This window comes from Nostoc sp. (assembly GCF_036917535.1).
Lineage (GTDB): Bacteria > Cyanobacteriota > Cyanobacteriia > Cyanobacteriales > Nostocaceae > Nostoc.
In genome coordinates this window covers 115,344-215,085 of record NZ_JBALDA010000014.1, presented here as the reverse complement: position 1 = coordinate 215,085, position 99,742 = coordinate 115,344, and the positions used below count along the sequence as shown (strand labels likewise).

Sequence of the window (99,742 nt, the reverse complement as noted above, 5' to 3'; positions counted from 1 at the left end):
CGTATCCGCAAACAACTTGACAAGTTTGATTGTCTACGAGATGCAATCGAGTTTGTCTTGAACCTAGTGTCCTAATTACCTTGGCGATTGCTATAATCCCAAAACTATGATTTTGAGCGAATCTAGAAACCCTTATAGAATAAGCGGTGTTTCTAATTCACATCAGACGTAAATTAGTTTTTTATACAGTTTGTTTTTGGTATTGAGTTTTTCAAGCTCAGGCGATCGCTGCCAAAGTTGAAGAAGTATTCAAAATTCAGAATTACTCTCGTGAGAGACTTAAACCTGTTGATTCAGACGCTAGCGGACTCGTTAACGCTGCACTATCCACCAGTTTCACAGAATTCAATTCTAAATTTTGGCTTCTGACTCCTGAGTTCTATTTTGTTAAACCCAAAATATTATCTGAGTTACTTACTCACCATTATCTGTTACGCAAAAGCGTTATTTAGCAACCAAAACTGGTTTTTTTACTGTTGATTGCACTAGTTCTGTGGTTGAGTGTACTAGTTCTTTTGCTGCTGATTGCACTAGTTCGGCAGTTGAGTGTACTAGTTCTTTTGCTGTTGACGCTACTGGTTGTGGCTGCAACAGTTGGGTGTAAAGTTCACTCAGTTGATGTGCGACACCATCCCAACTAAACTTAGTTTCGACGCGCTTTCTACCAGCTTTACCCAATTCATCTCCCCATTCTGGACTTAAAAGAATTCGGTCAATAGCACAAGCAAAAGCATCTACATCTTGCGGTGCAGCTAATAAACCAGTTTCTTCACTAACTACAGTAAATTGAAGTCCGCCGACATCACTTGCTACCACTGGTGTACCGCTTGCCATCGCTTCAATTGCCACTAGTCCAAAGGGTTCGTAGTGACTGGGAACAACGCAAACATCGGCAGCAGCGTAATAAGTTGGTAAAACATCTTGACTCAGACGACCAGCAAATATCGTAAAGTCGCTCATTCCCAATTCGTTGACGATTTGCTCAATGCGATCGCGCTCAATTCCGTCACTATTACCTGGAGTACTACCACCACCAATAATTAGCTGGAGATTGTTGGAGTCGCGTAGCTCAGACTCATTTAATGCCCGCACCAAGGTTTCTATACCTTTGCGTTGGTCAAAACGCCCTACATACAATACGACTTTGACTTCTTTGTCAATTCCCAATTCAGCCCTGGCTGCTTCTCGTGCAATCGAACCAAATCGCTGAATATCTGTACCACAGGGAATAACGTCGATATTACCTTTCGTAGAAACTAGCGATCGCATGTGTTCCTGTTCTTGCGGACTCGTCGCTACAATTCGCTCTGCATTTTCCAACACCTGTTTTTCCACTGCTAATCGCTGACTAGCAATCAAAGGAATATTTTCTATAGTGTTATACTTTACTGCTCCTAAGGAGTGGTAGGTGTGAACCTGTTTACTCTTTTGGATTTTATTTAACTGCATCCCCACCCAACTAGAGAGCCAATAATTAGTATGAACCAATTCGTATGTAATTTCGTTTTTTACTTGAAATTTGAGGAAATTATCGACAAATTCTGGCAAATATTCAAAAATATCATCTCGCGGCACAAACTCAAGGGGGCCAGCTTTTAAACGAATAGTTCGACAATTATTGCTATGTTCAACTATCGAGTCTTGCTCCAGACTGACTTTGCGGGTAAACATATCAACTTGCCATCCTAGTTGCGCTAGTGCTTCACCTACGTGGCGCACATAAACATTTTGTCCCCCAGCTTCTTCTTTCCCTATTTCAATCGCTGGGTCTCCGTGGACGGAAATCAAGGCGATACGTTTTTCGGTAGTAGAGTTCATAGTTTGTGTTGTGCTGATTTTAACAAAGTTTTAGGCTGTTCCATGCACGTGTATAACACACTTGCCTAAATTGTTTAGGAACTTTGATTATTATTGATTTTAATTTACTATGTCTAATTTATTTTTACATCCTCTGTCAGAAGTAGACTTTTAGATTAAATACAGATATTTAGTTTCTTTATATATAAGAAATTTTTATATATATATCTCATACTTTTGATAGAAAAAATTGTATTTTTCATTACTCTCTAGCTCTAATTTCATAGATATGGCAATTTTAATTTGCTCTCTATCTAAAGACTCAGCTCCCGACTTCTGTGAGATACAGCTAACGAATAGGGGGTAAGACCCCCTAAAACATCTCAAAGCAAGAAGTCATGGAGATATAAAAAGTAGAGGTATGGCGCTGCATTCAAAAAATCAAAGGGAAATAGCAAGAACAAAGAGCACAAATAGCGCTTGCATTATTCCCAAAAGGAAATATGTACATGAAAATGTACGATGAATTGCAAGTGTTATACGCAGATAAAGATTTTGCTGTCCTATTCACAGCCGGGTGTGGACAATCAGCAATATCTCTAGGCAAGCTGGATTATAAGTAGGTTTGACCTGCGACAAACACCGTTACGCTACGCGATAACATTCCCTACATATACTTAGATGTTTTCAAAAATCAAATCGGCTTGCTATAGGATAAAAATATATTTATTCAGCTTATATTCTCTAAAAGAAATCTAAATTCTGTTTTTACGCAATTCTACTGATTTTACTTCAAACTAATAAATATAGTCACCACCAATTTTCAAACGGAGAAGATTAATACATGAGTTTGATAGATGGTATATTTTTGACGCTATTAAATGCTGTTGCTTGTCTAGCACTGCCTAAGCTGCTATCTATAATTCTGCCTGCAAACAACCAAAACACCGAGCCTTCAAAGTCTGCTATGAAATCACAAGAATCTAACTTTGAAATTCCCAGTTTTTCTTAATGTAAACTGATTATCTGTAGATATCGCCTTGATGAGGAGAAAACATAGTTATTGGTGCAAGGCGATATCTTATCAATAAATTATACACATTTTGTTTTGTGAAAAGAATGAGAGTTAATCCGCTACTTGAAATTTGTTTTTCCATTCAACTAAAATTTATACAGAAAAAAACTGGTCTACAGTACAGCTAAAACCAGGCAATAACGGAGAAATGAAATTATCATTACTAAATAAGGTTACTACCAAGTTAAGTTGACTTTGTTCGCGCCGATAGACCTCTAGTTTACGCGATCGCCAATCAGCAATCCAATATTCTTTGACTCCTCTGGTAGAATAAAGTTTAAGTTTCGCTTCCTTATCTCGTCTTTGGTCTTCGTTGCTAGCAGACAAAACTTCGACTACTAAATCTGGTGCACCGATTAAATGTCCCGCTTCATCCAATGTTAGTGCCAAGGTTTCTTTAGTAGCCCAAACTACATCAGGAATCACATCATCTGATTCTGAAAACAAAATGCCGGGGTTGATTACAGCTTCTCCTAAACCAGTAGACTCTGACCAAACATCAAGTTGTCGAAAAATCTTGCCACAAGTTTGCTGATGTTTAAAGTGAGGTGCCCTAGTCATAAATAACTCTCCATCAACTATCTCGTAGCGCGTCCCTTCATTTTCTGCAAAGAGTTCCACATCCTGAGTTGTCCAGCGTACTCCTGTATTAAGCATCTGACTCATTGGCTAACTCCTTTAATCTTGTTTTTGTATTTTAATAAAACAGAATTCATGATTCATACTAATTGATTCTGAATTCGTAATTCTGTATTCTTCTTCAATCATCACTTACGATTTTCGCGCCGCCACTTACTCCGTACTAAACGAATTTCATTAAAAGTATAGCTTTCACCTAGTTGTTCTTTGATGGGAGTCAGGGAAATGTCACCGAGTACTTCTAAAACTTGCCAAATTTTTTGTTGATGTTCTATAGGTACTAATTGATTTAAATCAACTGGCTGATTTTTCTCAATTAGTTTTTCTAGATGATTGCTAACTGTTGCCGGACTCAGGTTACGTTTTTGGGCAATTTGAGCAATATTTAAACCTTGTTGATGTAATTGTAATGTCTGCAATTCGGTGTAAGAAGCTGAGTTGGAAGATGATACGGAAGTAACAGATTTATCTTGCAAACCTTTTTCTTGGCGATAGGCACGAATTTCTGTAAGAAACTTTTCGCCATATTGAGCGAGTTTGTGACTACCTACACCAGAAAGTTTGGCAAATTCAACTAAAGTTTGGGGTTGCACTTGTACCATCAATTTTAAAGTAGAATCGTGAAAGATGACGTAAGGTGGTACAGATTGCTCATCAGCCAATTGTTTACGTAGCGATCGCAACTTCTGTAATAATATTTCTGCAACTTCTGCTTTTTCACTCCCTTGTTCCCAGGTAATCTTTTGAACTGTAGTTACAGCTAGCGAAACTGTGCGTTGTTTTCGCATTACTTGCCAACTTAAGGCATTTAGTTTTAAAACTGAGTAACCATCGCTAGTTTGTTCTATTAACCCCTGATGTAAAAGCGATCGTCCCAACATTCGCCATTCATCTATAGTTCTATCTTTACCAATACCGTAGGTAGAAAGTTTATCGTGTTCGTACTGGATAATTTTGTCTTTTTTTGCCCCCCGCAACACATCAATTATGTGTAGCATCCCAAATCTTTCTTTACAACGCGCCACACAAGATAAAAACTTCATGGCTTCAATTGTCCAATCTTGCATGGGTTTGGGATGACGACAATTGTCACAGTTACCACAATACCCCGCAAACCTTTCTCCAAAATAACCTAGTTGAATCGTTCGTCGGCAATCAGTACCTTCAGCGTAATTGATCATCTGCCGCAGTTGTTGTTTAGCAATCAACTGTTCTTGAGGGTCAGTTTTTTGATCGATACTCCATTCAATTGTTTTAACATCACCAAAGCTGAAAAATATTGTACATCGAGATGGTTCTCCGTCTCTACCTGCCCTACCCGATTCTTGATAATAACTTTCTATATTTCTGGGCAGATCGAAATGAACTACTAAACGCACATCAGGTTTATTAATTCCCATTCCAAAGGCGATTGTTGCCACCATCACCCGGACATCATCTCGAATAAATCGCGTTTGATTACTACTACGTTCTTCATCAGTTAATCCGGCATGATAAGGTAGAACAGCAACTTTATCATTTTGGAGTTTAAACGTGAGTTCATCAACTTTTTTACGAGTTAAACAATAAATAATTGTTGAACCTTCAGTTTCTCGAATTAGTTCTAATAATTCAGCGTAAGCATATTTAGTTTTAGGACGAACTTCGTAATAAAGATTTTCACGATTAAAACTGGCAAGATGGATGCTAGGTTGCTTTAGCCCTAGTTGTTGAATGATATCACTACGGACGCGATCGGTTGCTGTGGCGGTGAGGGCGACGGTAGGGACATCAGGATAGCGTTTCCGCAGAGATTTCAACTGGCGATATTCTGGGCGAAAATCGTGTCCCCATTCCGAAACGCAATGCGCTTCATCAATCGCAAAGCTAGAAATACCGATTTTTTCTTTCACTAAATCGAGAAACGGAAGAAACCTTTCACTGAGGAGACGTTCCGGGGCGACGTAGAGTAATTTTACTTTACCGCTGAGGATGGCTTCTTCCCGCGATCGCACTTGGTAAGCATTCAAACTGCTATTAAGAAATGTCGCGTTAATATTATTATTTCGCAGTGCTTCTACTTGGTCTTGCATCAAAGCAATTAACGGCGACACCACTACTGTTACTCCATTTTTCAACAATGCTGGTAGCTGAAAACATAGAGATTTTCCCCCGCCAGTCGGCATCACAACCATTAAATCTCGATTTTGCAGCGCATCTTCAATAATTTGCCGTTGTCCAGGGCGGAATTGGTCATAACCGAAGTGATATTTTAGCGCTTGTTCGAGATGGGGATACTGAAGCATAGCGATCGCTTTTTCGGGGCCGTTCTGCGTGGGTAGTTATTGAAGATATCAGGATTTTAACTCACATCATCGGCAGCTTTGGTCAGGTCTGTGTTTGTGTTGGCGATGTCTACGACGGGCTACGCCTACGCACGCTCATCAAAGATCATATATGATGCGATGTCTACGACGGGCTACGCCTACGCTTGACTTTCAAGATAGTTGCTACAAAATCCGATTGCACTTGTATTGAGCTAATAAACATCGTCATGAGTACCAATGTCTAGCAAAAGAACAACTTGTTCCCCACTTTCGTTATCAGTTTTCAGCGAGAAAACAACGCGACAATCATATCCACAAGAACATGAAAGCAACCCTAATAACTTTCCCTCTAGCTTGTGAGTGCCCAAGTTGGCTGCAAATATGTCATTCTCCATAGCAGCAATAGTTTCTTCTATTCTGGCTTGCAAATCAGCATTACGACGAGCAAATTTTCGGAAAGCTCTTTTAAATTTGCTAGTGATAACCAACCTATACATCGGCTACATTTGGGTTATTGAGATATTCCCGTAATTCTTGAATTGCTTCAGCAGCAGTCTGGACTTTGAGCCTACCTGCTTGGAATTCAGCAATGGAAGTTGCTGCATCTGACGCAATTTCATCTCGCCGACTTTCAATAATTCGGTTTTTGAGAATTTGTACCAGTATTTCTTGCTGCTCTAAAGTCAGCTCCATCGCGGCATCTAAAACTCTATCTAGATTACTTAGTTGCTTCATCCTCTTAATTATTTAGGTTGATAACAAAACTTATAAAGATATAAACTTACAAGTCTTACCCTCATAGCTTTTTTAGCTTTGTCAAACTTATTTTAACTTATCGCACTAAATCAATTTTCATAGAGGAGCGATCGCTTTTTCAAGGCTGTTCTGTGTGGGTAGTTATTGAAAATATCAGGATTTTAACTCACATCTTCGGTAGCTTTGGTCAGGTCTGCGTTTGTGTTGGTGATGTCTACGACGGGCTACGCCTACGCACGCTCATCAAATATCATATATGATGCGATGTCTACGACGGGCTACGCCTACGCTTGACTTTCAAGACAGTTGCTACAAAATTGTGTGATTCGGACTAAACTACATTCTCGGCATCAGCTGCTAATACTTGGTCAACGGTTAAAGTTAAGTCTGGAAAAGTTTGACAAGGAATTGTTTCTCCTTCTAGATACTCAGAGCGTTGATACTCACCATTTTCTAGGGTCAGGACGATCGCCTTTTTTCCTTTTCCTCGCAGACAATATTTAGCAGGAATTTGACCATTAAGTTTTAGCTTGTTGAGTCTTATGCTTCGAGCTAACCTACAAGCTCGGCGTTTTGCTTGCAGCAGTGCTGACGCTCGTTCCTCTCTACGAAACGCTGCACGAACGCTACCGCTTCGCTAACGTCATCGCACGCTCATCAACCTACAATACATGAGCGATCCTTTTATTGTTTGACCTCGCGATAAGATAGGCGATCGTACTTGGAATATGAGGCGATCGCACGCTCACCAACCTTCATGCTATGAGCGATCACTTTTAGGTCAGGTTGAACTAGCAAATAATGGCGCGCTCGCACTAACTCATCCTACTCACATCAGCCATCACTTGACTGCTTAAGACAGTCGCGACAAGATCGCAACTCCACCATTACCATATTCCTTTGAGACGTTTCGATTAACTTTCCTCCTCTTTGTCGCTATTTAAAAGTTCTTTAAAACGACCGTGTCCATAGTCCAACTTTTCTTTTTCGTATTTTTCATCAAAGCTTTGCTCCTTGCTTTCCCCATACATCTCGAACATCCAGCTATGGTCATATTGCTTCTTGCTAAATATCTCTGATGCTTTGGCCGCCGCGTTTTCCATCGTTACATGATCGCCCCCGTCTGTCATGATAATCGTGGCATAGTGAAAATCCCATTCTGCTTCGTGTTTGTCATTATCATGGCTCTTGTAGTAAAGTATCTTTCCTGCTTCCTTTGTTTCTGCCGCCCTGTGGTCTGGCGACTCAGTATCAACCCCACCTGCTATGTAACTTGCCATCGCCCTGCAATCACTTGGCATTAACGGCCGGTCAATATTAGTTAAATCTTTGTTTATATATTCTTCTACCCGTCTATTTATTGCCTCGAGGTCGATTCCCAGGTTTGAAAACTGCTCTTTTGCAATCTCTTGCAATTTTTTTGGCAGATCATTTTTTTCTTTTACACCTAAAAACTTACGTACCTTTGTAGAGCTATCATCAAAGTCGTCTAATAATTCATCTTCTATCTCATCTGCGAGACGCTTGACTCTTTGCTCGTAGTTTGACTCTACCTTAGTCCGCACTTTCTCTGACGCATTGTTCTCATTCTCCCCACCCATGCCCTCCGACTTATAAGAGTTCACGGCCTTATCAAGATCACTATCTCTGATTACCTCAGGTTGAACAAGCTTTCTATTCTCTCCAACAGGATCATCTTCTTGAGGTATGAACTCCACCTTGGGGTTGGCTATTGCGTTGGCCTCATCCAGCTTATCCTGTGTTGCATAAAGCTTAAATCCGGTTTTCTCTACCCTTAGCTTTTGATTTTCTGACACCTTTCCCATCTCTTCTGTTTCCGAATATCTCTGAATTACCTGCCTTTGCTGCACCACCCCCCCATTTTGCTGCACCACATGGGTCAACTCATGCGCTAACAACTCCTGCCCCCCTCGACTCCCCGGCTGATAAGCTCCCTGCCGAAAGAACACATCCTGCCCGGTCGTAAATGCTTTCGCCTGTATCGAGCGATTCAACTGGTCACTCTGAGTATCAGTGTGAACCTTCACCCTACTGAAATCAGCCCCAAATGCTTGCTCCATCGGTTCACGGATATTCTTTGCCAATGACTGTCCCCCACCCCGTGCCTGATTGATGGATGCTTCCAAATCTTGTGTTGCTGCCATACCACCGTCTGACACCCGACGCTGCACCATCGGCTTCATTTGCAATTCTTCTTCATCAGGCAATGACTCGCGCTGGATACTGCCCGATGGTTTCATTTGCAATTCTTCTTCCTCTTCAGGCAATGACTCACGCTGAAGTTTCTCGCTCTGTGGCTGATGAATTCTTTGCACTACCTGACGCGCTGTTTCGTCAGCTTCCTGCTCATACTTATCTCCAGGCTCCCCAATTGTCAGCTTTGCCTGAATTGGTGTATCTGGTCTTCTTAGTGGAATATTGGCAAAGTTATGACTAAATCGCTTTGCGTGTTTCAGCCGAGAATTCAATAATCCATCCATCTTGGCTTGCAGCACAGTCAGCCGTTCCTGCCCCTCTGGCGTAATCTTGCCATATTTAGCTTGTAATTCCAGTCCTGTTGCCTTAAACTTCTGTTGTGCAAAGGCAACATCTTCTTTTGTACTTTGTGTCACTGGTGCAACTGATGCTTTTTGGACTCGGCTAGCAAACGGTCTATACGCCAATTGAGGGTTTTGTTCTACTGCTTTGGAATTGCTATTGATGAATGAGGCAGTCTTTGACAATCTTTTATTGTGCATTGCTTTTATAAGTTATTTATTTGCAGTCAACCTGACATTAAGTTTTCGGTCTACTGACTTTGGGTAATATCTTTATTAAAAGAAATATATATGTATTATTCTATAGAATTATTTTTCTGGTATAAAACGTATTCATCTACCTTAAAGTAGAGATTACTGTTCAAAAAATGTAACTTTTAATTAATTACGTAAAAATTAAAATCTAAAATTCACATCAGCATCCACCTAACCGAGAATTTGCAGTTATTACTTTGCCTTTATGCCCTATCTGAGTACATTTTAGCTGTGATTCTAAAGCATCAATTTTTCGTAAAAGTGACACTCCCCACATTATAGAAATCACTAACTTGATAGTCATGCCTACGAGCAAAAGTGTCACTATTGTGGCATTTTTCTTTTGTTGGGCTAGCCTTTTTTGTTGCTCAAGAAGTCGTGCTTCTACTTCTTGAGCACGTTCAGCCTCGAATGCTTGCTGTACTTCTTGCCGATCTAATTCTTCACTAGCAGCTAAAAACTGATAATCTAAGTTGCTCAAGTTTTTACCATTTGCCCACGTTTGAGCATCTATCAAGGCTTGTCCACGCAATAGGCGAGATTTATCTTTTTTTTCTGAGGCTACCCATGCATTGAAGTTTTCATAGTAGGGGCGCAAGTAAGCTAGTTTTTTTCCAACCCATTCTAAATTGAAAACTTCTTGATAAATTCGATTTTTTATTTGGAGAAAACCTTGTTTTTTGATTACCAAGCCAGACAGCAACAGTTCTACCTGTTCTCGACTATCATCGGCTGGTATTTTCATTCCTTGGAGAATTTGTTGATAAATTCCTAGTAATCTGGCGGCAAATTTTTCGTTTCTGAGAATGCGATCGCGAATAGTCCTGAGATGCTCCGGTTCATCTTGTGATTCCCATTTTTCGATAATGTGCGATCTCACCACATTTTCTATCCAAAATTCTTCTGTGCCAGGGGGAATTTTCAGCTTTCTACCCATATCATCTTGAGATAAACTCACAAGCAGCCGACACAGCTTTTGAGTAAGAAATGGTTGCCCATCTGTCCAAACTAATACTTCTTTCAAAACTTTCTGAGGATGATTGTCTTTAATATCTAGTCCCAAAGAAAGTGGTTGAGCTTCCTCAAAGGTGAAACCATTTACTTGGATGGTTTTACCAAGATTAAATGGGGTAGTATTATTTCGATATATAATTAAATCTGAAGGTGTAGCAACCCCAAAAATTGCAAATGTAATCCGATGATACTCTGGATTAATTGCTCGTTGGTTATAACAAAACCGAATCAAGCTAAAAAAATCATCAACGGAGAAATCGAGGTTAAGTATACTATCAACTTCATCAATAAAAATAAATAGTCTTTCGTTAGGAAACTGAGCTAACAAAACTTCCGAAATAAACCGACTGATTTTCTGTACCAAAGAAAGATCGCTTTGTTCTTGCCACCAGGTTTTTAAATTGACTTTTTCTAACAGTTTAAAACTCAAACATAAGTCTCCGACAACTCCTTTATACCACTGTTCTGGAGTTATATTTTCACAACCAATATTAGTCATATCAACAGTGGCACATCTAAAGCCCTCTTTTTGCAAACGGTGCTTTGTTTTTACCATAAGTGAAGATTTTCCCATTTGCCTACAGCTTAGGATATAGCAAAATTCACCATGTTTCAAAGCTTCGTAAAGTTCCACATCCGCTCTCCGCTCAACATAGCTAGGAGCATCACTAGTGAGAGTACCACCAACTTGGTATCGATAATTTTTCATTTAATTGATTTTTAATTTTAAATTACTTCTATATCTCAATTAAGAAATTTGTATTGTGACAGTTGAGAAAACTCCTATAAAATCGATGAGTAATTAAAGTCGTATTAAGAACTTTAGTGCTTACTGATGAACCCTCAAAACTAGTTGGAAAATTCACTAAAAGCATTAGCACTATTTTGCTTGACAAACTGTTGACTAAAATAAAGACGATATAACTCACACATGGCACTAGCTTGATTGCCGTTTAGTTGAACTAAACCCATACTTTCTAGTTTATAAGCAGCGATCGCGTCTAACTCTACTTTTTGAGCTGTTGCAATTACCTGTTTCATAGCTGACATTAATTCTGGTTCTGCTTGCAGTAGTGTCAACAGTTCTCGTAAATACTGACCGTAAATTCCTACTGGTGTAGATGCGGTTTCTAATAACACCTCCAGCGTCATTTCTCCCTGACATAGATGATAAAATGCAAGGCTCACTAGATAGGGATGTCCTCCTACCATTGCTTGTAGAGGTGCAAGGCGTTTTATCCCTTCCGAGTTTCCTGCCCAATCTAGTCCGTAACGTAATGCTAAATTCTGTACCTCCTTAAGGGTAAATGGTGGCAATGTAATTGTTATCCCGACATTGAAAGGCGAATGGTTGAGCTTAAGTGGAATATAAATTTCTGTTGTGTGAACCACTACCATCCGCAGTTTTTGCCAAGTCTGATCTTGCTTTGCTTGTTCATGCCAAAATCGCAGCATTGGCAGAAAGTCTTGGGCAATATTGGGATGTTCAAAAATCCGATGGACTTCATTCAAAGCCAAAACTACAGGATTATCATTAATGTATTGCAATAGATAAGCTTCAAAATAGATTTTGCAGCTTACCTTGCTGCCCATTTCTATATCCCAAAAATTATCTACACAAGGAAGAAGATTTAACTGCCTACTGACATTTACACAAAACCAACGCAAAAATTTATCCAGGGAAGCAAAAACGTCTTGGTCAGCTTCTTGAAAGTCCAAATAGACAATTTGATAATCTTGCTCTCTAGCATAAGCAATCATCCGATTGAGCAGAGAACTTTTTCCCATCTTTCTAGGTGCTTTAATCCGGATTAAGCAACCAGGGTGTAAAATCTCATTACAAACAAGTTCTTCTAGGGAAGGGCGATTGATGTAAAGAGGAGAACCTAGTGCTACAGGGCCGCTAGGAAATTCTATCTTGCTTACTGAAAAACAGTTTGGAGAAACCATTTCTAAGCTAGATTCTTCACTAAACTTTTGTTGGATCTGATTTTCCTGATTACCTATCTCGTCTTGCAAGTGTTTATTCAAAGCTAAATGCAGATTTTTTTTCGTTATTCTTTTTCCAAGTGCTATAGAAAGGTCTTGCCACAACTCAGAACCAATTTCCTTGATGTAATTGTTGCCGTAGCCTGATACCTCTGCCATTTCACCGTAAGTTTTGCCCAACCACGATTGATAGAGCACAAACCATTGAATTGAATCGAGAGGCTTGTCTTGGAGAATTTTTTTTACAGATTGTAGAAGATTGTCCACAGTGTATAAATTGTTAAACAGCTAGGCAATTTACTTATAGCGGTTCTCGGCTAAGTAAGGTATGAGAACCCTACCCCAACCACCTCCCCCTAAGCGAGAAGGTGACTATGATTTACCTTATATGATTAGGAAACGCTATATAATTTTTGCCCCAGTAATAATAATATACATCTGAAAAAATACTTGAAACCAGAAAAATTCAAGATTGCATTAATACAATTTTAAACTTTATTAGGAGATCGCAAATATGATTGTAATTATATTTTTTAAGCTAATTTTGTATAATTATATACTTTTTGATTGACATTAGTCTCTGTTATTTGGAGTACGAGGTTAGTTCAGGCTAATGTAGGCTTGAAAAAGCTGATGGCAATCATGGCTCACTGGTATGAGATCCTAGAGACAGTTAATGCACGCTCAATAGAATGGAACAATATCAGAAGCCAACGGTTGTAATTACGGGTGCCTCTTCGGGGGTGGGTTTATATGCTGCAAAAGCTCTTGCTGACAAGGGATGGTATGTGGTACTGGCATGTCGGGATTTAGCAAAGGCACAAAAAGCTGCTCAAGCTGTGGAAATCCCTTACAACAGTTATACCAGCATACATATTGATCTTGGCTCCTTGGAAAGTGTTCGACAGTTTGTGAAGAACTTCCAAGCTACTGGAAAGTCTTTAGACGCTTTGGTGTGCAACGCTGCAATTTATATGCCCTTAATCAAAGAGCCGTTACGCAGTCCAGAAGGCTACGAGTTAACTGTCACCACCAATCATCTGGGTCATTTCCTATTGTGCAACCTGATGCTAGAAAAGCTGAAGAAGTCATCTTTAGAGCCAAGGCTAGTAATTTTAGGAACCGTCACGCACAATCCAGACGAACTGGGTGGAAAGATTCCACCACGTCCTGACTTGGGCGATTTGCAAGGCTTTGCAGAAGGGTTTAAAGAGCCAATATCAATGATTGATGGCAAGAAATTTGAACCAGTCAAAGCTTACAAGGATAGCAAGGTTTGTAACGTGCTGACTATGCGGGAACTGCATGAGCGCTATCACGAGTCAACCGGTATCGTCTTCAATTCTCTCTATCCAGGATGTGTTGCAGAAACGCCGCTATTTAGAAACCACTATCCCCTGTTTCAGAAAATCTTCCCATTATTTCAGAAGTACATCACTGGGGGATATGTGTCTCAGGAATTGGCGGGAGAACGGGTTGCTGCTGTGGTTGCCGATCCTGAGTATAATCAATCTGGTGTTTATTGGAGTTGGGGAAATCGCCAGAAAAAAGATGGCAAGTCTTTTGTACAAAAAGTCTCTCCTCAAGCCCGTGATGACGACAAAGGCGATCGCATGTGGGAACTAAGCGCCAAGTTGGTTGGACTTGCATGACCGTCGCTCTGCTCCAATTCAAAATTCAAAATTCAAAATTCAAAAATAATTAAATAATTTTTAATTCCTACATTTGAGAATTTTTATAATTTTGGATTAAAGGTTTGGATTGGAGCAATTGGTGCAAGCCCCTAAATTAATTTATGGAAGCATAAAAAAGCGCAACATCATTACATCGTAACCTTTAGATACTAGAACGTGAGACTATGTTATGCACAAGCAGTTAAGCAAGCAAAAGCTGAAACTGGCTTGTCAATGGAATCCTTTCCTCTGAACTGTCCATACCAGCTAGCACAAGTCACAGATGATGAGTTTTTACCTCAGTAAGCACTGAATCTTTCTTTATGTGCTGTTTCACTCTCAAGTTATACCTCTCCATTCCCTACCACCTTGACTTATACATAGGAAATATGTATGATAGTGGTTGCACAGAAGGGGAGTAGCTGCTGGCAAAAAATATAAAAGCCAGTACATCTGAATCAACATACTGGCGATGAGCCTGGTTCAGGTGGCAAGTAATCAATATTTGAAAGCGAGACCTTCACTAAGTTCACACCGAAAAGTGTAAACTTGGTGAGGTCTTTTGGCGCTCATCAAGCTTTACATCGGTAAACGATTCTTCAGGAGCTTGAGAGAGTGTTAACAGCTTTTACCGCAGGTTTATTACTAATTACAGTTTCAGAACTAGGCGATAAAACATTTTTTATCGCTGTAATTTTGGCAATGCACCACTCGCGGCGGCTGGTATTTATAGGTGTGACAGCTGCTTTAGCCACAATGACAATCCTTTCGGTGCTATTTGGACAAGCGGTATCTTTGTTACCAAAAGTTTATATTCATTACGCCGAAATAGCTTTATTTATTGCCTTCGGTATCAAGCTGTTATATGACGCTAGTAAGATGTCTGCTGCTGCTTGTGATACAGAAGTTGTAGAAGAGGCCCAAGCTGCGGTGAAACAAGCAGATTTGCAGTTACCAAAGCAAAAGACTGGATTGGCAATTGTTACAAAAGCCTTTGTGTTGACATTTATGGCAGAGTGGGGCGATCGCACTCAAATTGCTACCATTGCCCTAGCAGCAAGCAATAATCCCATTGGAGTGACAATAGGTGCAATTTTAGGACATGCCTTATGTGCTGCGATCGCAGTTATCGGCGGCAAAATGATTGCCGGACACATTTCTGAGCGTCAACTCACCCTGATTGGCGGATACCTGTTTTTAGTCTTTGGTGTCGTCGCTGCCATTGAAGGAGCGTGAGGAGAAAAAGCAAGGAAGTAAGGGAGCAGGGGGAGAAATCAATTCAAAATTCAAAATTCAAAATTAAAGAACTTCTGCCTCTTGTGCCCAATGCCCAATCCCCAATGCCCCATGCCCCATGCCCAATTCCCAATGTCCATTACTTAGGAGTATTCAATGAAGGCGCGGGAGATACAGCAGGATTAGGCGTGGGGGAAGCCGTTGCCGCCTTTTTAATTCCGTCTTTATACTGAGCAGGTGCTAAAGCTACGGCACTATCAAACAAAGCTTTTGCATCTGCGTCTTTGCCCTGTTGTTTCAGGAGCATTGCTTTTGCTACGACAGGGCGAAAATCCTTGGGATCTTTCTTAATTGCCTGGTCATAAACAGAGCTAGCTTGAGCGTAGCGTTTCTGGGAAGCATGAACAGAACCTAACAGCACCTGCACGGCGACTGTGTCTACACTTCCAGGCTGAATTGTATTTGCTTGGGCTGCATTAGAGAGGGTTTCTTGCAACAAACCAATGGCTGCTTCGGGGCGTTGTTGACTGATCAATAGAGCGACCATTCCTCGCAAAGCATTCAAATCGCCTGGTTTCGTTGACAAAACCGAGCGATAAGCTTGAGCAGCTCCTTCGCGATCGCCAATTTGCTGTTTGGCTTGAGCTAGTAACACTGAATATTCTGACTGTTCGGGATTTAGCTTTGCTAGCTTTTCTAGAGGTTCAATGACAACTTGGATATCAGCTGGTTTAACCTCACTTTTATCTTTTTGACTTAGTAATTGCAGTCGCGCCTGTAGTAGGCCCTTAAGCGCAGTCTGATTTTCTGGTTCCCTTTGCAAAACCTGTTCATAACCTCGTACTTCGTCTTCCAGTTTTGATTTTTGGTCAGTGGAGGGCAAACTACCTCTGGTGCTAGCGGTATTCTGACTTGAGGGTGGCGTATTATTAAATGCTCCAATTATGGGAATCACCGAAACACCCACAAAAGCAAGAATTGCCACTGCTAAGACGACTTGAACTATCCAACGATTGCGCGGTTGAGACACAGTTTTGTCTTTCTCCTGAACTCTAATGACATTATCATTTACACAAATCGTAAAGTTAAAAATTTCCAAAACTTTGCGGAATACCGCCAATTGCCTGTGAATTTTATAACAATTAACTATCCACGCTGCTAAAGTAAGTGATGACTTTAGGAGGAGCCGTCAGAATTGTAGCTATGATATGCTTCCGAAACTAGTGTAAAGCCGCTAAATTAGACATTTAGTGTTTATACATTAAATTTAGCGCTTTTAGGATTGTATAGAGTACCCTAGTGTGATTTTGTGAAAAGCCAATATACTTTCATCAGTCGCACAAATGCTCTTTTCAGCTGCCTTTGTAAAATCCCACAATGGGATGTGTCTGTGCCGCAAGGAGTTTTTATGAATTCCGACCTGATGCCGTTGCCTGAATCTTCCAATTCTTCTGCCTCTAACCAGGGCCCAACTAACGTAGAGGCAGCCGCTAATGTTCATATAGCAGCCCAGTCCTCTAAAGAAGTTGACAATTTGCCTGTCAACCCCAGTGAGACTGACTCAAATGGGAACTTGATTAATCGCCAGCAACCGATTCCGCCTCCCAGTGAACCGATGCAGTATCGAGCGATCGGCTTAGTCCGGGGTCGCTATCACGCTAGTAGCGAACAATTTACTCAAGGTACGCTGCTGACTCCAGATGGTGTAGAACTCAATGCCGTCCTTCTAGGCCGGATTATGAGCTTAGTCAAGAATCATCTAGACTTAGAAAAAGAACACTTGTGGGTAGTATATCCACGTACCAGACAAGAAAATGATACCTTGCACATCCAAATCGTCGGAGTTTGGGAGCCAGAAAATCTCGCTAAAAACTCAACAGATGAGGACGAATCGGATTTTGAGTTGCAAGAGTTACAGACACTTGATGATGGCTTATCTGAGAACTCTGAATTAAATACAACTGCCCCCAGACCTTCATCAGAAGTTGCAGATGGTGGTTTTTCTGTTCGTGGTGAAGTAGTATACCAATCTTTTGATGCTAAAAGCTTGGTAGTCAAAATTAGGCAGGCTCCACGCAAATCAACTGACAAACCCAAGTATTTTAAGTTGAAATTGAGGGGTGTACTAACTACCAAAGCAGTGGGTAAATTCTGGGACTTCCAAGCCAAGCGGGAAGCAGACGTTTTAGTAGTAGAAAAAGCCGAGGCGATCGCTGATTTGCCCAAAAAACGCAAACCACCATTTAAAGGTGGACCTCGTGCTGGCAGTGGAGGTGGTGCTGGTGGTAGAAAACCATTCCCCCCCAGACGCACTGGCGAAACTCCTCGTCCCATCAAGAAAACAAGTACAAGCGGCGATCCCTCAGTCGTGTCAAAACCTATACCAAGAACGCCCGTTCCTAAACCCATTAAGCGACCGAAACCGCCTCAAGAATAGAGAATGGGGCATTGGGATTGAATCTTCAATTTTGAATTTTGAATTTTGAATTTTGAATTGATATCTCCCCTGCCCCCCTGCTCGCTCCCCCACTTCCCCCAATCAAAAATCCGTCCGACGGTCTTGGGGTAAAAAAGATCGCTCCATCGGAACTGGAGAAACTGCTTCTGTGAGGGTAAACGTACCTGCTTCGATCCACTTTTTCAACTCTAGGGCGACTTGCCTAGAAAAAAACAAACTCGCTAAGGGGGCAGAGCGTACTGCTTTGCCCTCTATGGTGATCCACCCAGATTTGAGTTGGGCGTAACTCACCAAACCAAAGGTGGGACGGACCCGCCGGGGAATAGAAAAATCTACTATTGGAGCTACTAAGTCTTGATCTTGGACGGCACAGTGTTCAATTACTTGTTCATTTAATACAGGTAGTGGTACACCAACCCCTAACATTAATGAGGGGCCGTAACTTTTGAAGTAACACCCCCGCACCCAATGAGCATCCATTTGCTTGGCATCACCAATTAAAGCTAACGTCGCGGAAGGCCCAATCGGTGTACGATTAGCTAAACGCTTTTGTAAAGGGAAGTGCTGAGTGCCTTCCCAGGCAACATAGCCAACACCACCGCCTAAAAAAATTCGAGTACCTATACCAACAAGTTGCAAATCAGGGTCGTTGAGTAAAGGGGAAATAGCACCGGGGTTAGAATAAACAGCATTCCCCAAACGTGGTTGTAAAGGGCCGAGATATGTGAAGAGGGGGCGATCGCCACCATTTACACCAACAATAAAATTTTGATAAAGATTGCGCGGATTAAATAAATAAAACTGATTAATTGTCTCATTGGTAATTGTAGTTTCAAAATTTGCTCTGGGATAACAATCTGTTACTTGTCCTTGCGCTTTCACGTGTATAGATTTACCAGCAATTAAATCTTCGATTACATGACCGCCACCACGTTCTCGCACTTCTTCCCCATCTGTCGTCTCTACAGCACAACTCGCACCCAAATATAAATCTACTGCCCCAAAACCAGAGTATGCTGGCACGCCATCTAACCAACAACGGCGAATTTTTATCGGGGGGTCAGTATGTCCCAGATTGATAATTGCACCACTTGATTCCATCGGCTCAAAAGTACCAGTGGTAATTACGTCAACTTCCTTAGCAGCTTTAGTAACACCGATTTCTCCAACTCGTGCTTTTAATTCTTCAGTTGTCAACACCACTGCACGTTGGCGCTTTATTTTCTCGTTAATTTCTGCAATTGTTCGCATCTTATCAGTGCTTACGCTTCCTGGTGAGTGGGGAATGGGCAGAAACGCGATTATTTTTTCAAGATATCATCATCAATCGAGGGATTCTCATTTATATCTGGATTTTCTGCCGTCCAATTATCATCTGTTCTAGGAGATTCAGAAACTATCACAAACTCAGTCTCTTTTCTATTGTTATTCCCCCATTCATCCAAAACATCTTTAATTAACACTTCTTGCAACCAAATTTTAGCAACAACAGTTAGAGGTAGCGCTAAAAATAATCCTAAAAAGCTAAAGAAAGTCACGAAAAATAGCTGGGCAATTAAGGTTATGGCTGGCAGCAATGATACTTGATGCGCCATGACAACGGGCGTGATGAAATTACTCTCAGCCTGTTGAATGAAAAAGTAGAGAATTAAGACAGCGATCGCTTTCCAAGGTTCATCCAAAAAAGCGATCGCCATTGCTGGGATTACACTCATCGTTGGCCCCAGATTGGGAATCAAGTTGAAAAATCCCGCTAAAACCGCTAAAGCAAGCGCTGCCTTGACATGCAAAATTGATAAGCCAATCAGACTCATCACTCCCACTACACAGATGGCAATGAAAGCGCCTGTAATCCATCCCTCCAAAGAAACTTCACACTTATCTAAAATTCCATCTACCCGCCGCCGATAAAATGAGGGGAAAAGCCGTACAAACACTTTGCGATAAGCCACGGGGTCGGCTAACATCATTCCTGTTAAAACCAACACTAGCAAAATCTTGAGGAGGACTTCTAAAGAGCCAGATACAAAGGCGAAGGAGTTTCCCAGTAGCCGATTGACGAAGGGCTGTACTTGTTGAATGAGGCTATTGATATCTGGGACGTAAGGAATTAACTGGTCAGGAATACGAGCTCTCAGGGCATCAAGCCAACTATTAAAGCGTCCAAACCCTTTAGGAACTTGATAGGTTAGTTCTTGAAACTGCTGGGCAAATGGCGGCACAATTAGCCAGAAAAAGCCCACGACACCTGCGAAAAAGATAGCTACTGCTAGGAGGACGGCAAATCCGCGCTTTATTCCAAAACTTTGAAAGCGTTTCGCTAGCCGATTTAAGGTGGTGGCTAACACAACTGCGGCAAACATCAGCAAAAGCACTTCCCGAATTTGCCACAGGATGTACAAACAAAGAACTATGGCGATTAAGCCGATCCATTGACCCAAGTTCACAGGCTAACTCCCAACGGTTGGCGAGATGCAATTTTATTGTAATTAAGTTAGGTTAGCTGATTTTAGGAACTTGTGCGTAAATGGTTTGAGTTAATTTTGTTTTTGTGCTTGAAATCGCCACAGTAGAGCGATCGCGACGATCACAATCGGCAACAATACTATAATTAGCGCGTTGCTTGCTGTCGGCGGAATCGGTAGACTTGGCCCTGCATACTTAATTAATACTGATAACAAAGCCGAGAGTAAAAGCAGTTTCAGAATTAATCCTAGTTGATTTTCCATAAAAGTACGACAATACAAATTTTTGTGATACGCACAAATTTGCGCTGTACCGTCTAGTTTCTAGAATAAACCTACAGATACAATCCTTGTATGTTCACAAAAATATAATTTTGAGTACTTGAAGCGAAGGAAGTGAGGCGTGATCGCCAATGAACTTTCTGGTGCTGCCTAAACCACAGACAGCACATTATACACTATTAAAACTATACAGAAAGTAATCAAAGCAGCCTTTGAGTAATTTAAACTAAGCACAAATAAATGCAGAGTTTTACCAAACTTTATTTGCTCCGAACTAGCTCAATTCTATATTTAGCTTTGATCAACTCAGGCAATTCTATTAAAAACTTTTTCACTCTAACTTGAATATATTTAGGATTTTTAGGTACACGTTTAGCTATATATCTTAAAAAAGCAATTTGATAACCAAACTTATATTTAATTGCAGAAAATATATTAAACTTGATCTGGTTATCTAAACTTTTTTCTAGGTTTTTTAACTTTGATACTTCACGATGATATACGGGATGCTCTCCCCAAACGCAGGCAAAGTGTACAAGAGCAGGTGACACCACTTGATTGTATTTTTTAAAAGTAGATTGACCTTTAATGGCATCTATATTAAAAGAACCACGAAGACCGATAGGTGTTCGCATCATCTGACCATTATCTTCAAACATACTTTGATTGTGTAGCATCATCGCTAGGGCAAAAATACGTTCATCATTAGGGCCATCACCGCGAAATTCACTAATGCCTAGCTTTCTCCAATCTCTTGAAAATTCTAGCGCTGTTTCAAAAAATGCCTTAGCAGTATCATTTCTCTCAAAATAATAGAGACCTCCATTAAATCTAGGTAGTTTTGTCAGATTAAATCGTTTGAGTGTGTCATCTACATCAATGAACTTATCTTTATCACCTGCTTGAAGATATACATGACCTGCTGCACTAAAACTTCTACCTTTAAAATCATCAAAAATAAAGTTAATATCCCTTACTGCTATGCAATCACTATCAATACAAAGTGTATATTCAAATGGAGAATAATCATAGATATGAAGCTTTTGTTTGACGTTAGAACCATATTGATTTCTCAATTTTATAACATAATCATAAAGTTCGAGTAACTCTTGATCGTTTTGATGGTCAGTAACAATAGCACGCGGAACATTTGGTGAATGAAGACGTAGAGAACGTGCTAATGACTTTGCCATTTCGACATAATAAGATGCCCCGTAAGCATAGGTGATAATGCCACGTTTTAAAATAAACATTATTTTATTACTTAATAATATTTCAACTTTAGTTGTCTAGCTAAATTCTAACTTATACGCCACAGTATATATATCTAATAATATTAACCAAGCATAAATTCTATATAAAGTATGCGTAAATTCTAGTCTAAATTTTATTTAAATCTGTTTAAACAAACCTAGTTATTTACCTTTATAAAACCTTTATAAAAATGAACTATATACAGCAATAAACAGCTAATAAACAACACAAATATTGGAATTTATATTTATCCAACCTAAAATTAACTGTATAAAATAGATTTCTATTACATTCACAGCACTTTTCTTTTACATGAGGTACAAGTTACGGGTTTTGAGGCAGGAGTTAGGAGGTAAAAACTCTTTATATTTGATGCGTGAGTTTTACGTTTTGTACCTCATTTACTTGCAACCTGGTGTATTAACTTTAGGACTTACGCAAAAATCGCCAAAAAGCTTAATTTATCGAACCGCCAAGACTTCCAAGAACGCCAAGAATCGTAGAGTGTGCGTAAGTCCTAAACTTGATATTGTAATCATTGCCAGAAACTAGCGCGATCGCTGTAGTTGCTACGCGGGAAATGCTGTTAGCCATTAGGGTGCTATCGCTATCTTTGTAACGCACCATCGACAATTCAGGGTGCGTTAGCGATCGCCTACTCTTAAAGCTTGCTACGCCTCGTATCCTTCGTTTCTGACAGGTGCTAGAAATTATATTTTTGGGAAACTTACAAGGCGATGAACTTGGACGGATACATCAGGAAAAACTAGGGGGACAATAGTACCTGTGGTTAATGTCAGTTCAGTTGTGTATTGCCCATTTTTTAAGTCTCGAAATACTTGCAACTGAGAATTTTTAAGATTGACAACCCAATATTCAGCAATGCCTGCTTCTGCATAGATATCTTTTTTCTCACCTAAATCTTTGCTCAAGGTGGACTGAGAAAATTCAATAATCCAGAAAATATCTTCAGGGTATGGATGGTGTTCTAGGGCGTGTCATCAGTTGATGTAAAGAAAGATAAAGTAGAAATGACCAAGCGACAAGGATTTGCTCGCTATGACAAGCCGTCGTTATGCTCTAAGGGATGACCAGTGGGAAAGGATCAAAGACCTGTTGCCAGGACGAGACGGTTATGTCGGGGGGACAGCCAAGGATAATGAACAATGCAATAACTTACTCAACACTTTTTTTAATCTTTGGTCTAGGGAAACAATCTCAATTGCCCAGTCGGGATTAATTTCAAAGCGATTAACAATTCTGCTAGATGGAGTTTTAGGAATTCTATCCCAGCGAAACACAGACACATCAGGGACGATAGATGCACCGCTAAAGGTGCAGCGCAGTTCTGGAATAGCAATAGCAGTTTTTTGATTTCTCTACTAAGCCGTTAATAACTTCACAAAAAGTTGTCTGAATCAGGCCATGTTCGCCTTGAGGCATTGGTTTTTGAATGATTTCTCCGTTAATAAAATCTGATGCTGGTTCGGTTTCCGGCAGTTTGAGAAACTCGTCTAAAGTTAGTTGGGGTTGACTGGCAATAGTCATAAGTAAATAGCATAGAGGGCAATATTTTAATTATGTGCGTTAGCGATCGCCTACTCTTAAAGCTTGCTACACCTCGCATTCTTCGTTTCTGACAGTTGCTAAAAATTAAAATTATATTACTAATTACTTTTCTACTCCCCATTCCCCACTGACGAGATACAGTTATAAAATTATATATCCTCCAGTCAAGAGCATTGTGATGTTTAGGCATCTACTACCCATAGTAATTATTACAGCAATTCTAAGTAGCTTTTTGAATCTGACAGCCTCTACTGCCTTTGCACGACAGATATATGAACCAACAACTGAGTCGCTATCAAAGCATGAAGTTCCAGAGTGGTTCAAAGATGCTAAACTCGGCATTTTCATTCACTGGGGCGTGTACTCCGTACCTGGTTGGGCACCACTGACTGGTGAACTGAACAAGGTAGTTGCAGAACGCGGCTGGGAATATTGGTTTCAGCACAACCCTTATGCTGAATGGTACTACAATTCCATGAAACTTAAGGGCAGCGACACTTATAACTATCACCATGCGACCTACGGTGAAAATTTCACCTATGACGACTTCATCCCCACCTTCAACGCAGCCATCACAAAGTGGAATCCATCGGAATGGGCAAAACTGTTTTCTCAAGTAGGTGCGCGGTACGTTGTGCTGACGACCAAACACCATGATGGCTTTCTGTTATGGCCTAGCAAAACCACAAACCAGTCAGGACGAGTGGCGGCGCGGGATCTTGTAGGCGAACTGACACAAGCCGTTCGTAAGCAAGGTATACGTATGGGTCTGTATTACTCTGGCGGTATTGATTGGTCACAGCAAGATACAACGGTAACAGACTTTAACACCTTGCTCGCAGCCATTATCCAAGATAAAGCTTACGCTGAATATGCTAATGCTCACTGGCGCGAACTCATTGACCGCTATCAGCCGTCTATCTTATGGAATGACCTTGGCTACCCTGTTGGTCAGGCGAACGAGATTATGGCTTACTTTTACAATCACGTACCTAACGGTGTCGTTAATGACCGCTTTGATTTAAATGGGCAATTCGGTTTACACTTCGACTTCTCCACACCTGAATACAATCAACTCAAACAAATCGAACCAAAGAAATGGGAAAGCACAAGGGGTTTAGGTTACTCGTTTGGTTACAACCAAAATGATACCGACTTGAACATGATTTCAGTAGATGAACTGGTTGACTCATTCGTTGATATTGTTAGTAAAAACGGCAACTTATTACTCAATATTGGCCCAAATGCCGATGGTTCAATTTCCAAACTGCAAATTGAACGGTTGCTCGGCTTAGGCAAATGGCTAGATGTAAATGGTGAAGCCATCTTTGGTTCGCGTTATTGGATACGCTCAGAAGATGTATCTACTCAAGGCATCCGAGTACGCTACACCACAAATAAAGGTAATTTGTATGCTGTCTTGCTTGATACTCCTATGAGTCAGACGCTGACAATCCCAGGGCTAATTCTGCCGAAAAATGCAAAGATTGCAATGCTAGGGGCAAAAGGTAAACTTGAGTGGCAACAGTACGGACAGAATTTATTTGTCACGTTACCGGATATGTGTGTAGGGAAAAAATCACCAGCCTACACGTTGAAAATCAGCCAGATACCTCTTTCCTGAAGCTCTGATAGTAACTTACAGCTATTTTCAGGTAAATAGACCACGCGGTAGGGGCGCAAGGCCTTGCGCCCCTACGACAGGTGTGGTTCAAATACATGAAAACTGCTGTAACAAGATTGCGATCGCGAAACATTTACCCTTGATTCTAATTTGTAACGCTAATTCACCAGTTAGCACTCAAGAGAAAAAGCTCATCAAACTGTAACCAAAGGTAAAGGCTATGATCGCACCGATGAAGACACTGCCATAGATCATACGATTGCAAAAAGGGACTAAAGCCGAATGGTGAACACCCTGTTATTAACCTCTGTTGGCGCAGAGAGTTTTTAAATTTTGTTGTCAACGAGTATCAAATACTCGTCAACGGAGATAAAAGGTGGATTCATCCACCTCAAATACTTGTCAACGGAGTTCAAAGGTGGATTCATCCACCTCAAACACTCGTCAACGGAGATAAAAGGTGGATTCATCCACCTCAAATACTCGTCAACGGAGTTCAAAGGTGGATTCATCCACCTCAAACACTCGTTAACGGAGATAAAAGGTGGATGAATCCAGTTCAAATACTCGTTAACGGAGTTAAAAATAGATGAACAGACGCGATTAATCGCGTCTCTACTAACTGCGTTGCCAAATTTTAATTGTCTTATCCAAACTACCACTCACCAACATCTCGCCGGAAGCTGTGAAAGCTAATGCTGTGACTATATTGCCATGACCTGTAAACGTACCTAGCAATTCCCCGGTTTGTAAATGCCACAATTTGATAGTTTTATCAGCACTACCGCTAGCAATAATTTGACCATCGGGACTTAAAGCGATCGCATATACTCTATCTCGATGCCCTTTAAGGGTATGAAGTAATTTTCCAGTCTCCAATTGCCAAACTTTAATCGTTTGATCCCAGCTACCACTCACGAGGATTTTACCATTTGCACTGATTCCTAAAGAACAAACGATGTGAGAATGACCCATGAGGGTATGCAGTGGTTGTGCATCTTTTAAACTTTTAATTCCCGTTTGCGGTGAGGTGCGCCAAACTTTAATTTTGCGATAGCTACCTGTAACTAGAGTTTCGCCATCTCGACTCAAAACTAGGGAATGAGCAGCTGTATCATCTAAAGAAAGGGCGATCGCTACCTGACGTTGCATCAAATCCCAAAAGAGAATTTTTCTGTCATCTCCGCCTGTCGCTAACATTCTGCCATCTGGAGTAAAGGCAGCACACCGCACGACTCCATTGTGTTTGTGCAAAATATCTATCAAGTCCAAAGCGCCTACGTGCCAAAGCTTAATTGTCGAATCTGCACCGCAACTCACTAAAGTCTGTCCATCTGAACTAAAAGCTAGGGAATTCACTTCATCCACCAGCCCAGATATTACCCAAGGATACTCTGATAATGTCTCTATTAATTCACCCTTGCTTAAATCCCAGAGTTTCGTCTCTCCCCGACTACCGCTAGCCAATATGGGTAAGGCTTTGCTATTGTTGCACCCAGAACTGAAAGCTAGGCAATTAATGCCTCTGGTGTGTCCTTGCAAAGTCTGCCAGCATTCCCAGTCACCGATTATACCCTTGAGACAATGTTCTGATGGTAGAGTCTGTATTGTATGTGCGATCGCTCTTGAGTTAATTACTGGCGACGTGTCTTTTTTGCCCATAAGTGATTCTAAATACCAACTCAACCCCCCTGCATACAACAAATTACTTGGAGTGACATACAGTTTTGGTTCAGTAAATTCAAGTTGATCTGTAGGTAAAAATCCTGTTATTATGCTTTGTTTCTCGTAACCCAAATTACCAGTAGACGGATAAAATAAACACAGAAAAACTAATACTTGGTGATTTTTTAAATCTTCTTGAGTAACCGACCATCTAATTTTGTCTTTCTTAATACCATTAAAACTTTCTCTATCAGCAGCGTAAATTAGCACACTTAGCTGAGGACGATCCTTGAGTATATAAGGAAATTTACTTTCGCCACATAAATTTCCCTCATCATCTAAAACTATATTTTGCAAGGTATCTTGTGACACCTTTTTTACTAATTTGCCCAAGCGTTCAGTTATTATTCTGTCAACAATATGCTCCCGTAAAAGATAATCTTGAGCTTGTTGTTGGAAGTATTTAGGAAAAGGTATCGTCCAATCAGGAGGCTCAGGATATTCCGGCGGTGTCGGCGGCGGATTTTTAGCGAGAACTTCTGCCTGTTGGCGAGAAAGTTCTTGGAGTCTAGCCAATGGCTCGCCCCAAAAGGCCATAACTTCAGTGTGACAACCTTTAACTTGACTTTCCAGCAAAGATAAGTCATAAGTTTTAGGTTTTTTCACACGTTGAAGGAAGTCAGTTTGTTGAGCTTTGAGTAAGCTAATCCAATCCATCTGCATTCCTGCGGCAAACTATTGCATACCTAAGGTAAGCTATACAAATGTAATTACTCAAGTTTATAACCTTAGTTAATTAAAAATTCAGTAATATTAACAGTCTAATAAAACACAGCCATTGACAAATGTTTCCGGGAAACAGACAGATGGATAGCACTTAGACATTTCATGAACTGATGCAGTTGCAGTATATAGAATTAGATGATATCAGTCAATTCTAACGGAGATAGAGAACGAGATACTGTTTCCCTAGAAACAGTTCTTGTTGCAAAGGAAAGTTGAATTTGAGAGGGATTTAAAAGATTATAGTAACGTTAAGTCAGCAAATAGCTACATGAATCAATTCAAAATTCAAAATTCAAAATTCACGCATTAAATACAGCCACCCACAAGGAATGGGGTATCTAAGAGCCTTGTAAGACAAGAATTCTTTCGCGCCACTTGCGGGCGTTAGCGTAGCGGGACGAAGTCCGGTTTTAAACCTATCTTTTTTGATAAAAATAATCTAGTAACGATAATTATCGGAAATATCATCTGAAATCGACATAAATGGTGTAGATTGGATAATTTTAACCTTTGCGTTTTGGTTGTCTGGGTGTTGTATTTACATTAGAGGAGTCACCAAAAGTATCCCTTGCTTCGATCTGTTTAATTTTCATTTGCAAGTTCAAGTCATCACTGCTAACAATTGTTTCTAAATTCGCTAATCTCTGCTCTAGCAGTTCTATTTGCTGCTGGTGCAAATAGTTAGTTTTGGATTTTTGCTCATCAGAACGCCAAACAGCAACTGTACCAACAGCTGCGCCACCAATAGCAACTAAAGGAAGAATAGCACCACTTCTAGTAACGGCTGACAGGGGGACGCAAACTCCGAGAATAGCTACTGTAATTACCCAAATTCTTGTGGTGGCAGATAATCTAACATCTTGATATTGTTCTAGATTTGTTTGAGATTTTTTAGCCATAAATAAATCCAAAGAAAAGTTATTTGCTAGATTGGCACAATCGTTTACTAAAATACTTCCTACAATTGGGTTAAGTATAATTTTTGTACTAATATTTTTTAATTACCAGTAGGTAAGCATAATTCAACATAAAATCTCCATCAGCGAAATGATTTTCCTGACTCCTATACAGACGCGATTAATCCATATTTACTGCTGCCTTCTACTTTCTATTTAGTTACTTTGTTATTTTAGATCATTAGATTTTGCTTGCAAGGAACAGTTGTAGACTGAGAGGAAGATTTTCTTAAAGTCATAGTCAGGAAGGTACAGATGACAGTTCGTGCTTTTTTTGAAGCTGCTAAAGTTGAGGGTGTCCAGTCACCTTACGATACCATTCACCTGAAAATTCTCTATCCAGCACAGATACCGGATCAACTAGAAAAAAGTACCAAAATTGAGCCAGCTAATCCAGAAAACGCACCTTTTCCAGTAGTGATTTTATTCAACGGCTTTAACTGTGATGCTCAACAATACCAATGGCTGGCGGTTAAACTCGCTGAACGTGGATTGGTAGTGGTTCTGTTTAATTGGATTACCGAAAGCCTACTAGGCGTAATTAGCCTCACACCTGGGATTGATTTGGAAAAGATGAAACCCACAATTTATCGTACTGCTCCCACAGCTTCGGCTTTGCCAGCACTTTTAGCTAAACTCGAACAGTTACAAAATCAGGGAATTTTAGCAGGAATGCTGGATTTACAACGGATCATTCTCGGTGGACACTCTGCAGGTGGTATGGTATCTATGGAAAATGCTGACCCTCAGTTTTTCCCTGAAGTTGCTGCATCTTTTGCTTATGGCGCAAGTAGCACAGGATTTACAATCATCGGGTATGAACCAGGAACCATCTTACCTTTACCAGATTCCCTACCACTTCTACTGATGGGAGGAACTGAGGATGCTAACACCCCAGTCATCCGTACATTCCAAGAAGCAATTACTGGGGGACGAAATGACACCTATCTGGTAATTTTAGAAGGAGCAAATCACTATTCGATAGTTGATGAGCCAGACTCCACTACAGTTAGACCCTCTCTCGACTTAGAAGCTACTCAATCCCAAGAAAACTTGCGTTTGGTGATGAGTGAAATTATTGGTCTGTTTATTGACACTCATGTTCGCCATCAACCAGAAGCATCGCAGTCGCTTGAGCAATTATTAAATACTGCCAATCCTCTGATAAAATCCTTTGAGCGTAAATAGTTAAGTTTGTTATGACAAGTGCATCTTATATTTTTCTAGTTGGAGCAAGTCGCGGTGTTGGTCGAGAAATTGCTCAATATCTCACAGCGCAACAGCTAAAAGTCAAAGCACTCCTGAGAACGGCAGCAGTTGCTAGTGAACTAGAAGCAATGGGTATTGAAGTAGTTCAGGGAGATGCCTTGAATCTTGGCGATATAGAACGCGCAATGGTAACAGATGCACCTATTCACGCCGTTATCAGTACAATTGGCGGTTTACCATCAGATGTAGAAAGGCCGGATTACCCTGGTAATAGAAATCTGATCGACGCAGCAGTTAAAGCTGGAGTGCAAAAGTTTATTCTTGTATCTTCCATTGGTGCTGGCAATAGTGTTGTTGCTGCCTCACCCCAAGTTTTAGAGGTACTAGGAAAAGTTTTAGCTGAGAAAGACAAAGCTGAACAACACTTAATTGCCAGTGGACTCACTTATACAATCATCCGTCCTGGTGGACTCAAGTCAGAACTAGCAACGGGTAATGGCGTTTTAACCGAAGATCCGCAGATTATTGGTAGCATCAATCGTGCAGATGTCGCCCAGTTAGTTGTTCGCAGTTTAAATAGCCAACATGCCAATAATAAAATTTTGTCAGCGGTAGATCGAAATATGCTGTTTGGGCAAAGAGAATTTGCAGAATTTAGTTTGGATTAATGCCCCTATAGCTTCTTCTCAATGCCCAATGCCTTTTAGATCAACTTGTCAGGTGTAATGGGTAAATCACGGATGCGCTTACCTGTGGCATGGTAAACTGCATTGGCGATCGCAGCTGAAACACCTGTGATCCCAATTTCGCCTACACCTCGTACACCTGCTGGGTTGAAGTTGAGGTCAGGTTCGCCGACGAAGGCCACCTGAATGCGAGGAATATCTGCATGGGCTGGGAAGTGATAGGTAGCAAGGTCATAAACTACGGGGTAGCCAATGTTTGGATCAACTTGGCACTCCTCCATTAAGGCTTGCCCAATACCCATGATCACGCCACCACGTACTTGACTGGCTGCTGTCTTCGAGTTGATCACTCGCCCGATATCCATCACTGACACCCAGCGCGTCACCTGCAAACGTCCGATTTCTTCATCCACGCTGACTTCGCAAAAATGTGCGCCCCAAGATTGGAACGCCCATTCCTTGGTTTCATCGCCAGGAGCAGAGGATGCTGTAGCCTCAATTGCTGCCTGACCGGACTGACTCAGAGTTGCAAACGCCTCCTGTGCAGTCTTAGCATTAGCAGTTTTCAGAACTTGCTGACAAGCTGACATGACTGCCGGGACGAGAGATGCTGTCATCATGGAACCACCCGCCATGCCTCCATCTGGTAGCAAGGAGTCGCCCAACTCTACATGTATCTGTTCGATGGGTAGCCCCAATGCGTCTGCTGCTGTGGCTGCAACAACGGTATATGCGCCAGTGCCCATGTCATTCCCAGAGGTGAGAAGATAGGCAGTACCATCTGGTAGCAGCCGTACCTTGACTGATGCTTTCCCCCGCCTGCCAGGGTAGGTTGCTGCCGCCATCCCCCAACCAACGAGTTTACCATCGCGTGTCAAAGAACGCGGCTGTTTTGGTCTGTCTTTCCAGCCAAATTGCTCCGCACCCAAGAGCAAACAGTCAGCAAAATGTTTGGCTGAGAATGGCTGACCTTGGCGCTGGTGTTCTTTAGCTGCGTTTTTTAGGCGCAGTTCCACCGGGTCAATCTTTAGCATCCAGGCCAGTTCGTCCATCGCTGACTCTAATGCCCACATCCCAGGATTCTCTCCTGGGGCGCGCATGAATGTTGGTGTACCGATGTTCAGCACCGCTAGTTCCTGCTTCAGTTGCAAATTCGGCGCTGTGTACATAACTGGCGCGACCGAGGTACAGGGTTCTGCAAAGACATCCACTGGTGAAGTACAGGATTTAACCTCATGGGCGATCGCAGTTAAACTACCATCAGCAGTTGCTCCCAGACGAATAGTTTGCTCGGTTTCGGAGCGGTGTCCGGCGTTCGCTGTCATTTGCCGTCGGCTGAGGACGACTCTGAGAGGACGCTGAAGTTCACGGGCAGCCGCAGCACAGAGAATACCGTGGGGCCAGGGAAAGGCTTTAGAGCCGAAAGCTCCACCCAAAAAAGGTGTGACGACACGAACCTGTTCAGTTGCGAGTCCAAAGAGTTGTGCATAGGTGCGCTGGATTGCCGACACCCACTGGGACGGTTCGTAAACAGTGAGTGAGTTTGCATCTTGCCAGTGGGCAATGATCGCATGGGGTTCCATCGGCGCGTGCATTTCGGTGGAAGTCTTGTAGGTGGCTGTAAGTTTCGTTGTTGCACTCGCCACCCCTGCCGCAAAATTCCCCTTTTCAAACTTTAGCTCTTGACCCATCTGCGGTGGAGCCTCCTTGAAGGTGGCTTTTGCAGCTTCCACGACTGGCTTTTGGCTTGTGTATTCTACCTTCACCAAATGCGCCGCATCACGCGCTCGCTCGAAGGTGTCTGCTACTACCAAGCCGATAATTTGTCCTGCATAGTAAATTTTGTCATCTGACAACGGCAGACGGGCCTCGTAGATTTTCGAGGTCATAAAGTCGTTGGCTGGCATAAACACTTTCGGCGAGTTTTTATGTGTGAAAACATCTATCACACCCACTGCCTTTTCTGCCGCACTAATGTCGATGCTTTTAATTTGCCCATTGGCAATGCTGGCGGTAACAAGATAACCGTGAACCAGACCTGGAATTTCATGTTCTGCGGCGTAGGTTGCCGTGCCCATAACCTTTGCCCGTCCATCCTTGCGGTTGACGGCAGTCCCAATTACTTTGTTCATACTACGCCTCCTCCTTTGGCTGATACCGCGAGTGCGCGACGAATTGCCCGCTTTGCCAAGTCAACTTTGAAACTGTTATGAGTTAATGGTTTAGCTTCTTGAAGTGCAATTTCTGCCGCCTGTTGAAACGTTGCAGTATTGGCACTCTTGCCAAGCAAAAACTTTTCTGCTTCCTTTGAGCGCCAAGGTTTATGGGCTACGCCACCCATTGCCAAGCGCACATTCTGAATCTGCCCACCCGCTAAATCAACCGCAGCTGCCACAGAGACTAATGCAAAGGCATAGGAAGTGCGATCGCGTAACTTTAAGTAAACCCCTGATTTGGCAAACGGCACTGGGGGCAGAATCACAGAGCTAATCAACTCACCTGGCTCTAAGTTTGTATCTCGCTGGGGAGTGTCCCCTGGTAGTCGGTGAAAGTCTGTCAATGGTATTTGCCGCTTACCCTTGGGGCCTTCCACAACAACAACAGCATCTAGAGCCGCAAGAGGGACACACATATCCGAGGGTTGAACTGCCACGCATTGGTCACTGGCTCCAAGGATGGCGTGCATCCGATTGATGCCTGTTGCTGCCGGACAGCCGCTTCCCGGTTGCCGTTTGTTGCAAGGGAAGGCTGTATCGTAGTAGTAGGGACAGCGAGTGCGTTGCAGTAGGTTGCCCCCTACGGTTGCCATATTGCGGATTTGCTGAGACGCACCAGAAAGAATCGCTCGGGACAGGATTGGATAATCGCGGCGAACATCAGCATGGTCTGCCACTGCTGTGTTAGTTACCAGCGCTCCAAGGCTCAGACCACCCTCACTTGTCCGTTCAATGCGCTTCATCTCTAATCGAGAGATGTCGATAAGTTGGGATGGCTCATCTAGGAAAACTTTCAGACGGTCAACCAAATTCGTACCGCCCGCAATCAATATCGCATTTTGGTCATTCGTTGCCCGTTGAACCGCATCTTTCACAGAGGTAGCACGGGTGTAAGTGAAGTTGTTCATCTGAGCATCTCCTGGGGTTCATTGACCATCATATCTGCGGCTGAAGAAGGTGGTTTTTGTCCCGTTACCTGCTGGACTGCTGCCACAATGCCGTTGTAAGCGCTACATCGACAGAGATTACCACTCAGTCGCTCCTTGATTTCAGCTTCAGAGAGTTCAGCTAACTGCGGGGGAAGAGTTAAATCTGGCGTGACAACGCTGGCACAGCCGCGTTTGACTTCATCAAGTAAGGCAACAGAAGCACAAATCTGCCCTGGGGTACAATAGCCGCACTGGAAGCCATCGTTGTCAATAAATGCTGCTTGCACTGGATGGAGAGTATCACCCTTGGCCAGCCCTTCAATAGTGACGATCGCCTTGTCTTCCTGCATTACTGCTAGAGCCAAGCAGGAATAAACTCGCTCACCATCGATCAGAACAGTACAAGCCCCACACTGTCCGTGATCGCATCCCTTTTTGCTGCCCACTAGCCCCAGGCGATCGCGCAGGGCATCCAAGAGTGTGACACGCGGCTCAAGGTCGAGGGTTTGCTGCTCACCGTTAACAGTAAGTTTCACGTTTATCTCACCTGGGTTACTTTGGCTAGCGTCCTTTGCTATCGTTGCCTGATTGAGTGATGAGGAAGTGGCTATAGCTGTTCCAGCAGTCAGTACTTGTCCCAAAAAACCGGGTTGGGATGTTATTTCTGCCCTTGTTTTGTCTTCCATAATTCATACTTCTAAATTGAATAATGCGGTAATTCTGAGAACTTAGGGATATGCATAGCTATTTAGTATTGTGTACATAATTTAAGGTTGAGTGCAGGTAAGAGTCTGGGTAAATAACGAAAAAATCAGACAAAGTACGCTCTCCCAAATAGCTGGATCATCTTGTCAGCCGTGGATTTGGCATAATATTGCTGTTTGTCCCACCTCTATTCACTAGAGCGATCGTTCACTCAGTATTTCTTAACAAAACGAAATATTTTGTACTGGGTTCAAATGTCTATTTGAGGCTAAGTTCTCAGTTTTAGTTTTTAGGTGATGTTTACGACGTGGCAAAAGAAGTAAATCTGGCGTTGCAGAACAGTGGGATGAATTTGGGCAAGCTCTTGAGGCAGGGGGTAATACAGTTCAGTTAAGGAAATTTATCTGTTAAGGCAGGGGGAGCAGGGGAGAAAAAAAGGCTTAACTGAACGGTATTGAGGCAGGGGGAGAGATGAGCCTTAGTTACTAAATCATCCCGCAAAGGGAGCAACGCCATAAATCTCAATTTTAAGCACGCCACCGGAGTATTTGACTTTTGACAGGATTGACAAATTCTCGTCTTTCAGCCACAGACCGAGCATACTCCCGCTTTAACTGGTAATACCACAGCGCCTGCATATCTGAGTCCTTAATCAGCCGGAGCACAGGATTATATTTCAAACCAATCTGTTGCTTTTCCACTACCGTTCGGTCTTGACCAATGAAAGTCCGCGCCAGCACATGCATCAGTGGCTTAAAAAATCCCAGCCAAGGGAGTGTCCAGTAAAGAGCAAAAGTTACCTCTGTTTCTGTGTCTGAAATCGGTGTAACTGCCGTTAAATTAACGACTCGATTATTATTAATAGTGGTTTCTTCAATTCTGACTCCAGGTAAACGAAAAGAAATCTCCGTTTCCGGGACACCACCGCCAATCAGCCAGTATAATCGACCCCCATTCGCTGGTACTCGGTGTCGTGGGATCGTAAAGCCGTAGGGCGAAGCATCGAATTGCTTTACTTCCTCATGCAATTGCTCATTTCGCCACCACCAAGCGCGATGAACATAAGGTGAATGAGCAGGGTCCATCAGACCGACTACCGCATGATCTATAAAACAAGGGAATTTTACCACCTCTACAAACTGGTGCGATCGCTCATCAAACCCTGGAATTATCGGAATTTCCATCTCAGAAGCAGGTTGAGGGTTATCGCGATCGGGCATATATATCCAGATATTTCCTTGGGCTTCGCGAACACTATATGACTGCACATCAAAGCGACTCAAATCCATTTGCTGCTCCTCTACAAGAGAAGGTATCGCAGTACAGCGCCCAGCAGAGTTAAAACGCCAACCGTGATAACAGCATTCAACTTCCTGCCCATTGAATCTCCCACAACTCAAAGGCACACCACGATGAGGACAAATGTCCGTCATTGCAGACACTTTGCCATCCTGGCTACGAACTAACAGCACCGGTTCTCCTAAGAAAATGCGGCTGATCATCATACCTGGCTTGATTTGATTGCTGGGCAAAGCATAGTACCAAGCATTACGTAGTACAAAATTATCGTTATTTTTCATAACTTAATAGTATCTGCCTTTGACACAACGAAAGTCCTGGTTTGTGGAAAGGAAGGTTATGTAAGAAAACATTCTTTCAGGTTTTAAATTACTATAGATAAATTAAACTGATACATTTATTGATCGTGTTCGTAATTTTCTCAGATTTAGGTTGTTCTGGGAGAACTGCGGGTGTGAAGTTGCATTATTCGCCAGAAATTTGTACAAATACCGTTCTTTTTCGCGGGCCATCTAACTCAAAAAACAATACAGATTGCCAGGTTCCCAAAGCTAATTTACCATCCACAATCGGAATTATCTCACTCGTAGTCAGCATCATTGCCATCAAATGAGAATGAGCATTAATCGGCTCATCTTCCGCGACATCTCTTAAATGTAAATCATTATGCAAATAACTGTCTGACTCAGGTGCTAGTTTTTGCAAGAACACTTTTATATCTTCTAATAATCTGACTTCATTTTCGTTGATAGCTAATGCTGTTGTCGTATGTCGAGAAAATACTAAAGCTTGTCCATTTTTAATTGATGTTGAGGCAATAAAATCTTGAATTTGTGGGGTAATATTATGAATATTAATTTTTGGCTCAGTTTCAATTTCAATTAACTTATTAATAATTGACATCTGTTGAATTTTATATTTTGGATTACAGACGAGGTACGTGAAGGAGGCAGGAGGCAGGAGGCAGGAATCAGATGACTCTTAACTCTTAACTATAGTTTCTAAACCTTGCACTAATCTCTCTATACCTTCTTTTACTGTCTCTTTTTGCAGCGCCCCATAAGCAACGCGTAGGTAGCATCCGTCATCCATGCCAAAGGTTGTACCTGGAATAACTGCTACTTTATGTTCCTGAATCAGTCTTTTGACTAACTCAAAAGCATCTATCTGAGTATGAACTTTGAGGAAAAAATAGAAAGCGCCATTGGCAGGAATAATGCTACATAAGCTTTGTAGACGGTTAAGGGAATCTAATACTAGTTGGCGTACTTGAGCAATAGCTCCTATATTACTCTTCAAATACTCATCTTTTGCCTGCAATGCTCCTAAAGCTGCATATTGAGAAATGACTGGCGGACAAATCAAAATTGTATCCTGGACTTTTTTAACAGCGACAAGCAAGTGTTTGGGAATCACCATGTAGCCAATGCGCCAACTGGCAAAACCGTATGCTTTGGAAAGGCTATAGAGAGAAATGGTGTACTCGCTATTATTAGCAAATGCACCAGGTGAAATGTGTTTTATCCCGTTATAAGTAAAGTATTCATAAGCTTCATCGCTGATATGATAAATACTGCGATCACCACAAATTTGATTTACTTGGCGCAATGCGGCTTTAGAATAGACAACTCCAGTCGGATTATTTGGTGAAATTGTCACCACAGCCCGTGTTTTAGGAGTAATTGCTTGAGCGATCGCATCTGGCCGTAGTTGGTAATTTTCATCTGTCGCCACTAATACCGGACGACAACCAGCCATTGCGATCGCCATTTCCTGATTGAAATAGTAGGGCGTATTCAGAATAATTTCGTCGCCTGGGTTAGTGATAGCAAGAATGGCATTCATAAATCCCATATTGCTCCCTGCTGTGACGACGATACAGTTTTCCTCGTTGATTTCAATGCCGTTGAAGGCTTGCAATTTTCCTGCAAGTGCTGTCAGCAATGGGGGAATTCCCTCAACTGATTTGTATAAATTATTTGCGGGTTCGGCTAAGAATTTGGCTAAAAATTCTATAGCTTCATGTGGTGGATTGTAAGAAACAACACCTTGTCCTAGAGAGATAGTTCCAGGAGAGTTTTTAATCAGTTCCCCAACCACAGGAATAATTGGCGATTGTACCGCCTGCATACGAGAGGTTAGGGATTCCATATTTTCTTGCCTATGTACCTGCCTTTAGTATCTCTTAATTAGGTGAACAACCAACTAATACCAATTCAAAATTCAAAATTCAAAATTCAAAATTAAGAAAGCCAGACAGAACAAAGGTATGTCCGTATGTATCTGTCGCATTCTTTTTTAAACTGGTATAATACAGCACGTTGAAAATAAACTACCCATTCCAAATTAATGATATGTTTACTTGTTACCATCTCAATTCCCGAAGTAAAAATAATTACTGTACAAAATAGGAAGTCAGTACTGCCATCAGCAACACTGACTCCTTATTTTGTAGTAAATTGAACTATGTAAGATTGGAATTTTTAGTCAATCGAAATCTGCTGAGGGCCAGTGGCTTTGCCGTTATATGCATCCGTTGTGGTGCTGCTGGTGTAACTATTTGAGCGTATCTGTTTATCTAGCCAGCTTTTAACTGGATCGTCTGCAAGATTGAGTCGAAGCACACCAGAGAAAAACCCACCTACAAATGAGACTGGATGGCGAGTAAATTCTCTGAATATAGGTGACAATTCATCAATGAACATAAAAAGACTCCTGGCACTGCCGTAAAAAATTATTACTTCTTAATTGATCGTAACGTGTTAAAGGATTGGGCATGGGGCATGGAGCATTGGGCATTGGGCATAGGGTATGGAGAAGAGACAAGCTAGACAAGGTAGACAAGGAAGAGGGGGGAGACAAGGAAGAGATTTATTTAATAATTCCCCCTTGTCCCCCTTGTCTCCCCTGCTCCCCTGCTCTCTCACCCCCAATCCCCCGTCATTTCGCGTTACGAGCTTGGTTGCTGATCGGGAAACATACACTTATCAGAATCACAACCACTAGGGCCAGCCTCTGTCATTTCGCCTAGATCGTAGCGGCTTAGTACTGCACAAAAATCATCTGTTTTGCGCCGCGCTTTCACCTCTTGAGTTAAGCGATCGTAAGTTGATTTATTGATTGGCTCAAATGGCAAACGTGGGAATGATTGCAAATCGTCAAAACGTGCTAAAAGAGCTGCTGAAATATATCCTTCATCATTCTGGATGGTTTCGTAAATGCGCTGACCCAAAGGCTCGATTTCATCAGAGCGAAGTTCCAAAGTGGCTGATGTGTTGTGAGTCACATACCAACGTTGAACCTGGAGGACAAAATCAAATTGGGCTAAGACTGAAAATTTAGAAACATCAATTTCATCAGCCCCTGGTAAATCAGCCCAAGTCACAGAAACAGGGATTTCCACTAGCCATTCACTCACCCTTTGATCAAAGGGATCGTTAAGCAAATTGCCCTGTTCATCTTTGTCTGATTGAGAGGGAATGACGTTGTAACCATAGTCAATACAAGCTAAGGCTACTGGGTCATTTTTGCCGAAGGTGATCCGGCGAATGAATCTTTGGGCTTTGGGAGGATGCCACCCTGAACTAGCATTAGTTAATAAAGCTTTAGTGCCACTAGGTTGGACTGTGGTGCAACGATTTGGGCGCTTGAGATTGTGGCGATCGCAATAATCCCAAATCACCCGATGTACAATATCTCTCCAAGAACTGAGGTATTTCTCTTCCTCACGCTTGAAAGCTAATCCTTGTGGAGTTGCAGGTCTTCCTGCTTCCCACCAGCGCAGCCAATCAACACCAAAAGCATGGACAAAGAAATCAAATAAACCTGTAAAAGAAACTCCCACAATTGGGTCTAATTCACGGCTGTATTGATAGCGTGGTTCCAAGAATTTATGATTTAAAAGTGCTGCTACAGATAGTGCCCCAGCAGTGAAAGCCTCCTCTTGTTCTTTGTAATTATGTGGGTCGATTTGATTGAGGTGAACCTCAGACAAATTGCAGTGGAAGTTACTACCGATGATTTCCTTTGTTTGTTACCCTAGAGGCTTTTTATCCCCTAGTTCTACTGCTTGATTATTTGCAGTAGCTCCGCGTACATTTTGCAGATGTGACACCCCCTTTAGGGAAGTCAAAGGTCAAAGTTCAAATTGGCTTTTGACTTTTGACTTGTTACATCTGCCCCCGCACTCTTGGAGAGATTATATTCTAGACACTAATTTTCGATTTAATCTAGTTTCACTCTCTACGCTGTACGGTGTCAAAGGCTTTTTACTTCCTTTGATTACCACGGGATTAGCATCTCAGCTTTCCCCGTTTTTGCGAGGTTTTTAACGTGAGGCAAAATCAATTACCACACGGATTTAAACCGTAGCGAGCTAAACGATGTTCTAGCTCATTAGCATTAAGATTTGGATAACGTTGTTTTAACCACTCTTTTGCTGTTCCTTGTTCATAAGCTTGCAAAAAATTAACTTTCAGAGCATGTGTTGGCAGCAGATCAATGTTTGATCGCGCTACGGCTTCACCAGCCCATTGAATCGCTCCCTCTCCGCTGTAATATTGTTTGCGAACAGCACCAACACATTCTTCTAAGGTTGGCTTGCGGTGAAAAACTCTGGTATGATTGGCCATTCTTAGAGCATCACGCTCTGGATCAATTCGCCAGTTGCCATTTTCATCTTGCTGCCATAAATTATCTTTGGCGGTGGCTGCTAGGCGATCGCCAGAATCAAACTGACGCATCCCCGCACTTCTTCTAATATTGCCTGCAACAATTGTGACAGCAGCTTGATCGATTAATAGACAGCATTCAACTGAATTTAATTGTCGTCCTACAGCTTTATTCAAAATAGATGCACAACACTGATAAAGTCCGGGTAATTTTACAGGATTAGCAACTCCTCCAAAGCCGTTGAGAGTTTCTCCTGATTTGCGAACATCGCTGATATCAACTAATACTTCAACTTCTGCTGAAAATTGTTCATCAGTAGAGAGCTCTAATAGGGCTTGATACGATTCAACCCAACCTTCACGACTATCTCCAACGTGAATAATGACTTTATTGCCTTCTATATGGGTTTCAGTATATTCACGCCGCTGTTGGACAGGAGTGCTGCCAATTTCGCCTTGGACAGTGACATTCAGTTGATTGCGAATTGGAGGCAACTGATTAATAAATTGTGGTTCTAAGACGGCTCCAGTACCACAGCCCATCATTGCCAGATCCATCATTAAGCCGAAGGTACGCCAGTCTTCGAGATTGGTAGAGGTACAATTATAAGCCCCGGAAAAGTTCTTTGGCTTGTTTATCCAGTCTGTACCACCAACCCATAGCCAGCGCCCACTGGGCATAGCTTTCAAGTTGCGCTGCATCTTATCCAATATGACAGTTTCTTCTGGAGTTAGCTTTCCCAACTCGACTAAGCCAAGTAGAGTGCGATCGCATACTTCATCCCATGTTTCCCTTAGTCCCGCCTTTGTACGGCGGCTATAAGTTCTAAAAAATACGGGATTAGCAGCCGGTGCCGTTTCTGGAAACCTTGCACTCTGTCGTATTCTTTCGAGATTCTGAACCATATATCAAGTGTCTTGCGTGCGGACAGATTATGACTATACGCCAAGTAGTTTTAGTATTAAAGATTGTCAAATTGTCCACTTTACGCTAGCTCTACCTGGACTAATTACAACAGAAATTTATGATGTATAATGTCCCTCACCCCTGAGTGGGAAACATTATATTTAGTTTTAATTAGCACATATTCAGCTATAAGTAAATTATTTCTGTATGGTATGGACTCCCTTACATGCAAAAATACATCGCACAATTAGATCGCGCCACTTATTTGAGCGTAACCAGCGGCTATTAGTGGCTGTCTCCGGCGGACAAGATTCTTTATGTTTAATAAAATTACTTTTAGATTTACAATCCAAATGGGGATGGTATTTGGGTATCGCTCACTGCGATCATCGCTGGCGTTCTGACTCCGAAGCTAATGCTAACCACGTCGAAAACTTAGCTAAAACTTGGGGTATATCTTTTTATTTAGAAACAGCGAATAAAGCGATAAACAGTGAAGCTGCTGCACGCGATTGGCGCTATCAAGCTTTAAGTGCGATCGCTCAGGTAAATAATTATCAATATATAGTTACAGGACACACCGCCAGCGATCGCGCCGAAACTCTCCTCTATAATTTAATTCGCGGTACTGGTGCTGATGGTTTACAAGCCCTAACTTGGCAACGCCCTCTAAGTACAGGCATTATGCTAGTGCGTCCACTTTTAGAAATTACTCGAATACAAACAGAGCGATTTTGTCAAGAATTTAAATTACCAATTTGGGAAGATTCCACCAATCAAAATTTGCAATACGCCCGCAACCGCATTCGCCAAAATTTGATACCATATTTGCAAGATAATTTCAACCCCCAAGTAGAATCAGCCTTAGCCCAAACAGCAGAACTTTTACAAGCCGAAGTGGAATATTTGGAAAATGCTGCCCAGGAGTTGCGGGATGAGGCATGGGACATCGGACATGAAGAAGATTTTCTTACTCCTTTTCTTCCTTTGAGGTTAAATCGTCGGGTATTGCAGAAAGCACCATTGGCGTTGCAGCGTCGCGTGATGCGTCAGGTATTGCAGCAAATACTGACTGATGCGCCCAGTTTTGAACACATCGAAAAATTAACGGCTTTAATTATAGCGCCCAACCGATCGCAAACCGATCCATTTCCTGGTGGTGCGATCGCTCAAGTAGAAGGCGACTGGATTTGTTTGAAATAGTTATTTAAAGGCTTTTTGTGATCGGGGACGATGCACATTATTAGTTTTTGAATCTTAAGAGAATATGTAGAAAACCATTCAGATTGTCAAGAAGCATTAAGCAATTGGTATAAGGTTGCCACTAAAGCGAAATGGTCAAATTTAGTTGAAGTACAGCAGGTTTTTCCTAAAGCTGAAGCTGTTGGTAATTTTACAGTTTTCAATATTAAAGGAAATAAATATCGCTTGATTGTTAGTATAGATTATGAAGGGCAGTTAATTTATATTAAATATATCCTCAACCATGCGGAATATGATAAGGAGAACTGGAAAAATGACCCTTACTTTTAATCCAGATAAATACAAGGAATTATTAACAGCTTATCTTCCCAAACTTATAAGAAGTGAAGCTGAAAATGAGCAAGCTTTAGAGATAGTGGAAGATTTAATGCACCGTAAACGCACCCCAGAAGAAGACGAACTTTATCAGTTATTAATTACTTTAATTGAAAAATTTGAGCAAGAATATTATCAGCCAAACCAGCAAAATAGTTCTTTATCGATGTTGCTATTTATTTGAGAAGAATTTAAGAAAAGTAGAGATGATTTAGTATCAGTTTTAGGGGCAGAAGATTTAGTTGATAATATTTTAAATGGACAAGAAAAAATAACTACAGAACAAGCGCGTAAGCTGGGAGAGTTTTTTCATTTAGAATCTAGTTTGTTTATGGAATAACTAAGCTCATAGTTCGTAGTTGGGTTTTAGCCCGAAAAAAATAAGTTAGGGCTAATACCTGATCGCAAACTGATTAATTTTCTGGTGGTGCGATCGCGCAAGTCAACGGACACACTGCCGAAAAATGAAATCATAGATATTATTACCACAATTGCTGTTTACAAGTTTTCTTCGTTGAGTAGAGAGGAAGTGAAAGCTATGCTGGGATTGACTTTAGAGCAAACAAGAGTTTATCAGGAAGCGAAAGCTGAGGGTCGAGAAGAACGGGAAGCTGAAATGTTGAAAGTTACTGTCCCCCTGTTACTAAAAACAGGGATGAGTGTAGAACTCATTGCTCAACAACTCAATGTTGATATAGAAGCCGTCCGGCTTGCTGCACAAGAGAACACGTAGAAGTAAGCGCACGCGAGATCGCTGTTTACCAGCTTATCTACAGGTCTTATACCAATTTGAAAAATGATTGCGACAGATGGATTCATGCAACCCAGATGCAGAAGGCAATTCTCAATCCAAAATCCAAAATGGTCTCAGTTACTACCTTCAGCATTGGGCACTTGTTAAGACGCTAACAATTCTGGTTGAAGCATTAAACTTTGGAGAGTATGACGCAACTGAGCGATCGCTTGGACTTGATAATCACCAATTTCTTGGAATTGATCCAGAGATTCTCCAATTATTTGCAGCTTTTGTCGTAATCCATCTAGAGAATCCTGAATCGGTTGTAGTGCTTCTTGATAAAGATTCACTCGACCACAGGATTCAGCACTTGTTCTCCTTAGGAATAGTAAATTTTCCTCAATCGCTTTCAGTTCTTGGCGCTTTTCATCTAGATCGTGAATTTGATTGTTAATCATTCCTTGATTTAGCTCAACACCAGAACGAATCTGTTCAATTTCACGTTCCAGCTTTTGGATTTCCTGTGAATATTGTTGTCGCTGGGTTTCAATTTGTAACAGAATCGGTTCTAAATTAATTTTGTTGTTACTTTCTTCTTCAGTAACAGCACGTCCTTGCCGCCGTAGCAGTACAGTTTGATGTTGCTTGAGAAACTTCTGGTGCTGTAGCATATTGCGGCGTTGTCCCACCAAACTGGAATTTAGCATCTGATAAAGGTCTTTTTCATCAGTTAGTTCTAGTTCCAAATTAATGTGGTCATGGTCAGATGCGTGATTTAATTTAGTTTGAAGTTCTTCTATAGCTTCTTGTTTATATTTCAGTTCTTGTTCTTGATCGTGAACAAAGCTAGCGTCGATTTCTAACTTATGCTGCAAGTCTTGCACTATCTTTTGTAGTTCTTCTAAAGGCATTTTATTCAAAGCCTCCACATCAGCTTGCTTACCGAGAAATACATCATTAGATGTTGCAGCTAAAGAGTGCATCTGTTGATATAACTCTTCGGCATTTCGTAACTGCTCTTTGACGAGCCGAGCATACTCTTGCTTGCTGGTAAGGTCTGCTGTATTTATTTGTAATTGAGCTGTTTGCTGAACTAGAGAATTTTGTGCTTCTTGCAATGCATTTTGGCGATCACTAAAAGTTTGTGATAAGCGCTCAACTTCTTCTTGCTGTTGGGCGATCGCACTTTTATGCTCCTCCAGTTTTTGCCAGTGCGGGGTCAGAGTCGCTTGCTGTTTTTCGACCAATTCAAAGGCTAGATGCAGATGTTCTCTAACTGTTCCCGTAGGAGTAACACGACTAGACAAGCGATCGAATAACTCACTCATTACTCGACTTTGCTCCTCATCCAAAACCGTCCCTTGTTGAAAATCCGCTTGGCGTTCTTCTAGGCGACGCTGCTCACCCCGTAAATGCTCCCAAGCGCCTTCCAACTCTTGGCGATTGCGCTCAATTTCTCCTTGTAATCGTTCAATTTCCTGGCGGGAGGTGTCAACTTCCTGTTTTTGCTCCTCTAGATGTTGTACCTCATCCTCCAATTGCTGCAACTGTTCTGCTCGCACCTCCATGTCCATTTCACGGCGATTCAACTCTTGCGCCTGAAATGTTAGTGATTGTTTCCACTGATCGATCTCATCTTCCTTAAGCTTAAATTTCTCCAACTGGCGGGAAAAATTCTGCAAAATGTTGACGAGTGGACGCCCTGCTTCTTGAATTCGCTGCACTTGACGATTCGGATTCAGTTCAACCAATACCAAAGCGCCATCATTTAATTTGCTTGCGTCCTCAGCAGCAATCACCTCTTCCGACACAGTACTCCAATTCTGGTCAGTTCGCTGACAAGCTAGCAGTTTCAGTTCGGTTTTCGCACCGCCACTAAGTAAACCACCTTTCTGTTTTTGTACTTCTGCTAAATACAGCACACCGTTAGTCCTTTATTGATGCACTTAAAGTTCGTGTTATGAGATATACCTTAAATAATTCTGTTAACTTGTTTTACTGAACCAGGGTTTAGAAAAACAAGACAGACAAAACTATAGACGCAAAATGTTACGTCTTGATACTTATAGAAGCGATCTGGTCGCGCCTTTATATTTTGTACTGATGACAGTGATGATGACTTCCGTGTTAACACTAGCTTTGTCCAAAGTGTATTACGAAAGATAAAGGTTTATAGCTTAATGTATTCCTTAATCACAATCAAAATAGAGTAAAAATCTTTTCAATACTCCATAATCAATACTTAAAGAAGAAGTCATAATTCAAAATTTAAAATTCAGCAATACATAAGGAGTACTTTTTAGCTAAATGCAGGGAAATTTAAATGAAATTGATATTTGCAGTATTCTGCAATTGATTGAATTGGGACAGCGAACTGGGCAACTATGGGTGGAAGCTTATAGCTCTCACCATAACAATAAACTGGGCAAAGATGGAGCAAACATTTATCGCCCTAAACAACAGTCTTGGTTCGTTTTTTTCCTTAATGGTCAAATTATCTATTGCCAAGAAGGAGAGAGTAGTTTATCCAGAATTAGCGATTATTTACGTCATTATCAAGTTGAAATGCGACTCACAGACAAACAAATTGCCTCCCTACCACCAACTGACGCGCCAGAGTATGCCTATCTTTGGGCACTCTTGGAGCGGAATATCATCAACCCAAAGATAGCTGGTAGTATCATTTACGGTTTGGTGCATGAAACTCTCTTTGACCTGCTGAGTTTGCGCCAAGGTAACTTCATTTTCCATCAGGGTGCGGCACTTGTTCCGCAATTAAACACTTTTGAGATTGCTCCATTTGTGACAAAAATTACCAAGCAGCTGCAACAGTGGAAGCAACTCTATCCACACATTCAGTCTCCAGAACAATTGCCAGTGCTATCTGACAAAGTTCAGCTACAATCTTCTTTACCAGAAGCAACCGTGAATAAGCTACAACATTGGGCTGATGGTAAAACATCCTTGCGACAACTAGCTCGCCATCTCAACCGAGACATTTTGACCGTCGCTAAGGCAATATACCCTTATGTGCAACAAAGTTGGATACAGCTAGTATATTCAGATACTAACAACCCAGACATACACACGGACAGCTGGGAATTGAAGAAAAAACTGATGAAGCGGATAGTATGTATTGACGATGCGATCGCCATCGGTGAGACTATAAATTCCATCTTACAACCACAAGGTTATGAAGCGATCGCTCTTACTAATCCCTTAGAGGCAATGAGTCTGGTTTTTCAACTCAAACCGGATTTAATTTTATGCGACATTGCGATGTCGGAATTGGAAGGATACGAGGTTTGCGCCATGCTGCGACATTCAACAGCATTTCGGCTCACGCCGATTATCATGCTTACTGGGAAAGATGGGTTTATGGATCGAGTCAAAGCTAAGATGGTGGGGGCAACAGATTATTTAACAAAACCGTTTACAGACACTGAGTTACTGATGCTCGTAGAGAAATATATCAACAATCAATGAAAATTGGGCATTGGGGAGCCAGCGCTGTGGGCGGGTTTCCCGACTTGAGGCGACTGGCGTCATTGGGGATGGGGCATTAATTATTTTTCCCTCATCTCTGGAGTTTATGGGGCATATAAAGAGATCAAAGATTTGTTGATCTACTAAAAGATGAGTAAAAAGATGTTATCACAGAGTCAGTTAACTGAGTGAAACGTCAATCTCCGGGAAAATAGTGAAGACATAAAATTAATTTATACAGTTAATCCTTGCGGAGGAATCAGGGAATGTTCCAATTAGGAACGTCTAAATCAGGAGGTAAATAGACACTTATGAGCACAGTTCTGATTGTGGAAGACAGTATAGCGCAAAGGGAGATGATTACAGACCTCCTGAAAGCAACTGGCCTAACAGTTACCCATGCTAGTGATGGATTAGAGGCATTAGAGGCAATTCAAACAGCACCTCCAGATTTAGTGGTATTAGATATTGTCATGCCCCGAATGAACGGCTACGAAGTTTGTCGGCGGTTAAAATCCGATCCAAAAACCCAAAATGTCCCAGTGGTTATGTGTTCTTCTAAAGGTGAAGAATTTGATCGCTATTGGGGCATGAAGCAGGGTGCAGACGCTTACATAGCCAAACCGTTTCAACCAACCGAGTTGGTAGGAACAGTCAAACAACTGCTGCGAGGATAAGGATAAAAACAACATGGTCAGCAAACCGGACTTTTTAAGTGGCAGCGGTCAAGACCACTTTCGACCAGAATTACAAGTAGAAAGTCCTGAAGGTGAGTTACATTTGAGGTTTTACATTCCCTCGCATCAGGAGTTTGCGCTACAAGCAACTGGCATCCGAGAGGTAATAGAACTAAGTCCTGATAGAATCACCCCAATTCCTAATGCTTCTCCTTTACTTTTGGGTACTCTAAATTTACGAGGTCGAGTTATTTGGGTGGCTGATTTGGGTCAATTTCTGGGGGAAGCAGGTGCGTTAAACACGGATAGGGCTGAAATTTCGGTGATTGCTATTGAAGAGCAAGACACAATAGTCGGTTTAGCAGTAGAGGAAATCGGTGGCATGGACTGGTTAGATGTCCAGAATCTGATGCCACCAACTAGTGTTCCAGATACGATGGCTCCCTTTTTACGTGGAGAGTGGCCATTAGGTGCTAAAAGCAATCAGTGTCTACGACTGCTCGATCAAATGGCAATTGTACGGAGTGCTAGGTGGGCAGGATGAAATTGGAGGAGGAAATGGCAGCAAGTATTGATAATTACGAGCCAACATATCAACAGGCGATGACCGCCTATATTCAAAGAAATTATGAGGTTGCGGCCACTTTAGTTGACCAAGTGGTGCAAAATTTACCAGATGACCCTAATACCCATTTGTTGCGGGGTCACATCTACTATGTTTTACAGCAGTACGATGTAGCAAAAGAAGAATATCAACAGGTATTAGGCTTGACTAACGATCAAGAAATTATTGGTTTTGCCAAGAATGGAATTGACAATATTAATCAATATTTACAGTCATTCGGTGGGCAGATCGATCCATTAGAAAATCAAGAGGAAATAGATTCCTCAGAGATACCTGATGTACTGGCATATAACGAACCAGAATTAGAAAATTTGAGCGCTAATCAGGAGTTTGACAGCGATAACCTTGATTTGAACTTTTTTGGAGAGCATCAAGAAAGTGTAAATGGTCTTGAAGAGATATCTTCAAAAAATCCATTTGATATACCCACAGAAGATAGTATTGGAATAAAAAAAATATCAGATTCTTCTACACCTTTTGGTGATGACCCTTTTGCCATAAATGAAGAATCAGAAGAAGAGTCAAATAAAAACTGGGAGAAGAACACAGAATTATTAGAGTTGCCTGCTTTTTGGCAGGAAGGTATCTCAGAAGAAATTCGGGAAGAATCAGCAAATAGTCAATTCTCAGATAATGAGATAAATTATCCTCACGTAAATTCAACTATTGACAATAGTAACTCTTCATCTTCTAATTCACAAACTGGTAATAACGAGAATAATTTCCCCGATTTATTGAGTGAGCCAAAGTCTCTAGAGCAGAATATGGGAAATTTAGAATATAAAAAATCTCGTTTTGGAGACGAAACTTTACTGATTGTTGCAGAAGAACTGAGAAATGATTCGTCAACAACCAAGAAATCAGAATACGGCAGTCAAGATAACTTGTCCGAAACCGAATCACATAATTTCTTAAAATCAACAGATTTGGAAGTAGAATCAGATTCTAAATCGAATGTGTCTGAAGATTATTCATCTTTTAATAGCAATTTACCTCGGAAAGAAAAGCAGGCTAAATCAGGTGAATTCATTACTCAGAATAACTTTGATGATGATAATTTTGATATGGAAGCATTTGAGTCTGCCTTTGGCTCAGATGGTTTAAACTCTTATGAAGATTCAAGCAATATACTAAATGGAGAAAACTCTAAGAGCAATATCGAGTTTTTAGACGACTTTGAGGAATTTGACGATTTAGGAAATATTCCAGGGTTTGACCTGATCGAAGGGGATTCAAACTTCGGTAATGCCGCAATGCATTCTGCTCCAGCAGAAACTAGTGACACTGGACGCATTCAAAGCGCGGAGGCTTTTTTAAGTAATGCACCTCCTAGCGATCGCGAAGAGGAACTGTTCTCAATGACTGGTTCCCATGAAGCTGTTCCAGTCTTTACCCAAACAGATGTCTCGAAACTAGAACCCAACGTCAGTATCGAACAAGGATGGTTAGCACCATTAGAAAATGCTTCCATCGAACGGAAACAATGGCTAATTGCTGGAAGTGTGGGCATTGTCTCAGCGCTGGTTGTAGCCATAGTTAGCTTTGTCGCTACCACGTTTTCGCCACCCCAACAGCGAGAATCAGTAAGAAACACAGGTTGGGCAATGTCACTAGCAGCAGGGATTGCAGGTTTTGCTACCGCAGGCTTCATGGGAAATCTGGCGCTTAAACAAATTCGGCGCACAACTGATGACCTCCAAGCTCAGTTTGAAGCTGTACGTCAAGGAAATCTGAATGCTCAAGCCACAGTGTTTTCCGAAGATGAATTGGGGCGTTTATCCACTGGCTTTAATGAAATGGCGCGGGTAATTTTCACAACCACAAGTGAAGCCCAACGCAAAGCCGATGAACAAGAGGAAGCCAAAGAAAACCTTCAACGTCAGGTGATTCGGCTCTTGGATGATGTGGAAGGAGCTGCTAGAGGCGATTTAACAGTCCAAGCGGAAGTGACAGCTGACGTACTGGGAGCCGTAGCCGACGCCTTTAACCTGACAATTCAAAACCTGCGGGATATTGTCCAACAGGTAAAAGTGGCGGCGAAGGATGTAACAAAAGGTGCAACCAACTCCGAAACCTTTGCGAGAGCTTTATCTAGTGATGCTTTGCGGCAAGCAGAAGAGTTAGCAGTAACGCTGAATTCTGTACAAGTGATGACCGACTCGATTCAGCGGGTAGCAGAGGCGGCGCGGGAAGCCGAAACCGTTGCGCGTGATGCTAGTATGATCGCCTTGAAAGGTGGCGAAGCAGTAGAAAATACCGTAGCAGGGATTTTAGAAATTCGAGAAACCGTTGCTGAAACCACTCGCAAAGTGAAGCGATTGGCGGAATCTTCTCAAGAAATTTCTAAAATTGTGGCGTTGATTTCTCAAATTGCTTCGAGAACAAACTTGTTAGCACTCAATGCTAGTATTGAAGCGGCAAGAGCCGGAGAAGCTGGACGTGGGTTTGCGATCGTTGCAGATGAAGTGCGCCAGCTAGCAGATAAATCTGCTAAATCCCTGAAAGAAATTGAGCAAATTGTGATGCAAATCCAAAGCGAAACAGGCTCAGTAATGACCGCGATGGAAGAAGGCACACAACAAGTAATTAAAGGTACGAAATTGGCAGAAGATGCCAAGCGATCGCTCGAAAACATTATTCAAGTGGCGAATCGCATCGATATTCTTGTGCGCTCCATTACCAGCGACACTGTGGAACAAACGGAAACTTCCCGCGCCGTTGCTCATGTAATGCAATCAGTAGAACTGACCGCCCAAGAAACTTCCCAGGAAGCACAGCGAGTTTCAGGTGCCCTACAACACTTAGTAGGTGTATCCCGTGACTTGATCGCCTCCGTTGAACGTTTCCGAGTGGAAACTATGGAAACCAGATAAATTGTCATTTGTCCTTTGTTATTTACTAATGACCAATGACCAATGACTAATGACTAATGACCAATGACTAATGACTCTTGACTAAAAAACTATGCTGCCGGAACAACAACAGCGGATTTTGGGTTACTTTATTGAAGAAGCCAGAGATCACCTGAATACCATTGAGCAGGGCTTACTGAATTTAGAGGGTACCCTGAACGACCCGGAAATGATCAGTGAGGTCTTCCGGGCGGCTCACTCCATCAAAGGGGGAGCGGCGATGCTTGGATTGACTAGCATCCAGCATACCTCCCACCGTCTGGAAGATTGTTTCAAAGTTCTTAAAGATAATCCGGTTCAGATTGACCAAAAGTTAGAGTCTTTATTTCTTGGTGTATCTGATACCCTAAAATCGCTGTTAGAGCATTTGAGTGGGCCTTATGGTCTTTCTGAAGATGCAGCTAATACTTTGATGTCAGAAACTGAGCCAGTTTTTCAATGGCTGTATCAGCATCTGGAACTACTTGTAGAACAAGCAAAGAGTAGAGTAGCCAGCAGTCCTGATGTCACAGAACTTACAACCTCTGTAGAGAATGTCTCCACACTGACAGAACTTTTCCTGCGGCGAGATGTTCCCGATCTGGCAGAAGACACCCATCAGGAATCTCCAGACTCGGTGGTAACCCAAGAGGCGCTAGACGCTCGCGGACTCGCTAACGCTGCGCTATCGCCAGTCACTGCTAAAGAAAATAATAACTGGAGCGAGTTTCAGTCCCAAGTGCTGCAAACACTGCGGGAAATGTTGCAATTATTTAAGCAAAATACAACACCCTCAACTCGGCAAAACCTCCAGCAATGCTGTTACCAGTTAGTTAAACTTGGTGAAACCTGGAATTTGTCCAAGTGGTGTGGTTTGTGTCAAGCAGCAGCCAGTGCGATCGGCAATCCTGAAAATACTTATCTGACTTTAGCTAAAATTGTCATTACTGAAATCAAACAAGCTCAAGAATTAGTCCTGCAAGGTAAAGAAGCCGAAATTGCAATTAGTCAGCAACTAGAAGCACTTTTGAACTTTGCAGAAATTGAGTTATTAGAAATTACCCCTGATTTATTTGATGAGCAGTCTGCGGCTTTCACAGAATCAGAGCCAATTCTATCTGGTAATACCAAGGCGTTAGCCCAGACAACTGAAGAACTGAATCTAGACAAAGATAGTAGCGAACGCCCCTCCCTTCAGTTACAAGGAACACCACTAAATGAAAGTAGAAACACTAGTCTTACTTTCACCACAGATGACGAACCACATCCAATCAGTAACAATCTTGACCCCAATGGGCCAGAGGTAGGAATAGCTGAGTTAAATACCCTTGCTGATTTATTTGACGGCGAAACTCCCGAACTAGATGAAAGTTGGCATCAAGAAGAAACCTTAGATATTGTTGCTATCGATGACTTTGGAATTGATTTGAGCAGCACTGAGGCTGAAGAGGCTCATAATGATTTATCTGATTTACTCTCCTTTAATGAAGATATAAGCAACGCGTTGCACCCAACAACCACAGCCACAACAGAAGATTTATCTCTGTTATTTGGCGACCATTTCCTAGAAAAAGATAATTCAGAACCGCAAAATCAACAAACATCTGCTACGCCTCTAGAGTTGAGCGATATTAATGAATTTGAGATAAATTTAGACTCATCTTCTTCCGAAATTTTACAAGAATTTATTGATATTCCTAGTGATACAAACCAGACTACTAGCGAAATTGTCCAAAATAGTGAACTCGAAGATTTATTGACACTGGGGTTAGATGATGATGAACTATTGCCAACAAGCAAAGTCACTCAACCAGAAACTGAGCCGTTCAACAGTTTGGAACTATCTACCAACCAACAAAACAATTTTGATAATTTATTCTTAGAAATTAAAAATGTAAATTGGGTAGAAGAAATTACCCCTAGTGACTACATAAAATTACCTCAGCCAACAGATATGTCTTTGGACAACTTGTTTGCTGAAATGGAAGAACAGCCACAACTATCGACAAGTGAACCAGAAATCAGTGATTTATTTGATACACTTCCAATAACAAAACCTGAGTTTTCTCAATCAGAAAATGATCTCAGCAACTTCTGGAACCAGGAAACCACAGAAAAAAAGGACGAATTCGATTCCTTAATTGAGCAGAATCTAGAAAGGGCGTTAGATGAAAGTTTGTTTACTGCGGCGGCTGATGATATTTTTGCTGATAATCAGCAGTCCATATCTTCTCCTATAGCCAGTTTTGATATGGAAGAAGATTTTGATATCAATTTCCAGCATCAAGAACAGCTAGATTTGATATTATCATCAGATTCTGGAGATAATTTATTTGATGAATTAACATCAAGTAGCTTAACTAATTCTCCTATAATCAACGATACCTCCACGCCGGAAATGCCTTTGTTAACGCCGCATCCGGGGGAAGAAATTCTCAGACTACAACAACCAGAATCTTTAGATTTTGTTCCAGAATTCACTAATCAGACCCCAGATATATTTGCTGTTGATCTGGAAGTTAATTTATTAGGCGCTTTTGATGAGAATCCGCAACTTCTGTTTGAAGATGTCGCGACAAATGATTCCACTTATATTCAAATGAAAACCACAGAGACTACTGTGGATGAAATATCAGAAACTGTCAGTTTGAGTGAAAGTTCAGATTCAACATTAGCCGAAAAACAGCCAAGTGATTTGTTCGGCTCTTTTGATGAAAATCCACAACTGCTGTTTGAAGATGTCGCGACAAATGATTCCACTTATATTCAGATGGTCACCACAGAGAATACTGTGGATGAACTATCAGAAACCGTCAGTTTGAGTGAAAGTTCAGATTCAACATTAGCCGAAAAACAGCCAAGTGATTTGTTCGGTTCTTTCGATAAAAATCCACAACTGCTGTTTGAAGATGTCGCGACAAATGATTCCACTTATATTCAGATGGACACCACAGAGAATACTGTGGATGAACTATCAGAAACTATCAGTTTTGGGGAAACTTCAGATTCAAAATCATCCCAAGCACAATTAAGTGATTTGTTCGACTCTGAAGATGTAGCAACAAATGAATTGACCTATATTCAGATGGACACCACAGAGAATACTGTGGATGAACTATCAGAAACCGTCAGTTTTGGGGAAACTTCAGATTCAGCATCATCCCAAGCACAGCTAGGTGATTTGTTCGACTCTGAGGATGTAGCAACAAATGAATTGACCTATATTCAGATGGACACCACAGAGAATACTGTGGATGAACTATCAGAAACCGTCAGTTTTGAGGAAAATTCAGATTCAGCATTATCCGAAGCACAACTAGATGATTTGTTTGACTCTTTTGATGAAAATCCACAACTGCTGTTTGAAGATGTCACGACAAATGATTCCACCTATATTCAGATGGAAACCGCAGAGTATATTGTGGATGAGCTATCAGAAACTATTAGTTTTGGAGAAACTTCAGATTCAGTCCAGACAAGCCCAGAAGTTTTAGAGACTGAGGAAAATAAGAATTTAGAAACTACCTTTGATCTAAGAGAAAACACAGTTGTTGAAAATAATTTATTATTTACGGAAACCACTGAAATAGTTGCTCAAGAAGATGAATTTGCAGACTTGGCAGCATTATTAGGAGAGGACGTAGCACCCATCCCCCAAGCGAAGAAGATACCAGGAGTAGATTTTGCTGCCTTGGAAGAATTGCTAAGTACAGATAACAACAGCGATGTCTACGACGGACTACGCCAACGCCAGCCCTTCAATACTCAACCAGTCTTAACTAAAAATGCTATTCCATCACCAGCCATAAAAGATGAATTTGGTGACTTAGAGAAGTTGCTGGCAGAAGCAAATCAAACAATATCCCATTCAACTGTAGTAAAATCGAACACCAACAAAACTACTGGCCCCTCTACTCGTCGGGCTACGAGATTTGAAGAAACGATGAAGGTTCCAGTTAAGCAACTGGACGATATGAGTAATTTAGTTGGGGAGTTGGTGGTAAACCGCAATACCTTAGAGCAGGATCATGAACGACTACGACAGTCATTAGATAACTTGCTGATTCAGGTACAACAACTCTCAGATGTAGGTGCAAGGATGCAGGAGTTGTATGAGCGATCGCTACTAGAAGCGTCTCTGTTAGCGGGACGCAAAAAGAAGGAACCCGGCTTACAAGCCTCTGATTCCAATGCCGATCGGGGTTTTAGCGAGCTAGAAATGGATCGTTTTACTCCCTTCCATACACTCTCACAACAGATGATTGAGCGGATTGTACGAGTGCGTGAGTCGGCTAGTGACATTGATTTTGTTACCGAAGAAACCGAACGAGTCGCCAGGCAGTTCCGCCAAGTAACCACCCAGTTACAAGAGGGATTAACTAGAGCGCGAATGGTGCCTTTTGCTCAAACTATTGATCGCTGGCGGCGAGGAGTGCGCGACAACGCCATTAAGTGTGGCAAACAAGTAGAGCTGGTGATCGAAGGTGGCGATACCTTAATTGACAAGATGATTTTGGATCATCTTACCGATCCGCTGACTCACATGCTGAATAATGCGATCGCTCACGGTATTGAAACGCCAGAAGAGAGACAAGCTGTAGGTAAACCACCTGTAGGAATCATTACTATCCGTGCCTTCCACCAAGGCAACCAAACGATCATTTCCGTAGGCGATGATGGCGCAGGCATCGATTCCGCAAGGGTTAAGGCTAAGGCGGTAAAGATTGGCATGATTACAGAAACGCAGGCAAAAGCTATGTCTCGGCTGGAAGTCTACGATCTGCTGTTTCAGTCTGGTTTTACGATTAAAGACCAAGCCGATGAAATTTCCGGTCGCGGTGTGGGTATGGACGTAGTGCGCTCCGAAATTAGCGAAATTCGGGGAACAGTTAACACTGATTCTGCGATCGGTAAGGGAACTACCTTCACCATTCGTTTACCACTGACTCTGAGTATTTGTAAAGCTCTCTGCTGCGTCTCCGATCGCGCCAGAATTGCTTTCCCGATGGATGGTGTAGAAGATACGCTAGATATACCAGTCAAAAATATTCAGCATGATGCCAATGGGCAATCATTTATTTCCTGGCGCGATACGGTGCTACCATTCCGACCCTTGAAGGAACTTTTAACCTTTAATCGCCAAATCAGTCGCGGTAATGTCTATGGTGGCACCAGAGATGATGATATGGTTTCTGTGGTTGTGGTGCGATCGGCAAATACCCTGATTGCTCTACAGATTGACTTGGTGTTAAGCGAACAAGAAATTGTAATTAAGCAATTTGAAGGACCAGCACCTAAACCAATTGGTGTTGCTGGTGCTACAGTCTTAGGTGATGGTCGAATTATGCCCATTGCTGATGTACTGGAAATAATTGACATCTTCCAGGGACGGATTTCTACACAAACTGGTGGCAATTCTTGGCAACAGAAACTCACTCCCCCAGATACTTCTCCCACGAAGATTGACCCGACAGTGCTGATTGTCGATGACTCGATTACAGTCCGAGAATTGCTATCGCTGACATTTAACAAAGCAGGTTATCGCGTAGAACAGGCACGTGACGGTCAGGAAGCTTGGGATAAACTCCGCTCCGGTTTGCCTTGCGATATCGTATTTTGCGACATCGAAATGCCTCGTTGCGATGGTCTGGAATTACTCTCTCGCATCCAGAAAGACTCTAATCTTAACCACTTACCGATCGCTATGCTCACCTCGCGAGGTGCAGACAAGCACAGACAAATTGCCGCTCAACTCGGTGCTAGTGGCTACTTTACCAAGCCCTATCTCGAAGAAGCTCTACTTGAAGCTGCGGCGCGGATGCTCAAAGGAGAGAAATTAGTTAACTAAATCAACCAAAAGATTGAAGAATTTGGGATGGATACACCAAATGGCTTTATCCAACCGCGCCAGGGTACGTTGACTAGTCGTTGCTGTCGAAGCAAATTGATGATTTGGAACCGACTCTCACTCGGCATGGCTATGACGTGACGGGCTTGGCTGAACAGTTCAATGCCAAATCGGCTGAAATTACAGCTATTTTCAGGTAAATAGACCACGCGGTAGGGGCGCAAGGCCCTGCGCTCCTACAACAGATGTGGTTCAAATACATGAAAACTGCTGTAAATTGTTGTTTTGTGGCTAACTTGACTCGGTGCGTGTGCGTAAGTTGCAGGAGCAAATGTTGGCTGCGGGGCTGCCACTTTGAGCAGGTCTTGAGCGAAATCATATGCAGGTGAGGACTATGAAGATATTAGTTACGGGCAACGAAGGAATGATTGGTTCAGTTGTTGAAAAAGTTTTGTGTGCCGACGGATATGAAGTGATTGGCTTTGACATTGCAAGTGGTCATAATATTCTAAATCCAAATGAAATTCGTTCGGCACTTCAAGGCTGTGATGCAGTTGTTCATCTTGCTGCGCTACTTGGAAACTCTGAGGACATGCCGGATGAAATAATGGCAGTCAATCTTCTCGGAACTTGGCATATTCTTTCAGCGGCAGCAGAGGCAAAACTCAAACGTGTTGTTTTTTTCAGCAGTGTTGATGTATTAGGAATCTTTAAAGGTGAGAGAAAACCAGATTATCTTCCTTTAGATGACAATCATCCTTGTTATCCAACCACCCCTTATGCAGTTTCTAAGCGCCTTGGTGAAGAAATGTGCAGATATTTTACCGATAGCACAGGTATCCCAACTATTTGTTTGCGACCACCAGGTGTTTTTGATGAAGAAACTTACAATTTTATTATTTCCAATCGGCAAGCCAATCCCGATTTTGAATGGAATCCATTTTGGGAATACGGCGCTTTTCTCGATGTTCAAGACGCAGCAGAAGCAGCACGGTGCGCTTTACACTGCCCTAATCCTGGTCATGTCACTTTGCTGCTATGCGCGGATGATATTTCTTCGGCACATCGAACTAGTCCAGAAATGGCTCAGTCCCTACTTCCTGAAGTAGATTGGCATGGTGGACATGAATATGAACGTGAGCCTTACAAAGCTCTTATTAATACCCAACTTGCTAAAGAAGTCCTCCAATGGATTCCGCGTCACAGATGGCGACCGCAAAACAAATAAATTTTAGTTTCCTATAGAATCAGCAATAATGCTTCGTTTTTTTTACTTTATAGTTGCAAATAATCCTGGCTCAGTTGCAGTTAATCCTGGCTGAAGCACAATTATAGTTGCATTTAATCCTGGTTTGAAAATGTCATGATTGCAGGTCTGAGCGATTAACATTGCAGGTCGCTACATCTACACGCTTCTACCTCGATTAAAACTGATACTAGTTTTTATAGTACAATTGTTCTATAAATAGAAATAGCACGTATTCGCCCCGCCAGAAGCCGGGGCTTTCCCTTTGAAAACAATTAGAGTGAATACTCCAAGTCTTGGGTCTATCTTTGTAGTATGTAAAGAAGCACTTTGACCTAAGACTATGCCTTTTTCTGAAAAATCTCTCACTTACCCAATCAGCCATAAGAGCAATCAAGCTGATAATTACCACGGTACTTCAGTTGCAGACCCTTACCGTTGGTTAGAAGATCCTGACTCTGAAGAAACAAGAACTTGGATTGAGGCACAAAATCAAGTTACTTTTGGCTACCTGAGTGAAATTCCTGCTAGGGAAAAAATTAAACAGCGCCTTACCAAACTTTGGGATTATGAAAAATATGGTATCCCTTTCAAAGAAGGCGATCGCTACTTTTATTTCAAAAATGACGGATTGCAAAATCAAAGTGTCCTTTACACCTTGAAAACCCTTGAGGATCAACCCAAAGTTTTACTCGATCCTAATAAACTTTCAGAAGATGGTACTGTTGCTCTTTCAGGATTGTCGATTAGCGAAGATGGTAAACTTTTAGCTTATGGTCTATCCTCCTCTGGTTCTGATTGGCAAGAATGGAAAGTCCGCGATGTTGAAACTGGTGAAGACCGCCAAGACCATCTGAAGTGGATTAAATTTTCTGGCGCATCTTGGACACACGATCATCAAGGTTTTTTCTACAGTCGCTACGATGAACCAAATGAAAAAACTCAATTAGAAGATGTCAACTACTATCAAAAGCTCTACTATCATCAACTAGGTAAACCTCAATCAGAAGACTTACTAATTTACCATCGTCCTGACCAAAAGGAATGGGGTTTTAGTGGTGGTGTTACTGAAGATGGACGCTATTTAATAATTTCAATTTGGCTAGGTACTGACTCTAAAAATTTGGTTTTTTTCAAAGATTTAACTAACCATAATGCGGAATTTGTAGAGCTAATTAACCAATTTGAGGCAGATTATAGCTTTATAGACAATGATGATAGCGTGTTTTATTTTCGCACAGATTTAAATGCACCAAGGGGAAGGGTTATTGCGATTGACACTAAAAAACCCGCCTCAGAAAATTGGCAAGAAATTATTCCCCAATCTGCAGAAACATTGGAAAGTGTCGGTATACTTAATAATCAGTTCGTTGCTGATTACCTCAAAGATGCTCACAGTCAAATCAAAATTTTTGACCTCAAAGGTGCCTTTATTCGAGAGATAGAACTACCCGGACTCGGTTCAGCCGGAGGCTTTGGTGGTAAGCGTTATGATACTGAAACTTTTTATAGTTTTACCAGCTTTACCATACCAGGCACTATTTATCGCTACGACATGATGACAGGAAAAAGTGAGGTTTTCCGCCAGCCGCAGGTAGATTTTAATCCTGATGATTACGAGACAAAACAAGTCTTTTATCACAGTAAAGATGGTATTAAAATACCAATGTTTATAACGCACAAAAAGGGTATTAAATTAGATGGAAATAACCCTACTTATCTTTATGCTTATGGTGGTTTTAATGCTTCAATGACACCCGGCTTTTCAGTGAGTCTGTTGGTGTGGATGGAGATGGGTGGTGTCTATGCTATGCCTAATATCCGCGGTGGTGGAGAATACGGTGAAGAATGGCATCAAGCAGGAATGAAGCATAAAAAGCAGAATGTCTTTGATGACTTTATTGGGGCTGCTGAATGGTTGATTGCTAACAAGTATACTAAAACTGAGAAGCTAGCGATCGCAGGTGGTAGTAACGGCGGTTTATTAGTGGGTGCTTGTATAACGCAACGTCCTGATTTATTTGGTGCAGCTTTACCAGCAGTCGGTGTCATGGATATGTTGCGGTTCCACAAATTTACCATCGGTTGGGCTTGGACTTCCGAATATGGTTCAGCAGATAATCCAGAAGAGTTTCCCGCGCTGTATGCCTATTCACCATTACACAACATCACACCAGATACAGCTTACCCAGCAACCTTAATTACCACAGCCGATCATGACGATCGCGTTGTCCCTGCTCATAGTTTCAAATTTGCTGCTGCTTTACAAGAGGCTCACGCAGGTGATGCGCCAACGCTAATTAGAATTGAGACTAAAGCAGGACATGGTGCAGGTAAACCCACGGCTAAAATTATCGAAGAAGCCGCAGACAAATGGGCTTTTTTGGTACGTGCTTTAGATGTGAAATTTTAGCAACTTTGTTGGGTGTACCCTACGAGACTAAACTAACTATCGCCCTGACTAACTTCTCTGGCTCTACAGGTTTTGTAATGTGAGTTTGAAATCCTACCTGAAGCGCTCTTTGTCGGTCAATTTCTGCGGCAAAAGCAGTCAGTGCGATCGCCCGAATGTTTCCTCCTTGATTCGGTGGGCGAGATCGAATTTGCTGCATCAGCATATAGCCGTCCATCTCAGGCATACCTATGTCACTTACTAGCACGTCAGGAGTGAACTGCTCTAGAGCTTGTAAAGCTTCTAAGCCAGAAGCGACGGCTGTCACATTTGCCCCGCTTTGTGACAGCACAAATGCCTGAAACTCGCGGGTATCTGGCTGATCATCCACCAGCAAAATTTGAACGCCGTCTAAAGACACTTCTGCTTCTGCCTGGGTGTGGATTGGCTCGGATGCAATCGATGTTGCCTGCTGCATGAGGGGCAATTGGATGATGAAAGTTGCGCCTTGATTCTCACCCTGACTTTCTGCTGTCACCGTGCCCCCGTGCATTTCGACAATTTGCCGCACGATCGCTAGCCCCAATCCCAACCCGCCAAATTTGCGTGTGGTTGAGCCGTCTTCTTGGCGAAAATACTCAAATACATGGGGCAAAAACTGGGGATTGATGCCCTTGCCAGTATCGATTACCCGAATCTGAGCTAGCCCATCGAGTTGCCGCAGTTCAACGCTTACTTGTCCGCTGTGGGGTGTGAACTTAACGGCATTGGTAAGCAAATTCCATATCACTTGTTGCAAGCGAGCTGCATCGCCAGAAATTGAAGCGATCTTAGAATCAAGATCGAGAGCGATCGCAATATTTTTTGCTTCTGCTGCCAAACGTACCGTTTCAACGGCGGCAGAAATCACAAAAGTCAAACTGACCGGAGCCGCTGTTAAGCTGAGTTTGCCCTGCATGATACGCGAGATGTCGAGCAAGTCTTCGATTAGTTGCGTCTGTAAATTGGCATTGCGCTCGATAATTTTCAAGGCTTCAGCTCTACGGGCTTCGCTCAGTTTGCCGTTTTGTAGTAAGTGCACCCAGCCTAAGATCGGGTTGAGAGGCGATCGCAATTCATGAGACAGTACCGCCAAAAACTCATCTTTGATTCGGTTGGCGCGATCGGCTGCTTCTCTTGCGGCTTGCTCACTGGCAAGGAGTTGTTCTCGTTCTGCCTCAATGCGTTTTTGCTCAGTGATATTGAGTACAGTGCCGACAAAGCGTTGGGGATTGTTGGCAGCATCAAAGTAAGCTTGTCCTCTGGCTGCAATCCAGCGTTCAACCCCATCCTGAATCCCGAGCGTGCGATATTCTACGTTATACTTGCCGCTACTTTTTGGGTTCAAAGTCCATTGCAGCACCTGTTCTATTCGTTCGCGATCGTCGGGGTGCAGTCCGGCGAAAAAGACCTCAATGCTGCTCTCGGCTTTTGGTGGTAAGCCAAACATGGCTTTGCAACCCTCATCCCAAATCAATTCATTGGTGATCAGATTCCAGTCCCAGGTGCCTAATTGAGCAGCCTCGATCGCCATGCGGAAGCGGTTTTCACTGTCGCGCAGTGCTGCTTCAGTGCGGGCGCGTTCGATCAGCGGAGCGACACGCGCTGCAACGTTTTCCAGCAACAACATCTCATCCGCCTTCCAATGGCGCGGCTTGTTGGAACTGACTCCGATCGAAGCTACCCAACGCCCTTCATGGACAAACGGTGCGATCACGTAGGATTGCAGATTGATGAGCGTGTAATTGTCGGCGAAATCCTTTGTCCACGGATGCACGTTCACGTCGTCAATCCCGAACGGTAAACGTGCCGCCGTTTCCCACCATTCCTTCGCGCCGAAAAGGGAAAGGTCATAAGTTCCGGCAAGATCTGATCCGTCGAGCCGCCAATCGGGTAGAACCGTTACCTGGCTGCCGTCCGGCGTGACATCAAGATAATAGCAGCGATGCCCGTTCAAAAACGTTCCGACTTCGCGCGTGACGATGCGGTTGATTTCCACTGCATCCGTCACCGTGCCGAGTCTTCGGCTTAATTCGGTCAAAAACTCCACTTGTCGTTCGGCTTGTTTGCGCTGGGTGATGTTGCTGAAAATAATCGCGACTTTATGCTCTTCCGGCTCGTCCACCGGGAAAGCGTACAAATCGAACCAGAACCCCATCGCTTCGGAACTGTTGACCCACCTTTCGGGCTGTATTGTTTTGACGACTTTTCCGAGAGTTTCCGCCCAGTGCGGCTCAATGTCTGGCACCAACTCGCGGATGGTTTTGCCAATTGCGTTTTCGAGCGCGGTGATGTTCAAGAAAGCCGGATTAGTTTCAAGAAAGCGGTAGTCAACTGCCTTTCCGGCATCGTCGAATAAAACTTCGACCAGACAAAAACCTTCGTCAATCGAATCGAATAGTGTGCGGTATTTCTCCTCCGATTCGCGCAAGGCTGCTTCGGCGCGGGCGCGTTCGACTGCCGCCCAAGTGCGATCGGCTACTTCTTCCGCCAAAGACACCTCGTCCGGTGTCCAAGCTCGCGACCCGGATGTGTTAACTGCCAGCCCCGCTACAAATTCGCCCCTCTTGACCAAGGGTATGCCGATGTAAGCACCGATCTCAATCGCGGCGCTGCTCGCTGTTCCGGGGAGAGGTTGGGATCGGCTTCCACATCGGAGACGGACACGGCGCGACCAGTGCGGTAGGCCGCGAGCAGCTTGGGGCCGAACGAATCAATCGGGTAGTTGCCAGCGAGTGCTGCGGCTTTGTTAACATAATCACGCTCAACGACGTAATCAGCGCCGCGAACCTCGAAGTACAATACACGGTTCGCGCCGAGATATTCGCCAAGCACACGGCTGGCCGTAGCCTGAATCTCTACTGGGTCGGCAAGTGGGCGGAGTGCGTCGGTCAAAGAGAGGCGGAAAGCATTAAATTCGGCGGTTTGCCGCGAAATTTCTTCTCTTAGTTTGCGATCGCTAATATCTTTGAAGACAATGGCAACTTTTCGTGCTTGGGCTTCACCCATGCGACAGGCATAGACATCGAACCATCGGTTCATTGCAACAGAGCCATTTTCAAAGCGAGCAGGTTCACCCGTTAGAGCAACTTGACCGTAAATCTGAATCCAATGGTCTTCTAAATCTGGAACTAACTGACGCGCTGTTTTCCCGACTGCTTGTCGAAGTCCAGTTTGTTGCTCAAAGGTGGGATTGATCTCTAAGAAGCGGTAGTCGAGCGGCGTATCATTTTCGTCAAGTAGCACTTCAATAATGCAGAAGCCTTCGTCGATTGATTCAAACAGTGTCCGGTAGCGTTCTTCGGATTGACGCAGGGTTGCGGCAGTTTGAATTTGCTCGGTAACATTCCTGAAATAAACGGTGATGCCGTTTGGGGCGGGGTAGGTGCGAACTTCGTACCAATGATCGTGATCCGGGTAAAACACGGTCATTGACGCAGCCACACGATCGCGCATGGCGCTCCAGTAAACCTGGGCTAATTCATTGCCAATCAGTCCTGGATATTCTGACCACAAATTTTTGCCAACTAAATCGCCTGGAGTGCGATCAAGTACTGTTTCGGCAGATGGATTCATATAAGTAAACTGCCAGTTTTCATCCAAAGCAAAGAATGCGTCTGTAAAACTCTCCAGAATATTCCGAGTCTGCTCCTCGCTTTGGCGCAAGGCTTGTTCTGCCAGTCTGCGATTGGTGATGTCTCGTGTCACGCCTGCCACTGCATCTACTACACCGTTTATGCCCAAAAGTGGCACGAAAATGTATTCATAGGTGCGCGTGCCGATTGCGCTAGTGTAGAGCGTTTCATCCTTGAGCGGCTGGCGCGTGGCGATCGCCTGTTGAATCTGTTGCTGAAGTCGGGTCGCTAAATCGGTTGGATAATCTAGCTCAAAAAAGTTCTTTCCCAAAGCTTCATCCAAAGTTTTCTGCCAAAGATTGAGGAACGCCGGGTTGACATACGTGAACCGTCCTGCCAAATCAAAGGTATAAATAAAATCGGGAATTGCCGCAACGATCGCGTTGAACTTTCGCAGTTGCCCTTCGAGTTCGGTACGGCTCTGGCGTAATGCTACTTCAGCACGGGCACGCTCGACCGCTGCCCACGTCTGCTCTGCTGTTTCCTCAACTTGTTTCACCTCATCTTCCGTCCACTGACGAGGGTTTGCCTGATGCACCGCCAGCAGAGCGACAAATTGATCGTTCTTGTTCAGCGGCACATCAATATGCGCGGCAATATCAATTGTTTGATACCTTGCCTTTTCGCTAGCAGTGTATTTAGGGTAGTTTGCCACATCAGGAACGATCGCCGTTCGCCCCGCTCGATGGTCATCTGTCAGGTTGCGTCCGAAGTCTTCCAGATGGTACAGTCCGCTCAGTTCGGCAACACCATTTGTGTAGTTCTTGTGAACGATGATCTCCTTGCCGCCCGGTAACACTTCAATATAAATAACGCGGTTTGCGCCTAGAGATTCGCCCAAAATGCGGGCAGCGATCGCCTGAATCTCATTAGCATCAGTCAGCGGGCGTAGCGCATTGGTGAGCTTGACTCGAAACGCATCGGCTTGGGCAGCTTGAGGCAAGGTATCTGTTGATGTATCTACCGACAGCAGATCGGATTCTGGCTGCTGGACTTGATCTAGTTCACTCAACAGGATTTGCACAGCCGTTTTTAGGCTGTCCGACCAGGTTTCGACGGCCCCTAGCGGCGTTTGCGACCAATCGTGCGATCTCAACAATGTACCGATCTCGCCACCACCAACAAAGAGGTTTTCAGCCCTTGCCTTGTGATCAGCAGCCCATCTCCAGCGGTGTCGCATCTCCCGTTCTAAAGCCTCAACTATTAAATCATTAAATGATTCGCTGCCTTCCTTAAGTTTCCTGGCTTTTGCAAGCAAGTCAGGCGGAAAACAGATTGTTAAGGCTTCGTGTTCCATAGCAATGAGTGTAACCAGATATTGATATTATTTATTGTATTCTGCCCATAGAATAGTACGACTGAGTTGGGTTCCACTCTTTTATCCGCAATTAAAGGGTGAGTCTTAATATAGATGAGTTAAAATTCAATCAATTACTCTAGGCAGATATTAACTATGAGATGGGAAGAAGTTTGCGAACACAAACAATTACAAGATTTACCCTTCAAAATTGAATTAAATAAATGGGGTCAAATCGTCATGAGTCCAGTCAAAATTAAACATTCTTTTTATCAAGGAAGAATCCAACGTTTATTGGAATCTTTATTAAATACAGGAGAAGTAATGCCAGAATGTGCTATCAACACATTAGACGGTGTGAAAGTTGCTGATGTTGTCTGGTGTTCAGAAGAACGATTTTCTCAAATTGAAGATGAAGTATCAGCGTCTATTGCACCAGAAATTTGTATAGAAGTGAAATCAACTGGTAATACTTTAGAAGAAATGGAATTTAAAAGAAATTTATATTTAGAAGCTCAAGCTCTTGAAGTATGGTTATGTAATGAACAAGGTCAAATTAAATTCTACAATGAACAAGGGGAATTAGGACAATCTTTGTTAGTTCCTAAGTTTCCTAAGCAAATTAAACGATAATTGCAGATAAGATGGTAGAGAGCGATCGCCTCAATTACCTATTTTTAATAGATATCCTAAAATTATTCAGAAACTCTACTTCGATGCTGAATTAAAATAATCGTTACTTGATTTATATTATCTATTTCATAAATGACACGATATTAATCTTGGCAAAGGGTGAAGGTAAACAATTATTTACTTTCACCCTTAATGTTTTACTCCATCTAAGCAAAAGTTTAATATCTTTATCCTTCTTATATAGTTAAAACGCCACAGCTTGGGCTGTACCAGTCAAATCGATTGTCGTATAGGTTTGTCTTTGCCCCTGGTTGAATTTAGGAATTACAGAAAAGAGGTTTGTTGTTGTGATTCCCTTAGTTTGAACTGGCGCTGAGTTGCTTTTCCCAAGGTTTATCCGGGGTAAGATCAAAGTAAATACGGTATTGCCACTATCTACTGTCTTACGGATAGTTACAGTTACTAGTGTACCAATTTCTGTTTCTACACTACGGATCTGCTCAGTACCTTGAAAGTTTAATGTCTGTTGCTTATCTTTATAGGTAAAAAGAGGCTTGCCAATAAAGCTTGTCGTTGAGTAAGTAATGCTGACATTCTTACCTTGAAACTGGTATAAGTTTGGTACTGCTTGTGAGGCTTGAGCTGATAATACAGGTATTGCTGTTAACAGCATACCTAATGTAAACGATCCAATTAAATTTGTTGTTTGCATATCTCAAAAAGTTGTTGCTAATTTGACAAAGATACCTGCTCTAATTGGGATGACAACAGGTATCAAATCAATTTTAAAAAAGAATATTCTGAAAATCGTGTCAAATGGAACACATTGTAAAGGTTGTTAATATACTTGCAATAATTTCTAATATAACGTAAAAATTTTATCTGCAAACCTGATTACTCTCAGTAGATTTAATGGCGTAAATCCAGCTACCATCTCAATTAACCAAACAAATTGCTTGAGCGACTTGTTAAAGGTAGGCAAACATTCCGCCACACTGTACTAGCAACTTGAGTTAGATTTAGATTTTGAAATACCCTTTGGGGTTTTATTTTAAAATTGGAAATTTTATATTGCTTATGAAACGGCGATCGTACATGCTTCTAGGATTTTTCCTCAGCCTTCTTTTAACTATCGTGCCTTTGTCAGGCAATTTCACTAATGCTGCAACACCAACAGCAGTCACACCTGTCTCTGCTCTCTCACTCACTCAAGGAGTGCAAAAAACGGTATTAGACAACGGCTTAACAGTTCTAACCAAAGAAGTTCATACCGCTCCAGTGGTGAGTGTGCAAGTTTGGTATAAAGTTGGTTCGCGCAACGAGGTGAAGGGAGAAAATGGCATTTCTCACCAGCTAGAACATTTGATGTTCAAAGGCACAAATGAGCGTCCAGTACAGTTTGGACGGTTGTTTAGTGCTTTGGGTAGCCAGTTCAATGCTTTTACTAGTTATGACGAAACAGCTTACTTTGGCACAGTACAGCGAGACAAATTAGAAGCACTGCTGACACTGGAAGCCGATCGCATGGAAAACTCCTTAGTTGGGCCTGAACAACTCACCAGTGAAAAGCGGGTAGTAATCTCCGAGTTACAAGGGTACGAAAATTCACCAGGTTATCGCTTGAGTAAGGCAGTGATGCGAGCTGCTTTCCCCAATCGAGCCTATGGTTTATCGGTGGGAGGCACAAAAGCCGATGTAGAGAAATTCACGGTGGAGCAGGTACGGAATTATTACCAAACCTATTACAGCCCAGAAAATGCCACGTTGGTGATTACCGGAGATTTTGCCACAAAACCTGCACTCAAAGTTGTCCAAGAAACTTTTGGTAAGTTATCGCAACGAGCAAAAAAGAATACGCCACTCCAAAATGCCAGCAGAGCAATTGATAATTCCTCGGCATCTAATTCTATCGCTGACGCTTCCCCGTCTACCCCTGTTGCTAAAAAAGCAACCATTGTCCTGAAGCAATCTGGAAGTGCAGCACTGCTGCAAGCGGTGTATCCTCTGCCAGATATCAAACATCCTGATGTTCCGGCAATTGATTTGATGGATGCTATTCTTACAGGTGGACGTAGCTCTCGGCTTTATCAGGCTTTGGTGGAATCTGGACTGGCGAGTTCAGTGAGTGGCAGTGCTGCTGAACTCATCGAACCAGGTTGGTATGAAATTAATGCTACAGCGGCTCCTGGTCAAGAGTTGGGTAAAATTGCCCAGGTACTCCAGGAATCTTTCGCAAAATTGCAACAGCAGCCTGTCACCTCAGAAGAGTTGAACCGAGCGAAGACGCAACTGCAAGCCTCGTATATTTTGGGAAACCAAGATATCACTAGTCAGGCCAATCAACTGGGATATAACCAAACGATCGCAGGAGATTATCATTTTATTGAAAGGTATCTAACTGCGATCGCTAAAGTCACCTCTGCTCAAGTGCAGAAAGCAGCGAAAACTTACCTCAATCCGGCTCAACAAACTATCGGCTTCTTTGAGCCGACTCAACCAGATGGTAAACCAGGGAGTTCTAACGCTGGCTCTGGACGCACGGTGGAAAATTTCAGCCCTGGTAAGCCTGTAGATCCAGCAGAACTAGCAAAATATTTGCCACCTGCTACATCAGAGACAGATTCTAATAAACAATCACTACCAGAACAGTTTACCTTAAAGAATGGTTTGAAGGTTCTGCTGTTGAGCGATCGCAACCTTCCCACCATTAACCTGAGCGGACAAATTGACGCTGGTAGTGAATTTGACGGCAATCAAAAAGCTGGATTAGCGAATCTAACTGCAAATAACTTAATGAATGGGACGCAGACTAAAAATGCTCTGACCCTAGCAAAAACCTTAGAAGACCTGGGAGCCGGTTTGAGTTTCAGTGCTAGCCGCGAGGGAACTAACGTTAGTGGTGAGGGACTTTCAGCAAATCTGCCAATATTGATTCAAACTCTAGCAGATGTGTTAGAAAACGCCACTTTTCCAGCCGATCAGTTAGAACTGAGTCGCCAAAGGGCGCTGACAAGTTTGAAAGTCCAGCTAGATGACCCTAGAGGTTTGGGAAGACAAGTATTTCAACAGGCAATTTATCCTGAAAATCATCCATTCCACAGCTTTCCCACAGCCGAGAGTTTAAAGACTATTACTCGTAATGATTTGCTTGGTTTCTACCAGACACACTATCGACCGGATACCACAACGATCGCTTTAGTGGGAGACTTCGATCGAGTTAAGGTAAAAGCTTTGCTAAATGAGGTGTTTGGTAAATGGCAAGCCACAGGTAAGCCACCTGTTCTCAAAATCCAAACCGTACCATTTCCGCAAACTTTGACACAACTAAGCAAAGTAATTCCCGGTAAAGCTGAGGCTGTGACATACATCGGCTACAGTGGCATCTCTCGGAAAGATCCGCGTTATTATGCGGCACTAGTGCTAAATCAAATTTTGGGTGGTGATACCTTAGCCAGCCGCCTCGGTACGGAAGTGCGCGATCGCCAAGGTCTAACTTATGGTATATATAGTGGTTTTGCCGCCGGAATAAATCCGGGGCCGTTCTTGATTCAAATGCAAACTGCTCCTGGAGATGCTCAAAAAGCGATCGCCAGTACTCTCGCTTTACTAAAACAGTTACGCGAGCAAGGAGTTACTGAAGCTGAATTCAACGCAGCAAAACGCTCAATTACCAATAGCTACCCTGTGGATTTAGCTAATCCGAGTAATGTATCAGATATCATTTTGGATAATGCTGTTTTAGGGCTTTCACGGTCAGAAATCCGAGAGTTTCCTCGGCGAATTCAAGCAGTTACTATGGCTAATATGCAACAGGCAATTGAAGATTTAATTAAGCCAGAAAATCTGGTGATTGTCACCGCCGGGCCTGGAGATAGTGTAACCAAGGGTAGCTAATTATTTCAGATACATAACAATCCTATCTGATTGGTAAAAATCCCAATAACAAGATCCCCGACTTCTTTAAGAAGTCGGGGATTTCATTGTTCACGAAATATTTAGGATGGCTAATATCACCTCCTACTTTCTACCTCCTGCCTCCTTCAAATTGAATAAGACACTGGGAAGGACTTTGCATCCTTTGGCTTCACATACACTCGCTGTAGAGGTTCTAACTCTAAGTCATTAAAGCGATCGCGTGTTAAATGCGCTGTCAATACTTGTCCATCATCGAAAGTTAATTCCACCTGAATTTCCCAACCCAAATGTATCAATCGGCTTACTGTTGCAGGTGTAGTGGTACCGTTAGCAGCCTTTTCTAAAATCACATCTTGCGGACGCAAAAAGACTTGTGGGTGTGGCGCATCAAACCCGCTGCTTTGAAAAATTTTCGAGGTGCTGGGTAACACATTCACCGGGCCGATGAAACTCATCACAAATGCAGTGGCGGGATTATCGTAAATTTCTGCTGGTGTCCCCACCTGTTCCACCCGTCCTTTATTCATCACCACAACTTCATCGGAGACTTCCATTGCTTCCTCTTGGTCGTGGGTGACGAAAACTGTAGTAACATGAACCTCATCATGGAGGCGGCGTAACCATGCCCGTAAATCTTTGCGGACTTTCGCATCAAGTGCGCCAAAGGGTTCATCTAGCAATAAAACTTCCGGTTCCACTGCCAGTGCCCTGGCTAAAGCTACCCGTTGTCTTTGACCACCAGAAAGTTGTGATGGATAGCGATCACCTAGTCCACTCAATTGCACCAATTCCAGTAACTGTTCTACCCGCCCCTTAATTCTCTTTGGCTGTGCCTTACGAATTTCTAAGCCAAAGGCAATATTTTGCCTGACAGTCAGATGCTTAAATAGGGCATAGTGCTGAAACACAAAGCCAATATTGCGCTGTTGCACGCTTTGGTATGTAGCGTCCTTACCAGTAAGCAGGATTTTGCCGCTATCTGGCATTTCTAAACCTGAAATTAACCGTAGTAGCGTAGATTTACCAGATCCCGATGGCCCAAGTAATGCAACTAGCGAACCACTCTTAATTTCCAGGCTGACCTGATCAACTGCCTTGAAACTCCCGAATTGTTTGGAGACGTTCTCAACTACTATACCCACTGCTACTATACCTCTGCAACTAAATCTACAGATCCTTGGTAGGATTACTGTGTCTTACATATACCATATATCATTATTTATGCATGAATAAGATTTAGCTACCGCAACTGCCGCAATTGAGGAAGTTACAATGACAAGCAAAGTGTGAGGAACCTTGGGGTTGAAGATATTCTCTAACTTGTTTCCCGAAGACTCGCCAAGAATCATCCAAACATGCGGCTTGTTCTTAAGCAAAGAAAATGGCAAGAGGTTAGATACAAAAACGAAGAACGCACTGCATCAGGAGTCTATAATTTTATTGTTACTCTAGAAGGAATAGTGTTTATTCGTAGAGCCAGTGCTAGGGTTGCAGATAGAGCAATTGGTCATATAGATTTAGCAGATGTAAAATATGTTGGTCGGCTTTACTTTTCAGGACGCACTAATAGAGGCATCCTCCGCAAGTGGACTAATGAATCTGGACATTATCGACCTGACGCTGAATCCATGAGTAACGCAGATTTACTACCTCAAGAACTTTTTGAGCCAGGTCAATTCAAAAGTCTAATTAATCTCAATTTAATCTCTGGTAATGATTAAGACAAAACAGCCTCTCTCATGATAGATAGAAGATGGCATTTGGTAACATTGGAGTGTAATTAAATCGAGCATAAAGATTATCATATATTAATAGGTATAAAGAATATGATTAGCCGATTTATTACTGATAAAGATTTTGAAGATCATAAAGCTTTACAAAAGAGGTTGATGAGTTTATCAGAGGAAGCTCAGTTCGGTGAGATCAACGCTATCTTAGATCGAGATTCTGTCATCGGTTTAAAGTTAGCGAATTCCATACTGAAGAATAAAAGATATTTTGAGATTCTGCTTGAGCGAGGAGTAGCAGAAGCAAATGCTAGTGAAATAGAACTTTGGCTAAAGTATTTACTCCCGCGTCTTGGCTTCCGACGTGTTATAGGCATCCTATCTGACAAATTATCAGAACATCCTCAGGAAGTACGTAAAGCTTCATATTGGTTGCCCAAATTTTTACCAAAAGGTAATGATCGGGCTACAAGATTGCTAAAAGAGCTTTTGCATAAGGAGAAACAGATGTTAGGTGGAGAGTACAAAGCTGTTAAAACTTCAGGGCAAGTTTACAAGTTAATTTTAAGAATCAAGAGTACAGGTGAATATGCAGTTTTTGGTGGATATCAATTGGGTAGTCATGGTTCTAAAATAATTGTTAAAATTCTCAATCCAGAAGACTTATTTCCAACTGGTGGACTAAGGGAAATATCACCTGGTGATATAGAGATTCTCGATCCACAACCTTACAACGATTAATATTTTGGGTGGTATTTGAGTCGGTTTACAAAAATTATCCATTAACCAAATTCCTGATTCCCAATCTCGCTTTTGTATCGAAACATTAAGGAATATTGCATTTGTGCAGAAACCTGAAGGTAAAGCGCCAAATCATTAGAAAGACCGTGGTAGTATGCTCTCGGTAAATGTGAAGATTGGGAGAAAGACCTTTGACACTACGGGTTGCTGTTATTGGGTCAGGCCCTGCTGGTTCATCTGCCGCAGAAACACTGGCAGCCTCTGGGATTGAAACCTACCTGTTTGAGCGCAAGCTAGACAATGCAAAGCCTTGTGGGGGTGCAATTCCTCTATGTATGGTGAGTGAATTTGACTTACCACCAGAGATTATTGATCGCCGGGTACGGAAGATGAAAATGATTTCGCCTTCCAATCGTGAGGTTGATATCAATCTGGTAAATGAAGATGAATATATAGGAATGTGCCGCCGGGAAGTGCTGGATGGCTATTTGCGCGATCGCGCGGCAAAAGTCGGCGCAAATTTAATTAATGCCACTGTTCATAAACTCGATATACCAGGAAACAATACTGATCCTTATACCATTCATTACATTGACCACACAGATGGTATATCACAGGGTATTGCCAAAACTCTGAAAGTGGATTTAATTATTGGGGCAGATGGGGCTAATTCCCGCGTTGCTAAAGAAATGGACGCTGGGGATTACAATTATGCGATCGCTTTCCAAGAGCGAATTCGCTTACCCGAAGACAAAATGGCCTATTATAACGACCTCGCCGAAATGTATGTCGGTGATGACGTTTCTACCGATTTCTACGCTTGGGTTTTCCCCAAATATGACCACGTAGCGGTTGGTACTGGTACGATGCAAATCAATAAAGCCAGCATCAAACAGTTACAAGCTGGTATCCGCGCCCGTGCTTGGGAGAAGTTGGCAGGCGGTAAGATCATCAAAGTAGAAGCCCACCCGATTCCCGAACATCCCCGTCCCCGTCGTGTTGTCGGTCGCATCGCTTTGGTGGGAGATGCAGCTGGTTACGTTACTAAGTCCTCTGGTGAAGGTATTTATTTCGCCGCTAAATCTGGGCGGATGTGTGCTGAAACCATTGTGGAAGCATCTAACAGTGGTAGCCGTATTCCTACAGAAGGCGACCTTAAAGTTTACCTGAAGCGTTGGGATAAAAGATATGGACTCACTTACAAGGTGCTGGACATTCTGCAAACCGTATTCTATCGTTCCGACGCTACCCGCGAAGCTTTTGTGGAAATGTGTGATGACCTCGATGTACAACGGCTAACATTCGATAGCTATTTATATAAGACGGTTGTCCCAGCTAATCCCATCACCCAACTAAAAATTACTGCCAAAACCATTGGTAGTCTAATTCGGGGTAATGCCCTTGCACCTTAATTGCGTGCGGAATATTGAGACTTCCAACAAATAAATTATCCAATTTTGTGGGGTGGGCATCCTGCACGCTTATTAATCAGGGCGGGCGAGACGCCCACTCCACAACATATATCAATACTTCGTCGGACAGAATTGAGCAATCTAACTACAGTGTCTTCGTCAGATATACCCTTTTTTTTAAAAGTCCGCCCACACCCCAGAGAATTAATGCAGTAGTTGTCCCAGCCTCGGGAATCGATGCTGAATGTTCGGAAGGAATTTTGACAACTTGCAATGAAGTTAAAAATGTACCACTTTCACAACCAGCTGCGAATCCTCCTCTTCCACTATTTGAACTGTAATACAGTCTCACATCAGAACCAACTCCACAAGAAAAATCAAAGAACTTGTTTGCAGATAAATCTAATTCATTACTACTTAAGTTATAAGTAAAACTTTCAAGATCAGCGAGTTTATAGGCAACTTTTCTTCCATCGTCGAAAGGTTCTGATTCAAAAGTAAAATTGCTCAGCTCATTTAGTGTCAAGATAAAATCATTGTTAGAATCTTCCCCACTAAACGCACCGAAATAGTTACGTACAAAAGTTAAATTACCATCCAGTGCTATTTCCCGTGCTGAAATTGAAAATGTTGCAGCTAAAGTTGGGTCTGCTTTCATGACACCTAAACTCAGTACAGCACAAGCTGTACTGACTGCAAATCGTTTGAAAATGTTATTAATCATAAAGCTCTCAATATATTGGCATATATTGTGTTTGATTGTACTAAATTTTTAAGTACGCATTAACCAAGATTTCTCAGAAAGAATAAGTTAATAGGGGTCAAAAACTGCCGAAGTTTTTATGATACAAGTATTTCAGCAGTTTGAACCCGCGATCACTACCTTCTTACCTTGACGTAAGGCATCTCTAAGTACAGACTGTAGTATCACCTCAGCAACTCCAGACTGACTCTTAACCTGCTTAATTGTCACCTGTGTCTGGTTCAAGTGACTGGCATCATCAACTGTGCCGGGAAGCAGAGGTTGACGATCATCGCGATCGCTCCCGGCTGTTCAAGTCAGGTGAGCCACAGGTCTGGCGAGCGCTATCAGGACAATTTAGGTATGCTGTATTCTTAACTTCAGCGATAAATTGCTTTTTGAATAAATGCTTAATTTTATTTCCTATTTGTTTTTAGCTCAAGCATCGCCTTCTCCTCCACCTACACCACAGGAAATCTTCATTCCCCAACAAACAAGACCTTTAACAGGACATCTTGATGCAGTACCGGTATTTAACAGTAATAACCCAGAAGTAGTTAAGAGTGAAGGAATTCTGCTATCTACATTTCCTCCTCAAGGCAAAAAAGTGCCCAGCGCCCACCTGAACTTTCCATTTCAGGGACGGTTTGATTTATTTTCTCACCATATTGCTAGAGCGATTGAGACTCCAAATGATTTGCGGACTCTTTATTTGGGGGTGATTGTTTACAATCCGAGCGATCGCTCTGCAACTGTCAATATATTGCAAGCAGCTAGTTATGTTAGTCAACCTGATGCACCTTTTATCAAACTTCCTCCCATGCAAGAAAATAATTCGGGAAACATTTATGCTGGGCCAGGCGATCGCGTGATGAATGATCTGCTGCGAGCCAGACGGCAATCAGGATGGCCAGCGCAGTTGGTAATTCCACCAAAACAAAGCCGGATGTTAATGAATCATCCCATTCCAGTGCGTTCTTTAACACCGCCATTGAATGGACGTTCTACATTGTTGCATTTGTATAGTGATAGTCCAGTTTATCTGGCGAACCTAGCCATGTTTGCCAAACCCAATCCCGATGGTAGTGAACGAGCACCCACTTTAGAAGAATGGGAGAACTTGTTAGAAAATGGTGATTTTGCAGGACCCCGTGAACCTGCCCCCAGTCCTCCAAATCACCTTGCAGGGGCAACAGAAATTTACGGACGGGTAGCAGGGGTAGCTGTTGGCTCTCGTTGGCAAGCACTAGTTACCGACTCGAATAGTTCATACCTGACAATTCCTGAATCAGGACAAGCTTTTTCCTACGGTTTAAGTACCCTTTTAGCAGGCAAAATGGGTACTGGACAAAACCAAACTGCTAAACTAGTAGCGCGTTATCCTGGTACTGCTTACGAAGCTCACGGCAACTATGGCATTGAATACAACATTTCTCTACCATTAATCAACAATACGGATAAACCGCAAACTATAAATGTGCTTTTCCAAACACCTATCAAAGAAGATGAGTTAAGTAAACCAGGGCTTCGCTTTTCTTCACCACCTCAATCATCCGTCTTATTCCGAGGCACAGTTCGTATTCGCTACAATGACGATAATGGCTTACCCAGAACCCAATACTGGCATTTAGTTCAACAAGAGGGACAGATGGGAGAACCGCTTGCTCAATTAAAAATATCTCCTGGCCAGCGGCGAATGGTAGAAGTGGATTTTCTCTACCCACCTGATGCTGCCCCCCCTCAAATGCTGACAATTCAAACTGTAAACCAAACTTAACAATTCAAAATTCAAAATGACGCTCTCTACGAGACGCTGCGCGTAGCTTGCTTCTCTGTAAGAGTACGCGGACTCTCGTAGAGAAGCTCGCCGCAGGCATCGCACAATCCAGAATATTGGTTTAATACCTGAAAGCATTGCTATATAGCAGTCGCCAAAGCCGTTAGGACAGTTCGTGGGAAACGCGCCTTCAACAGGATACTATGTGATTTTATTGCTGTCCTAAGCTCCCTGTCCGTTGCTATATCTGGGTTATGGAAAATACCAAAATCTTTTAACTTACCTGCGGAATGTGGGCTTTAACTACCGTATTTCAAGTAAAAATAATTCTGGAAAATCCCGTCTGGGTCATACTTGCGCTTGAGGGCGAAAAATTTAGTAGCTTGTGGATAAGCTCTATGAAATTGTTCCGGTGTGGCATGAAGACGATAGGGGAGATAGTATTTACCACCGACTGCTAGGGCTGCCTCAATCAGTTTTTGGGTCATTACCTGCATTTTTGCCTCCCCCTCTGGAGTGCGTTGCTGATGAAACAGCATCACCAATCCAAAAACTTCCTGATTGGCATATCTGAGAAAACTGTCGTTATCCTGGTGAACATTTCGCACCGTGACATTGAGCAAATCCCCTTCGTTCTGGGGAATAATGGTGCGACACTTCGCTAAAAATGCTTTCAGAGATTTAGGGGGAATAAAGTACTCATGCAGGATGTCAGTCTCTGCCTGGTGACGATTCTCAAATAAGACGGAGGAACGGTTGAGAATCTGGTTTCTCAAAACCCGGTTTCCAGCTTCTCCTCCAACGATTTTTTCTAGTTGCCAGCGCAAACTTTTGCCATAGTCACTGCCGATGCTACCACGAAAAACCGTCCGAGGTAATCCAGACTCTGCTTGTTTTTCTAAAGAGACAATAGGGTGAGTTGTTTCTGGAACTCGGTGGTAGGTGGTAAGAATAGCTTCTTGTAAAAAGCTTTCCGGTGCGACAGAAAGTCTACCGTATGCCATACCAATAGTGGCTGCATCATCTACCTGTTGCCGATAGGTATCAATATAGTTATCGCTCTTAATTACGAACCGTTCAGCTGTATACATCTCATTGGGTACTACTCTCAAGTCCACGTCAAGAATGATCCCGAACAGGCCGTAACCGCCTAAAACTAGAGAAAATAACTCTGGATTTTCCTTTCTGGAACACTCCACAACTTTACCACTTGCCAGCATTAACCGGAAACGTTCGACTGTGCTAGCAAAGGGGGGACTATTATGTTGCCAGCCATGAGCATTGGCACTAATCGTGCCACCCACAGAAAAATCGTTGTTGGATTGCATCACGGCGACAGAATAGCCACGTTCATTTAGGTAAGGAATAATCTCAGACCATTTAGCTCCTGATTGCACCGTCAGGATTTTAGTTGTCGGGTTGAATTGCATCCGGTTGAAGTGGAGCATATCCAGGGAGATGCCGTTAGCATACAAAGTGTGACCACCCATAGTGTGGCGTGAACCCGCGATCGCTACCTTTTTACCTTGACGCAAGGCATCTCTAAGTACAGACTGTAGTATTACCTCAGTAACTCCAGGCTGACTCTTAACTTGCTTAATTGTCACCTGTGTCTGGTTCAAGTGACTGGCATCATCAACTGTGCCAGGAGGCAGAGGTTGACGGTCATCGCGATCGCTCCAGGCTGTTAAAGTCAGGTGAGTAATAGGTCTGGCAATGGCTGTCAGGGCAATAGTTGTAGTTGCCAAAAGGACAAGCAGAATAATCTTCAGCCTGCTTTTTAAGAATTTACTGCGGTAGGAACGCTGCATAACCTGGATTGAGGGGGCAAAATAGAAAACATGACGATTGAATCCGATTCCTCTAATCTACCAACCCCAAAACCAGTCCCCGAAAACGACTTGCAACCGGATGACTTTGACGGAAGTGCAACTGAGAAAAACCTAAGCTCAGAAGTACTAGCAGCGATTGGGTCTTTGCAATCTCCGCAACATACAATTGCTTTACAACAAGCTCGTTCTGACTTCAAGCAACCCATTGCCAAGCAATTTATAGTTAAGCCAAGGGCATTGCTGATTACTCTAATCGCGATCGCCATCACCTTCATTGGAATTATCCTCAATAACTGGATCGTCGGCATTATCGGAACGCTGATGACTTTGCTATTATCCCTAGCGATATTATTGCCTTGGTTCCAAGAAGTTTTAAACGAGTGGTTTTCACCCCAAGAACGCACCTTGTTTGTTGCCTTTTTGGGATTACTAGTAGCCATCATCGGCTTGATTAGGTTCACAGGTGTAGGCGATCGCTTACTGCTTTGGGGACACCAGATTAACTGGGATATTGCTGGAACCCTAGCAGACTGGTTTGGCGCTTTGGGGCAAATTCTCATCGCCGTCATCGCTGTTTACGTGGCGTGGCGACAATATGTCATTTCCAAAGACTTGACAATTCAGCAAAACCTGTTAACAGTTCAACAAAATATTATCACCCAGCAACAGACGATTGATTCCTATTTTCAAGGCGTTTCCGACTTGGTATTAGATGAAGAAGGATTGTTAGAAGATTGGCCCCAAGAGAGAGCGATCGCTGAAGGACGCACTGCGGCAATTTTAAGTAGTGTCGATGGTAGTGGGAAAGCGAAAATTCTCCGGTTTCTGTCACGTTCCAAATTGCTGTCACCTCTAAAACGTGATCGCTTATTAGGTCGAGCCATTCTTGATGGAACTGGCGGATATGCAGAAGACCGCCTCGAAGGTGTGCGCGTCATCGATTTAGGCGTAATGCTAGCTGCAGCTGACCTTTCTGGTACTGATTTACGTTGGACTGATCTCAGCGAAGCTAATCTTGTCCGCGCCAACCTAAGCGGTTGTGATTTAGTAAAAGCCAACCTCTCCCGCACAATTTTATATGGTGCTAATCTCAATGGTGCTGACATCAACGGGATTCGCCTATTCTATGGTGTAGTAGATAAAGCCTCACCCCGCAGTCGCACTGAACCACCAGATTATGAAATCGGCGAACAAACTGGCGCTGTGGTGGAAAATGCCGATTTCACGAATGTGCAACGGATGTCTGAGTCTGCACGTAACTACTGTTGCGCTTGGGGTGGCGAAAAAACTAGAGGTACTATTCCTGGTGGTTGTGAAGGTATTCCTAATAAGTTGAAAAGATAATTATAAGACTAGATAAAAAATTAGTTACCCGCATTAAAAATCTGTTGTGCAGTTAAATTTAATTGGGGAAAGGTAGGTGATGAAATCGTTGTGTTGCCTTGAAACGCTGTCATTTGATATTCGCCATCAACTAATTCGCACACAAAAATAGTGGGTTGTTTGGGATTACCAATGAACTTTCTTGCACCCAATGCAGCATAATCAGCAATCCAATATTCGGGAATGCCCATTTCTTCATAATCTCCAAATTTATTGTAGTAATCATCTCGCCAGTTGGTTGAAACAACTTCAATAACTATTGGAACCGATGCTGCTTGGCTCACTGTTGACTGTTTTTGAAAAAGCGGTTCATTGTCGAGATTATCAAGATTTAGCAGCAACACATCAGGCGAATAAGCGGATTCAGCAGAAGGAGTTTTGACTAATGCAGTTTTGGGTATAGTGTAGGGAAGATTCAGGCGATCAAACTCGACAGTTAGCTTATGGGCTATAAAGCCTACAACTTTTTCATGCGAACCAGTTGGAGGCGGCATTTCAATAATTACTCCTTTGTGCAATTCATAGCGTTTTCCATCGTTGGGATACCATTCGATAAATTCATTGAAGGTGAGTAATTTGGGCAACGTTTGGGTCATAATCTTACCTCCATATATGTTTTACTTTATCATGCAATAAATGTTAATTTTTAGTTTACAAAATTCGCACTTCTGTTTTTTATTACCTTTAATAAGTGTAAATATTTATCCCTAAAAAGCGCCACGCATTTCTCAATCTTTAACTATAGCGACCTGCAAAAAATATTTGTTCTGCGGTCAAATTCCGGTCTGTAAATGTTTGGGATATGAGGCGTTCTGTTCCCCTAAACTGTTATCCTTGATAACTTCAATTTACAACATCAGGTCTAAAAGCTGAATTTTGATCTAATGGTTTAATCAGGCATTTCATGGGAATAAACCAAGGCAAGTTGAGCAGATCAATTGCTACGTTGAGCTTACGATTAATTAACCCAGCTACCTGTTCATGAAGTCCAGTGGGTTCCAAGTCGATTAGTTCTCCGTCGATTAACTCGTAGCGTCCATCATCCACATAGCCAGCAACTAATGCCTCAGAGCTAAGATTACTTGTATTAATAGTGGCTGAGAGCATCGAGATTTGTCCTTCCAGGTTTAGAACTAGAGCAGCAATACTGCTCTTAATTATTTTAACTACCTTTGATCAGGCAAAAGTTAATTGACTAATATGCTTCAAAATCTGGAGTACATTATATAACTCATTACCACGATTACGGACATCAAAAATATTAGAAGTGGCATAGCGAGGAGGATAACCTTTGAGCAGTTTAATGAACATAAAACTGCCACCAGAAGTAATCATGCCAAATACTACATCTTGTGACTGGGGAGCAGCCAGCATATATGCCAGAATTTGGTCAAGTCCTGCTTCTACCGAATAAGCAACCTGTTTTGACTCAATAACTGTTACCCAGAATTTTTGATTTAGAAGTAAAAAGTCAATTCGTCCTTTGATGATAGTTTGCTTGTTTGGTGTTTCAATCTCAATAGATTTCTCTAATTTGAGGTGAAAAGGAGGTAAATAAAACTTGCCAATGAATAGCAATGGCGATAAAACAATCGTATTAACTGTATTTTCTAATAAAGGCGGATAGTTTCGTAAATTTATGTAACCTACCTTTATTTGATCCAATAGCTGCTTTTCTAAGCTTGTCAGTTCTGGTAGGTCATCTTGCCACTCTCGAAAGAATTCTTCCGAATCAACTAACTCTAATCCATAGAGCAATATTAGTTGCTCAAGTGTGACGTTTTCCGCAGCAAGAGTTTGAGTCATAAGTTAATCAAGTAGTAAAAAATCTACTTAATATTTGGGACAGATTTTCATCAAGCTATTGGTCTTACTTCCTATTTAGCAAGACCAGCTTTTTTAAGCATAATCTATTCGACAAAAGTCCAAGTTAAATGTCTATTAGATAGTCCTTATAAAGGGCATTGCCAAGGTGAACTAAACTGGTGATAACCGACATCTTGGAATGTTCTAATCATGGGTGTGTTCAGAATGTCTGTGTCACAAAATACACGCCAAACACCAATTTTTTGAAGAAGGTAGGTAGCTTGGCACAGGAGGTCGTAAATGTAACGCTTCCCTCGCTGTTTGGGTACAACACCAATATAGTAAATTGTGCCTTCTTCTAGATTATCTTTGCGACACCCACGATATAGTACTGGTTGGATAAATCCCACTAGTTCACCCATACTGTTATAGCCAAGTTGCCACCATTGTGGTTCATAATCGAAATCTTTGCTTGCTTGTACGATGAATTCTGAGGCTGCTTTATCTGCTCCCAATTCTCTAACTACCTTTTGATCGCTTCGGTCTAATGAGTAACTCATAGCACAGCTGACCGCAGCAGTGAAATCTTCCATACTGACATCGTTGAGCGAACGAAATATCAATCTTTGAGGAACTGGGATTACTGGTTTTGGTTCCTCCCAAACGAAAGGAATTTTTTCATAATATGTTGTCATACAGCCCAGTAATTCTCGCCTTCAGGTAGGGTAAGGATTTCAACCCCATCTTCAGTTACAGCTAATGTATGCTCACATTGAGCAGAAAGCTTGCGATCGCGCGTTACCGCAGTCCATTTATCGCCCAGAACCTCGACTTCGTAAGTACCTTCGTTAATCATTGGCTCAATGGTAAAAACCATCCCTGGTCTGAGGCGCTTGCCCTTGCCGCGTGTGCCATAGTGGGGAACATCCGGTGCAGTGTGGAAAATGTTACTGATACCATGTCCCACAAAATCTCGCACTACAGAAAAGCCTTGTCCTTCAGCATACTCTTGAATGGCTGCACCAATGTCTCCAATGCGTGCCCCAGGTTTAACTTCAGCAATACCCAAGCGCAAACACTCCTCTGTCACCTCTACCAGCTTTCTTGTTTTTGGGGAAGGAGTACCGACAAAGAATGTCTTAGATGTATCGCCATGATAACCCTCAACAATCGGCGTTACATCAATATTAATAATGTCACCATCCTTGAGAATTTGCTTGGCATTGGGAATGCCGTGACAGATGACCTCATTTACACTAGTACAAATCGACTTAGGATAACCCTTATAGCCAAGGGGTGCGCTTTTTGCTCCATGCGCTTGCGTCCAACGTTCGGCTTCATCATTTAGTTCGAGAGTGCTAACCCCTGGCTTTACAAACGGTTCTAGATGCTGAAGGAGTTTAGCTGCTAAACGCCCAGCTTGACGCATTTTTTCTAATTCTCGTTGGGATAAAATAACAATTAGTTCGGTTTTCATTAACTTTTATCTAGATATCTTTCATAAACATAGTTAACCCTGTCTGTGCAGCTCTTTGTGCAGCATCAGCAACCTTGAGGGTATACAAGCTCTCCTCTGGGGTAACGTACAAAGGAGTCCCATGAAAAAGATGGTCTAACACCATACTTGTGTCTTTGGCGAATAAACCTCGGCGAGGGCCAACCTCTATAGGCGTTGTTTCCCCTGGTTGGACGAATATTCCGGTGTCGCCATCAAAAATTAAACCACCTTTTTCACCGTGAACTTCAAACTTGCGTTCTGATTGCCAAATACTTTCGCCTTTGCCATAGACTATTTGGGCTAAAAGTCCACTGTTAAAGCAGAGTTGACTAGTGCATAAACAGGTTTGGTAGTATTCCGGTTCTATTTCCCAATATCGCTGGTGACAGTTAACAGTAAATACTGTACCAAATAAATCGATGAAGCGATGTAGCCGAGACAAAGCACCAATTAAAGGAAAGCCGAACAACTCGTGGTTATAAGTCCATTTACGAGGTGCGGGATTTTGGGGATTGATGGTGCTGTAGCGAACATAAAACACTTCACCAACTTTGGCTAAGTTTTGCTTCAAAGCTTGATGCAAACCACCCAAAAGTTCTAGATGTTCCACATGCAAGAGTTTTTTTTGTGCTTTGGCTAAAGCAATCAGTTCCTCTGCTTCGACTACATCCAACGAAAGGGGATACTCTATAATTACGTGTTTGCCATTAGCAAGTGCTCCACGAGCGATCGCCCCATGATCTCGATTAATAGTGGAAATCGCTACTAAGTCTATATCTTCACGCTCTACTAGCTCTTGCCAAGTACTCAAGACTTCAATCTGGTACTCTCTGGCAAAAGTTTCGGTTTTTTCTCTTGTATGACCAACAACTGCGATTAACTGCGATCGCTCATCATGAAGCAATGCCTCAGCCCGAAACTTTGCCGCATACCCAGTACCTACCAAACCTACACGCACTCTTGCTTTTTCCAAAGCTGCTTCTGAATTATACATGATCCTGATTAGTTCTGTTTTTGATCTTCCCATGCTTCTAGGGGTGAGATTCTCTTTTCATGGGGTTCACCAGTCTAGACTTTACAACCTCTACAATATTCCTCTTACCCCCTCAAGGATAAATCAGACTTTATTTGAAGCTAGATAGAATTACGTTTAACTCAAAAAAAAGACTTCAAAAGAAAATCCCTTTTTATTCCATAACGTCAGAAATTTGTCAATATAATGAGCAAAAAATTGGCAAAATAAAAATTACATTTCTACTGTACTGTTATGTTTCTTTCATTTCTAACGGGCGTATTTAATCAGATTAGAAAATGAAACAGCCCTACGAACCTCTTCTACGTAACTCCTACAAAATACAGGTAACATTAACCTTACTCATGTTTATTTTTCGTATATATAATTTTTTCTAATCGTAACCTGAATTGGGTAGAAAATCTATAAAGAAAACTTATCGGGATTAAGTAACTAAATTTCATTACTAATCGGGTTCAATTTCCAGGTACATCGTTTAATTTTTCTCGTAGTATCAGAATTGAAGCAAATTTAAACTAGCGGCTAATTCCACAGAACAGCCGTGACCTTTGCCTTAAGATAACTTATACTGCCGTTTGCAAAAGAGAGGATTACTCAATGTCAACTTATAAAGTGACACTAATCAACGAGTCTGAAGGACTGAACCAAACAATTGACGTTGATGATGATGTCTATATTCTAGATGCTGCTGAAGAAAGCGGTCTTGACTTGCCTTATTCTTGCCGCGCTGGTGCTTGCTCGACCTGTGCGGGTAAAATCATCAAGGGTACTGTCGATCAGAGTGACCAGTCATTCTTAGATGATGAACAAATAGAAAAAGGATATGTACTGACTTGTGTCGCATACCCAACCTCTGATTTAACAATCGAAACTCACAAAGAAGAAGACCTTTACTAACAGTTAAGCGACTCAACCATAAACCTCTTGCAAGAGTTACTAATGTTGACAAAATAGAAGCAGGGTATCTAGAATTTATACTCTTGTAATGCCGTGCGTACCTGTGAAAGCGACTTTGAAAAAAGGTCTAATTTTGTCTTGAGCAGAAACACAGTAAATGTTGTGTTTCTGCTTATTTTTTTGCCTTTTCTTAACTCCCGACTGTTAGCTCAAGATGCAACTTGAATGCTAATTAGCTTAAAGCTTAGTCTCTTTTTTGAGAATTTGAATCTGAGTACCAGGATAGTAAAATTGGAGAATTTTTGGACTTGACCAACCTAGTTTTGCTAAATTTTGAGCGCCAGTTTGACTCAAGCCGACTCCATGTCCTAATCCACCACCAATAAAAGCATATCCCCAAAGTTCGGGTTTGCCTTTGTTCAGGGGTTCTATGTAAAAAAGCGTACTTATCGGCGCTGCAAAAGCACTGCGAACTTCGTCTTTGTGGAGAATAAAAGTGCTGCGATCGGTTTTAACTGCAAGTTCAAGGATACGTCCACTCTGGCTTCGCTCCACTACTGCCATAGCCTGAATTGTCTTAAATTTGGCATGGGGACTGTTTTTCACCTGTAAAAATTTCTGCAAGTCCTTGATAATATCCTTTAAAGGGGTTTCCTTGTGCCAACGAAACATATCCCACTTGCTTTCATTAAATCCTTGTTGCGTGTTAATAAATTTTTGGAAGTTTTTTTCATCTGCTAAACTCTGCTTAGACAAGTCCCAAAAATTAGTCGGAGCATCCAGTACAGGGCGCAAATAGGGACGATCGTCCCCATTCCAGACATCGCTAAAGGAAGCGGTAACGCCACCAGTGGTAGAAGAATACAGGGCGTCTACAAGTTCATTTTTATAAGTTAGTACTTTACCCCTAGTTGAGGCGATCGCTTGGTCTGTTTTGGCTGCTGCTCCCTTCAGCCCATAATAAACTTGGCAGTGAGTATCAGCACACAACTGATAATTATCGGCGGCAAACCTACGTAAATTTCTCAAAGCATAAGTCCGCGCAAGAATTGCCTGAGCTTCTAGCGCTGCTTTTGGTGCATCCGTACCTATTTCGTAAGGCACAACCCCACGCAAATAAGTTTCTAAAGGTACTTGGTTAACGAGAGTGTATGTACCATAAGCATTTGGCTGCAAATTCATTCGACCGGCGTAAAGACGAGCATTCTCCGGTTTTTCGCTTTTATTTACCTGAATCAAATTTCTATCAGTGCTGATTTCTAAATTATTCGGGCTATAGCGATTACCATCCACCACCCAACTCACTCGCGGCACTTGCTTTAAAATTTTAGTATCAAGATATACTTTATCTTTAGTAGAAGCTTGGATGTTCTGCAATAACAAGCGTCGCAGTAAAGGAGTGCTGTAAACATCTCGTTTTGCCCAAACCTGCCAGCGTTCTGGCTGGGCTATTTCCACTTCCATACCCAGAGAACGCCATTTATTAGCACTGTCTTCCGCAGTTTCAAAAGTGCGGTATGTGCCTAAAACTACTACTTCTTCGACTGCTGACTGGGGTAAAGCTTGCATGACTGTTTCCAGCTTTACAGGATTCTTAGTAAACAGGATTTGCTGCTTATTACCCGCTTGAAATTTTAGCTTTAAGCGATCGCCTTTTATGGGTTCGAGTTGCAGCTTGGCTGTGGGTTGATCGCCAAATCGCTGCACAATCCCAATTTTCAGTTCTATATCCTGAATGTTGCTCTCAGGCCCTGATGCCGCAGTCAGTCCCAATAGACAAAATATTGTAAGCACAGTGTGGGGAAAACGCCAAAACGAAAATTTCATGGCTACCTGATAGGGAAGCGATAGCGAGTACTCAAGCGTCTTCTGCCCCTTAATGTGTCGTTGGAGCTGATTTTGCAATTGCTTTGTAGTGCGGTTTTTTTGTCGCATGAATGCTCCAATGATACCATTACCAATTTTGCTCTAAATACTAGTTGCAAAACGAAGTCATAATGACTATGATTTATATAGAGACAAAAAACAGAACTAGTTGGATAAACTCTTTATGGTTAGAGTCCAAGAAATTCCATTAAATCAGATAAAACGGCCATTGCCGCGTACAAACGATCCAAAAAAAGTACAAGCCTTAATGGAATCGATTGCGGAGATTGGGCAGCAAGAACCTATTGATGTCCTAGAAGTAGATGGACAATATTATGGCTTTTCTGGTTGTCATCGGTATGAAGCTTGCCAGCGTTTAGGCAAAGAAACCGTTTTAGCCAGAGTCCGTAAAGCACCCCGTAGCGTTTTGAAGATGCACTTGGCATAGAGAATGGGGTATGGAGAATAGAGAGTGGGGAATTAGAGTATTCCCAATGCCCAATGCCCAATCCCCAATTACATATAACCTAATTAGGAGAAAATTATGTCATCAAAAGTAACAGTCAAAAATGTAAATATCGGCATTGACGAGGCGAGTAGGGCTAAAATTGCCGATGGTTTATCTCACCTGTTGGCTGACACTTATACACTGTATCTGAAAACTCATAACTTTCATTGGAATGTAACGGGGCCGATGTTTCAAACATTGCATTTGATGTTTGAGACCCAGTATACAGAATTAGCCTTAGCAGTTGATTTAATAGCCGAAAGAATTAGAGCACTTGGCTATCCCGCACCAGGAACCTACAGCGAATATGCCAAACTGAGTTCGATCCCAGAAACTCCCGGAGTTCCGAAAGCTGTGGAGATGATTCGCGAACTTGTGGAAGGACAAGAAGCCGTAGTCAGAACTGCACGATCTATTTTCCCTGTGATAGAGGAAGTTAACGACGAACCTACTGCCGATTTATTGACTCAGCGGATGCAAGTACACGAAAAGACAGCTTGGATGTTGAGAAGTTTACTGGAAGAATAGGAATAAGAGAATAGGGAATGGGGCATTGGGCATAGGGAATAGGGAATAGAGAAAAAACTTAATCGCCAATACCCATGCCCAATCCCCAATACCCAGTCCCCAATTACCCAGCAACCAATGCCCAATGCCCAATACCCAATGCCCCATTCCCAAAAGTTGCAAGATTTAATGCAACAGGTGGGTATTTCTAGTTTTAAAGCACTAAGTCGCGCTGCTGGTGTCTCAGAGCGTCAACTTTTGAGGTTACGCCAAGGAAAGTTAGAGCAGATGCGGGTAGACGTGCTGCTTAAGCTGTCGCCAGTGCTACAGATTTCATTGAATAAATTAATCGCAACTTTTTCAAACGTAGAGTTACTACAAGAGAAAGCAGCGCCGAATCAAGAATTGTTACAAGAAATTACAGATTTAAGAAAAGAGTATCAGCGATCGCAGCTTCAATTAGAGCAACAACGAGAATTATTGCTACAAGAACTCCAGCAGTCGAGTTTGCAACTGCTGGAGTCTTTATTATTGCAATGGCCTACAGCAGCACAGAAAGCGCAGGAGAATCCCCAGCTAGCAGCAGTCAAAATAGTACCGTTGGTGCAAAAACCCCTAGAAAAGCTTTTACAAGCGTGGGGAGTGGAAGCGATCGCACCTGTGGGAGCAGAATTACCTTACGATCCCCAACTGCACCAATTGCTGGAGGGAACTGCACAATCTGGAGAAACAGTCAAAGTACGCTACACTGGCTATCTTCAAGGTGAAAAGCTGCTTTACAAAGCCAAAGTGAGTCCTGTTTGAGGGAATGAGGAGTACAGACGCGATTAACCTTTGTCTGTACAGGAGTTAGGAGTTACAAATTCATCACTTTTTACTTTTTGTATTGTCTATCGAGAAATGACAGATATTGGGAATACTAAGATAGCAGAAGCGATCGCCTTGAGGAAAATTCTTTTAAAGCCTTAGTGTCGGTTCTAGCTTGCTTGGTGCTGTTGAAACCTAAATTATTGCCTCTAGAGCGGTAGTCCAGAGGTAAATTATTTCAATTATGTAAGTAATTGGACATAAATAAACGTAGATCCTAGTTACTATCATTAAGTACTCAGGGAGGAAAAGCTATTGCTAGACTCAGTTTAGCTATGTGTGGGCATAGCTGAGACTGGTTAAATTTTGAATTGCTTAATAACAGCTATTTTCATGAGATTTATTGGAGAATCTCAGTTTTGCAAAAATCTTTGGTAAATAATCTGAAAAGCAGTAACTTCAGCTTGTATGTAAGTAAGTATATATCTAAATCCATAAGATGCAAGTTAGTCGGCGTTGAAAAATCAACATAGATGATAAAACATCAATTCAACGAACGGTTTATAAATTGGTCATTTTAACATTTTTACAAAACTAAATATACCAGTTATTTATCATGCCAACTTACTTAGCTGGTTTATTTATAATTGATTGATTTCTAGTTGGAAAACTATACTGAATTAAGCTAATAATTTTTTAAAATTACAAAAAATAAATTTAAATTTTTATAATTAATATTTATCTATCCTGATTAATTATCAATGATTACTCAATATTTAATCTTAAATTTTATTTTACAAGCATTTTTAAATGCTCTATAATAGCGAAATCAGAAAATTATTTACACAAGTCAGAGTAACATAATTATGAGAGAACAAGTAAAAGTTATTAAGCTCAGTGGTAATTTGAACGCCACAACTTCACAAGACTTTCGACAAAAAATCACTGGTATTTTAGAAAGTGGTGCAAAAATTGTGTTAGTTGATTTTAAAGATGTAACATTTATGGATAGTTCAGGTTTAGGAGCTTTAGTATTAGCTTTTAAAACCTTGCGAGCAGCGGATACTAAGCTTGTTCTCTGCTCAATTAATGAACAAGTCAGGATATTATTTGAACTGACTAATATGGATAAAGTATTTGAAATTTTTCCAAATCAAGATGCATTTAATCAGGTTTTAGTCTCTAATATGTAATTAATCAAACTTCATTTGCAAAATAGATAAATCATCATCAAAAGCATCTTTGGAGTTCAGAGCTATTAAATAACTAAGTACGCAATCGAGTTGGCTATCAACAGGATCTTGTAAGCTAACTAGTAGCTGAATAAAAGCATCCAAACTCCAAAGTGTGCCGTCTGATTTAGTTATTTCATAAGCGCCATCACTAAAAATATAAAGTGTACTGAATTTTTCGATATTGCAAAACCCATCAACATATTTTGCCTCTGGAAACATGCCAACTGGCATACCAGGGGTTTTCAATAGTTTAACTTCAGACTTTCTTGGAGATGTGCCTGTTACTAAAACTGCTGGTGGATGACCTGCACTAGCATAAATTAACTGACGGTTGATTCGGTTGTAAACTCCGTACCAAATCGTAAAGTATTTATCATTTTGATAATTCATCTGAAAAGTGTCATTTAAAGCCTTTAATACATCACTAGGTTGATAGTAATCAAGACTTTTGAGCGCACGAGAACGCAGCAGATTCAGCACTGAAACAGAAGGAAGAGTCGCTTTGAGTCCATGTCCGGCAGTATCGAGTAAGTAAATTGCCAGATAGTTATCATCGAGCCAATAGTAATCAAAACAGTCACCGCCAAGTTGTCGTGAAGGAATGAATCGGAAATTTATATTGAAGGGTTCAGTCATAGAAAGAGGTAGCAGGGATCGCACATATTCTGCTGCTTCTGACATTTCTGATTCTAGAAGCAACTTTTGAGCCTGCAAATCTCTACTCAACTGATGCAGGCGTAATCCTGCTCTTACCCGTGCTTGTAATTCATTATGTTCAATAGGTTTAGAGATAAAATCGTCAGCACCTGCATCTAGACCTTTGACGCAATCGGCAACGGAATCTAAGGATGTTAATAAAATAAAAAATGTGGTAGAAAATTTGGGGTCTGCCTTAATGTGGTGGCAAACTTCCAAACCATTTAACCCCGGCATGATCCAATCACAAATAATTAGTGCTGGACGATAAGCTAGTGCTTTTTCTATTCCTTCCTCGCCGTTACTGGCAGTAACTACTTCATAACCTTGTTTTTCCAACATCCTCTTCAGGAGTATTTTTATTGAATAGTCGTCATCAATTATTAGTATTTGAAACATATAAATTTGTTGAAAACACTTATTAATAATTTTTTGTCAAAATAGAAAATAAAAATATGTATCAATACAGAGATGCTGCTATAGCGCTTATCGTACCCTGCGGGTACTGCTTCTCCCAAGGGGAAACGCTAGCGCCAACGGAGAACTCGTAGAGTAGCTGCTACGCATTTATGTATGCAATAGACTTTCACTCCTATCTCCTAAAAAGATAGAGTACATTCCGTTGTAGTAACAGGTGTAAATAGTTGAGGGTTTGGTCTTTATTAGACTCAAATGAGAAGCACTATAACTCATTTCTATTTACTCATCGAATTTACGACTGTTTAACAGTCATAAAATATTATGGCGCTCCCAAAGGATTTAGCCATAAAAGAATGTTGCTTTTTAACTGGTTTAAGTCGCGGTATGCTTCTTGTTTGAACCATTGCCCTAAAGCGTCAAAGGGGGTAAAAGATGTTCCCGTTTGCCATTTTATATCTTGACCTAAAGGTGTTGTATGATTTCCTGGTAACGTTTGCGCTGTCACCATCTCATCAAAACGTTCTTGTAAGATTTTGGTTAAAGCTACCGATTGATCGATGGTGTCATTACTAAATTTTATTAATAAATTGCGTCGGATATTGTAACGTTCTTGGACAAGTTTGTTAGTTTCCAACGGCGAGGGGGTAAATTCGATTTTCAAAGTAGAATTGAACTGCTCTACTAAAGGGATAGCTTCTTTAGCAGCATAGTTGTTGAAGGATATTAAAATATTGCCTGCACGTTCTACTTTAAAGAGACTACCAATCAGCAAGTGGAGTTTACAGCCCATACTATGTCCAACGCCATAGATGGGAAGGTAAAGCTTGCCTAATGCCCTAGAATCATGCAATCGTTCGAGGGTGCGGTCAAAGTTTAACAGCACGGAATTGGCGATCGCAGTATGATCCAGTGTATTGACAAAAGGCGTAGCAATTACAACATAGCCTTTACTTGCCAGTTGTTCGAGTAACCAGCGATAAGTAATGTGCGGTGCAGTGGCGACAAATGCACCTCCTAAAAAATGAACGATACCTATGGGATTTCGGGGAATAATTACCCAGTTCCCTCTAATTTCTTTCCAGTCCATGCGGATAAGCGATCGCTTTACGATTATTCTTTATGTTAGACCGGAGATCGCAACCGTGGGAAGGATTATGGAAAAAGCTATTGAAAATATCCTACTAGTAGATTGGAAGCCAACTCACCCAGTAGTGTCTATGGACTTCTCGGCAGCACCTACGCTTTCTCTAACTTTTACTGAATTCTGAGTGAATTCAGGAGTGCTTTCTAAATACCATTATAAAACTTAATTATGAATTACGAATTACAAATTATCTTAACGTTGAGTCTGTAATCTTTTCATCTCGTATTGTACATCTAATGCAATTTGTAATGCTTCATTGAGTAACCTTCCATGCTCAGTAGCCTCCTCTGTTACTTGCATAGCTGTTAAAGTTGCTAAATTGTTGACAAATAGTTCTGTATTACTCAGGATAAAATTCTTATTCTCTCTTAAAATTCTTTCTGTCTTCAAAGCGCGAACTAAATCAGCTTTGGTGAGTTTAAGTGCTTCGAGCACACCCTCTCTTTCCTTTATAGTCACTTCTAGATTACCAGCTTCTTCTATTTGGTCATTGATATCTATAACTCTAATAACAGTATTATATCTATTAACCTCCTTTAAGAGGATTTGTAGAGATTTTGTCATATTAGCTTTAACAATTTTACTTCTACTTTTCCAGATTAAATATAAGATAGTTTGTGTCAGACCACCAACCCAAAGACCTAAGAAAATTAATAATATCCAAGATGGGATTGTTATCCATGTAACAAACATTTTAATAATTACATCAAAGAAAATGTAGACAAAAATAAATGTAGAAAATCCCAGAAAAATTACAGTCGCTCCTTCAGAGCTTTTCAGCTTTTGTATATATATTTTTGCTAATTTCTTCAGAGAATTTGTAATGATTAAAAGTTCCCCATTGACAGGTAAATTAGTCAGCTTTTGCAGATCATCTTGACTAATTTCTAAGTCCTGTAAATCATCCCGCACAGCTTTTCAACCCTTGCCAGAATAGTTATTTAATCTAATATAGCAATCAAATTTCTAGAATGCTGGCATTTTGTCTAAACTTTTTCTGGTAAGTTAATACTTATAGGCAATGTCAAGAAGTTTTGTACAATATGATACTCTTTTACCAAAATAACTATTTACAGCATAATTCAGAATTGAGGAGTAAAACACGCTTTATACCTGGGTAACAGACTTAGCTTATCTACCTCACCAACTTAAATCTGCTGTATACTATAGCAATCCTAAATTATTCGTGAGAAACCAAATCCCCGACTTATTTAAGAAATCGGGTATTTGCGGGTTGCAATTCTCACAAATCAAATCGGATTGCTATGTAATAGTTAGGATAAAAAAACAAATTAATTGTCTGTAAATAGAATCGCAAGGCAATAGGTTATCGTTCTGGCAAAAAGTCATTTAATAATGGAAAAGTCCGCAAAAACGGACTTTATTTGTTGATTTATAAATAATTGTGTCTCATTCGTTACATTAACTTCGCCTTGGAGAAGGTTGTTTCTGTTTTGAAACACTAGGCTGAAGGTTTAAAAATGGGGGGATGGGACAGTCTAGCATCATGGCGATCGCTCTGAGTAAATCTGCTTCTGAATGAGTAACTTTATTATCTAATAGTACTGTGTGGGCGCATGCATCAACAATAGCCTGTTTGAGTTTGGGAGTGGCAAAACGCAGACGCTCAATACTTTTCTTTAGTTCAGTAAAATTACAACTTAATGGTATTTCTGGTTTTTCTTGCTCTCCGGCTTTGGGAAGTCGAAAAACTCCAGAACGAAAAGCATAGGCGATGTCTTCAGTAGATGCATCGGGTTGGGAGTGTCCAACGCGGGCAATTACGGACAATACTAATAGACTATCTGGCCAAATCTGTTCGATGGAGGTGAATTCTACGGTTGTAGTAGATGTGGGATTTATACTAGGTTGAAGACGATGCCACAGTATTAACTGCAACACAAAATGCCACAGTGATAAACTTCCGGTGGCTACAACTAAACCGTGGACGCATTTGCATAGCCTTTGGCATTCTTTGGCAGAGTTTTGGCGCAATACGGGTACTGCCAAATCCACAAGTGGTAAGCGAATTCTGGGATCTAACTGACTAATTTCGCTACTTAGTTTCAAGGTTTTGTCTACCAAATCAGCAGGCTGTACCTCGCGTAACCAAGCAATTTGATGTTCTTGAAATTGGAGATTTTCCGTATCTAACGCTAGCGCCAAAGCGATTGCCATTGCACTTTGCTGCTCCCGCACACCTAAACGCAAAGATTCTGGTAACTGCGATAACAGCACTTGAGCATGGGCAAAATGCTCTGGTGTAACGCTTCCAACTTGGTTTACAACTTGTTCTGGCGTTGTGTTAGAACCACCAGCAAAGCCCATTGTTAGGGATTCCTGAGAAGGGGAACGCATCTGATTGCGAGATGGCATTGCTGCTAAATTGCGGACGTTCAAACCCCCAACCCGGCGGATACGTTCTGCTAAGGGTGGGTGAGTAGAAAACATATTTTCCCAGAAAGAGGGGTTGAGGGCATTGCCAAAAAACATGTGGCTAGCGGCTTCTGCACCTGGCGATATTAACCGTGAATCCATCTGTTGGAGTTTTTGAAAGACTCCAGTAAGTCCGTTGGGGTTGCGAGTGAACTGTACAGCTGAAGCATCGGCGAGAAATTCGCGTTGGCGAGAAACTGCGGCTTTAATCAAGCGTCCACAGAATAATCCGATACCGCCAATTGCCATCAGTGCCAAGGCAAAAGCCCACAAAGGCAAACCCTTGTCTTCGCGGGAAGTACCGCGAAGACGCCAGAGTAATTCTCCAGTTAAATAAATGAACAAAATCCCATGCAGTAGTCCCACTAAACGCAAATTTAGCCGCATATCTCCATTGAGAATATGACTAAATTCGTGGCCGATGACTCCTTGTAACTCATCCCGGCTCAAGTGTTCCAAAGTTCCACGGGTAACTCCAATTACAGCATCATTGGGCGAAAATCCGGCAGCAAAGGCATTAATGCTGGTTTCTCTATCGAGGAGATAAACTTGGGGAACAGAAATCCCAGAAGCGATCGCCATTTCCTCGACAATATTTAATAGTTGTCGCCCTTGTTCATCGGCTATTTCTGGTAGCAGGAGTCTTCCTCCTAACTCCTGAGCAATTACGCTTCCGCCCTGCCGGAGATAGGCAATTTTATACAAACTTCCTACTGCGATCGCAATTATTGTAATCCCAGCTACGTAGAGAAATATTCCTGGATGCCACCAAACACGAGGAGCCATGCGGAACAGAAATAAAGTGGCAATATAAATTGCCATAATCATAACTGCGATCGACAGGGAAAATAACCCAATTAATTGTTGTGTATTTTGGCGTGCCCGATCCTGATGTTCAAAGAAATTCATAGACACCTAAAAAGACACGCGTGGAGCATTTCTTATTTCTGGAGTAGCTTCTGGGAGCAATTGAGCAACAGTAAAGTTAAAAGTATTTGCCACAAGGTTGCTAGGGAAAGATTCGCTTTTGGTGTTGTAAAGTGTCACCGCGTCATTAAAAGCCTGACGTGCAAAAGCAATCCGGTTTTCGGTGGAAGATAGTTCTTCCATTACCTGAGTCATGGCGCGATCGGCTTTCAATTCTGGATAAGATTCTGAAATTACCATCAACCGACTTAACGCACCCGTCAGTGCCCCTTCAGCATTGCCCAACTGTTGCATCGCTTGGGGATCTCCAGGATTTTGCGCGGCACGACTGCTAGCATTAATTGCAGAATTTCGGGCGGCAATAACTGCTTCTAAGGTTTCTCGCTCATGTTTCATATACCCTTTGGCAGTTTCCACCAAGTTGGGAATTAAATCATAGCGGCGCTGTAATTGAACATCGATTTGAGAATAAGCATTTTTGTAACGGTTGCGATACTTAACTAAATCGTTGTAGGCATTAATGATAATTACAGCAACAACGGCAACTAAAGCAACAGAAAATATTAAAAGCCCCATATTTTTAGATTATTTCCATCAGATACTTACTTTTTTGCAGATTTACCAATCACGGTAATCCTTATATCCAGTAAAATTTGTGTGGATATAAAGATGAGTCTACTTATAGCAAGTTGGCTTCGTCGTCTGTAAAACTAGTTACGCAAGTTTACTGATGTAGGATTTTTTAAATAACCGTAGAAGCGCAGAGGGAAAGAAATTCAAAGACAAGAAAAATAATTTACAACAATTCCAAACTATTTCTGAACTTTATCATCTCTCTTTTTTCTATGTACTCTGCACCTCTGCGGTAGATTAAAAATTGTAGCCAGATACAGCAGATTTAAAGTTAGTGAGGTAGACAAGCTAAGTCTGTTAGCTAGATATAAAGCGTGTTTTAATTTAGAATTCTGCTGTATCTCACCTATGAATCTGAATAAATAGGGAATAACCACTGACAGCAAGAATAAAAAGGATAGCGGCAGGAAAAATTACTACATCCCTGACAATAAATAAAATCCAATCTTTTCTTAGTTCTTGTTTAAACTTGAGTTCTCGCAGTTTTCGCTCAAGTTCTAAGTCTTCTTGTGACTGCAAGTTTACAGGTGACAAAACTAGCGGATTGTCGCCTTTGCTAGCAATTATTTTTGATAAATCTGTTATATCTGTCATGTTGTTTAGATACCAATAATTTCAGTTTCAGGATTTTGGTTATCATCTGCAACCCAGATAAATTTGCCTTTTTAATTAGCTTCTATAGCTACTTCTAGTAGTGCGAAAGCATCCAGGTAAGAGCATCTCAATATGTTGCGCCAGATTATTTAGTCTATTCATAAAGTTCTGGCGAAAATCTCAATTTATTTAAATTCGTTGGGTTTTTGCTTGTGTAGTCATTTCTATTTTAGCTACACTTCAACACGTTTCGGGTTCATCAATTAAATCCAATACTTCTTGTTTAACCACTCTCGAACAAAAAATATCTAGAGTATCCTAACAATCTCTCAGGAAAATTTAGCGAAAAAAGAGCCAGAGAGTTAGTTCTCTGGCTCAAAGCTGGAGACAAAAGAATCATCAAATAAAGGCTAACTTGGGTAAGAACCTAAATACTTCCCAGGTTATGCAGCCCTAAAATAGTACCTACTCCCAAGATATGACCAAAGGCGGTAGTTGCTAAAAGGGCTGGTAGGCCAAAACCACCAAAGAAATTGTCTGAGGGTAATTTTGGTTCTGCGTTGGGATACTTGATGGTAGATTTGCCAAAGGCAATGGCAATGATATTAGCAATAATCATAATCAGTCCAACTGTCGGACTCCATTGCAGAGGTGCGGTTGCAGCAGCGAGTAAGGTTGAAGTCAACACCTGATTTGCTCCTGAAATTTATTAATGGTTGAAAACATAATCTGAAACTTTCCGAAGCAAATTCAAGAAATTACCCGATTTTGCATCAATATTTAACAGTTATTCTTACTACTTAATACAATATGAGTTCAACGTGGTGAGCTGATTGTGGTAGCTAGTTTGAATTTCAATGTCTGAAACAAATAAATTATAGGTATAAAAATATACTTATAACAAAATTCAGGAGTAAAATACGCTTTATACCTGAGTGACAAACTTAGCTTGTGTATCTCACCAACTTTAAATCTGCTGTAGATAAAAGTGATTCCGATAAAATTATGTCAATGTATCTATAGAAATCTGTACAAGAATTATGAACAAAATAATCCCTGACTTTTTTGAAGGATACAGTTGAAGTCAGAAATTTAAAGAGCGGATTCACCTTTCGGTAGATTTAGACAGAATCATCAAAACTGTATATTTGAAGGGTATAACACATAATTTGCCACAAAACCTCATGCTAAATCAGTAATTTATAGAGCAACAGATGAAATTTTGATTGAATTCTAGTTAATTTGTTCCTTAAGTTCCTCAAAAGCCATGACATCCCCTGAGCCTCAAACTGATTTTGGAGAAAAAACTCCACAAACGTCATTTGAGCCACCTTCTAGAAAACGGCGGTGGCTTTGGTTAAGTTTAGCCGCACTCCTACTTTTAGGGGGCGGAGGAACTTTAGTTTGGCGTTTACTCACTCCACAAAATTCAGCACCTTCAAATGCTAACGCTCAACCTCAAGGGGTAAGAGTCAAAATATCAACAGTACAAAGCGGCATCATTGAGGAAAGTTCAGATTTTATTGCTAGTCTAAAATCCCTACGCTCAGTCACGCTCCAGCCGAGAATTCAGGGCCAAGTTACCCAGATACTTGTCAAATCGGGAGATCCAATCGTCGAAGGAGCTGCAATTCTCCAAGTAGATTCTACACCACAGGCATCTACACCACAGGCAGCGATCGCTAGAAATAATACTGTGTCTCAAGCATTTTTAGTGCAACTGGCAAATGCCCGCGCCACACTCAAATCTTTAGAAGCAGAACGACCATCCTACGTTGCGAATGTGCAATTGTACCAGCAGAACTATGATAAGTTTGTCAGCCTAGCTGAACAAGGAGCTGTGTCTCGACAGACTAGCAATCAGTTTGCTAATCGGCTTGCTAATGTTAAGACTAGTCTAGATGCAATTGATTCCAGGATTCAAGCACAACGAGCCACCATCTTGCAGGCTGAAAAATCCTTGCAGCAATCTAATGTAAATACTCAAACACAACAGCCCCAGTCTGACAAAATTACCGCTCCCTTTAGTGGCACAGTTGGCAACATCCCTGTGAAAGTCGGTGATTTAGTTAATACTTCGACACCATTAGTTAATATCACGCAAAATCGACCTTTAGAAGTGAATATCTCTGTACCACTACAGCAAGGGTCCCAATTGCGTAAGGGTATGCCAGTAGAGCTGATGAACACACAAGGTCAAAAGCTTGGTAGAAGTAGGATATTTTTTATTGCACCTAATGCTAGCAATGAAACACAAACGATACTGATTAAAGCACTTTTTGATAACACTAACGGTCAGCTACGTGCAGATCAATTGGTCAGGACTAGAGTGTTCTGGAATCAGCGCCCCGGAGTTTTAATTCCCACAACAGCAATGACTCGTGTAGGCGGGGACACTTTTGTTTATGTAGTTGAAACAGAAACATCTCCCCAAGGTGTATCCCAACAAGTAGCTCGGCAAAGGCGAGTGAAGCTAGGCGAGATTAAAGGTAATAGTTACCAAGTTATTGAAGGATTACAGCCAGAAGATAAAGTTATTATTTCAGGGTTGCTCAATCTCAGGGATGGTGTTGCCATAGTTCCAGAATTTTAATTAAGGGGAGTAGAGAGGAGGAGCAGGGGGGAAGTCTCAATCTTGTCTCCTACTAATCTTCACCCAAGAGCGTTAACTATAGCGATCGCTCTTTGTTGGAGAACTTCTAAAGTAGTCTCTACGTATATATCTATAGCAATACACGCTGAATCCACTTCCATTCTTTTCTCCTAAAAAGAAAGCATTCGTGATATTTTAAGATATAACTCGTTTTGTCAATAGTGATTAAGCTGTAAATTATCTATGCTATCGAGTATCTAATTAAGCTTTATACTAAATTTTAAGGCAAGTATGAACGATACTTTTAAATATTCGTAGGCGTAGCTAGTCTTGTCTATGAGACGCTATGCGAAGGCATCGCAGGCTGGAAATTTACGTTTGCAACCTCGATTTTTACTAAATTTAATCACCATTACTTATTGACAAATGGTTAATGACTTTAACCTGTTACCAATGAGTAAAAGTAAGCAATTACTTGATTACATAACAAAGGTAAACAATTATGTCAGGGAAAATGATCCAATCTAAATGTGGTTTAGTTTTAACTTGTTT

General features: G+C 41.8%; 76 protein-coding genes and 7 pseudogenes (1 of these 83 running past the window's edge). 33 read left to right on the top strand and 50 right to left on the bottom strand.

The window, feature by feature from the left end; translation table 11 throughout:
* Positions 1 to 582: 582 nt before the first annotated feature.
* The 9 genes and pseudogenes from V7K56_RS04615 to V7K56_RS04575 form a co-directional block, all read right to left on the bottom strand.
* Positions 583 to 1,818, bottom strand: a pseudogene (locus V7K56_RS04615) (glycosyltransferase family 4 protein); the annotation flags it as partial.
* 1,147 nt (positions 1,819 to 2,965) lie between these two features.
* Positions 2,966 to 3,538, bottom strand: coding sequence for a Uma2 family endonuclease (locus tag V7K56_RS04610; RefSeq protein WP_334908029.1), 573 nt, complete (start codon positions 3,536 to 3,538; stop codon positions 2,966 to 2,968).
* Between the two features lie 101 nt (positions 3,539 to 3,639).
* On the bottom strand, positions 3,640 to 5,796 hold the full coding sequence (gene recQ, locus V7K56_RS04605) for a DNA helicase RecQ (protein ID WP_334908027.1): 2,157 nt from the start codon (positions 5,794 to 5,796) through the stop codon (positions 3,640 to 3,642).
* Between the two features lie 233 nt (positions 5,797 to 6,029).
* Positions 6,030 to 6,314, bottom strand: a complete 285-nt coding sequence (locus tag V7K56_RS04600) for a type II toxin-antitoxin system RelE/ParE family toxin (RefSeq protein ID WP_334908025.1) — start codon at positions 6,312 to 6,314, stop codon at positions 6,030 to 6,032.
* On the bottom strand, positions 6,307 to 6,552 hold the full coding sequence (locus V7K56_RS04595; RefSeq protein ID WP_334908023.1) for a hypothetical protein: 246 nt from the start codon (positions 6,550 to 6,552) through the stop codon (positions 6,307 to 6,309). Before V7K56_RS04595 ends, V7K56_RS04600 begins: the two co-directional genes overlap by 8 nt.
* 705 nt (positions 6,553 to 7,257) lie before the next feature.
* On the bottom strand, positions 7,258 to 7,389 hold the full coding sequence (locus tag V7K56_RS04590; protein ID WP_334908021.1) for a hypothetical protein: 132 nt from the start codon (positions 7,387 to 7,389) through the stop codon (positions 7,258 to 7,260).
* Positions 7,390 to 7,487: 98 nt separating this feature from the next.
* Complete coding sequence (locus V7K56_RS04585) at positions 7,488 to 9,317, bottom strand: eCIS core domain-containing protein (RefSeq protein WP_334908019.1); 1,830 nt, start codon at positions 9,315 to 9,317, stop codon at positions 7,488 to 7,490.
* 229 nt (positions 9,318 to 9,546) lie between these two features.
* Complete coding sequence (locus V7K56_RS04580) at positions 9,547 to 11,109, bottom strand: AAA-like domain-containing protein (RefSeq protein WP_334908017.1); 1,563 nt, start codon at positions 11,107 to 11,109, stop codon at positions 9,547 to 9,549.
* A 140-nt stretch (positions 11,110 to 11,249) separates the two neighbouring features.
* Positions 11,250 to 12,656, bottom strand: coding sequence for an AAA-like domain-containing protein (locus V7K56_RS04575; protein WP_334908015.1), 1,407 nt, complete (start codon positions 12,654 to 12,656; stop codon positions 11,250 to 11,252).
* 425 nt (positions 12,657 to 13,081) lie between these two features.
* On the opposite strand from V7K56_RS04575, the gene V7K56_RS04570 reads away from it, so the two are divergent.
* The 3 genes from V7K56_RS04570 (at position 13,082) to V7K56_RS04560 (ending at position 15,298) form a co-directional block, all read left to right on the top strand.
* A complete protein-coding gene (locus V7K56_RS04570; RefSeq protein WP_334908013.1) occupies positions 13,082 to 14,041 on the top strand; it encodes a protochlorophyllide reductase in 960 nt (319 codons plus the stop codon).
* 198 nt (positions 14,042 to 14,239) lie between these two features.
* On the top strand, positions 14,240 to 14,368 hold the full coding sequence (locus V7K56_RS04565) for a DUF29 family protein (RefSeq protein ID WP_334908011.1): 129 nt from the start codon (positions 14,240 to 14,242) through the stop codon (positions 14,366 to 14,368).
* Positions 14,369 to 14,677: 309 nt separating this feature from the next.
* Complete coding sequence (locus V7K56_RS04560) at positions 14,678 to 15,298, top strand: TMEM165/GDT1 family protein (protein WP_334908009.1); 621 nt, start codon at positions 14,678 to 14,680, stop codon at positions 15,296 to 15,298.
* A 139-nt stretch (positions 15,299 to 15,437) separates the two neighbouring features.
* Here V7K56_RS04560 and V7K56_RS04555 read toward each other — a convergent pair whose 3' ends face one another.
* Positions 15,438 to 16,328: a tetratricopeptide repeat protein gene (locus V7K56_RS04555; protein ID WP_334908007.1), complete on the bottom strand. Its 891-nt coding sequence runs from the start codon at positions 16,326 to 16,328 to the stop codon at positions 15,438 to 15,440.
* Positions 16,329 to 16,706: 378 nt separating this feature from the next.
* On the opposite strand from V7K56_RS04555, the gene V7K56_RS04550 reads away from it, so the two are divergent.
* Positions 16,707 to 17,735 carry a hypothetical protein gene (locus V7K56_RS04550; RefSeq protein ID WP_334908005.1) on the top strand — a complete coding sequence of 343 codons (1,029 nt, stop codon included), beginning with the start codon at positions 16,707 to 16,709 and terminating at the stop codon, positions 17,733 to 17,735.
* A 102-nt stretch (positions 17,736 to 17,837) separates the two neighbouring features.
* On the opposite strand, the gene V7K56_RS04545 is transcribed toward V7K56_RS04550, so the two are convergent.
* From V7K56_RS04545 to V7K56_RS04520, 6 genes and pseudogenes are all read right to left on the bottom strand, one after another.
* Complete coding sequence (locus tag V7K56_RS04545; RefSeq protein WP_334908003.1) at positions 17,838 to 19,007, bottom strand: homocysteine biosynthesis protein; 1,170 nt, start codon at positions 19,005 to 19,007, stop codon at positions 17,838 to 17,840.
* Positions 19,008 to 19,057: 50 nt separating this feature from the next.
* Positions 19,058 to 20,203, bottom strand: coding sequence for an AI-2E family transporter (locus V7K56_RS04540; protein WP_334908001.1), 1,146 nt, complete (start codon positions 20,201 to 20,203; stop codon positions 19,058 to 19,060).
* 90 nt (positions 20,204 to 20,293) lie between these two features.
* Positions 20,294 to 20,485: a hypothetical protein gene (locus V7K56_RS04535; protein ID WP_334907999.1), complete on the bottom strand. Its 192-nt coding sequence runs from the start codon at positions 20,483 to 20,485 to the stop codon at positions 20,294 to 20,296.
* 278 nt (positions 20,486 to 20,763) lie between these two features.
* Positions 20,764 to 21,756, bottom strand: a complete 993-nt coding sequence (locus V7K56_RS04530; RefSeq protein ID WP_334907997.1) for a hypothetical protein — start codon at positions 21,754 to 21,756, stop codon at positions 20,764 to 20,766.
* Between the two features lie 457 nt (positions 21,757 to 22,213).
* A complete protein-coding gene (locus tag V7K56_RS04525; protein WP_334907995.1) occupies positions 22,214 to 22,384 on the bottom strand; it encodes a hypothetical protein in 171 nt (56 codons plus the stop codon).
* Positions 22,385 to 22,467: 83 nt separating this feature from the next.
* Positions 22,468 to 22,749: pseudogene (locus tag V7K56_RS04520) on the bottom strand (Uma2 family endonuclease); the annotation flags it as partial.
* Between the two features lie 67 nt (positions 22,750 to 22,816).
* Between V7K56_RS04520 and V7K56_RS04515 the strand changes: the two are divergent.
* Positions 22,817 to 22,918 (top strand): annotated as a pseudogene (locus V7K56_RS04515) (IS5/IS1182 family transposase); the annotation flags it as partial.
* On the opposite strand, the pseudogene V7K56_RS04510 reads toward V7K56_RS04515, so the two are convergent.
* Positions 22,891 to 23,305, bottom strand: a pseudogene (locus V7K56_RS04510) (Uma2 family endonuclease). The pseudogenes V7K56_RS04515 and V7K56_RS04510 overlap by 28 nt on opposite strands.
* 199 nt (positions 23,306 to 23,504) lie before the next feature.
* On the opposite strand from V7K56_RS04510, the gene V7K56_RS04505 reads away from it, so the two are divergent.
* Positions 23,505 to 24,950 carry an alpha-L-fucosidase gene (locus V7K56_RS04505; protein ID WP_334907993.1) on the top strand — a complete coding sequence of 482 codons (1,446 nt, stop codon included), beginning with the start codon at positions 23,505 to 23,507 and terminating at the stop codon, positions 24,948 to 24,950.
* Positions 24,951 to 25,568: 618 nt separating this feature from the next.
* On the opposite strand, the gene V7K56_RS04500 is transcribed toward V7K56_RS04505, so the two are convergent.
* Positions 25,569 to 27,338, bottom strand: coding sequence for a WD40 repeat domain-containing protein (locus V7K56_RS04500; RefSeq protein WP_334907991.1), 1,770 nt, complete (start codon positions 27,336 to 27,338; stop codon positions 25,569 to 25,571).
* Positions 27,339 to 27,904: 566 nt separating this feature from the next.
* Complete coding sequence (locus tag V7K56_RS04495; protein WP_334907989.1) at positions 27,905 to 28,300, bottom strand: hypothetical protein; 396 nt, start codon at positions 28,298 to 28,300, stop codon at positions 27,905 to 27,907.
* Between the two features lie 312 nt (positions 28,301 to 28,612).
* Here V7K56_RS04495 and V7K56_RS04490 point away from each other — a divergent pair, with 312 nt between their 5' ends.
* Together V7K56_RS04490 and V7K56_RS04485 are read left to right on the top strand one after the other, a co-directional pair.
* Complete coding sequence (locus tag V7K56_RS04490; protein ID WP_334907987.1) at positions 28,613 to 29,545, top strand: alpha/beta hydrolase family protein; 933 nt, start codon at positions 28,613 to 28,615, stop codon at positions 29,543 to 29,545.
* Positions 29,546 to 29,556: 11 nt separating this feature from the next.
* Complete coding sequence (locus tag V7K56_RS04485) at positions 29,557 to 30,234, top strand: SDR family oxidoreductase (RefSeq protein WP_334907985.1); 678 nt, start codon at positions 29,557 to 29,559, stop codon at positions 30,232 to 30,234.
* Positions 30,235 to 30,269: 35 nt separating this feature from the next.
* On the opposite strand, the gene V7K56_RS04480 is transcribed toward V7K56_RS04485, so the two are convergent.
* From V7K56_RS04480 to nrdJ (V7K56_RS04440), 9 genes and pseudogenes are all read right to left on the bottom strand, one after another.
* Entirely contained in the window at positions 30,270 to 32,384 is a 2,115-nt protein-coding gene (locus tag V7K56_RS04480) for a xanthine dehydrogenase family protein molybdopterin-binding subunit (RefSeq protein WP_334907983.1), read from the bottom strand.
* Positions 32,381 to 33,376 carry an FAD binding domain-containing protein gene (locus V7K56_RS04475; protein WP_334907981.1) on the bottom strand — a complete coding sequence of 332 codons (996 nt, stop codon included), beginning with the start codon at positions 33,374 to 33,376 and terminating at the stop codon, positions 32,381 to 32,383. The genes V7K56_RS04480 and V7K56_RS04475 overlap by 4 nt, the downstream gene beginning before the upstream one ends.
* Complete coding sequence (locus V7K56_RS04470) at positions 33,373 to 34,083, bottom strand: 2Fe-2S iron-sulfur cluster-binding protein (protein ID WP_334907979.1); 711 nt, start codon at positions 34,081 to 34,083, stop codon at positions 33,373 to 33,375. The genes V7K56_RS04475 and V7K56_RS04470 overlap by 4 nt, the downstream gene beginning before the upstream one ends.
* A gap of 546 nt (positions 34,084 to 34,629) precedes the next feature.
* Positions 34,630 to 35,682: an aromatic ring-hydroxylating dioxygenase subunit alpha gene (locus V7K56_RS04465; protein WP_334907977.1), complete on the bottom strand. Its 1,053-nt coding sequence runs from the start codon at positions 35,680 to 35,682 to the stop codon at positions 34,630 to 34,632.
* Between the two features lie 184 nt (positions 35,683 to 35,866).
* Positions 35,867 to 36,304, bottom strand: a complete 438-nt coding sequence (locus V7K56_RS04460) for a secondary thiamine-phosphate synthase enzyme YjbQ (RefSeq protein ID WP_334907975.1) — start codon at positions 36,302 to 36,304, stop codon at positions 35,867 to 35,869.
* Between the two features lie 78 nt (positions 36,305 to 36,382).
* Positions 36,383 to 37,552 (bottom strand): pyridoxal phosphate-dependent aminotransferase, encoded by a 1,170-nt coding sequence (locus V7K56_RS04455; RefSeq protein ID WP_334907973.1) that lies wholly within the window; start codon positions 37,550 to 37,552, stop codon positions 36,383 to 36,385.
* Positions 37,553 to 37,884: 332 nt separating this feature from the next.
* The gene (locus V7K56_RS04450; RefSeq protein WP_334907971.1) at positions 37,885 to 38,106 is read right to left on the bottom strand and encodes a hypothetical protein; all 222 of its coding nucleotides are present in this window, start codon (positions 38,104 to 38,106) and stop codon (positions 37,885 to 37,887) included.
* A gap of 245 nt (positions 38,107 to 38,351) precedes the next feature.
* Positions 38,352 to 39,425 (bottom strand): annotated as a pseudogene (gene nrdJ, locus V7K56_RS04445) (ribonucleoside-triphosphate reductase, adenosylcobalamin-dependent); the annotation flags it as partial.
* 325 nt (positions 39,426 to 39,750) lie between these two features.
* Positions 39,751 to 40,977 (bottom strand): annotated as a pseudogene (nrdJ, locus tag V7K56_RS04440) (ribonucleoside-triphosphate reductase, adenosylcobalamin-dependent); the annotation flags it as partial.
* A gap of 208 nt (positions 40,978 to 41,185) precedes the next feature.
* Between nrdJ (V7K56_RS04440) and tilS the strand changes: the two are divergent.
* The 4 genes from tilS (at position 41,186) to V7K56_RS04420 (ending at position 43,289) form a co-directional block, all read left to right on the top strand.
* Entirely contained in the window at positions 41,186 to 42,181 is a 996-nt protein-coding gene (tilS, locus tag V7K56_RS04435; RefSeq protein WP_334907969.1) for a tRNA lysidine(34) synthetase TilS, read from the top strand.
* Between the two features lie 51 nt (positions 42,182 to 42,232).
* Entirely contained in the window at positions 42,233 to 42,511 is a 279-nt protein-coding gene (locus V7K56_RS04430) for a type II toxin-antitoxin system HigB family toxin (protein WP_334908051.1), read from the top strand.
* Positions 42,495 to 42,740, top strand: coding sequence for a hypothetical protein (locus V7K56_RS04425; protein WP_334907967.1), 246 nt, complete (start codon positions 42,495 to 42,497; stop codon positions 42,738 to 42,740). Before V7K56_RS04430 ends, V7K56_RS04425 begins: the two co-directional genes overlap by 17 nt.
* 210 nt (positions 42,741 to 42,950) lie before the next feature.
* Positions 42,951 to 43,289, top strand: coding sequence for a DUF2887 domain-containing protein (locus V7K56_RS04420; RefSeq protein ID WP_442939911.1), 339 nt, complete (start codon positions 42,951 to 42,953; stop codon positions 43,287 to 43,289).
* Between the two features lie 164 nt (positions 43,290 to 43,453).
* On the opposite strand, the gene hmpF is transcribed toward V7K56_RS04420, so the two are convergent.
* Positions 43,454 to 45,214 (bottom strand): pilus motility taxis protein HmpF, encoded by a 1,761-nt coding sequence (gene hmpF, locus V7K56_RS04415; RefSeq protein WP_334907965.1) that lies wholly within the window; start codon positions 45,212 to 45,214, stop codon positions 43,454 to 43,456.
* 385 nt (positions 45,215 to 45,599) lie between these two features.
* Here hmpF and V7K56_RS04410 point away from each other — a divergent pair, with 385 nt between their 5' ends.
* The 7 genes from V7K56_RS04410 (at position 45,600) to V7K56_RS04380 (ending at position 60,478) form a co-directional block, all read left to right on the top strand.
* Entirely contained in the window at positions 45,600 to 46,778 is a 1,179-nt protein-coding gene (locus V7K56_RS04410) for a response regulator (RefSeq protein ID WP_334907963.1), read from the top strand.
* A 311-nt stretch (positions 46,779 to 47,089) separates the two neighbouring features.
* Positions 47,090 to 47,455, top strand: a complete 366-nt coding sequence (locus V7K56_RS04405) for a response regulator transcription factor (protein ID WP_334907961.1) — start codon at positions 47,090 to 47,092, stop codon at positions 47,453 to 47,455.
* A 13-nt stretch (positions 47,456 to 47,468) separates the two neighbouring features.
* Positions 47,469 to 47,999 (top strand): chemotaxis protein CheW, encoded by a 531-nt coding sequence (locus tag V7K56_RS04400; protein ID WP_334907958.1) that lies wholly within the window; start codon positions 47,469 to 47,471, stop codon positions 47,997 to 47,999.
* Positions 48,000 to 48,013: 14 nt separating this feature from the next.
* A complete protein-coding gene (locus V7K56_RS04395) occupies positions 48,014 to 50,953 on the top strand; it encodes a methyl-accepting chemotaxis protein (RefSeq protein ID WP_334907956.1) in 2,940 nt (979 codons plus the stop codon).
* Positions 50,954 to 51,044: 91 nt separating this feature from the next.
* The gene (locus V7K56_RS04390; protein WP_334907954.1) at positions 51,045 to 56,819 is read left to right on the top strand and encodes a hybrid sensor histidine kinase/response regulator; all 5,775 of its coding nucleotides are present in this window, start codon (positions 51,045 to 51,047) and stop codon (positions 56,817 to 56,819) included.
* A 379-nt stretch (positions 56,820 to 57,198) separates the two neighbouring features.
* A complete protein-coding gene (locus V7K56_RS04385) occupies positions 57,199 to 58,047 on the top strand; it encodes an NAD-dependent epimerase/dehydratase family protein (RefSeq protein WP_334907952.1) in 849 nt (282 codons plus the stop codon).
* Positions 58,048 to 58,408: 361 nt separating this feature from the next.
* Positions 58,409 to 60,478 (top strand): prolyl oligopeptidase family serine peptidase, encoded by a 2,070-nt coding sequence (locus V7K56_RS04380; RefSeq protein WP_334907950.1) that lies wholly within the window; start codon positions 58,409 to 58,411, stop codon positions 60,476 to 60,478.
* A 19-nt stretch (positions 60,479 to 60,497) separates the two neighbouring features.
* Here V7K56_RS04380 and V7K56_RS04375 read toward each other — a convergent pair whose 3' ends face one another.
* From V7K56_RS04375 to V7K56_RS04365, 3 genes and pseudogenes are all read right to left on the bottom strand, one after another.
* The gene (locus tag V7K56_RS04375) at positions 60,498 to 62,507 is read right to left on the bottom strand and encodes a hybrid sensor histidine kinase/response regulator (RefSeq protein WP_334907948.1); all 2,010 of its coding nucleotides are present in this window, start codon (positions 62,505 to 62,507) and stop codon (positions 60,498 to 60,500) included.
* Between the two features lie 99 nt (positions 62,508 to 62,606).
* A pseudogene (locus V7K56_RS36930) lies at positions 62,607 to 62,996 on the bottom strand (PAS domain-containing protein); the annotation flags it as partial.
* Between the two features lie 50 nt (positions 62,997 to 63,046).
* The gene (locus V7K56_RS04365) at positions 63,047 to 65,428 is read right to left on the bottom strand and encodes a YlcI/YnfO family protein (protein WP_334907945.1); all 2,382 of its coding nucleotides are present in this window, start codon (positions 65,426 to 65,428) and stop codon (positions 63,047 to 63,049) included.
* 156 nt (positions 65,429 to 65,584) lie between these two features.
* Between V7K56_RS04365 and V7K56_RS04360 the strand changes: the two genes are divergently transcribed.
* A complete protein-coding gene (locus V7K56_RS04360; protein ID WP_334907943.1) occupies positions 65,585 to 66,061 on the top strand; it encodes a Uma2 family endonuclease in 477 nt (158 codons plus the stop codon).
* Between the two features lie 244 nt (positions 66,062 to 66,305).
* Here the strand turns inward: V7K56_RS04360 and V7K56_RS04355 are convergent, their stop codons facing one another.
* Positions 66,306 to 66,773 (bottom strand): hypothetical protein, encoded by a 468-nt coding sequence (locus V7K56_RS04355; RefSeq protein WP_334907941.1) that lies wholly within the window; start codon positions 66,771 to 66,773, stop codon positions 66,306 to 66,308.
* Between the two features lie 365 nt (positions 66,774 to 67,138).
* Here V7K56_RS04355 and V7K56_RS04350 point away from each other — a divergent pair, with 365 nt between their 5' ends.
* The gene (locus tag V7K56_RS04350; protein WP_334907939.1) at positions 67,139 to 69,955 is read left to right on the top strand and encodes a M16 family metallopeptidase; all 2,817 of its coding nucleotides are present in this window, start codon (positions 67,139 to 67,141) and stop codon (positions 69,953 to 69,955) included.
* Positions 69,956 to 70,101: 146 nt separating this feature from the next.
* Here the strand turns inward: V7K56_RS04350 and V7K56_RS04345 are convergent, their stop codons facing one another.
* Complete coding sequence (locus V7K56_RS04345) at positions 70,102 to 71,118, bottom strand: sulfate/molybdate ABC transporter ATP-binding protein (protein ID WP_334907937.1); 1,017 nt, start codon at positions 71,116 to 71,118, stop codon at positions 70,102 to 70,104.
* A gap of 213 nt (positions 71,119 to 71,331) precedes the next feature.
* On the opposite strand from V7K56_RS04345, the gene V7K56_RS04340 reads away from it, so the two are divergent.
* From V7K56_RS04340 to chlP, 3 genes are all read left to right on the top strand, one after another.
* Positions 71,332 to 71,697 (top strand): hypothetical protein, encoded by a 366-nt coding sequence (locus V7K56_RS04340; protein ID WP_334907935.1) that lies wholly within the window; start codon positions 71,332 to 71,334, stop codon positions 71,695 to 71,697.
* 105 nt (positions 71,698 to 71,802) lie between these two features.
* Positions 71,803 to 72,444 carry a hypothetical protein gene (locus V7K56_RS04335; RefSeq protein ID WP_334907934.1) on the top strand — a complete coding sequence of 214 codons (642 nt, stop codon included), beginning with the start codon at positions 71,803 to 71,805 and terminating at the stop codon, positions 72,442 to 72,444.
* Between the two features lie 191 nt (positions 72,445 to 72,635).
* A complete protein-coding gene (gene chlP / locus V7K56_RS04330; protein ID WP_334907932.1) occupies positions 72,636 to 73,856 on the top strand; it encodes a geranylgeranyl reductase in 1,221 nt (406 codons plus the stop codon).
* Between the two features lie 145 nt (positions 73,857 to 74,001).
* Here the strand turns inward: chlP and V7K56_RS04325 are convergent, their stop codons facing one another.
* The gene (locus tag V7K56_RS04325) at positions 74,002 to 74,580 is read right to left on the bottom strand and encodes a hypothetical protein (protein WP_334907930.1); all 579 of its coding nucleotides are present in this window, start codon (positions 74,578 to 74,580) and stop codon (positions 74,002 to 74,004) included.
* 424 nt (positions 74,581 to 75,004) lie between these two features.
* On the opposite strand from V7K56_RS04325, the gene V7K56_RS04320 reads away from it, so the two are divergent.
* A complete protein-coding gene (locus V7K56_RS04320; RefSeq protein WP_334907929.1) occupies positions 75,005 to 76,375 on the top strand; it encodes a DUF3370 domain-containing protein in 1,371 nt (456 codons plus the stop codon).
* A gap of 299 nt (positions 76,376 to 76,674) precedes the next feature.
* Here the strand turns inward: V7K56_RS04320 and V7K56_RS04315 are convergent, their stop codons facing one another.
* Positions 76,675 to 78,186 carry an FAD-binding oxidoreductase gene (locus V7K56_RS04315; RefSeq protein WP_334907927.1) on the bottom strand — a complete coding sequence of 504 codons (1,512 nt, stop codon included), beginning with the start codon at positions 78,184 to 78,186 and terminating at the stop codon, positions 76,675 to 76,677.
* A 30-nt stretch (positions 78,187 to 78,216) separates the two neighbouring features.
* Between V7K56_RS04315 and V7K56_RS04310 the strand changes: the two genes are divergently transcribed.
* Positions 78,217 to 79,551: a pentapeptide repeat-containing protein gene (locus tag V7K56_RS04310; RefSeq protein WP_334907925.1), complete on the top strand. Its 1,335-nt coding sequence runs from the start codon at positions 78,217 to 78,219 to the stop codon at positions 79,549 to 79,551.
* A 20-nt stretch (positions 79,552 to 79,571) separates the two neighbouring features.
* Here the strand turns inward: V7K56_RS04310 and V7K56_RS04305 are convergent, their stop codons facing one another.
* From V7K56_RS04305 to V7K56_RS04280, 6 genes are all read right to left on the bottom strand, one after another.
* Complete coding sequence (locus tag V7K56_RS04305; RefSeq protein WP_334907923.1) at positions 79,572 to 80,186, bottom strand: Uma2 family endonuclease; 615 nt, start codon at positions 80,184 to 80,186, stop codon at positions 79,572 to 79,574.
* A 247-nt stretch (positions 80,187 to 80,433) separates the two neighbouring features.
* Entirely contained in the window at positions 80,434 to 80,697 is a 264-nt protein-coding gene (locus V7K56_RS04300; RefSeq protein ID WP_334907921.1) for a Uma2 family endonuclease, read from the bottom strand.
* A 69-nt stretch (positions 80,698 to 80,766) separates the two neighbouring features.
* Positions 80,767 to 81,396, bottom strand: coding sequence for a restriction endonuclease subunit R (locus tag V7K56_RS04295; RefSeq protein WP_334907920.1), 630 nt, complete (start codon positions 81,394 to 81,396; stop codon positions 80,767 to 80,769).
* Between the two features lie 146 nt (positions 81,397 to 81,542).
* Complete coding sequence (locus V7K56_RS04290; protein WP_334907918.1) at positions 81,543 to 82,091, bottom strand: GNAT family N-acetyltransferase; 549 nt, start codon at positions 82,089 to 82,091, stop codon at positions 81,543 to 81,545.
* Positions 82,088 to 82,873, bottom strand: a complete 786-nt coding sequence (gene map, locus V7K56_RS04285) for a type I methionyl aminopeptidase (RefSeq protein WP_334907916.1) — start codon at positions 82,871 to 82,873, stop codon at positions 82,088 to 82,090. The genes V7K56_RS04290 and map overlap by 4 nt, the downstream gene beginning before the upstream one ends.
* A 10-nt stretch (positions 82,874 to 82,883) precedes the next feature.
* The gene (locus tag V7K56_RS04280) at positions 82,884 to 83,888 is read right to left on the bottom strand and encodes a Gfo/Idh/MocA family protein (RefSeq protein ID WP_334907914.1); all 1,005 of its coding nucleotides are present in this window, start codon (positions 83,886 to 83,888) and stop codon (positions 82,884 to 82,886) included.
* 636 nt (positions 83,889 to 84,524) lie between these two features.
* On the opposite strand from V7K56_RS04280, the gene V7K56_RS04275 reads away from it, so the two are divergent.
* On the top strand, positions 84,525 to 84,824 hold the full coding sequence (locus V7K56_RS04275) for a ferredoxin (RefSeq protein WP_334907912.1): 300 nt from the start codon (positions 84,525 to 84,527) through the stop codon (positions 84,822 to 84,824).
* A 237-nt stretch (positions 84,825 to 85,061) separates the two neighbouring features.
* On the opposite strand, the gene V7K56_RS04270 is transcribed toward V7K56_RS04275, so the two are convergent.
* Positions 85,062 to 86,759, bottom strand: a complete 1,698-nt coding sequence (locus V7K56_RS04270) for a SpoIID/LytB domain-containing protein (RefSeq protein ID WP_334907910.1) — start codon at positions 86,757 to 86,759, stop codon at positions 85,062 to 85,064.
* Positions 86,760 to 86,874: 115 nt separating this feature from the next.
* Here V7K56_RS04270 and V7K56_RS04265 point away from each other — a divergent pair, with 115 nt between their 5' ends.
* From V7K56_RS04265 to V7K56_RS04250, 4 genes are all read left to right on the top strand, one after another.
* Positions 86,875 to 87,138, top strand: a complete 264-nt coding sequence (locus tag V7K56_RS04265; protein WP_334839454.1) for a sulfiredoxin — start codon at positions 86,875 to 86,877, stop codon at positions 87,136 to 87,138.
* A gap of 96 nt (positions 87,139 to 87,234) precedes the next feature.
* On the top strand, positions 87,235 to 87,726 hold the full coding sequence (locus tag V7K56_RS04260; protein ID WP_289799395.1) for a Dps family protein: 492 nt from the start codon (positions 87,235 to 87,237) through the stop codon (positions 87,724 to 87,726).
* Positions 87,727 to 87,843: 117 nt separating this feature from the next.
* The gene (gene grpE, locus V7K56_RS04255; protein WP_334907908.1) at positions 87,844 to 88,509 is read left to right on the top strand and encodes a nucleotide exchange factor GrpE; all 666 of its coding nucleotides are present in this window, start codon (positions 87,844 to 87,846) and stop codon (positions 88,507 to 88,509) included.
* Between the two features lie 869 nt (positions 88,510 to 89,378).
* Positions 89,379 to 89,705 (top strand): STAS domain-containing protein, encoded by a 327-nt coding sequence (locus V7K56_RS04250; protein ID WP_334907906.1) that lies wholly within the window; start codon positions 89,379 to 89,381, stop codon positions 89,703 to 89,705.
* Here the strand turns inward: V7K56_RS04250 and V7K56_RS04245 are convergent, their stop codons facing one another.
* From V7K56_RS04245 to psaK, 7 genes are all read right to left on the bottom strand, one after another.
* Positions 89,706 to 90,842: a PP2C family protein-serine/threonine phosphatase gene (locus V7K56_RS04245; protein WP_334907904.1), complete on the bottom strand. Its 1,137-nt coding sequence runs from the start codon at positions 90,840 to 90,842 to the stop codon at positions 89,706 to 89,708. It lies immediately after the preceding gene.
* A gap of 340 nt (positions 90,843 to 91,182) precedes the next feature.
* Positions 91,183 to 91,950 carry a DUF1350 family protein gene (locus V7K56_RS04240; protein ID WP_334907902.1) on the bottom strand — a complete coding sequence of 256 codons (768 nt, stop codon included), beginning with the start codon at positions 91,948 to 91,950 and terminating at the stop codon, positions 91,183 to 91,185.
* 249 nt (positions 91,951 to 92,199) lie between these two features.
* Positions 92,200 to 92,919: a hypothetical protein gene (locus tag V7K56_RS04235; RefSeq protein ID WP_334907900.1), complete on the bottom strand. Its 720-nt coding sequence runs from the start codon at positions 92,917 to 92,919 to the stop codon at positions 92,200 to 92,202.
* A gap of 510 nt (positions 92,920 to 93,429) precedes the next feature.
* Positions 93,430 to 95,352 carry a M48 family metallopeptidase gene (locus tag V7K56_RS04230; protein ID WP_334907898.1) on the bottom strand — a complete coding sequence of 641 codons (1,923 nt, stop codon included), beginning with the start codon at positions 95,350 to 95,352 and terminating at the stop codon, positions 93,430 to 93,432.
* A gap of 6 nt (positions 95,353 to 95,358) precedes the next feature.
* Entirely contained in the window at positions 95,359 to 95,946 is a 588-nt protein-coding gene (locus tag V7K56_RS04225; RefSeq protein ID WP_334907896.1) for a LemA family protein, read from the bottom strand.
* A 399-nt stretch (positions 95,947 to 96,345) separates the two neighbouring features.
* A complete protein-coding gene (locus V7K56_RS04220; protein ID WP_334907894.1) occupies positions 96,346 to 96,597 on the bottom strand; it encodes a hypothetical protein in 252 nt (83 codons plus the stop codon).
* Positions 96,598 to 97,024: 427 nt separating this feature from the next.
* The gene (psaK, locus tag V7K56_RS04215; protein ID WP_334907892.1) at positions 97,025 to 97,285 is read right to left on the bottom strand and encodes a photosystem I reaction center subunit PsaK; all 261 of its coding nucleotides are present in this window, start codon (positions 97,283 to 97,285) and stop codon (positions 97,025 to 97,027) included.
* A gap of 579 nt (positions 97,286 to 97,864) precedes the next feature.
* Between psaK and V7K56_RS04210 the strand changes: the two genes are divergently transcribed.
* Together V7K56_RS04210 and V7K56_RS04205 are read left to right on the top strand one after the other, a co-directional pair.
* Positions 97,865 to 99,190 carry an efflux RND transporter periplasmic adaptor subunit gene (locus tag V7K56_RS04210; RefSeq protein ID WP_334907890.1) on the top strand — a complete coding sequence of 442 codons (1,326 nt, stop codon included), beginning with the start codon at positions 97,865 to 97,867 and terminating at the stop codon, positions 99,188 to 99,190.
* A gap of 514 nt (positions 99,191 to 99,704) precedes the next feature.
* A protein-coding gene (locus tag V7K56_RS04205; RefSeq protein ID WP_334907888.1) for a hypothetical protein crosses the window boundary here: on the top strand, positions 99,705 to 99,742 show its 5' end (the start). 406 nt of this gene lie beyond the right edge of the window; 38 of the gene's 444 nt are visible here — the first part of the coding sequence; the start codon lies at positions 99,705 to 99,707; its stop codon lies beyond the right edge, outside the window.

What these genes read in the sequence shown, in the direction of transcription:
- V7K56_RS04610 (WP_334908029.1), bottom strand. Translation starts at nt 3,538, where the DNA reads ATGAGTCAGATGCTTAATACAGGAGTACGCTGGACAACTCAGGATGTG.
- recQ (WP_334908027.1), bottom strand. Translation starts at nt 5,796, where the DNA reads ATGCTTCAGTATCCCCATCTCGAACAAGCGCTAAAATATCACTTCGGT.
- V7K56_RS04600 (WP_334908025.1), bottom strand. Translation starts at nt 6,314, where the DNA reads ATGTATAGGTTGGTTATCACTAGCAAATTTAAAAGAGCTTTCCGAAAA.
- V7K56_RS04595 (WP_334908023.1), bottom strand. Translation starts at nt 6,552, where the DNA reads ATGAAGCAACTAAGTAATCTAGATAGAGTTTTAGATGCCGCGATGGAG.
- V7K56_RS04580 (WP_334908017.1), bottom strand. Translation starts at nt 11,109, where the DNA reads ATGAAAAATTATCGATACCAAGTTGGTGGTACTCTCACTAGTGATGCT.
- V7K56_RS04570 (WP_334908013.1), top strand. Translation starts at nt 13,082, where the DNA reads ATGGAACAATATCAGAAGCCAACGGTTGTAATTACGGGTGCCTCTTCG.
- V7K56_RS04550 (WP_334908005.1), top strand. Translation starts at nt 16,707, where the DNA reads ATGAATTCCGACCTGATGCCGTTGCCTGAATCTTCCAATTCTTCTGCC.
- V7K56_RS04545 (WP_334908003.1), bottom strand. Translation starts at nt 19,007, where the DNA reads ATGCGAACAATTGCAGAAATTAACGAGAAAATAAAGCGCCAACGTGCA.
- V7K56_RS04535 (WP_334907999.1), bottom strand. Translation starts at nt 20,485, where the DNA reads ATGGAAAATCAACTAGGATTAATTCTGAAACTGCTTTTACTCTCGGCT.
- V7K56_RS04530 (WP_334907997.1), bottom strand. Translation starts at nt 21,756, where the DNA reads ATGTTTATTTTAAAACGTGGCATTATCACCTATGCTTACGGGGCATCT.
- V7K56_RS04525 (WP_334907995.1), bottom strand. Translation starts at nt 22,384, where the DNA reads ATGGTGCGTTACAAAGATAGCGATAGCACCCTAATGGCTAACAGCATT.
- V7K56_RS04505 (WP_334907993.1), top strand. Translation starts at nt 23,505, where the DNA reads ATGTTTAGGCATCTACTACCCATAGTAATTATTACAGCAATTCTAAGT.
- V7K56_RS04500 (WP_334907991.1), bottom strand. Translation starts at nt 27,338, where the DNA reads ATGCAGATGGATTGGATTAGCTTACTCAAAGCTCAACAAACTGACTTC.
- V7K56_RS04495 (WP_334907989.1), bottom strand. Translation starts at nt 28,300, where the DNA reads ATGGCTAAAAAATCTCAAACAAATCTAGAACAATATCAAGATGTTAGA.
- V7K56_RS04490 (WP_334907987.1), top strand. Translation starts at nt 28,613, where the DNA reads ATGACAGTTCGTGCTTTTTTTGAAGCTGCTAAAGTTGAGGGTGTCCAG.
- V7K56_RS04485 (WP_334907985.1), top strand. Translation starts at nt 29,557, where the DNA reads ATGACAAGTGCATCTTATATTTTTCTAGTTGGAGCAAGTCGCGGTGTT.
- V7K56_RS04480 (WP_334907983.1), bottom strand. Translation starts at nt 32,384, where the DNA reads ATGAACAAAGTAATTGGGACTGCCGTCAACCGCAAGGATGGACGGGCA.
- V7K56_RS04475 (WP_334907981.1), bottom strand. Translation starts at nt 33,376, where the DNA reads ATGAACAACTTCACTTACACCCGTGCTACCTCTGTGAAAGATGCGGTT.
- V7K56_RS04470 (WP_334907979.1), bottom strand. Translation starts at nt 34,083, where the DNA reads ATGGAAGACAAAACAAGGGCAGAAATAACATCCCAACCCGGTTTTTTG.
- V7K56_RS04465 (WP_334907977.1), bottom strand. Translation starts at nt 35,682, where the DNA reads ATGAAAAATAACGATAATTTTGTACTACGTAATGCTTGGTACTATGCT.
- V7K56_RS04460 (WP_334907975.1), bottom strand. Translation starts at nt 36,304, where the DNA reads ATGTCAATTATTAATAAGTTAATTGAAATTGAAACTGAGCCAAAAATT.
- V7K56_RS04455 (WP_334907973.1), bottom strand. Translation starts at nt 37,552, where the DNA reads ATGGAATCCCTAACCTCTCGTATGCAGGCGGTACAATCGCCAATTATT.
- V7K56_RS04450 (WP_334907971.1), bottom strand. Translation starts at nt 38,106, where the DNA reads ATGTTCATTGATGAATTGTCACCTATATTCAGAGAATTTACTCGCCAT.
- tilS (WP_334907969.1), top strand. Translation starts at nt 41,186, where the DNA reads ATGGTATGGACTCCCTTACATGCAAAAATACATCGCACAATTAGATCG.
- V7K56_RS04425 (WP_334907967.1), top strand. Translation starts at nt 42,495, where the DNA reads ATGACCCTTACTTTTAATCCAGATAAATACAAGGAATTATTAACAGCT.
- V7K56_RS04410 (WP_334907963.1), top strand. Translation starts at nt 45,600, where the DNA reads ATGCAGGGAAATTTAAATGAAATTGATATTTGCAGTATTCTGCAATTG.
- V7K56_RS04405 (WP_334907961.1), top strand. Translation starts at nt 47,090, where the DNA reads ATGAGCACAGTTCTGATTGTGGAAGACAGTATAGCGCAAAGGGAGATG.
- V7K56_RS04400 (WP_334907958.1), top strand. Translation starts at nt 47,469, where the DNA reads ATGGTCAGCAAACCGGACTTTTTAAGTGGCAGCGGTCAAGACCACTTT.
- V7K56_RS04395 (WP_334907956.1), top strand. Translation starts at nt 48,014, where the DNA reads ATGGCAGCAAGTATTGATAATTACGAGCCAACATATCAACAGGCGATG.
- V7K56_RS04390 (WP_334907954.1), top strand. Translation starts at nt 51,045, where the DNA reads ATGCTGCCGGAACAACAACAGCGGATTTTGGGTTACTTTATTGAAGAA.
- V7K56_RS04385 (WP_334907952.1), top strand. Translation starts at nt 57,199, where the DNA reads ATGCAGGTGAGGACTATGAAGATATTAGTTACGGGCAACGAAGGAATG.
- V7K56_RS04380 (WP_334907950.1), top strand. Translation starts at nt 58,409, where the DNA reads ATGCCTTTTTCTGAAAAATCTCTCACTTACCCAATCAGCCATAAGAGC.
- V7K56_RS04365 (WP_334907945.1), bottom strand. Translation starts at nt 65,428, where the DNA reads ATGGAACACGAAGCCTTAACAATCTGTTTTCCGCCTGACTTGCTTGCA.
- V7K56_RS04360 (WP_334907943.1), top strand. Translation starts at nt 65,585, where the DNA reads ATGAGATGGGAAGAAGTTTGCGAACACAAACAATTACAAGATTTACCC.
- V7K56_RS04355 (WP_334907941.1), bottom strand. Translation starts at nt 66,773, where the DNA reads ATGCAAACAACAAATTTAATTGGATCGTTTACATTAGGTATGCTGTTA.
- V7K56_RS04350 (WP_334907939.1), top strand. Translation starts at nt 67,139, where the DNA reads ATGAAACGGCGATCGTACATGCTTCTAGGATTTTTCCTCAGCCTTCTT.
- V7K56_RS04340 (WP_334907935.1), top strand. Translation starts at nt 71,332, where the DNA reads ATGCGGCTTGTTCTTAAGCAAAGAAAATGGCAAGAGGTTAGATACAAA.
- V7K56_RS04335 (WP_334907934.1), top strand. Translation starts at nt 71,803, where the DNA reads ATGATTAGCCGATTTATTACTGATAAAGATTTTGAAGATCATAAAGCT.
- V7K56_RS04325 (WP_334907930.1), bottom strand. Translation starts at nt 74,580, where the DNA reads ATGATTAATAACATTTTCAAACGATTTGCAGTCAGTACAGCTTGTGCT.
- V7K56_RS04320 (WP_334907929.1), top strand. Translation starts at nt 75,005, where the DNA reads ATGCTTAATTTTATTTCCTATTTGTTTTTAGCTCAAGCATCGCCTTCT.
- V7K56_RS04315 (WP_334907927.1), bottom strand. Translation starts at nt 78,186, where the DNA reads ATGCAGCGTTCCTACCGCAGTAAATTCTTAAAAAGCAGGCTGAAGATT.
- V7K56_RS04310 (WP_334907925.1), top strand. Translation starts at nt 78,217, where the DNA reads ATGACGATTGAATCCGATTCCTCTAATCTACCAACCCCAAAACCAGTC.
- V7K56_RS04305 (WP_334907923.1), bottom strand. Translation starts at nt 80,186, where the DNA reads ATGACCCAAACGTTGCCCAAATTACTCACCTTCAATGAATTTATCGAA.
- V7K56_RS04300 (WP_334907921.1), bottom strand. Translation starts at nt 80,697, where the DNA reads ATGCTCTCAGCCACTATTAATACAAGTAATCTTAGCTCTGAGGCATTA.
- V7K56_RS04295 (WP_334907920.1), bottom strand. Translation starts at nt 81,396, where the DNA reads ATGACTCAAACTCTTGCTGCGGAAAACGTCACACTTGAGCAACTAATA.
- V7K56_RS04290 (WP_334907918.1), bottom strand. Translation starts at nt 82,091, where the DNA reads ATGACAACATATTATGAAAAAATTCCTTTCGTTTGGGAGGAACCAAAA.
- map (WP_334907916.1), bottom strand. Translation starts at nt 82,873, where the DNA reads ATGAAAACCGAACTAATTGTTATTTTATCCCAACGAGAATTAGAAAAA.
- V7K56_RS04280 (WP_334907914.1), bottom strand. Translation starts at nt 83,888, where the DNA reads ATGTATAATTCAGAAGCAGCTTTGGAAAAAGCAAGAGTGCGTGTAGGT.
- V7K56_RS04275 (WP_334907912.1), top strand. Translation starts at nt 84,525, where the DNA reads ATGTCAACTTATAAAGTGACACTAATCAACGAGTCTGAAGGACTGAAC.
- V7K56_RS04270 (WP_334907910.1), bottom strand. Translation starts at nt 86,759, where the DNA reads ATGCGACAAAAAAACCGCACTACAAAGCAATTGCAAAATCAGCTCCAA.
- V7K56_RS04265 (WP_334839454.1), top strand. Translation starts at nt 86,875, where the DNA reads ATGGTTAGAGTCCAAGAAATTCCATTAAATCAGATAAAACGGCCATTG.
- V7K56_RS04260 (WP_289799395.1), top strand. Translation starts at nt 87,235, where the DNA reads ATGTCATCAAAAGTAACAGTCAAAAATGTAAATATCGGCATTGACGAG.
- grpE (WP_334907908.1), top strand. Translation starts at nt 87,844, where the DNA reads ATGCCCAATGCCCAATACCCAATGCCCCATTCCCAAAAGTTGCAAGAT.
- V7K56_RS04250 (WP_334907906.1), top strand. Translation starts at nt 89,379, where the DNA reads ATGAGAGAACAAGTAAAAGTTATTAAGCTCAGTGGTAATTTGAACGCC.
- V7K56_RS04245 (WP_334907904.1), bottom strand. Translation starts at nt 90,842, where the DNA reads ATGTTTCAAATACTAATAATTGATGACGACTATTCAATAAAAATACTC.
- V7K56_RS04240 (WP_334907902.1), bottom strand. Translation starts at nt 91,950, where the DNA reads ATGGACTGGAAAGAAATTAGAGGGAACTGGGTAATTATTCCCCGAAAT.
- V7K56_RS04230 (WP_334907898.1), bottom strand. Translation starts at nt 95,352, where the DNA reads ATGAATTTCTTTGAACATCAGGATCGGGCACGCCAAAATACACAACAA.
- V7K56_RS04225 (WP_334907896.1), bottom strand. Translation starts at nt 95,946, where the DNA reads ATGGGGCTTTTAATATTTTCTGTTGCTTTAGTTGCCGTTGTTGCTGTA.
- V7K56_RS04220 (WP_334907894.1), bottom strand. Translation starts at nt 96,597, where the DNA reads ATGACAGATATAACAGATTTATCAAAAATAATTGCTAGCAAAGGCGAC.
- V7K56_RS04210 (WP_334907890.1), top strand. Translation starts at nt 97,865, where the DNA reads ATGACATCCCCTGAGCCTCAAACTGATTTTGGAGAAAAAACTCCACAA.